We start from the raw sequence: 93,992 nt of genomic DNA, 5'->3' as shown, positions 1-93,992 counted from the left end.
AACTGGAAGGGATAAACAATCGAATAAAGGTCATCAAACGGATGGCGTACGGTTACCGGGATAGCGAATTCTTTTTTATGAAGATCAAGAGCGTCTTTCCCGGTAATCCGTGAAGAACCTTTTTTATTGCCTGTAGGAGCTGGCTTGCCAGCGAAGGCGTCGGCATGGTCCGCACTGTGCTCACGGCCCTCTTCGCCGGCAAGCCGGCTTCTACAGAAGCCATCAAAATTTTAATTCCATCAATTGCAATTAAAGAATATTTATTCCATAACTAGCCTTCCCTAAAACAATAATTCTGCAGGTGCGACCATGAATGAACTTGGCATTGGCTTGATCGGCACCGGCTTTATGGGCCGCGCCCACGCCCTGGCGTTTCGCAGCGTCAGCGCGGTATTCGAACTGCCGGTGCGCCTGCACCTGGCGGCCCTGGCCGATGCCGACCCGCAGCGCGCCGAACACTGCGCCGGCGCCTGGGGCTTCGCCCAGGCCCATGGCGACTGGCAGCAACTGATCGCCAACCCCCGGGTCGACCTGGTGGCCATCACCACCCCCAATCACCTGCACTTCCCCATGGCCATGGCGGCGCTGGCAGCGGGCAAGGCGGTGTATTGCGAAAAGCCCCTGGCGGTCAGCCTCGACCAGGCCCGGCAGATGCACCAGGCCGCCAGCGCGGCCGGGGTGGTGACCCGGGTGGGCTACAACTACCAGCACAACCCGATGATCGCCCTGGCACGGGAACTGATCGGCAAGGGCGAGCTGGGGCAGCTGCTGAGTTTCCAGGGCGAGTTCAGCGAAGATTTCATGGCCGACCCGGATTCGCCCTGGTCCTGGCGCTGCGACCCGCAACACGCCGGTGGCGCCCTGGCCGACCTGGGCAGCCACTTGCTGGCCATGGCGCGCTTTCTCATGGGGCCGGTGCAGGCGGTGTGCGCCGATCTGCAGACCGTGCACCGGCAACGCCCCACCCAGCCCGGCAGCCAGGAGCGCCGCAGCATCGCCGTGGACGACCAGGCCCACGCCCTGCTGCGCTTTGCCAATGGCGCCCGGGGCACCCTGAGCAGCAGTTGGATCAAGCACGGCTACAAGAACCACCTGAGCTTCGAGATCAGCGGCACCCTCGGCACCCTGGCCTTCGATCAGGAACGCCTCAACGAACTGCGCCTGTATCGGCTCGGGCACAAGGGTTTCCAGCGCCTGCTGGCCGGGCCCGAGCTGCCCGGCTACGCCGCCTTCAGCCCGGCGCCGGGGCATCAGCTGGGCTACAACGAGCTCAAGACCCTGGAGGTGCAGGAATTGCTCCTGGCCCTGTGCGGCCAGGGCCGGGACGGCACGGATTTCGCTGAAGCCTGGGAGGTGGAGCGGCTGGCAGCGGCGATTCGGGAGGCCGCCCAGGAGCAGCGTTGGGTAACCTTATAGCCACCCATCCTGGCCCCTTCGCGGGCGAGCCCGCTCCTACGGGGCTGGGTTGGCCAGGCGGGCGGCCAGGGCCTTGGCTTGCAGGGCCACATCGGTGACTGCGGTGCTTTCCCACCACAGGCCGCGCAAGGGTGGGCCCATGGCGAACAGCCGTGTGCTGGCCTGGCCCAGGGCATTGTGCACGGCGCCATCAGGGTCGGCGCTGATGCCCAGGGCCAAGGGCCCCGGCTGCACCAGGCCGCGGGCCAGCAACTGCCGGGGCAAGGGCCGCGCCACCCGGCGCCAGTCGTATTCGATGCCACTGGAGTTGATCAGCGCATCCCCCGGCACCCGCACACTGTCCGGGCTGCCGCGGTAGCGCATGCGGATGGCCAGGCGCCCCTGCTCTGCCGGCGCCAGCCCCTGGTACGAGGCAGCATGCACCCGCAGCCGCCCTTCTTCGTGCAAACGCGCCACCAGCTCGGCGCTCAGGGGCGGCGAACGGTGATGGTGGCTTTCCCACCAGGGCCGCACATGGCGCACGAACTGCCGGCGCTGAAAATCCGTGGCCTGGCTCCAGAGCCGGCCGATATGCACCCGCACGGTGTCCAGCGGCGCCTGCCAGTCGATGCCCTGATCCAACGCCGCCTGGCACTGGCGACGCACTTCCCGGAGCAGTTGTCGGGGGCTGCGCAGGCTCGGGTCGGCGCCGAGGAAATCCTCCCAGGCCGGCGGCTGGCGACGCACATGGGGCAGCAGCCCGTGGCGAGAGAACACCTCGATCGGGCCGCGATGCCCGGCCTGCTCCAGGGACACCACGGCATCCACCATGGTCAGCCCGGAGCCGATGATCAGCACCGTTGCCGCCGGATCGAGCCGGCTCATGGCTTGCACGTCCCAGGGGTCGAGGGCGGCAGCGTTAAGCCCGCTGGACTGGATCTGCGCCGTGCGCGCCGCCGGGAACATGCCGGTGGCCAGCACGCCATGGGCCCCGCGCAGCTGCCGGCCGTCGTCGAGGGTCAGCAGCACCCCGTCGGTGAATGACTCCAGGTCCACGGCCTCGGCCCGCACATGCATGACCGAGGAGCCCCACTGCCGGCCCCGGGCTTGGGCCTCGGCCAGGCGCTGCTGGACATAGCCGCCAAACAGCCCCCGGGGTGGAAACAGCTCGCTGATCGGCACAGGCTGGCATTTCGACTCGGGCCAGCCGCCCCCGGCTATATGCTGGGTCAGCCATTGCGTCAGGTCGTCGGCGTTGTCCGGGTCGACGCTCATCCGCGCGGCATTGCCGTTTAGGGTATGACCCAGTTCCACCGCGCTGTAGGCCTCGCCACGCCCCAGCTCGCTGCGCGGCTCGATCACCAGGATCCGCCGCTGCCCCGGCAGGCGCAGCAGTTGCGCGGCCAGCAAGGCGCCGCTGAGGCCGCCGCCAACAATCAGGATCTCGGCATCACGGGTGGCAGGGGTTAGCTGTGGGGCTGGGGGTTGACTCATGCAATGCTCACTGTCGATAGGGGGTCGGCCAGAGCCTGTGCAGGCGATCTGGCAAGCGCATGTTCGGGCGTCAGATTAATCGCTTGCCCGACCAGCAGAAAGCCCATTGCTATCGCCCGGCAAACCCTTGTCGCCAGGGCCCGGGTTCAGAACACCACATTGCGCACAAAGCGCGTGGCCTGCGGCCCATCATTGCGGTAGCCATGGGGCACATGGCTGGCGAAGACAAAGAAGTCGCCGCATTCCAGGCGCTGTTCGCGGTCGCCGAAAAACACCGTGAGGCAGCCTTCGAATACGTAGATCTGCTCGCTCCAGCCTTCGGTGTCGCATTCGCTGTGATAGGTTTCCCCAGGTTCCAGGCGCCACTCCCAGAGCTCCACTTCCCGGGTCGCCGCGGCCCTGGCCAGGAGCATGGCCCGGCTGCCGGGGATTTCGCCGGCCCAGGCCAGCTCATTGATGCGCCCGGGGTCGCGGGCATCCGGCGCCTGCACCAGGTCGCTGAAGGCCAGGCCCAGGGCTTCGGCCACCCGGTCCAGGGTCCCCAGGCTGACGTTCTTCTCCCCCGCCTCGATGGCCACCAGCATGCGCCTGCTGACCCCGGACTTTTCCGCCAGGGCGCTCTGGCTCAGGCCGGCGGCCAGGCGCAGGCGACGTACGTTGAGGCTCACGTGTTGCAGGACCGAGGCCCGCTGGTGGTGGTCTTTGTGCACTATATTGCTCGCTCTTGGGGTCTGCGCAGTATACTGCCCAACTTCCGGCGCATTGTGCGTCCCTCCCAGGTAGCACGCAAGGCCATGACCGCGACGCCCTCTCGCAAACACATCTTCAAATTGAGCAAAGCCGAAGCCGTGCTGGTGCTGATTACCATGATCTGGGGCGGCACCTTTCTCTTGGTACAAAACGCCATGAGCGTCAGCGGGCCGATGTTTTTCGTCGGCCTGCGATTTGCCGCGGCGGCGTGCCTGGTCGCCCTGTTTTCCCTGCGCCACCTGCGCGGCCTGACCTTGTTCGAATTGCGCGCGGGCAGTTTTATCGGCACCGCCATCATGCTCGGCTACGGCCTGCAGACCGTTGGCCTGCAGAGCATTCCCAGCAGCCAGTCGGCGTTTATCACTGCCTTGTATGTGCCCTTCGTGCCGCTGCTGCAATGGCTGTTCATGGGCAAGCGCCCGGGATTGCTGCCGAGTATCGGCATCATGCTGGCGTTCACCGGGTTGATGCTGTTGTCCGGCCCCAACGGCGCCTCCCTGGATTTCAGCCCTGGGGAAATTGCCACCTTGATCAGCACCCTGGCGATTGCCGCCGAAATCATCCTGATCAGCAGTTTTGGCGGCAAGGTGGATGTGCGTCGGGTCACGGTGGTGCAACTGGCGGTCACCTCGCTGCTGGCCTTTGCCATGGTGCTGCCGACCGGTGAAGCGCTGCCGGGGTTCTCCTGGTTGCTGCTGGCCAGCGCCCTGGGCCTGGGGGCGGCCAGCGCGGCGATACAGCTGGCGATGAACTGGGCGCAGAAAAGCGTTTCGCCGACTCGCGCCACCCTGATCTATGCCGGTGAACCGGTGTGGGCCGGGATTGTCGGGCGCATCGCCGGGGAACGCCTGCCGGGCCTGGCGCTGCTGGGTGGCGCCTTGATCGTACTCGCGGTGATCATCAGCGAGTGGAAACCCAAGGGCCAGGCGCCGGCAGAAACGGCACAACCGCCCGGCGAAGCGGCGAAGTCCTGAACCCTTTTCCCCTACAGGGGAGCGTCTTCGGGGGCGTAAAGCCAGGTTGGGGCAATCAGCGAGCCCTGGTGCTTGGATTCAAGGGGCACCGGATCGTGTTCCGGCACCCCTCGGTAGTTGAAATAGGCGCGGTAACGCACATGCCCCTCCGGGAAGGCGCGGTCGAAATAGAGCACGGTGCCCGGCGGCAGGCGGTAGGTCTGCGCGTCGTCTGGCGGCCCCTCGATCACCAGCGCCTGGCGGGTACTGAGCATGTTCTGGGGCGATGGATAGAGGTGCTCCAGGGCAATCCCCAGGAGCGCTCCCAGGGCCATGTACAGCAGTGCGAAAACAGCGTGGCGCAGCCAGCGCCTGGGTGTCGGGGCATGAAGCGAGGGCATCCGTGTCGATCCTGGTCCGGGTTGTGTGTGCAAGACATTGGCCCCACAGCTCCCGGAGAACGGGCGCAGTGGGTGTTTGTCTCCTACCTTTGAAAGCGCATGTAACATTTCTTATGGCGATCTGGCCGCGCCTGGCGGTTGGTGATCAAGGGCCTGGCACGTATTATGCGTCATACTTTTCCGCAGATTAGAAGCCTATGTCCCTGATAGTTCTACTGCTTCTGCCGTTCATAGGCAGCTGTATCGCGGCCGTCTTGCCGCACAACGCTCGCAACAGCGAATCCCTGCTGGCCGGTCTGCTGGCCCTGGTGGGCACTGTCCAGGTGGCCCTGCTCTACCCGCAGATCGCCGATGGCGGGGTGATCCGCGAGGAGTATGCCTGGCTGCCGAGCCTGGGGCTGAATTTCGTGCTGCGCCTGGACGGCTTCGCCTGGCTGTTCTCGCTGCTGGTGCTGGGCATTGGCACGCTGGTGTCGCTGTATGCGCGCTATTACATGTCGGCACAAGACCCGGTGCCACGCTTCTTCGCCTTCTTCCTGGCGTTCATGGGGGCCATGCTCGGCCTGGTGATCTCCGGCAACCTGATCCAGATCGTGTTCTTCTGGGAACTGACCAGCCTGTTCTCCTTCCTGCTGATCGGCTACTGGCACCACCGCGCCGATGCCCGACGCGGCGCCTACATGGCGCTGATGGTCACCGGTGCCGGCGGCTTGTGCCTGCTGGCGGGGGTCATGCTGCTCGGCCATGTGGTCGGCAGCTACGACCTGGACCAGGTGCTAGCTGCCGGTGACAAGATCAAGGCCCACGCCCTCTACCCCATCCTGCTTCCGTTGATTCTGCTCGGCGCCCTGAGCAAAAGCGCACAGTTTCCCTTCCACTTCTGGCTGCCCCACGCCATGGCCGCGCCGACCCCGGTGTCGGCCTACCTGCACTCGGCGACCATGGTCAAGGCCGGGGTATTCCTCCTGGCCCGCCTGTGGCCGGCGCTGTCCGGCAGCGAGCAATGGTTCTGGATCGTCAGCGGCGCCGGTGCCTGCACCCTGGTGCTGGGCGCCTACTGCGCGATGTTCCAGAACGACCTCAAGGGCCTGCTGGCCTACTCCACCATCAGCCACCTGGGGCTGATCACCCTGCTGCTGGGCCTGAACAGCCCGCTGGCGGCGGTGGCCGCGGTGTTCCACATTCTCAACCACGCCACCTTCAAGGCCTCGCTGTTCATGGCCGCGGGGATCATCGACCATGAGAGCGGCAGCCGGGATATCCGCAAGCTCAACGGCCTGATCAAGCTGATGCCCTACACCGCGACCCTGGCCATGGTGGCCAGCGCCTCCATGGCCGGGGTGCCGTTGCTCAACGGTTTCCTGTCCAAGGAGATGTTCTTCGCCGAGACGGTGTTCATCAATTCCAGCGCCTGGGTGGAAACCGCGCTGCCGGTGATCGCCACCATCGCCGGTACCTTCAGCGTGGCCTATGCCCTGCGCTTCACCGTCGACGTGTTCTTCGGCGAGCCGGCCACCGACCTGCCGCACACGCCCCACGAGCCACCGCGCTGGATGCGTGCGCCGGTTGAACTCTTGGTGTTCACCTGCCTGCTGGTGGGCATGTTCCCGGCGCAGATCATTGGCCCGCTGCTGGCCGCCGCAGCGCTGCCGGTGGTGGGCGGCACCCTGCCCGAGTACAGCCTGGCGATCTGGCACGGCCTCAACGCGCCGATGATCATGAGCCTGATCGCCATGAGCGCCGGCATCGTGCTTTACCTGCTGCTGCGCAAGCCGCTGGTGGCCGGGCGCTTCGCCTATCCGCCGGGGGTGGGCCGGCTCAATGGCAAGCGCCTGTTCGAGCGCAGCCTGGTGAGCCTGACGCGCCTGGCGCGCAACCTGGAACGCCGGCTGAGCACCCGGCGCCTGCAGACCCAGCTGTTCGTGCTGGTGCTGGCGGCGGTGATCGCCGGGCTGATCCCCATGCTCTACAGCCCGCTGAGCTGGGGCGATCGGCCGAAGATCCCCGGCTCCATCGTCTTCGTGACCTTCTGGCTGCTGGCCATTGCCTGCGCCCTGGGCGCCGCCTGGCAAGCCAAGTACCACCGTCTGGCGGCCCTGACCATGGTCAGCGTCTGCGGCTTGATGACCTGCGTGACCTTCGTCTGGTTCTCCGCCCCCGACCTGGCCCTGACCCAGTTGGTGGTGGAAGTGGTGACCACGGTGCTGATCCTCCTCGGCCTGCGCTGGCTGCCACGGCGGATCGAGGAAGTGTCGCCACTGCCCAGCAGCCTGCCCAAGGCACGCATTCGCCGCCTGCGCGACCTGTGCCTGTCGATTGGCGTGGGCCTGGGCATGGCGGTGCTGTCCTACGCCATGCTGACCCGGCCGACCCCCAACGATATTTCCTCGTTCTACCTGAGCCGCGCCCTGCCCGAAGGCGGCGGCACCAATGTGGTCAACGTGACCCTGGTGGACTTCCGAAGCTTCGACACCCTGGGCGAGATCACCGTGCTGGCGGCGGTGGCCCTGACCGTGTTCGCCCTGCTGCGGCGCTTCCGCCCGCCCAAGGAAAGCATGCAGTTGCCGGCGCAACAGCGGCTGCTGGCGCCGGACGTGGTCACCGACCTGGTCAACCCGCGCCAGGCCAGCGATACCGCCCTGGGCTTCATGATGGTGCCGGCGGTGCTGGTGCGCCTGCTGCTGCCGATTGCCCTGGTGGTGTCCTTCTACCTGTTCATGCGCGGGCACAACCTGCCGGGCGGCGGCTTCGTTGCCGGGCTGGTGATGTCGGTGGCCTTTATCCTCCAGTACATGGTGGCCGGCACCCAGTGGGTCGAGGCGCAGATGAGCCTGCGACCGCTGCGCTGGATGGGCACCGGGCTGCTGTTCGCCCTGGCCACCGGCCTCGGCGCCTTGGCCTGGGGCTACCCCTTCCTCACCACCCACACGGTGCACCTGGACCTGCCGCTGTTCGGTGATATCCATATCGCCAGCGCGCTGTTCTTCGACATCGGCGTGTACGCGGTGGTGGTGGGTGCCACCTTGCTGATCCTCACGGCCCTGGCGCACCAGTCGGTACGGGCGCACAAACCGGCCAACCAGGCCAAATCCCTGATCAAGAGCGGAGCCAGCTGATGGAAGAAGTCATTGCAATCGCCATTGGCGTGCTCGCCGCTTCCGGCGTCTGGCTGGTATTGCGCCCGCGGACCTTCCAGGTGGTGATGGGCCTGTGCTTGCTGTCCTACGCGGTCAACCTGTTCATCTTCAGCATGGGCAGCCTGTTTATCGGCAAGGAGCCAATCGTCAAGGACGGCGTGCCCCAGGACCTGCTGCACTACACCGACCCGCTGCCCCAGGCGCTGGTGCTCACCGCCATCGTCATCAGCTTCGCCATGACCGCGCTGTTTTTGGTGGTGCTGCTGGCGTCCCGGGGCCTGACCGGCACCGACCATGTGGACGGCCGGGAGCCCAAGGAATGAGTCTGTTGTCGCACCTGATAGTCGCCCCGATCCTGCTGCCGCTGCTGACCGCGGCCATCCTCCTGCTGCTGGGGGAAAAACACCGGCCGCTCAAGGCCCGCCTCAACCTGTTCTCCAGCCTGCTGGGGCTGGCCCTGGCCTGCTACCTGCTGTACTGGACCCAGGCCCAGGGCGCCACCGGCTCCTTTGGCGTGTACCTGCCGAGCAACTGGCAGGTGCCCTTCGGCATCGTGCTGGTGGTGGATCGGCTGTCGGCACTGATGCTGGTGCTCACCGGCATCGTCGGGGTCAGCGCGCTGCTGTTCGCCATGGCCCGCTGGGACGGCGCCGGGGCCAGTTTCCATGCGCTGTTCCAGATCCAGCTGATGGGCCTCTACGGAGCCTTCCTGACCGCCGACCTGTTCAACCTGTTCGTGTTCTTCGAGGTGCTGCTGGCGGCGTCCTACGGCCTGATGCTGCATGGCTCGGGGCGCGCGCGGGTGTCCTCGGGGCTGCACTACATCACCATCAACCTGCTGGCCTCGTCGCTGTTCCTGATTGGCACGGCGATGATCTACGGGGTTACCGGCACCCTGAACATGGCCGACCTGGCGCTGAAGATTCCCCTGGTGCCGGAAGCCGACCGCGGCCTGCTGCATGCCGGCGCGGCGATCCTGGCCATCGCCTTCCTGGCCAAGGCCGGGATGTGGCCGCTGAACTTCTGGCTGGTGCCGGCCTATTCCTCGGCCAGTGCCCCGGTGGCGGCGCTGTTCGCCATCATGACCAAGGTCGGCGTGTACACCGTGCTGCGCCTGTGGACCCTGCTGTTCTCCGGGCAGGCCGGGGCCTCGGCGTATTTCGGTGGCCAGTGGCTGGTGTATGGCGGCCTGGCCACCATGGCCTGCGCGGCCCTGGCGATTCTCGCCGCGCAACGCCTGGAACGCATGGCCAGCCTGAGCATCCTGGTGTCGGCGGGCATCCTCCTGGCGGTCACCGGTTTCGCCCAGCCGGCGCTGACCGGCGCGGCGCTGTTCTACCTGTTCAGCTCGACCCTGGCGCTCTGCGCGCTGTTCCTCCTGGCAGAGCTGATCGAGCGCTCGCGCTCGGCCACCGAAGTGCCGCTGGAGGATGAAGGTGAGGCCTTGCCACGCCCGCAGGAGCCGCCGCCACCGACCCGGGGCAGCAACCTCGACGATGAGCAGAAGGTGGTGGTGGGCCAGGTGATTCCCTGGACCATGGCCTTCCTCGGCCTGAGCTTTATTGCCTGCACCCTGCTGATTGTCGGCATGCCGCCGCTGTCGGGTTTTATTGGCAAGCTCAACCTGATTGCCGCGCTGCTCGGCCCCGAAGGCCTGGGCGTCAACAGCGACACCCCGGTGACGCCGGCGGCCTGGTGTTTCCTGGCGCTGCTGATTCTCTCCGGCCTGGCCTCGCTGATCGCCTTTGCGCGCCTGGGCGTCCAGCGTTTCTGGAGCCCGGCGGAGCGGCCTTCACCGCTGTTGCGGCGCCTGGAATGCGTGCCGATCGTGGCCCTGCTGGGGCTCTGCGTGCTGTTGACTTTCAAGGCCGAGCCCTTGCTGCGCCTGACCCAGGACACCGCCCGCGACCTCAATCAGCCCGAGCATTATGTGATGGCAGTGCTTGGCACCCGTACCGTGCTCAGCCCTGAAGCCAAGGCCGCGCAAGTGCTGGAGGTGCAACCATGAAGCGCCTGTTACCGTCGCCCTTCCTGTCCCTGGCGCTGTGGCTGCTGTGGCTGCTGCTGAACCTCTCGGTAAGCCCCGGCAACCTGCTGCTGGGGGCCCTGCTGGGCTTTCTCGCGCCACTGCTGATGCGCCCGCTGCGGCCGCAGCCGATTCGCATCCGCCGCCCCGGCACGGTGCTGCGCCTGCTGTTGGTGGTGGGTCGCGATGTGCTGGTATCCAACCTGCTGGTGGCCTGGGGCGTGCTCAGGAATCCCTGGCGGCCGGTGCGCTCGGCCTTCGTCAAGATCCCCCTGGACCTGCGCGACGCCAATGGCCTGGCGGCGCTGTCGACCATCACCACGGTGGTGCCCGGCACGGTCTGGTCGGAGCTGTCGCTGGATCGCAGCATTCTCTTGCTGCACGTCTTCGATCTACAGGACGAGGCGCAATTCATCCAGCACTTCAAGGCGACCTACGAACGCCCGCTGATGGAGATTTTCGAATGAGCCCGCTGCTGAGCAATGCCATTGTGCTGAGCCTGTTCATCTTTTCCCTGGCCATGGTGCTGACCCTGGTGCGCCTGTTTCGCGGGCCCTCGGCCCAGGACCGGGTACTGGCCCTGGACTACCTGTATATCCTGGCGATGCTGATGATGCTGGTGCTGGGCATCCGCTACGCCAGCGATACCTATTTCGAGGCGGCGCTGCTGATCGCCCTGTTCGGCTTTGTCGGCTCCTTTGCCCTGGCCAAATTCCTCCTGCGTGGCGAGGTGATCGAATGACCCTGGAAGCATTGCCGTTGTGGGTCGAGGTGCTGGTGGCCCTATTGCTGCTGATCAGCAGCCTGTTCGCCCTGATCGGCGCCCTGGGCATCCTGCGCATGCCCAGCTATTTCCAGCGCATGCACCCGCCCGCGCTGGCCTCGACCCTGGGTTCATGGAGCGTGGCCCTGGCCTCGATCCTGTACTTCTCCACGCTCAAGTCGGGGCCGGTGCTGCATGCCTGGCTGATTCCCATCCTGCTGTCGATCACCGTGCCGGTAACCACCCTGCTGCTGGCCCGGGCGGCACTGTTTCGCAAGCGCATGGCCGGCGACGATGTGCCGGCAGAGGTCAGCAGCAAGCGCAGCGAGAACGGCAACTGAGGCCAGCCTGGGGTTCAGGCCCAGGCCAGCACCAGCAGGCCGGCACCCAGCACCACGCACAGGGGTGAATAGAACAGGGTGTCGAGCCGGGCGAATGTCGAGCCGTGCACTTCCTTGAAGAAGCCCACCAGCTCGGAGTCGCCAATGGCCCGGGCGAACATCAGCAGGGCGATGGCGCTGATCACCCACTGCAACGACGGGTGGCTCACGCTGGGCAGGTAGAGCCCGACCCGCAGGCACACCAGCATGGCCACCAGCAGCAGGCCCACCGCCACCAGCAAGGTGGCCAGGGCCGGTGGCTGGAACGCCGGTCGGCGCTGGCCGGGCCTGGGCCCCGGCACCTGGGGAATCACCGCTTCGCTGCCGCGCTTGCCGCCAGCGGCCCAGTACAGGTGGATCAGGCTGATCAACAGGAAGCTGCCGGCAACTCCCCGTGCGAGCAGAAGGTTCATGTCTAGACGTCCGTGTAAAAAAGTCGTCAAGAGAATGGACCCGATTGGCGATTTTTGTAAGTGCGTTCGTCAGCTTCGGTGATAAAGTGCCGGCCCATGAAATTCGCCCGCGCCGATCGCTCGCTCATTGCCTGGATGCTCTACTGCTGCGTCCTGTTCAATGTGTTCGCCTGCAGCATCGGCCATGGGCAGATGCTCGGCCTGCAGCTCAATGGCATCGGCGGGCAGTTCTGCAGCGTCATTGCCAACACCCAGGCGCCCCAGCAGAACCCCGCCGAACAGGACTCCCTGCCGACCCTGGCCAAGGCCTTCGGCTGCCCCTTGTGCTCCACCGGTGGCATGGGCCCGGCGCTCAACTCCAGCCTCAACCTGGTGCTCTTGCCGCAGCCCCAGGCGCCGCCACTGGCGCCCCTGCCGCACCTCACCCTGCCCTCCCGCGACTTCTGGCCCAGCGCCCATACCCGAGCCCCGCCGCTCGCCTGATTCTTGCCCTGCCCAACCTGCCCACTGCGCCAACACGCGGCGCGCTGTCGTGGGTCTTTTCCTAGTCAAGAATTCAGGATGTACCTATGAAACACCTTCCTTTGCTGGCGAGCCTGTTGGCCTGCCTGTCGTTCACGGCCTGGAGCACCCCCGGCGTGGAGCTGAGCCCTACCACCATTGGCGCCGAAGAACCCGAGGCCGAGCCCGGCCTGGCCCTGGACCAGTCTAGCGGCATGGCCTCGCGCCTGGGCCTGAGTGTGCGTGAAACCCCGGCCTCGGTGGCCGTGGCCAGCCGCCAGGACCTCGAACGACGCGGCGCGCGCACCTTCCAGGAGGCCGCCAATGCCCTGCCCGGGGTCAATGCCAGTGCGCCGCCGGGGTTCGGCGGTTTCGTCTCCTACCGCGGCTTCACCAGCAGCCAGATCACCCAGATGTTCAACGGTATCAATGTCGCCACCGGCCTGGCGCGCCCGGTGGACGCCTGGATCTACGACCGGGTGGAGCTGGTGGGCGGCCCTTCATCGCTGATCAATGGCGCCGGTTCCGTGGGCGGTTCGCTGAACTACGTGACCAAGCTCGCCGACCGGCGTGAACAGGCCGCCGAGGCCCTGCTCGGCTATGGCAGCTTCGACACCACCCAGACCGCCTTCGGGGTCAACCACGCCCTCAGCCCGGCCGGCGCCGAGGTGCAGCACTACGCGCGCTTCGACGTCAGCCACAACACCAGCAACGGCTATATCGACCGTCAGCAACGGGATGCCTGGAGCCTGGCCTTCTCCCTGCTCAGCGACCTGACCCCGGACCTGTCACACACCCTGGCCCTGGAGTATCAGGACGAGCACGAGGACAGCCCCTATTGGGGCACCCCGGTGCTTAACCCCAAGGCCGGCGAGCTCAAGATCGACCGGCACAACCGTTTCAACAACTACAACGTTGCCGATGGCCTGTATGAACAGCGCACGCAGTGGCTGCGCTCGATCATCGACTACCGGATCAACCCCAGCACCAGCCTGCGCAATACCCTCTATCACCTGGACAGCCAGCGCGACTACCGCAACCTGGAAACCTACCAGTACAACGCCGACAACAGCCGGGTGAAGCGCTCCACGGCCTACCTGGTACGGCACCAGGGCCAGCAGGACGGCAATCAGTTCGAACTGCGCCACGATGACCGGCTGTTCGGCCTCGACACCACCTGGTCCGCAGGCTTGGAGTACAAGGTCAACAGCACCACCAACTCGCCATGGAATGTGCCGGCCAGCAACAGTGTCGACCCCGGCAGCTTCTCGCCCGGGTATTTCTATGACCTGCCGGGCACCCGCCAGGCCTGGGTCAAGGACAAGACCAACCAGGTCACCACCCGCGCCCTGTTCGTCGAGAACCGCCTGGCCCTGACCGATGAGCTGTCCCTGCTCAGCGGCCTGCGCTACGACGCCATCGACCTGGACGTCACCAATCATCGGGCAATCACCAGCAGCAACCCGCGGCACCTCAAGCGCAGCTGGGAGCCGGTCACCGGGCGCCTGGGCCTGACCTGGCAGTTCCTGCCCAGCGCCAATGTCTATGTGCAGTACAGCACCGCCGCCGAGCAGCCCAGCGGCACCCAGAACTTCGAGGTGTCCACCGGCAAGCAATGGGAAGTGGGCAGCAAGTTCGACTACCTGCAAGGTCGTGGCTCGGCGACCCTCGCCGCCTACCGCATCGAACGCAAGGACTTTGCCGTGACCGACCCCCTGGACCCGGCCAACAGCATTCCGGTGGGCCAACAGACGTCCAAAGGCATCGAGCTGGCCAGTTCGCTGCGCATCACCCCGAAGCTGCTGGCCGAAGGCAACTTTGCCTGGGTGGACGCCGAGTACGGCGAGTTCAACGAGAAGATCGCCAGTGGCGCGGTGGTGTCACGCAAGGGCAATACCCCGACCAACGTGCCGCAGCGCGTGGCCAACCTGTGGCTGACCTATGACCTGGCCCCGAGCTGGCAGGCCGGGGTGGATGCACGCTACGTGGCCGCGGTGTACGCCGACAACGCCAACACCCTGACCCTGCCCGCCTACACTCTGTACGGCAGCTTTTTGCGCTTCCAGGTGGACAGCCACACCACCCTGACCGGTCGGGTGCGCAACCTGACCAACCAGGTCTACGGCCAGTTCGCCCATGTCTCGCCGGCCTACTACCTGGGCCAGCCGCGGAGCTTCGAGCTGGCCGTGCAAACGCGTTTCTGAGCCATCCGGCCCGCTGGCTTGTGTAGCCGGCTTGCCAGCGAAGGCGTCTGCAAGGGCGATGCAAGGCTTGAGGGCCTCTTCGCCGGCAAGCCGGCTCCTACAATAGAACACTGCACACCACCACCCGTAGGAGCGGGCTTGCCCGCGAAGGCGTCCGTAAGCCTTGCGCAAGGTTCAAGGGCCCCTTCGCCGGCAAGCCGGCTTCTACGGGAGGCTGGCGGCGACCTTGTCGGCCACTTCAGCGGGCAGCCAGGGGCGCCAGACCTGCGGGTGCTGTTTGAGAAAATCCCGGGCCGCATCGCGGGGCGCGCTGTGGCTTTCGCTCATCTGCGCCAGGGCGCGGTTCAAGGGTTCGATGGGCAGGTCGACCTTGCTGAAGAAGTCCACCAGTTGCGGGTATTGCCGGTGGAACGGCGCCGACACGCCGATCGACAGCTTCGAGGCCAGGGAACGGCTGGGCCGCGGGTTGGGATTCTCGGCATCGGTGAGGGTCTTCCAGGCCTCGGCATCGAACGGCGGTTCTTCCAGTTGCACCAGCTTGAAGCGCCCGAGCAAGGGCGTGGGCGACCAGTAGTAGAAGAGGATCGGCTGGCCACGGCGGATTGCCGAGCTGATCTCGGCATCCAGGGCCGCGCCGGAACCGCTGCGAAAGTTCACGTAGCTGGCGTCCAGGCCATAGGCCTTGAGCTTCTGCTGATTGACGATTTCCGAGGTCCAGCCAATCGGGCTGTTGAGAAAGCGGCCCTTGTCCGGGCTTTCCGGATCCTTGAACAGCGCCTTGTAGCGGGCCAGGTCGGTAACGCTGCGCAAGTCCGGCGCCAGGGGCTTGAGGCCCTTGGCCGGGTCGCCCTTGATCACGTACTCCGGCACCCACCAGCCTTCAGTGGCGCCCTTGACCGTATCGCCCAGGGCCAGCACCTTGCCTGCGGCCTCGGCCTTGACCCATACCGGGCTGCGTCCGGCCCACTCTTCGCCGATCACCTGGATATCGTTGTTGGCCAGGGCGGTTTCCAGGGTGATGGTGGTACCGGGCAAGGTGTCGGTGGGCAGGCCGTAGCCGTTTTCCACCACCAGCCGCAGGATCTCGGTAATCAGGCCGCCACTTTCCCAGTTCAGGTCGGCGAAGTGGATCGGCGCCGGGGCCGCGTTCAGGGGCGGCGCGCCCAGCGCAGCCAGGGTCAGCAGGCTGCTGCACAGCAGCGCTCGAAAACCTTTCATGGTTCACCTCTTGGGGTCAGGACCAGGGCCAAGGGAGCCAATGCGCACGGCCCCTGAAGCATTAAGTCAACTGACTGTAGTCGAGGTTCCCGGTTTTCCACCGCGGGTGATGCGCGGCTCGGTGCTTATGGCTGCGCCTGTTCCTGCAAGCGTTGCAGCTCGCGGCGCACCATGCTGGCGTAGGCCGCCGGACGCAGGTTGTACAGTTGGGCCGCCACCCAGTTCAGCCAAGCCCCTTGCAATATGGCTTTCTCGGCATACAGGCGCTGGGCCTCGGCGCAGGCCGCCGCCTGGTGCTGCTGGTGAAACTCGGCGCGACTCTGGTCCATCACTCGCTGGCCTTGAAGCTCACCAGTTCGCCCTTGCGGAACTTGGCGGCCTTGGCACTGGCCGCCTTGAGGGTCTTGCTCACGCCTTCGCTCAATTGCTCGTTGGCGGCAAACACCATCACCACCGACTGGCCTTCCTTGAACACGATGCCCTGGCCCTGCGGGCTGCTGACAAAGGCATAGTCGCCCAGGCCGTAGACCGTGAGCTTGATCTCGCGAAAGCGGATCTCCAGCTTGCCGCCTTCACGGCTGGGCAACACTGCGGCGCGGAAATGATCGCCGACCTTGAGTTCCAGGCGCGGCTTGTCATCCACCACCAGCGCGGTCTCGGTGTCGATCTCGGCGATATAGATGCCTTCGGCGGATTGCTCGGTGATGTAGACAAAACGAGATTGGAACTGCTTGACCAGCTTGGCGCGCAAATCACCCAAGACGAACAGTGCATGCATTTCAAGATTACTTACTGCCAAGGAACACTCCCCGATACTCAAAATGGTGTCGCCTGAAAAAAAAGCGCCACGAAAAAAACGCCATGACGGCGTGAACACCCTGACTCTTTACCCGAAACAACACTCAAGCAGGCCCGCGACTCTCGGTCCAGGCGCTGGGCAACGGGCAATTCGCCCTGGCTTGCGGCACCTGTCGAAGTCTTGTGGAGTAGGCTCTGACACCCTGCAAAACGTGGCTGGGCATGGTCCGGGGCGGGTGCGTAAACAGGCCAGGAGGCCGGATACACCCTGATCATGATGGCCCGGATCGGCTGCCACTTCGGGTTGCGAAGGCAATTCTAGAGCAACTTTGTGTATTTCGACTATTTAAAGCGACCTGCCCCGGACTGTAGACCCAAGCAGGCTGTTCAACAACAAGCCGACAATGTGGTCAGGGGCGCTGTACGAGCGCCCGGTATTCTAGCCGGTATGCTGGAAAACAGAGTCCCGTATTTACCCCAATCAGCATCAGAAGTTTCAGTTTGAATCGCAAGATAAGTCTCTACAGTAGTTCCAGCTGACCTAACTCAGCCCGCCAGCGGCCTGCAACTGCCATACTCCGCCGCGGATTGAACGCGCACCCAGTGCGAATTCAAGCACTCACTCATCTTCAACGGAGAGCTGGAAATGACTGAACTGGATATTGGCGAGTTTTTCATTCGCGGCGAGTGCAGAGAGGTCCGTGGCGAATTTCAGGCAGTGATCGCCATGCGCACCAAGCCCCCCCTCAAACACATCACCTTCCACCAGGTGGAACGCGACCGCTGGTTCAAGACCCCGGAAGATGCCGCTGCCGCAGCCAAGGCTTCGGCCAGGGCCCTCAAGCAGGCCATCGACCAGGGCGCCCTGGATGCCTGACGGCGCACGCCTCAAGCCGAATACTGAAAAACCTGGCGGCCGGCACGCCCGCCCGCCAGTTGTGCCTGCCAGGCCTGGCGACATTCCTCGGCCTCGGCGCGACTGGCGAACGCGGTGCCTCGCCGCTCGCCATTGACCAATACTACCCAGCACGCCTTACGTCCCTGGGCCCGCAGCGCAGTGGGAACACCGCTGCCGATCATCACCGCCACATCAACCTTGCTGTGCATGGAGAACCTCGAACAATTAGTTAGCCTCCTAACGACATCAGCATACTAATTCAATTTCCGAGACGGGTAATAGCCCGATCCTGCACAGCTGCCTTGCAGCATTCACAACAATCGGCAACACCACAGGCGCCTCAGGCCTTGCGCTGGGGCGGCGCCTGCTCCGGCCGGTAGCCCAGGCGCAAGCCTCCCCAATGCCGGCCCTGGACCATGATCGGCACCGACAGGTCATGCATCAATTCGCCGGTGTCGCGGGTGTAGGTCTGCAACAGCAAGGGCTGCTGATGGCTGCCGCAGCGAATGCCGGTGCGGTCAGCGAACTTGCGCTTGCTGCGGTTGTGCAGGTTGTCCACCTGCGGATCGCCGGTCAGCGGTTGGGAGAACGCCTGGTTGTGGGTCGGTACATAACCTTCCTGGGTGCAGGCAATGGCGAACACCAGGCCGTCGTGGCGCGGCAGCAGCGACTCCTGGATCGGCGGAAGCACCTGGTCGGTGTAACGGTCGAAGCGCGTGTGATAGCGCGCCGGCTCGGTGTCGGCAATCAACTGGTAGCGGCGGTCGAACAGCTCGTCGAGGCCGATGCGCTGCTGCACGAGGTCACTTTCGAACTGCTCGGCAATGCGCCGCGCGCCTTCCCGGGCCAGGTCATAGACGCGCTGGTGATAGTCATCCAGGCCGACCACCGCCAGGCGTTCGCTGATGGTTTCCGCCTGCCCTTCCATCTGTACCGCAGCCTCGGCCAGGCGCCGGGTCTGCTGGTCGCTGACGGCAAGGTCGCTGCGCATCTGCTCCACGGCATGGAACAGGCTGTCGAGCTGCTCGCGGTTGGTATCGGCGCCCCGGGCAATCTCGCTGACCTGCTCTTCCACCCCCGCCGCCAGCCGCGCGATGTTGTCCAGATGGCGACCGGTATCTTCCACCTGCTCGACGCCCTGGCTCAGGTCATCGGACAGCTGGCGGATCTGCTCCACCACATCGCTGGTGCGCTGCTGGATATCGGCCACCATCACTCCCACTTCGTCGGTGGCAATGGCAGTGCGTCCGGCCAGGCCGCGCACTTCATCGGCCACCACGGCGAAACCGCGACCGTGCTCGCCGGCCCGGGCTGCCTCGATCGCCGCATTGAGCGCCAACAGGTTGGTCTGGCTGGCAATCGACTGGATCACCAGGGTGACCCGCTGGATGTCCTCGCTACGCTGGCTCAGGGCCTCGATCAGCTCGCGGCTGCCATTGGCCCGCTGGCTCAGCGAATGCATGCGGCTGATGGATTCCCCCAGCACCGTGCGCCCTTCGGCGCTGCTGGCATGGGCCTCGCTGGCCGCGCCCAAGGCCTGCTGGCTGAGTTGCGAGGTGACCTGCTCGGTCTTGATCATCACTTCGGCGTTACCGACGATGCGCGCCGCCGCGTCCAGCTGGGATTGCAGCTTGTCTGCCAGCTGGGTCACCGAATAGGCCACGCCAGCGGCGGACAGGGCATTGTGGGAAGTGCTGTAGGACAAGTCGCGGGTCAGCGTGGAGAGCTGATTGTCGACCGTGCTCGACGCAGCTTCCGCCACACGCCGACTGCGTAACCGCGGCAGCCAGACCACCAGCACCGCCAGGGGCAGGCACAGGTACAGCGGCCAGTTGCCCAGGGCCTGCCCGCCGAGCACCAGCAGCAAGGCTGCGCTCTGCAAGGTGGGCGCCCACCAGCGGGCGACGGCAGTGGTGTGCGCGGGTACGACCGGCACCGCGAGAGATCCATCTCTTGACATGTTTGGCACCCCATCTCGTTCTAATTGTTTTGCCGCATTAGACGTCACAACAAGGCCATTAGCCATGATCCCTTAGTAGGACAACGACAGCGGCAAGAACGGGGAAGTATTGGGGATTGGCGGGGATGGGATGTTGCAGTAGATCAAAGGAAGGCAGCTACAAGCGGCAAGCTTTTAGCGACAAGCGGGTTGGCATGCGAATGTGCCCAGGACCCGCTTGCGGGTGGCGGCTGTTGTTGCCGCCATGCTGCGGCTCGGCGGGAGCAAGCTCCCTGGCCACAGTTTTGCCTGCTGCTGGAAGCTTGCCGCTAGAGGCTGCCGTTAGGCCTGACGCTGATGCTTGTCGATCTGCTCGTGGCGCTCTTGGGCTTCGATGCAGTACTTGGTGGTGGGGCTGATCAGCAGGCGCTTGAGGCCGATCGGCTCGCCGCTGTCGTCGCACCAGCCGAAGCTGTCGTCACCGATACGGCCCAGGGCCTGTTCCAGCTGCGGCAGCATGCGCTGGTCGCGATCGATGGCGTTGACCAACCAGGTGCGCTCTTCTTCGACGGAAGCGGCGTCGGCCGGGTCAGCCGGGGTGTCCAGGCTTTCAATGGCGATCCGGTTCTGCTCGATACGCTCGTGGGTTTCCACCTTCATGGCTTGCAACAGCTCAGTGAAAAAAGCGTGTTGCTCGGCATTCATGTAGTCATCCGCCGGCATGGCCAGCAACTTATCCTTGGTCATTGATTTCTCTATAAAAAATACGTGCATTAAGGCGAATTCAAACTGTTCCCGGTTGACCATTCAGGTCATCAGGAAGGCGCCAAACCTTCCAAGCGCCACCCGGCACTCAATTTACGAGGGGCGGCAGTCTAAGGCCGGTTTGAGGGCGCAGCAACTGAAATGACAACGAATCTGTCCGACAAACCGCACAAAGCCCGCTATTGCGGGCTTTGGTGGCAGTTATCGGAGTGCGTTTATAACAAAAAATTCCATAGTTGCGGTGCTGTTAGAAGACAAACGGCAGTGCCGAACGGCAGATTCAGGCCTTCTCAACGCTTGAGCTTGCGCTTGTTGCGGTACTGGTCGATGACCACCGCCACGACAATGATCAGGCCCTTGATGATGTCCTGGATATAGGCATCGACCCCGACAAAAGTGAAGCCGCTGGCCATTACCCCGAGAATCAGCGCGCCAATCACCGTGCCGGTGATGCGCCCCACGCCCCCGGCCAGGCTGGTGCCGCCGATCACCGCCGCGGCAATCGCGTCCAGCTCATAGGACATGCCCATCCCCGCCTGCCCGGTGGCAGCCCGCGCCGAGGCCACCACCCCGGCCAGCCCCGCCAGCAGCCCGGCGATGCTGTAGACGATCACCAGGTGGCGCTTGACGTTGATCCCCGAGGTACGCGCCGCCTGCATATTGCCGCCGATGGCGTAGGTGTACTTGCCGTACTTGGTGTAGCGCAGGGCTATATGGAAGATCACCGCCACCACCAGGAAGATGATCACCGGCATGGCGCCATGGCCGATGGCGGTGTAGGAATCGCTGAGCATGCTCACCGGCTGGCCTTCGGTGTAATAGCGGGCCAGGCCGCGGGCCGAGACCATCATGCCCAGGGTGGCGATAAAGGGTGGAATGCCGGTGATGGCGATGATGCTGCCGTTGATCGCCCCCGCCAGCAGCCCCACCCCCAGCCCGGCCACCACCGGTATCCACACCGGCAGGTCGGTCAGCGAGGGAAACACCGCCCGGGCAAAGTCCGAGGTCTGCGCCAGGCTCGCGGCAATCATCGCCGACAGCGCCAGCACCGAGCCCGAGGACAGGTCGATGCCGGTGGTGATGATCACCTGGGTCACACCGATGGCCAGCAGGCCGATGATCGACACCTGCAGAATCATCAGCACCAGGCGCTGGGAGTTCAGCAGGAAACTCTGGTCGCGCACCATCCAGCCGAACAGCTCGAAGACCAGGCCGATGCCGATCAGCACCAGGAAAATACTCAGCTCGGTGGGAAAGCGCCGGCGCGTTCTGGCGGGCGCCGCGGCAGGTTTGTTTTCCGAGATCACGTTCATAACCACTCACCTTTGTCATTGCCTGGCCGCGGCGAATCAGCGCGCCGCCGGCCGCCATCGATTGAACAATCAGTGCGCCAGGGCCATCCCCGAAGCCAGTTGCATCACCCGCTCCTGGGTCGCTTCGCTGCGCTCGAGGGTGCCCATCAGTTCCCCCTCGTGCATGACCATGACCCGGTCGCTCATGCCCAGCACCTCGGGCAGCTCGGAGGAAATCATGATCACCGCCATGCCTTCACTGGCGAGGAAGGAGATCAAGCGGTAGATCTCGGCCTTGGCGCCAACGTCGATGCCCCGGGTCGGCTCATCGAGAATCAGGATGCGCGGGTTGGTCATCAGCCAGCGCGCCAGCAGGGCCTTCTGTTGATTGCCCCCGGACAAGGTGTCGATGCATTGCTCCAGGGACGGGGTCTTGACCCGCAGCTTCTTGCACATGTCCTCGCACAGGGCGCGCAAGGCCTTCTGCTTTACAAAACCTGTGCCGGCGTAATGCGGCAGCACCGCCACTTCCATGTTTTCCAGCACCGACAGGCACGGGAACAGCCCGCTGAGCTTGCGGTCCTCGGTGAGCAGGGCAAAGCCCCTCTCGATCGCCTGGTGCGGGTCGCTGATGCGCAGGGCCTGGCCGTCGAGGACAATCTCGCCGGCGCTGCTCGGGGTGATGCCGAACAGGGTTTCCGCGACATTGGTCCGGCCCGAGCCCATCAGCCCGGCGATGCCGAGAATCTCCCCTGCATGCAGGTCGAACGACACCCTGTCGAATACGCCATCCAGGCGCAGGTCGCGCACCTGCAGCAGCAGGTCGCCGATGGGTTTCTCGCGCTGGGGAAACAACTGGCTCAGCTCGCGCCCCACCATCATCGAGATCAGGCTGTCGCCGTCCAGGCTGTCGGCCCGTTGCAGGCCGATATAGGCGCCATCGCGGAACACCGCCACTTCATCGGCGATGGCGAACACCTCGTTCATCTTGTGGGTGATATAGATGATGCCCTTACCCTGGGCCTTGAGGTCGGCAATGATCGAGAACAGGTGCGCCACCTCCTTGTCGGTAATGGCCGAGGTCGGTTCGTCCATGATCAGCACATCGGAGTCGTAAGACACCGCCTTGGCAATCTCCACCATCTGCCGCTCGGCGATGCTCAGCTGGCCCACCAGTTCCTCGGGGTCGAGGTTGATCCGCAGGCGCTCCAGCAACTGCGCGGTGCAGCGGTGCATGGCGCGGTGATCGATCATGCGCAGGCCATTGAGCTGCTCGCGGCCGATCCAGATGTTCTCGGCGATGCTCATGTGCGGCATCAGGTTGAGCTCCTGGTGGATCATCGCAATGCCCGATTGCAGGGCCGCCAGGGGCGTGTCGAAGACCACCGGCCGGCCCTTGAGCCGCAGTTCTCCGGCGTCCGGCTGGTAGATGCCGGCAATGATCTTCATCAGGGTCGACTTGCCGGCGCCGTTCTCGCCCATCAGCGCCAGTACCGTGCCCGGGCGTACTCGCAGTTGCACCTCGGACAAGGCCACAACCCCGGGAAAGCCCTTGCTGACATTGATCACTTCCAGCAGGTAGGGCTCTTCAATCGACGGGCTGGCGGGCGGGTTACCCGCCAGCGGGGTGCTCGAGGCAGTCGCGCAAGAGAACATGATCAGCTACTCCGTTGGCCAGGCGGCGTGGGGCCGCCCTGCCGCTTATTGTTGTTATGCAACGGCTACGCAAGGCCGCCGGGGTTACTTGAACTGGTCGACGTTGTCCGGGGTGATCAACCGATAGGGCACCCACACCGCGGGCTCCACCGGCTCATGCTTGATCATCTTCACCGCAGTATCGATGGAGCCGTCCGCCTGGCCCTTGGCATCCTGGAACACCGACAGCGCCAGCTCGCCCTTCTGCACCGCGCGCAGGCCATCCGGGGTGCCGTCGACGCCGGCGATCAGCACGCTGCCCGGTTTCACCCCGGCCTGCTTCAGCGCCATGGCGGCGCCAATGGCCATTTCGTCGTTATTGGCCACCACCGCATTGAACTGGCGGCCCTGGGTCAGCCAGTCGTTGACCAGGGTCATGCCCTTGTCCCGCAGCCAGACCCCGGTCTGTTCCTGGTCCACCTTGATTCCCGGGTACTGCTTGAGCACCTCCTTGACCCCCTTGGTGCGGTTGGTGGTGGAGTTGTTCGCCAGGTCCCCCAGGAGAATCACGATGTCACCCTTGCCGGCCATTTTTTCGGCCAGGTACTGCATCTGCATCTTCCCCGCCTCCAGGTCGTTGGAGGCCACGGTGACCACGCCCTTGGGCAGGTTCAGGTCATCCGGGCGGCGGTTGACGTACACCAGGGGGATACCGGCCTTCACCGCGGCCTCGGTGATTTTCTTGGTGGCGGCGGTGTCCACCGGGTTGACCACGATCGCGTCGACTTTCTGGCTGATGAAGTTCTCCACCTGGCTCAATTGCTTGACCACATCGCTGCGGGCGTCCTCGAACTGCAGCTTGACCCCATCGGGCAGCGACTTGGCTTTCTGATCCATCGACTCGCGCAGGTAGGTCAGCCAGGTGTCATCGAACTGCGACATGCTCACGCCAATCCTCACATCGGCCAGCGCGGCCCCACTGGCCAGCAGCATCGACAGCGCAAGAGAGGCAATACGGATCTTGGTTTTCATAACAGGTCTTTCTCCACATTCTTGTAGGTTTTATGGATAAAACGCAGAAAAAACTCAGAGCGGCAGGCGTACGATGGGCGCCCCGGGCACGCAGCACAGCAGGGAGCCATTGCGTTCTTCAGAGAGAAAGCCGAGGCAGGTCAGAAGCACGGCAGAGCGGCTGGGGCGAGGTGCAACGCCGGTCGGCGCGCCATGGCGGCGGAACTTCGAACGAACAGCCTGGAGAGCAGAGGTGAAGGTTTTCATCGACGGTACCTGTTTGTTTTTGTGGGTCGGTGCGCGCCCTTCTCAAGCTGAGCCTGAGGGGTTTGCGACCTAGCTAGTCGGCAACCTGAAACCGACTTTATTGGAAAATAATTTCCATATCAACTCATTTTAGAATTTTATTCTAAATCTGTTTCTTCTCGAGTTCCCCGCTCATCGACACCACCCGCGACTGCTCTGCACTCAGGCGCGCAGCGTCTAGCACAAGGGTGGTGGCCAGGGCCTCGGCGGCCGTCACGGGCAATTCGCCGCGGCCTTGCAGAGCGTTCTGCAAGCGCTGATAGAACTGGTTCCAGGCGCCCCGCTGCGAAGCCACCCGTTCACGTTGCTCGCCCTGTTCCAACCAGCCCCAGCGCCGATGCTCCTCCACGCCCCAGCGCTCGCCTTCGGTTTTCGGCGAGCGCCCCGCCACCAGGGCCTGCTCCTGGCCGTCCAGGCCGTCGACCCGGTAGCAACCGGCGCTGCCACTGACGCGAAAGCGCGGCGCCGGGCTGTTTTGCAGGCAACTGCCGGAAAGATGGGAGCGCACACCGTTGACGTGGCTCAGCGAGACAAAAAAGCCGTGGTCGACCACGGCTTCTTCAGGGGTGTAATGCAGCTCGGCGTAGACCTGCGCCACCGGCCCGAACAACTCAAGGGCCTGGTCCACCAGGTGGCTGCCCAGGTCCCGCAGCATGCCGCCGCCACTGGCATTGCCCACGGCTTGCGGGGCATAGCGCTCGATCCGCGATTCATACCGGTCGACGCGGCCCAGCGCGCCGCTGTCGATCAGTGTGCGCAAGGTCAGGAAGTCCGAGTCCCAGCGCCGGTTCATATAGACGCACAGCGGCACCTGGCGCGCCGCGGCCGCCTGGATCAGCGCCGCGGCCTCGGCGCCATCGGCGGCGAAGGGTTTGTCGCTGACCACCGCGATACCCCGCTCGATCGCCTCCAGCACCAGCGCCGGGCGCCCCTCCAGGGGCGTGGAAATCACCAGGGCATCGACCCCCGCCGCCGCCAGTTGGCCAATATTGTCGAAGGCCGCCACCCCTGGGTGATCCTCGGCCAGCAAGCGCCGGCGCTCGGCGGAGCGGGTCACCACCCCCACCAGGTGCGCACCGGCCAGGCTGGCCAGCAGCGGTGCATGAAAATGACGACCGCCATGGCCGTAACCCACCAGACCTATACGCATACCCACCCCATCCATTCAGCCGTAGAAAGCTGGCCGCTCGGGCAGCTCGATCCTGACGATCTGACCGCTGTCCTGGGCCTGGATGCAGGCATCGGCCGCCACCGCGGCGGCAAAGCCGTCCCAGGCCGAGGGCCCGCCCACCCGGCCGGCGCGCACGCCGTCGATAAAGGCCTGCAACTCCACGTCATAGGCAGCGATAAAGCGCTCTTTCCAATCCATCAGGATGGCGTTGGACAACTTGGCCTGGCTGCGCAGCTGCACCTGGGACGGTTCCGGCAACTTGGCGATGCCGCTCTCCCCCACCACTTCGCACTGGATGTCGTAGCCGTACTGGCAGTTGACGAACACCTCGACGTCGATCCGCGTGCCCCGGGCGGTTTCCAGCAGCACGATCTGCGGGTCACGCAAATGCGCCAGGGCCTTGCTGGTCTTGCGCGGGAACACCACCTGCACCGACACATAATCGTCGGCCAGCAGCCAGCGCAGCACGTCCAGCTCATGGATCAGGGTGTCGGTGATGGCCATGTCGGTCTTGTAGTTCTCCCCCACCCGCGGGTTGCGGTGGGCACAGTGCAGCATCAGCGGCTCGCCGATCTGGCCGCTGTCGATCACCGCCTTCAGGGCCTGGTAACCCGCGTCGTAGGGGCGCATGAAGCCCACCTGCACCAGGCGCTTGCCGTGGGCCATTTCCGCCTCGACGATGCGTCGGCAGCCGGCGGCGGTCACCGCCAGGGGCTTTTCGCAGAACACCGGCTTGCCCGCGGCAATCGCCGCCAGCACGAACTCCTCGTGGCTCGGGCCCCAGGAGGTCACCAGCAGCGCCTCGACCTGTGGCGCCTGGATCAGCGCGTGGCCGTCCGGGTAGACCTCGGCATTCAGCCCAAGCTCGCCGAGCACCTTGGCCGCCGACTCCAGGTTGATGTCGGTGACCGCCACCACCTGGCTGCCCAGCAGGGTCTGGCTGCAACGACGGATGTGATCCTGGCCGATGGCCCCGGTACCGATAACGCCAAGTTTCAAAGACATGCAGATACTCCTGAGGTTGTTGGTTGCACAGCGATCAGTACTGCCGGGCCTCGGCCAGGCGTTGGTTGAGGGCCTTGGCCGCCGCCGCGGTGCGCGCACTGGTGGACACCTGGGCCACCCCCACCCGCCACCAGGACAGGTAGCCGTGGATCATGGTCTTGGGCAGCACCTTGATATCGATCAGGGTCGATACGCTCTGGGTGCGGGCATCGGCCAAGGCTGCCAGCAGTTGCTCTTCGCTGCTCACCTTGTAGGTCTTGCAGCCGTAGGCCGCGGCGCTCATGGCGAAATCCACCGGCATCAGGCCGCCGTCGAGCTTGCCGGTCTGCGGGTTGCGGTAGCGGAATTCGGTGCCGAAGCTGTCCATACCGTGGCCCATCTGCAGGTTGTTGATGCAGCCGAAGGCCATGTTGTCCAGCAGCAGCACATTGATCTTGCGTCGCTCCTGGATCGAGGTGACCAGCTCCGAATGCAGCATCAGGTAGGAGCCGTCGCCCACCAGGGCATACACCTCGCGATCGGGCTCGGCGAGCTTGACCCCCAGGGCCGCGTTGACCTCATAGCCCATGCAGGAATAGCCGTATTCCACGTGGTAGCTGTTGACCGCCTTGCTGTGCCAGCTGCGCTGCAGGTCGCCGGGCAGGCTGCCGGCGGCGGCAACGATGATGCCGTCCTCGGGCAAGGCCTGGTTGAGCAGCCCCAGCACCCGGCTCTGGGTCAGGCAGGAACCGGTCAGCTCGATGAACTCCCGCAGCACCGCCGGGTCCATGTGGTCGTTGATTTCCGGAACGAAGCCATCGGCCTGGTAGTGCACCTGGTGCACCCGCTCCAGCTCGGCCGCCAACTGGGCCTTGGCTGCACTGATCTGCGCGCCCCAGCCCGCCTGGTAGCCGCGGTGGCCCAGGGCTTCACCCAGGGCCTGCAACCCGGCCCGGGCATCGGCCAGCAACTGCACGCCGTCCAGCTTGAGGGCATCGCAGGGGCTGATATTGAGGTTGAGAAAGGCCACCTCGGGGTGCTGGAACAGCCACTTCGAGGAGGTGGTGAAATCGCTGTAGCGGGTGCCGATGCCGATGATCAGGTCGGCCTCCCTGGCCAGCAGGTTGGCCGCCAGGCAGCCGGTTTCGCCGATCCCGCCGACATTCAACGGGTGCTCGGAAAGCACCGCGCTCTTGCCCGCCTGGGTTTCCGCGAAGGGAATGCCGAAGCGTTCGGCAAAGGCCTGCAAGGCCTGGTTGGCCGCGGAATACTTGACCCCGCCGCCACAGATGATCAGCGGCTTGCGCTTGCCCTCGAGCAGCGCCAGGGCATCGCCGAGCATGGCCTCGGTGGGCAGGCGGCGGTCGATGCGGTGCACCCGCTTGGCGAGGAAGGCGTCCGGGTAATCGTAGGCCTCGCCCTGCACATCCTGAGGCAGGGCCAGGGTCACCGCGCCGGTTTCCGCCGGGTCGGTGAGCACCCGCATGGCGTGCAGCGCCGCGCTCATCAACTGCTCGGGCCGGTTGATCCGGTCCCAGTACTTGCTCACGGCTTTGAAGGCATCGTTGGTGCTGATGCTCAGGTCATGGAACTGCTCGATCTGCTGCAGCACCGGGTCCGGCTGGCGGCTGGCGTAGACGTCCCCCGGCAGCAGCAGCAAGGGAATGCGATTGGCGCTGGCGGTGGCCGCGGCGGTGAGCATATTGGCCGCACCGGGGCCCACCGATGCAGTGCAGGCGTAGATCTTGCGCCGCAGCTGCTGCTTGGCGAAACCGATGGCGGCGTGGGCCATGCCCTGCTCGTTGCGCCCCTGGTGCACCCGCAGCTCGCCACTGTCCTGCTCCAGGGCCTGGCCCAGGCCGAGCACATTGCCGTGGCCGAAAATGCAAAACACCCCGGCAATGAACTTGCTCTGCACCCCATCCACCTCGACGTACTGGTTGTCGAGGAATTTCACCAGGGCCTGGGCCATGGTCAGTCGTGTCGTACTCATGCTTTGCACCTTTATTGTTATAGCCAGCCGTTCCGTAGGAGCTGGCCGGACGGCGTCCCGCTTGCCAGCGAAAGCGCCCTAGAGACATGCGCCCCCTCTGAGGGCCCCTTCGCCGGCAAGCCGGCTCCTACGACAAGCCGATATTTTCTTCAGCCCAGGGATTGCCGCAGATGGGCCATGCTCGCCCCCAGCGCCTGCTGGATATCCGCCAGCCCGTGCACGCTCTCGGCAAAGGGCTCGAACGACAGGTAGCCGTTGTAGCCACTGCCCAGCAGGGTGTCGATCTGCGCCGCATTGCCGAGGATATCCGCCTCGCCCACCAGCAGCCGATGACCATCGCGAATGCTGTTGAGCGGCGCTTGGCGCTCCTCGACACCGGAGATATGCACCAGCCCGGTGAGTTCGGGGAAAAACTCATGCTCACCGGCCAAGTGATGGTGGAAGGTGTCGTGCACCAGGCGGAACACATCCAGGCCGCCCATGCCGCGAATCGCCTCCAGCGCCGTGCGCTTGTGGCGCAGCGCGCACTCCTCGAAACCCAGGGGTTCGATAAAACCCAGCAGCCCATGCTCCCGCAGGATCGGTGCCAGTTCATTCAGGGCCGTGCGCAGGTCGCTGCTGCGCTGGGCTTCGCTGCGCGGGTCGCCAGGCTCGTTCAGAGGGCACAGCACCAGCCCCTCGGCGCCGCAGGCACGGGCATAGGCGGCCAGTTCCAGGGCCTGCCGGCGACGCAGGTCATTCCATAGTTCAAAGGGGTACAGGGCATTGATCGACAGCACCCTGATGCCCTGGGCCGCACACCGTTCGCGGACCTTCTCCGGCGGCGTGCCGTCGTTGATCTCCACGCCCGCAAGGTCATTGCGCAGCTCGATGGCGTCGACCTTCAACGCCACTGCCAGGTCGATGAATTCAAGCAACGACAAACGCGGTGCAACCATACGATTCAAGGCGAAACGCAAGGGCTGGTTCATGCGGGTGGTTCTCCAAAATCCGTCGCCTAGCGAAGTTACTGGGCCGTGGGCATGCTGAATTCCGGGCCCTTGGCAATGCTTTCGGGCCAGCGTTGCATCACGCTCTTGTAGCGGCTGTAGAAGCGCAGGCCTTCCTCGCCATAGGCATGGTGGTCGCCGAACAGCGAACGCTTCCAGCCGCCGAAGGAATGCCAGGCCATGGGCACCGGCAGCGGCACGTTGATGCCCACCATGCCGACCTTGATGCTGCGGGCAAAGGCCCGGGCCACGCCGCCATCGCGGGTGAAACAAGACACGCCGTTGCCGAACGGGTGGGCGTTGATCAGCGCCACCGCACTGGCAAAGTCGGCCACCCGCACAATGCCCAGCACCGGGCCGAAGATTTCCTCCTGGTAGATGCTCATCTCGGGGGTGACCTGGTCGAACAGGGTGGCGCCGACAAAAAAGCCCTGCTCCGCCCCCGGCACCTTGAAGCCGCGACCGTCCACCAGCAGCTGCGCGCCCTGGGCCACGCCCTGGTCGATAAAACCTTCGACCCGAGCCTGGTGTTCGGCGCTCACCAGCGGCCCCATCTCGCTGTCGCCGGCAAGGCCATTGCCCACCTTGAGCCGGTCGATGCGCGGCAGCAGCCGGGCGATCAGTTCATCGGCCACCTCGCCCACCGCCACGGCAATCGAGATCGCCATGCAGCGTTCACCGGCGGAGCCGTAGGCGGCACCGATCAGCGCATCAGCGGCCTGTTCCAGGTCGGCATCGGGCATCACGATCATATGGTTCTTGGCCCCGCCCAGGGCCTGCACGCGCTTGCCGCGGGCGCTGGCCTGCTGGTGGATGTACTCGGCAATCGGCGTCGAGCCGACAAAGGAAATCGCCTCGATATCCGGGTGCTGGAGCAAGCCATCGACGGCGCTCTTGTCACCCTGCACCACGTTGAACACCCCGGCCGGCAGCCCGGCTTCGGCGAGCAAGCGCGCCAGCAGCAGGCTGGCGGAGGGGTCGCGCTCCGAGGGTTTGAGAATGAAGCAGTTACCGGCGATCAGGGCGATGGGGATCATCCACAGCGGCACCATCACCGGGAAGTTGAACGGCGTCACCCCGGCGCACACCCCCAGGGGCTGGCGCAGGTTCCAGTTGTCGATGCCGCCGCCAATGTTGTCGCTGAAAGCGGTTTTCAACAGGTTCGGCGCGCCACAGGCGTACTCGACGATCTCGATGCCGCGGGTCACCTCGCCCATGGCGTCCGACAGCACCTTGCCATGCTCGCGGCTGATCATCTGCGCCAGCTCCTGGTGATGCTGGTCGAGCAGTTCCTTGAACTTGAACATCACCCGCGCGCGGCGCAGGGCAGATTGTTCCGACCACGGCGCAAAGGCCTTGAGGGCCGAGGCCACCGCTTCGTCCACAGTCTGCTGGCTGGCCAGGGCCACCCGCGCCTGCACCGCGCCCGTGGCCGGATTGAACACCGGGCTGAAGCGCTCGCCGGCGGCTTGCAACTGACCGTCGATGTAATGGCCGATTACCGGGGTATCGCTCATGCTTGCTGTGCTCCGTAAAAGGTTGCGGCGAAGGTTCAGAGATCCAGCAGCCAGCTGTGCTGCGGGTCGTTATGGAACTGCCAGACACGCTTGGGCCCGGCCATCACATTCAGGTAATAGGACTCGTAGCCGTAAGGCACGCTGACCGGGTGATACCCCTTGGGCACCACCACCAGGTCGCTGTGCTCCACCGCCATGGCCTGGTCGATGCTGCGGTCGTCGGTGTAGACCCGCTGGAACACGAAGCCCTGGGGCGGGTTGACCTGGTGGTAGTAGGTCTCTTCGAGAAAGCTCTGGTGCGGCAGGTCGTCGGTGTCGTGCTTGTGCGGCGGGTAGCTGGAGGAATGCCCGGACGGCGTGCGCACCTCCACCACCAGCAGCGAATGGGCCGGCTCGCTGGCCGGCAGGATGTCGCAGACATAACGGGTATTGGCGCCCTTGCCGCGCACGCTGCGCTGGCACTGCTCGGGGCGGATCAGCCGTGGGCCGAGGCCGCCATCGGCAGCACCGGGGGCAGTGCAAACCGCGATCTGCACCTCGCTCAAGACCCTGACCTGGGCCTGGCTGCCCGGCGGCAGGTAGGCGGCAAAGGGCGACTTGTCCTCGAACACCGATTGCCGATCCCCCAGGTTGGGCCACTCGAACGCGCCCTGGGGCGCCTCGCCCTGCACGTCGATGCGACCACTGAGCAACACCAGGCACAGTTCCTGGTCACCGGCAGCGAGCGCCAGGCTTTCCCCCAGGCTCAGGCGGTAGGCACTGAAACCCACGTAGGTCAGGGCGCCCTCTGGCAACTGGACCAGGGTGCGGCCCTTGGCGGCGGCTTTGACCAGCAGGTTCATTGGGCCGCCCTCCGCCGTTGCAGGCCGGCGTCGAGCAAGGCCCGCAGGGTGTCGTAGCCTTTTTTCGCGTAGATATAGCTCGGCGCCACGGCCGGGTCCTGCTCGGCTTCCACCACCAGCCAGCCCTGGTAGTCGGCGGCCAGCAGCACCTCGAGCAAGGCGGCGAAATCGATGTCGCCATCGCCGGGCACGGTGAAGGTGCCGTTAACGATGCAGTCCGGGAAGCTCCACAGGTTGTTGCGCGCCAGTTGCACCACCGGCTTGCGCACATCCTTGAAATGCACATGGCAGACACGCTGGATATGCTTGCGCAGCACCTCCAGGGGCTCGCCGCCGCCCATGTAGCAGTGGCCCGAATCGAACAGCAGGCCGACTTCCTCGCCGGTCAGGCTCATCAGTTTGTCGATGTCCGCCGGGGATTCGACATAGGCACCCATATGGTGGTGATAGGCCAGGCGCACGCCCTGGGACAGGGTGAACCGTGCAAGCTCGGTGAGCTTGTCGGCATACGCCTGCCAGGCCTGTTCGCTGTGAAAGCGCGGGCGTTCGATCAGGCGCACCGGCGAACCCTGGATCGAGTCGGCCACCTCGCCGTAGACCAGCACCGAGGCGCCGTTGTGCTTGAGCAGTTCGACGTGGCTGGCAATGGCGTCGATTTCCTCCGCCACCGAACGCTGGGCCAGGCGGCTGGAGTACCAGCCCGAAACCAGCGCCAGGTCATAAGGGCGCAACACCTCGGCCACGCCCTGGGCGTCCTTGGGGAATTTGCCGTTGAGTTCAAACCCTGCATAGCCGATCGCCTGGCCTTCGCTCAGGGCGGTGCTCAGGGGCGTTTCACCGCCCAGGGCCGGCAGGTCGTCATTGCTCCAGGAAATCGGGTTGATGCCAATTCGGATGGCGGGCATGGCTGCACCTTTTATTGTTGTTCGTATCAATGTTGAACCCGTGGCGAGGGAGCTTGCTCCCGCTGGGTCGCGCAGCGCCCCCAAACCGGCTAATCGACTGCATCAACCGCTTTGCGGGGGTTACACCCCCGAACGGGAGCAAGCTCCCTCGCCACAGCATCAGCGGTAATCACTGCCGGGCGCTGCGCCAGGCATCGATCAGTTGTTCGAAGGTGCCCTGCACTTGCCGGATCAGGGTTTCGTCGTCGATCTCCCCCGCCATCCAGGCCCGGCTCGGCTCCTGGAAGATCGTCCGGCCCACGGCAAAACCGCGGCAGGTGCGGCTATCGCGCGCTTGGCGGAAACCCTCGGCCAGGCACTCGGCCGAGGCATTCAGGCCCAGCAGCACCACGCCACGGCAATAGGGATCGCGCTCCTGGATCAACTCGTCGAGCTTTTTCCACTCTTCGGCCGACTGCGCCTCGATCTTCCACCACGCGGGGTAGATGCCCAGGTTGTACAGGCGCTTGAGGCTGCGGTAGAGCACCTCGGGATGGGCTCCGGGCAAGTCCTTGGGCGGGATGATTTCCAGCAGCAGCTCATGGCCGCTGACCTGGGACGCCTGGTACAGGCCGCGGATCTGCGCCTCCTGCTCCAGGCGCAGCATAGGTTCGTCGTCCGGGTGGAATTGCACCAGGCACTTGATGATCTGCTCCTGGGGCCAGGCAATCAGGTTGCTGCCCACCGAGCGCCCGTGTTCGAAGGCCAGCGGCCGCGAGCCCTGGACCTCCACCGGGCGCGCCACCCACCAGCCGCGCCCGGTGGCGGCATTCAGCGCATCCTGGCCGAAGCGCTGGTCGGCCAGCAGGCCCACGTCGGCCGCCACGCCCTGCTCCCGCAGGCGCTGCTCGACCCGCTGCACCGCCTGCACGAACAGTTGCTTGATGGCGCTGATGCGCGCCGGGGCCTGGCCGCCCTGCTGGGCCAGTTCCAGCAATTGCCCACGATGGTCGAAGGCAAACACGAACAGCTGCTGCCAGTGCTTGCGCGGCACCGTGACCTGATGCAGGCGCTGCAGGGTCGGGTCCTGATCGGGACGGGTAATGGGCACCGGGCTGCTGAACAGGTAATCCAGCTCGGCCCGGGTCGGCATCGCCGGGGCGCAGGCATGGCGCGACACCACCAGGCCGCCGCAGGCGTTGGCCAACTGGCAGCAGCGCTGGTCACTGGCCTCTTTCAGCCAGCCACTGAGGAAACCGGAGATAAAGGCGTCGCCGGCGCCCAGCACATTGAGCACCTCGACCCGCACCCCGGGGTAGATGGCGCCGTCTTCCAGGCGCGCAGGGATCTGGCCATGGATCACCGTGCAGCCCTGCGGGCCGAGCTTGACCACCAGGGTCGCGCTGCTCAAGGAGCGCACAGTGCGCAACGCCGTCAGCAAGTCCTGGCTGCCACCGGCAATCAGGAATTCCTCTTCGGTGCCGACGATCAGGTCGAAGCGCGGCAGGATGCCCTGCACGTGCTGGCTGACCTGGTGATCGGCGACAAACCGGGTCTCGCCGTCGGCCTTGCCCGCCAGGCCCCAGAGCACCGGCCGGTAATCGATATCCAGTACCCGCTTGACCCCGTGCCTTTCGGCGTAGTCCAGGGCCTGCAGGCTGGCGCGGTAGACGCCGTCGCTGGAGAAATGGGTGCCGGTGATCAGCAAGGCCTTGCTGGAGGCGATAAAGGCTTCGTCGATGTCCTCGGCGGCGAGGGCCATGTCCGCGCAGTTCTCGCGGTAGAACACCAGGGGGAAGGTTTCACGGTCCTTGAGGCCCAGCAGCACCATGGCGGTGAGGCGCTGCGGGTCGACCTTGATGGCGCTGACATCACAGCCTTCGCGCTCCAGGGACTGCACCAGGAAGCGCCCCATATGATCGTCGCCGACCCGGCTCAGCATCGCCGACTTGAGGCCCAGGCGCGCGGTGCCGAAAGCGATGTTCGCCGACGAGCCGCCCAGGTACTTGGCAAAGCTGCTGACGTCCTCCAGCCGCGCCCCCACCTGCTGTGCATAGAGATCGACGCCCAGGCGTCCGAGGCAAATCAGATCCAATTGACGCCCACTGGCAAAACGAGTCTGGCCCATGCTGGCTCCTGTTATTTTTATCAGCCGGTGCGCACCGCCGTTGAGCGGCGTCGCGCACTCTTGGTGGGTGCAGACTAAAACGTCTTTCGGCACCGATCAATATTTTTTCTATTAATTTTTTACGTGGAATATTTTTTCCATTAAACTTTTTCAAGCCTGAGCCAGACACCGTGCATCGTTTCAGCAAAGCCCCGGCCAGCATCAGCCCGAAGATTTTATCGGCCCCTACCCTGTAGACTGCCGGCTGCCCACCCAATGTCAGGGGAGCGCGCCACAGGCCGTCCCGTCAGCACCAGCCAGAAGGATTTTCTATGTCCCGCACCGATCAGCCGGCCACGTCCGAGAGCACGCCCGAAAGCGACCTCGCCAGCCCCCCGGCCAACGCCGAGCGGCTGCTGCAACTGATCACCGAGGAATACGAGAGCCTGCCGCGCCAGCTCAAGCGCATCGCCAGCTACATGAGCCAGCAGAGCGACCGGATCATGGTCGACCGCATCAGCGATATCGCCCGGGAATGCGAAGTGCACCCTTCGGCCATCGTGCGCTTCTCCCAGCGCTTCGGCTTCAGCGGTTTCAGCGAGATGCAGGCGCTGTTTCGCGAGGCCTACACCCACAAGGCCACGCCGGTACAGAACTACCAGCAGCGCATTCGCAGCATGATCGCCAACAAGTCGCAGAAGGCCAGCGGCGGCGACCTGGCCCGGGAATGCATCAACGCCACCCTCTCGGGCATCGAGCGCCTGGGCCTGGAACTGGACGATGCGGCCTTCGCCAAGGCCGTGGAACTGGTGGTCAACGCCGACAACATCTACGTGGTGGGGGTGCGCCGCTCGTTCGCCGTGGCCGACTACCTGGTGTACAACCTGCAGCACACCAACAAGCGCATCCACCTGGTGTCGGGCCTGGGCGGCAGCTACCGCGAGCAGATGCGCAGCATCCGCGCCAATGACCTGGTGATCGCCATCAGCTTCACCCCCTATGCCAAGGAAACCCAGCACTGCCTGCGCATTGCCCAGCACCACCAGGCCAAGACCCTGATCATCACCGACAGCACCCTGTCGCCCCTGGCCAAGCGCGCCAACAGCGTGCTGCTGGTCAACGAGGGCAGCTCCTTCGCCTTCCGTTCATTGAGCGCCACCCTGTGCCTGTGCCAGGCGCTGTTTATCGCCGTGGCCTATCGCCTGGAACTGAAGATGGACGAGATCCACGAGCAGGCGGGTTTCGAGGACTAGCCCGGCCCGTGGCTGTGGGCCTGCAAGGCAGCGGGTACGCCACGACGTTGCAGGCCACCCTGCTCGACCCAGTCCAGGGTCTGGCGGTACGCCCGCTGCAGCAGTTGCTCGGTCTGCTTGAAATCGAATACCGAGACCCCCAGCGGGCACAGCGGGTCGACCACATGTATCGCCACCCGCGCCCCATAAAGCTCAATGTCGCGGACCAGCTGACGCATGCTCAGTAGGTTCAGCGTGTGCAGGGCCAAGGCCAGCATCCCCGCCGGCGGTTCCGGGCAGGCGCAGCCGAACCCCGTGGGCAGGACAATCACCCGAGTGGCCCCCAGCCCCACCGCCGCGGCAATCGGCGTATTGCTGGCGACCCCGCCATCCACCAGCAGCTTGTCGCCGATGCGCACCCAGGGAAACACCAGGGGAATCGCCGCGCTGGCCAGCAGCGCCTGCTCGGCGTCACCGCTGGACAACACTTCCTGGGCCCCCGACAGCAGGTTGGTGGTGACGATGTGCAAGGGCAGTTCGCTGTCCTCGATGCGCGCCACCGGCAAGGCCCGGCGCACCAGGTGCGACAAGGCCGTGGCGGGCAGCAGGCAGCCGCGATGACGGACCAGGCCCATCAGGCTGTCGACCCAGGAAAAGGGAAACACCTCGCCCTTGCGCAAGCCGCGCCAGAAGTCGGCCAGCTCGGCCACCCCCCGGGCATTGGGCCTTGCCGCGAAATAGGCGCCATTGATCGCGCCCACCGAAGCCCCCACCACCAGGTCGAAGCCAAGCCCGAGTTCCACCAGGGCCTGCAACATGCCGACCTGGACGGCCCCGAGGCTGCCCCCTCCGGAAAGCACCAGCGCGGTTCTGTCCTCACTCATGGCCGACCTCCCGCGCCGGGGCGGCGCTCTAGAAGCTCAGCATAGTCCCCCGGGCCCGTCCGAGTGGCCCCTGGCGGCCCCGGCTGCAGCGCTTGGCGCGGCGATTACCCAAGGCCCAGCGGGCTTTTCAGGTTCAACAGGCCTCCTGCAACGCCAGGCCCTTGCGCAGCAACTCCTTGCGCAAGATCGGCCGGGCCAGGCAATGCACGCCATCCTGGCTGCTGCACTGCACCAACCGCTCGACCTTGCGGGCACTGTCCGGGCTGCTGAGCAGGTAGCTCTTGCCCTCGCTGAGGCTGATCAGGTTCAGCAGCCAGTCGTCGCCACACTGCCCCAGCACTCGTTCGATCAACGGCCGTTGCTGGCGCAACAGGTCGGCGCCGTCCCACAGGGTCAGTTGGGCGAAATAGCGCGGCAGGTTGCTGGCCTCTTCGAACACTTTCAAATCCTTGTGCAGCGCCTGCTCCAGGCACTCCTCGGTCTGGCGCTGGCACTCGGCGAAGTACTCGCCGGGCCATTGCCGGTCCAGCCCCGCCTGCCGGGCCAGCGCGGCATAGGCATGGCGGTCGGCCAGGGTGCAGGCCTCGGCGGTGAAGTTCAGGGTGTTGTCGAGAATCCCCGCCGCCAACAGCCAGGCGCTGTCGCGGCTGATGCGCGGCAACAGCCCGGAATCGCGCCAGCGCTCGTAGACCTGGGTGCAGGCCGCACCGATCGGCCGGATGTCCGCGTGGCGCCCCAGGCGCTCGGCCCAGAAGTCCTCGAAGCCGGGGTGATGGTCGATGACTTCCACCACCCGTTCCAGGTCCACCAGCGGGTCCAGGTGCTGGTGATGGGAGACGTCCATCAGCACGAAGCGGTCCTGATCGTCGGGCGAGCACTGGTCCAGGCCCTTGAGCTGCTGGCGAAAGCTCGCCGGAATGCTTTCATTCAGCGGCGCACTGCTCAGGGCCCGGGCCGGACGCCCGCTGAGGTTGAGCCATTCGGCGTAGGCAATGCAGCCGGCGTAGGCATCGATATCCAGATAGGCCGCGCCAGAAGTGACAATAAGCATGAGCTCTCCTTGCAGCAGAAGGCACGAAGGCCGGGCCCCCAGAATCTCCGAGCCCCATGACACAAATATGACAATCAGCCGCCAGCCTGGCGCCCCGCCGCGGCTCGCAGCAAGGCCGCCAGGCGCGCGCCGCTGAAGCGGATCTGCGCCAGGGTCAGGGCCGCATAGCCGATGATCACCGCCGGCGGCTGGCGCACCTTTTGGCAATGCTCCGCCAGCCCCTGCAACAGCAGCCCCTGGGCCGCGGCCTGCTGGCGAAAATGCGCCTCATCGCAGCCCGCGGGCAGATGCAGGAGCAGGTGCAGTCCGGCCTGCTGGCCGCTGATGGCGTAGCAGCCCGGCGCCTCCCGGGCGAGGATCTGCAGCAGCAGGTCGCGGCGCTCCTGGTAGGCCTGGCGCGCCAGGCGCAGGTTGCGCAGAAAGGCGCCGCTGGCCATGTAGTCGGCCAGGGCCAGTTGCTCGATCACCCCCACCGAGCGCCCGGTGTTCTGCAGGGTGGCCAGCAGCCGCCCGCGCAGCACCTCGGGCACCAGCATGAACCCCACCCGCAGGCCGGCGAACAGGGTCTTGTTGAAGCTGCCGCAGTAGATCACCCGGTCGTCGCGGTCCAGAGACTTGAGGGCCGCCAGCGGCGCGCTCTGGTAGTTGAACTCGCTGTCGTAGTCGTCCTCCACCACCCAGGCGTCGCTGTGCCGGGCCCACTCCAGCACGGCCAGGCGCCGCGACACCGGCATGCTCATGCCCAGGGGCGCCTGGTGGGCCGGGGTCACATAGAGCATGCGCGCGTCCCTGTGGCCTTGCAGGTGCTGCACATCGATACCCTCGGCATCCACCGGCACCGGCCGCAACTGCGCCCCGGCCATGGCCAGCAGGCCCCTGGCCGAGAGGTAGCCGGGGTCTTCGACGCAGACCGGGTCGCCGGGCTGCAGCAGGCTGCGGGCCAGCAGGTCGAGACCGTGGCGGATGCCGGTGGTGACTATCACCTGGGAGGCCTGGCAGGCGATGCCGCGGTGCTGCCCCAGGTAATCGGCGATCTGCTGGTGCAGGGCCGGCAAGCCTTCGGGTTCGGGGTCGCTGAGCAGTTGCACCGGGGCCTGGGCCAGGGCCCGAGTCAGGCAGCGGGTCCAGCGCGCCAGGGGAAACAGCGCCGGGTCGGCCAGGCGCGCCACGAACGGCTGCCCGGCCCTTACAACCGGCCCCTGGGAAGCGGCTGCGTCACGGCTTTCCGGCAGCAATGCGGCAGGCGCCGCCGAGGACAGGAAAAGATCCGGCACCACGGCGCAGACCCGGGTTCCCGAGCCCCCCGCGCGGCTGACATAACCCTCGCTGCGCAAGCGGTCGAAGACCACCTCCAGAGTGCCCCGGGACAGCCCCCAGCGTTGGGCCAGGGTGCGGGTCGAGGGCAGCCGGCAACCCGCCGCCAAGCGTTTGTCGAGAATCGCCTGGCGCAGTGCCTGATAGGCGCTGTCGTGCTTGCCCTGGCCTTCGCCCAGGCCTGGCGGCAGCGGCAGGTCCAGCGGCACCGGGTGTTTTCCGCGGCTCATAGTGGTCCAGTCAACAGAGGCATAAATGGTGCTCGGCATTAAACCACAAGCCGATTAATTTTCCGCCCATGCCCCGAGCACCTCGTTGTTTCCAGCCACCTGCCCTTGCGAGCCCACCATGAATGCCCGCCTCGAAACCCTCTCCGCCACCCGCCAGCCCGATCTGGCGCCCTGGCTCTGGACCCTGCTGTTGCTGGTGGTGGTGTGCCTGCCACGGATCAGCATCGACCTGTACCTGCCGGCGCTGCCGGCCATGGCCGATGAACTGCGGGCCAGCGATGCCCAGCTGCAACTGACTCTGAGCCTCTACATGCTCGGTTACGCCCTGTCGATGCTGCTTGCCGGCCCCCTGTGCGACCGCTACGGACGGCGCCCGATACTGCTGGCAGGCATGGCCCTGTACCTGGTGGCCAGCCTGGCCTGCATGCTCGCCGCCAGCGTCGAGGTGCTGATGGCCGCACGCTTGCTGCAGGCCCTGGGCGGATGCTGCGGCACCCTGGTGGGCCGGGTCATGGTGCGGGATCGCTGCACGCCCCAGGAGCAGGCGCGGTTACTGGGCCTGTTGTCCATGGGCATTGCCCTGTCGCCGATGCTGGCACCCGTGCTGGGCAGCCTGATCCATCAGCTGCTGGGCTGGCGCGGGATGTTTCTCAGCCTGAGCCTGATTGCCGCCGGCATCGGCCTGCTGATGCTGGTGAAACTGCCGGAAACCCGCCCGCTGCAGCTGTCCAGTGCTGCCAGCGAAAGCCTGCCACGGCTGTACCTGCGCCTGCTGCGCGACCCTTATTTCATGCGTTATTCCCTGGCCATCGGCTGCCTGTACTGCACCTATTTCCCGTTCATCCTGCAATCGCCGGCGCTGCTCCAGCGCAGCCTGGGCCTGTCGTCCAACGCCTATGCCCTGGTGTTCGCCGCCACGCTGGTCGGCTACCTGCTGGGCTCGCGAATGTTCCAGGGGCTGGCGGCGCGCTACAGCGCCGACCCACTGATCGCCCGGGCCAGCCTGCTGAACCTGGGGGCCGCCGGCCTGCTACTGGCCAGCAGCAACCTGTGGCCACAGAGCGTACTGGCGATAGTGCTGCCGATGCTGGTGATCATGTATTCGGTGGGGTTGGCGATTCCAGCCTGCCAGCTGGCGGTGCTGCAGCCTTACGCGGCGGTGGCGGGCAGTGCTTCGGGGTTGTTCTTCTTTATCCAGATGGCCATGAGCGCCGGTTGCGGGCTGCTGGCCAACCTGCTTGAGGGCAGCGCGGCGGGTTCCCTGGGCGGGTTGACCGGGGTCTTCAGCCTGGCGCTGGGGCTGGTCTGGTGGGCATTGCGCCCACGCAGGTAGCAACCACGCACGCTCCGTAGGAGCCGGCTTGCCGGCGAAAGGGCCCGCAAACCTTGCGCCGCTCTCACGGACACATTCGCTGGCAAGCCAGCTCCTACGCAAAGCCGTGCATTGCCCGGGCCGTCAGGCCGGCTCTGGCTCTTTCTTCACCGGGGCGGTGGCGAAGCGTCGGGCCAGGAACGGGCTGATATCCAGTGGCAGGGCTTCGTCGTTCACCAGCTTGTCCAGCAGCACGCCGGTGATCGCCGAGGTGAGGATGCCGGTGCGGAAATGTCCGCAGGCATTGAGGTAGCCCTCGACCCCGTCCATGGGCCCGAGAATCGGCAGTTCATCCGGCGAGCCCGGACGCAGCCCGGCCCAGCAGCGCTTGAGGTTGACGTTCGCCAGCTCCGGAATGCAGCGCACCGCGCCCTGCACCAAACCGTTGATTTCCGGGTAGGTGGTGCTGACGTCGAAGCCTTTGTCCTCGGTGGTGCTGCCAATCAGGATCTCGCCGTTGTCCTTCTGCGCCATGTAGCAGTCACTGGTGGTCAGGCAGCCGTTGAGCAGCTTGGGCATGCGTTCGGTGAGGAGGATCTGGCCCTTCACCGGCTTCACCGGAATCTCGATGCCGGTGGCTTGCAGGCTGAGCTCGGCGGCCCAGGCGCCGGCGGCGTTGATCAGGGTCGAGCAATGGAACAGCCCGGCCTCGGCGGTCTGCACCCCGCTGACCCGGTTGCCCTGGTGCAGCACCCCGGTGACGTTGGTGTTGAAGTACACATCCACGCCATTTTGTCGCGCGCCCTCGGTGTAGGCATCGGTGAGGCGGAACGGGTTGACCTGGTGGTCGCAGAGGAACTCCAGGGCGCCCTGGGCCTCGTGGCTGACCTTGGGTTCCGAGGCGCGCAGGGCCGCCTGGTCGAGCCAGCGCACCTGATCGGACAGGTGCGGGATGCAGCTGGCGATATGCTCGGCGTAGAGCCGGTCTTCGTCGTCGTAGATCACGAACTTGAGGCCGGTCTGCTCGAACTTGAAGTCCATGCCGTGCAGGCCGATCAGCTCACGGTGCAGGCGCGGATAGAGCTCGTTGGACTGCAAGGCGAAGTCGAAGAACGACTGCGGCAGGATATGCGGCGTGCTGGAATCCACCACCACCGCCGAACCCTGGGCCTCGCGCTTGCGGTTGGCCGACATCATGCGAAAGAAGATCACCCCGCACCCCAGGCCCACCGACTCGCCAATGGCCCAAAGGCCGCCGGCCGAGGCGCGGCTGGCATTGCCCGGGCGCTTGGCGTCGATCAGCGCCACTTTCAGGTCCTTGCGCTTGGACAGTTGATAGGCGCAAGACGCCCCGATCACACCACCACCGGCAATCACCACGTCGTAATACTTACTCATGTTCGGAACCCTCCTGGGTGGACGCGGCAAAGGCGGAAAACGGAATCGGATCCAACGGGAAGCGCGGGCGAATCCAGCCCACGTCCTTGCGCCCGGTGGCCTGGCGCAGGCGGTCGCTGCAATAGCCGACGCACATCCGTCCCTGGCAATCGCCCATGCTCACCCGGGTGCGCATCTTCAGGCTGGCCATGTCCTGCACGCCCTGGCTCAGGGCGCGCTCGATATCGTTGCGGGTGGTGTGTTCGCAACGGCAAATCACCGTGTCGCCCTTGGGCAGGTCTATCTGCCCGATGCCACGCGCGGTGTAGCGGTCCACCGCACCGCGAAACTTGAGGATCGAGGCCAGCTTGCGCTCGTAGCCCTGGCGTCGTTGCAGGGCCGCTTCATTGGTCAGCACCTGGCGCTGCACCAGGATCGACAGCGCGGCGATACGGCCGCTGAGCATCGCTGCTTCGCCACCGCGAATGCCCCCCATATCGCCTGCCAGGTGAATATGCCGTTCGCTGCTCTGCTGCCAGGCATTGGCGCTGACCCGCAGGTAGCCGTCATCGCTGACCCCGTGGTCGAGGCCCATCTGCTGGCTCAATTGAGTGCGCGGGATAAAGCCGTAGCCCACCGCCAGGGTCTGCGCGGCAATCCGCTCGGCCTTGGCCATGTCCGGCCGCCAGTCGCTGGAATACGGCGCCACGGTGACCACGCTCAGGGCGTCCTGGCCCTGGGCCTCGACCACGCCCCAGCCATAACGCAGGCTGATGCCATGCAGCTTGAGGTAGGCCAGCATGCTCAGGCCGTCGAGAAAGAGTTGCGGCTTGTTCAGCATCGCCAGGCTCTGCTTGGCGATCTTGCCCAGGGCGCAGGCCTCGAACACCCCGGCCACCCGCACCCCGGAGGCATGCAGCTGGCAGGCCACCAGGGGCAGCAAGGGGCCGGTGCCGGCGATCACCACCGGGCTCTGGGGCTTGACCACCCCGCTCTTGATTTGCAATTGCAGGCCGCCCAGCAACTTGACCCCGGGCAGGGTCCAGCCGGGGAACGGCACGCTGCGTTCATGGCAGCCGGCGGCCAGCAGCAGTTGCGAATACTCCACCCGCTGCACCTGCTCCTGGGCGTCCAGCAGCATCAGGCTGTGGTGGCCCTCGGCGCCCACCACCCGGCTGTTGAGGCGTACATCGATCAGCTGTTCGTGATCGCCGAACTCGCCGTGCAGCTTGGCCAGCATCTCGCAGTAGCGCGGGCCCAGGTAATCCAGCTGCACGCCGTCGCGCAGCGGGCCGCGGTAGACCACGCCGCCCAAGCGCGAGGCCTCTTCGATCAGGGTGCTGTGCACGCCGTGCTCGGCCAGTTCGATGGCCGCGGCCATGCCCGCCGGCCCACCGCCGACTATTACCGGGTTATGGCTCATAGGCTGGGCTCCGTCTCGTCGATGCGATTGCTCAGGGTCTGCACCTGCATCCCCGGCTGGACCAGGGTCTGGCAGGCACGACGCTTGTGGCGGCCGTCGATCTGCACCAGGCAGCAATGGCACACGCCCATGCCGCAGTAGGCCCCCACCAGCTGCCCGTGGTCATTGCGCGCCACCTGGCGCAGGCCAGTGGCCTGGATCACGCTGAGCACGGTTTCACCCAGGGCGGCAGTGACCGGCTGGCCATTGAGACTGATGGTCATGTCCGCATGCTGCAGCGGCTGGATATCGAAATTGCGGTCTATCTGACGCATAGGCAGTTCATCCGTGAGAAGTAAGGGGGTGTGCCGGCATCCTGCCGCCCTAAGTCCTGGGGCGAGGACGTGGCAACTCCGCGGTCGTGAAACTCTGTCGCGACCGAGCGCGGGGAAATCTAGTGGTTTTGTCGGACAAGAGTATTGATCTGGGCCAAGCAAACGGCCGGGGCGCACCAAAGCAGTGCCCCGCCCGCAGGGACTTGTGACCCGGGCCGCAACAAAGCGCTGCCGGCAACCGCCGGCAGCGCTACAGGGACAGCGGCTCTAACGCCGCCTGGGAAGGAGCTTAGTGGACAAACAGGGCGATCAGGATAATCACCGGAATCGGCACGCCGAGGAACCACAAGAGTAATGAGCGCATGGGAAATCTCCTGGATCAGTGAACAGGGGTCGGGGCTACGGTACGCGCCTGCAGGTCGCTTTCAATCCACACCACGGCATCCCGGCGACGCCCGCCGAAGGTTGCCGCCAGGCTGGCGAAGAACGCCCCACAAAGCAGGGCGACAAACATCCACAGCGAGGTCCAGGCGGCCAGCTTGGCGGCGCTGTCGGCGGCTTCCTTGGCCGCTTGCTTGGCGTGCGCCACGGCCTCGCGGGTCTGGGCGAACACCTCGTCGACCCGGCGCTCGGCGTCGGCCTGGCTGAGATTGGTGCGCTGGGCCACTACTTGAGCCAGGTAGCTGCGGTCTGCGGCGGAGAGCTGGCCATCGTTGCTCAAGCTGCGCACGAAGATCCGCGACACCGTGCCCCTGGCCGCATCTTCACTGACCGCCAGCGGTCGGTCGTCACGCAACAGGCTGTCGACAAAGTACCCATAGTCCTCTGCACTGCCCTGGCCGGCCACTTGGGTCGCCGCGCTGGCAGCCCCGGCAACCACCTGGGCCCCGGCGCGCACGCCACTGCCCAGTACGCTGCTGGCCGAGCCCAGCACCAGGGTCGCGGTCACCAGGGTGGCCACGGCCCAGGCCAGGAAGCCATGGGCGGTGTCGCGGAAATACACTTCATCGCCGTGCAAGTTAGCCCATTTCACCCGCAGGCGGCCGGCTATGTAGCCGCCCAGTCCGGCGGCGATGATCTGCGTCAGGGCCAGCCAGACAATGCTCGATACCCCCAGCCCCTTGGCACTGATGCCGCTGCCGGCCCAGGGCGATACAGCGGAAAAACCCAGGCCCAGGCCCAGTATCAGGAGGATCAGGGACAAGGCAGCGGCCGCAGCCGCGCCGGCGAAGATCGCCGCCCAGGACACCCCCGAGTAATGACTCGAGGCATCCGCGGTGGCGAGCAGGTGTTCGGAAGGTCTGTTCATTGTTGTTCTGCTCCAGGCATGAAAAATGGTGTTACACGTCTCGAAGGGACCAGTGCAGTCACCGTGCCAGTTGCACGCCCCATAAAAACCATTGAATTTCAATCAGTTGCAATAGAGACTCAATCCACGGCCGTGCAAACTGCCTGGCCCGGGCTCTCCCGGCGGGCGTTCTGCACGGTGGCCATCAGCCTGGATGCGGCACTACAGGCTGTGGCCCGGATGAAAGTTTTTTTAGAATCCTGTCCGGGATTTCTTGGCAAAATGCCCTCCTGTGTCACGAACCGCTGAACAGGTACAAGCAATGATCCGCATTCTGACCATCGAAGACGACGCCGTGACGGCCCGGGAAATAGTCGCCGAACTGAGCAGCCATGGCCTCGACGTGGACTGGGTGGACAACGGCCGCGAAGGCCTGGCGCGCGCGGTGAGCGGCGACTACGACCTGATCACCCTGGACCGCATGCTGCCCGAGCTGGACGGCCTGGCCATAGTCACCACCCTGCGCACCATTGGGGTGTCGACGCCGATCCTGATGATCAGTGCCCTGTCCGATGTCGATGAGCGGGTGCGCGGCCTGCGCGCCGGCGGCGACGACTACCTGACCAAGCCCTTCGCCTCCGACGAGATGGCGGCCCGGGTCGAGGTGCTGTTGCGGCGCAAGAGCACGGTCAAGGATTTCCACACCAGCCTGCGGGTGGCCGACCTGGAACTGAACCTGATCAGCCGCGAGGCAACCCGCGCCGAGCAGCTGCTGAGCCTGTTGCCCACCGAGTACAAGCTGCTGGAATTCCTTATGCGCAATACCGGGCAGATCCTCTCGCGGATGATGATCTTCGAGGAAGTCTGGGGTTATCACTTCGACCCCGGAACCAACCTGATCGACGTGCATATCGGCCGCCTGCGCAAGAAGATCGACCCGCCCGGCATGCCGCCGCTGATCCGCACGGTGCGAGGCTCGGGTTATGTCATCGCCGAACCCCTCTAACGGCTGGCGCTCCTCCAGCAGCCGCCTGCTGGCGCTCTACAGTACGCTGTTCGTGGCCTGGAGCTGCATCCTCATGGGGGTGCTGTACTACGAGGTTTCCAGCTACCTGGGCAACCTCGCCCAGCACTCGCTGATGCAACGCCAGCACCTGTTTGCGCGTTTCGAGGGCGAGCAGTTGGTGGAAGCCCTGACCACCAGCATGACCTTCGATATGCGCGCCATCGACGCCTACGGCCTGTTCGACGAACAGCGCCGGCCGTTGAGCGGGCCGATCCGCCAGATCCCCGACGACCTGCCCCTGGACGGCAAGATCCATGAACTGAAGAACTGCATCGACTCCGACGACCCGAGCCTGCCCCGGGACAGTTGCGACGCGGTGGCCAGCCACACCCGCGACGGCCGCTGGCTGGTGCTGGTGCGGGACAACGGCTCGCTGTTCGCGGTCACCCGGATTATTCTCCACGCCCTGCTCTGGGGTATTTCCCTGACCATCATTCCCGGGGTTGCCGGCTGGCACCTGCTGCGTCGCCGGCCCTTGCGGCGCATTCGGCAGATCCAGGCCAGCGCCGACTCGATCATCGCCGGCGACCTGACCAGGCGCCTGCCCCTGTCGGACCGGCGCGACGAACTGGACATGCTGGCGGCCATCGTCAACGCCATGCTCGAGCGTATCGAGCGGCTGATGCATGAGGTCAAGGGCGTGTGCGACAACATCGCCCACGACCTGCGCACCCCGCTGACTCGCCTGCGGGCCCAGCTCTATCGCCTGCAGCAACAGGCCGAGGAAGGTTCGCCCCAGGCCCTGCAGATGGACCAGTTGCTGGCCGAGGCCGACACCCTGATGGCGCGCTTTCGTGGGCTGTTGCGCATCTCCGAGCTGGAAGACCGGCAACGCCGCTCGGGCTTCAAGGTGCTGGACCCGCTGCCGCTGCTGCAGGAGTTGCACGACTTCTACCTGCCCCTGGCCGAGGAAGGCCAGCTGAGCCTGGTGCTCGACGCACCGCCCAGCCTGCCCAGCCTGACCGGCGACCGTGCCCTGCTGTTCGAAGCCCTGGCCAACCTGCTGAGCAACTCGATCAAGTTCACCCCGCCGGGGGGCGAAGTGATACTGCGCGGCGTCGACGACGGCGGCAGCCCGCGCCTGGAGGTGCTGGATTCCGGCCCGGGCATTCCCCCGGCACAACGCGCCGCGGTGTTCCGGCGCTTCTATCGGATGGACGAAAACCATGCCCAGGGCGGTTTTGGCCTGGGCCTGTCAATTGTCGCGGCCATTGTCAGCCTGCACGGCTTCACGCTCGAGGTGGGCAGCAGCGAACGCGGCGGCGCGCGCCTGAGCCTGGATTGCCGCCCAAGTATCATAGAGGCCAGCTCCAAGCTATAAGCGGCAAGCGGCAAGCGGCAAGAGATCAGCGCCAGTGCCTGAGGAGGAACTTCAGACCTGAAGCTTTGAGCTTGCAGCTTGAAACTTGCCGCTTGCCGCTGCCCTTAAGCTTTCTGGAGGGAGTTGCTGGCCAGTTCATAGAGCAGTTCGTCGAGCATCTTCAGCACATCGGCCTCGCTGTGCAGGGCCCTGGCGTTCAGGCCGGTGACCACCAGGTCGACCCGACCGCTCTCGGGCTCGAACACCCGCAGGGTCAGGGTGCCGTCGCCGGCACTGACGAAGTTGCAGGCCAGGGGCGCCAGGCGCTGTTCGATGCAGGCGCGCAGTTGCGCCAGGCTGATCATGGCCGGCACCTCAGGGTTGCCCCGACGACGGCAGCGCCGCGAAAGCCGAACGCCCCGCGGCATCCCTGATTGCTTGATTGCCCATGCTGGCGGTCCTTTGGCGATATTGAAGGTGAGGCTGCGGCACCGGGAGCACCGCAGAATCACAGCCTAGAAACACCCGCGGCGCGACAGAAGACGCAAATGCACTGGTTGCCCTGGTGCATCCGCACCAGTTCAGCCCTTGCTGCGCTCTGCCCCGCCGGCAAACAGCCCGCGCTCTCGGGCCCAGACAATGGCCTCGCCCCGACTGTGCACATCCAGCTTGGAATACAGGGTGGCGACGTGGTTGCGCACGGTATTGGGCGCCAGCTTCAGCCGTGCGGCGATTTCCTTGTCCGCCAGCCCCTGGTAGATCAGCCCCAGCACCTCCCGTTCGCGGCCGGTGAGGTCGGCGCTGGACAGGCCAGGCGCCTCGAAGGTGCGGGTGTTTTTCACATTGGCGAGCTTTTCGATCAGGGTGCGGCTGAACCAGGAGGCATCGCGCATCACCTCTTCAATGGCGGCAACCAGCTCCAGCTCGGAGCGCTTGCGCTGGCTGATGTCCATCAGCACCAGCAGATAGCAGGGGCGTTCCTCGAGTATCAGGGTGTCGGCATAGGCCACGCAGTCGAGCAGCTCGCCACCCTTCTTGCGCACCTTGAGGTCCAGGCCGCTGACCTTGCCGGCCTTCTCCAACTGACCGAAGAGCGCCCCCGCCGCGGCCTCCTCGGCCAGGCAGTCGATGGCGGCCAGGGTCTTGCCCAGCAGCTCTTCACTGCTGTAGCCGCAGGTGTCGAGAAAGGCTTCGTTGACATCGAGGATCTGCTGCTCGGCGCTGCACACCAGAGTCGGCACCGGGTTCAGGCGAAACGACTTGGCAAAGCGCTCCTCGCTATGGCGCAGGGCGATCTCAGCCCGCCGCCGTGGCTCCAGGTCCATAAAGGAAAACAGCATGCAGTCCTCGTCATTGATGTCCAGGGGCTGGCCGGCAACTATCACCAGCTTGCTGCCGCCCTCGGGCAGGCGCAGTTCGGCCTGCATCTGCGGGATGGTCGCGCCCTGGCCCAGGCGTTCGATGGCCAGGTCCTTGTGCTCGGCGTTCTCCAGCACATCCAGCTCGTATACCGAGCGACCGATCACCTGGTCGCGGGCGTAGCCGGTCATTTCCAGGAAACCCGCGTTGACCTTGATGTAACGCAGATCACTGAGGCGGCAGATCACCGCCGGCGCCGGGTTGGCGCTGAAGGTCTTTTCAAAGCGCTGCTCGGCGCTGGCCCAATCAGTGGCATCGCTGAGGATCAGTACCAGGGACTCCGGCTGGCCGCTGCGATCCGTGAGAATCATGCTGCGCACCCGGTGCACCCAGCGCCGTGGCTCGCCGTCGATCTCGGCCTGCACTTCCACCACCACATCGCTGAAGGTTTCGCCGGCGGCCACCCGGCTGATGGGGTAGCTGGCCAGGGCCAGGGGGTGGTTGTTGCGATAGCGCAAGGCGTAGCGCCGGGCATATTCCCGGGCATTGGCGCCCAGCTCCTCGACCCGCCCGACCCCATGCATGGCCAGCGCCGCCTCATTGGCCCAGAGCAGGCTGCGGGCCTTGTCGGTCTCGATCAGGATCACCCCGTCCGACAGACCGGAAATGATCTGCTGCAACTGGCGGCGATTGGTTTCGGTGGCAAGCACGGCCTGGCTCATGGCGTCTCCAGAGTGGACAAGGGGCTGCAACGTACGACCATCAGCGCTGGCCATCGTGCCCTGGACCTGCCGGCACAACGCGCTGGAGCCGCGCTGTGCCAGAGGCTAAGCTGCTGCGTCCCGCCCGCCAGCCCCAAGGAGCGAAGCATGATCACCATCCGCGAAGCCCACAGCCACGATCTCGACACACTGCAGGCCATAGGTTGCGCCACCTACCGCGAGCATTTCTCGGCGATCTGGAGCCGCGCAGGCATGCAGCAGTTTCTCGACCAGGACTTCGCCCCCCAACCCCTGCAGGAATCCCTGGCCGCCACCGACCGGCACCTGTGGCTACTGGCCCTGGATGCGCAGCAGCAACCCGTGGGCTTCGCCAAGCTCAACTGGAATCGTCCGACCCCGGGCAGCGGCGTGCCCGGCGCCGAACTGCAGAAGATCTACCTGCTCAAGTCCCAGGCCGGCAAGGGCCATGGCCGGCGCATGCTGGAGCATGTCTTGCAGCGGGCCAGCGAGGCCGGGGAATCCTGCCTGTGGCTGGATGTGCTGAAGAGCAACCAGGGCGCCCGGCGCTTTTATGAAAGCGCCGGCCTGCGGCAGATCGGCGAGGTGCCCTTCAGCACCGACATGGAGCAGATCGGCATGTGGGTCATGGGCTGCGACTTGCCACTAGCGCCTGGCGCTACAGCCCCAGGGCCTTGAGCCGCCGGTACAGGGTACGCTCGCTCAGGCCCAGGGCCTTGGCCAGCTCGCTGCGCGAACCTTCGAACACTTCCAGGGCATGGGCCAGTTGCTCCAGGTCCTTGCCGGCCCGGCGCCTGGCAAGTGGCGGCGCCACGGGCGCGTCGCGCAGCTCAGGGGGCAGGTCCTGCACCCGGATCACCCCGTCATCGCTGAACAGCCGCGCCCGCTCGAGAATATTGCGCAGCTCGCGGATATTGCCCGGGTAGCTGTACAGCCGCAGTTGCTCCAGGGCCCTTGGGTCGATGCGCGGCACGCCTCCGGGATCGAGGCGACGCAGCAGGCTGTCGATCAGCAACGGCAGGTCATCGCTGCGTTCACGCAGGGCCGGCAGGCGAATGGGAAAGGCACTGATGCGGTAGTACAGGTCCTGGCGAAAGCTGCCGGCGGCGACCATTTCCTTGAGCGGCTTGTGGGTCGCGGCCACCAGGCGGAAATCCGAGTGCACGGTGCGCAGGCTGCCCACCGGACGAAAGCTGCCGGATTCGATCAGGCGCAGCAGCTTGACCTGCATGGCCAGCGGCACTTCGCCGATCTCGTCGAGAAACAGGGTGCCGCCATGGGCCGCTTCGGCCAGGCCGATCTTGCGTTGCAAGGCGCCGGTAAAGGCGCCCTTCTCATAACCGAACAACTCGCTTTCCAGCAGGCTTTCGGTCAGCCCGGTGCAGTCCACCACCACCAGCGGCCCGCTGGCCCGAGGGCTGCCATCGTGCAGGGCGCGGGCAAAGAGCTCCTTGCCGGTACCGGATTCGCCCTGCAGCAACACCGGAATCGGCGCCGGTGCCGCCCGTTGCAAGGCGCTCAGGGCCTCGTTGAACGGTGCCGAGCGCCCCACCAGACCCTGCCGCTGCGGTTGCACCGAGGCCACCGCCAGCGAGCTCAAGCGCTCGACATAGGCCACCACCGCGCCGCTTGCATCGAGGATCGGCCGCAGCTCCACATCCACATGTTCCGGGCCCCGGGGCGTGTGGTGGATATGCAGCATGCGTTCGGGCATGCGGCTGGCGTGAGCCTTGCGCATCGGGCAGTGCTCACCGGCCTGGTCGCAGGGCACGGCGAACTGATGCGACACCCGATAGCACTTGGCGCCGACATGCTCCTTGCCGGCCACGCCGAATTGACGCTGATAGGCGCTGTTGGCAGCGATGATGTTGTAGTCGGTGTCCAGCACTATGGTCGGTTGCGGGTCGTGTTCAAGGTAGGACACCAGGGCAGCCATTGGCGGCTGAGCAAGGTCGGTAGCGATCAGGGACATGACGAACTCCGGGACAGTCGCGGCAGCTTAAAGCACCACACGGCTTTCTGCCATTTTCTGCCATCAACTGCCATATCACTGCCAAATGGCGCTGGCAGTCGAGCCGAAAATGCCTTGATGGCGGCCTCGGCAGCCTTCTACTTCAATAAACAGGCGGCCAATCAGTGCGTTGCGGGTTGGCACGGTTATTGACGGTCCCAGGGACGAGCGTCAGCGCAGACTGCCCTCACCTTCCTTGCCCGGAGTGCCCATGATCATCAGCGATACGCTGCGCGTAGAAGCCTTTTTCGACCCCCATACCTGGACCATCAGCTACCTGGTGCAGGACCTGGCCAGCCGCCGCTGCGCGCTGATCGACAGCGTGCTGGACTACGACGCCAAATCCGGCCGTACCCGCACCGAATCCGCCGACCGGCTGATCGCCCGGGTGCGTGAGCTGGACGCCCAGGTCGAGTGGATCCTGGAAACCCATGTGCATGCCGACCACCTCTCCGCCGCCGCTTACCTCAAGCAGCAGCTGGGGGCCCAGGTGGCCATCGGCAACCAGATCACCCGGGTGCAGAAGGTCTTCGGCGCGCTGTTCAACGAAGCCCCGGCCTTCGCCCGCGACGGCAGCCAGTTCGACGTGCTGCTGGAAGACGGCGCCGAATTCGCCATTGGCAACCTCAGCGCCCGCGCCCTGCACACCCCCGGCCACACCCCGGCCTGCATGACCTACCTGGTGCAGGTGGGCGAGGAAACCCTGGCCTTTGTCGGCGACACCCTGTTCATGCCCGACTACGGCACCGCCCGCTGCGACTTCCCCGGGGCCGATGCGCGCACCCTGTACCGCTCCATCGGCAAGATCCTCGCCCTGCCGCCGCAGACGCGGCTGTTCATGTGCCACGACTACCTGCCCAACGGCCGCGAGCTGCAATACATGAGCACCGTCGCCGAGCAACGGGCGAACAATATCCATATCCACCAGGGCATCGACGAAGACAGCTTCGTGAAGATGCGCGAAGCCCGCGACGCGACCCTGGAGATGCCGCAACTGATCCTGCCGTCGGTGCAGGTGAACATGCGCAGCGGCCAGTTCCCCGAGCCCGAGGCCAACGGTGTGAGCTACCTGAAGATCCCCCTCAACACCCTATAACTATTACTGACTCCACACGGAGAACTTGCCATGCGTCCCATCAACCCAGCCCCGCGCGCCGTCAACGGCAGCCACCAGGTGCTGATCGTCGGCGGCGGTGCCGCGGGCATCGCTGTCGCCGCCAGCCTGTTGTCCCGCGATCCGCACCTGGACGTGGCGATCATCGACCCGGCCCACAACCACTACTACCAGCCCGGCTGGACCCTGGTGGGCGCAGGGGTGTTCAGCGCCCAGTCCACCGAACGCAGCATGGCCTCGCTGACGCCCAAGGGCGTGCAGTGGATCCAGCAGGCGGTCAGCCGTTTCGAACCCGAGCACAACGCCCTGGTGTTCAATGACGGCCAGGTGCTGGCCTACGACCAACTGGTGGTGTGCCCCGGGCTCAAGCTCGACTGGGCTGCCATCGACGGCCTGCCCCAGGCCCTGGGCAACCACGGCGTGACCTCCAACTACCGCTACGACCTGGCGCCCTACACCTGGGAACAGGTACAGCAGCTGCAGCAGGGCGAGGCGCTGTTCAGCCAGCCGCCCATGCCGATCAAGTGCGCCGGGGCACCGCAGAAGGCCCTGTACCTGTCCTGCGACCACTGGCTGCGCAGTGGCCGCCTGGGGCAGATCAAGCCACGCTTCCTGAATGCCGGCGGCGTGCTGTTCGGTGTCGCCGACTATGTGCCGGCACTGATGGAATACGTGAAGAAGTACGGCATCGAGCTGGATTTCGGCCACAACCTGGTGGCGGTGAACGGCCCGGCCAAGCGCGCGACCTTTGTCCGCACCCTGGCCGATGGCAGCCAGCAAACCCTGGAACGCCGCTTCGACATGCTGCACGTGGTGCCACCGCAATGCGCCCCGGATTTCATTCGCAACAGCCCCCTGGCGGATGCCGCCGGCTGGGTCGATGTCGACCCCCACAGCCTGCGTCACAAGCAGTTCGCCAATATCCACGGCCTGGGCGACGCCACCAACACCAGCAACGCCAAGACCGCCGCGGCGGCGCGCAAGCAGGCGCCGGTGGTGGCCAACAATGTGCTGGTGGCCCTCAAGCGCCTGAGCCAGCTGGCCCACTACGACGGCTATGGTTCCTGCCCACTGACCGTGGAACGGGGCAAGATCGTCCTCGCCGAATTCACCTACGGCGGCAAGCTGGCGCCGAGCTTCCCGGCCTGGCTGCTGGACGGTCGCCAAGCCACCCGCCGCGCCTGGTGGCTGAAGGAGATGATTCTGCCGCCGCTGTACTGGCGCGGCATGCTCAAGGGCCATGAATGGCTGGCGCAACCGACCCTACGCACGGACAACGGCAAAGCATGACCGAGCACAGTCTATTGGGCGCCGGGCTGGGCGCGATCATTGGTGCGATCCTGGCCCTGACTGGCGCCGGCGGCGGCATTCTGGCGGTGCCGCTGCTGGTCTTCGGCCTCGGCCTGAGCATGGTCGAGGCCGCACCCATCGGCCTGTTGGCGGTGGGCCTGGCGGCCAGCGTCGGCGCGGTGCTGGGTCTGCGCCAGGGCATAGTGCGCTACCGCGCGGCGGGCTTCGTCGCCGGCATCGGCATCCTTATGGCACCCCTGGGGTTGTGGCTGGCCCATCGTTTGCCCAACACGCCCCTGGCCCTGCTGTTCGCCCTGGTGCTGCTGTATGCCTGCGGGCGCATCCTGCGCAAAGCCGCCCTGGAGCTGAAGCAGGGGCAACCCGCGCCGCGCCCGGCCTTCCTGCCCTGCGTGCTCAACCCGGCCCAGGGCCGCCTGCGCTGGACCCTGCCCTGCGCCCGGGCGCTGACCTTCACCGGCATGCTCTCGGGCCTGCTCTCCGGCTTGCTGGGAGTGGGCGGCGGTTTTGTGATCATTCCCGCCCTGAGCCGCTACACCAACCTGGACAGCAAGAGCATCGTCGCCACTTCATTGGCGGTGATTGCCCTGGTGTCCCTAGGCAGTGTGGTGACTGCCAGTGTCAGTGGAGTGATGCACTGGGCGGTGGGCGCGCCCTTCGCCCTGGGCGCGGTGCTGGGGCTGGTGCTGGGTCGTCAAGTGGCCAGCCACCTGGCCGGCCCGCGCCTGCAGCAACTGTTCGCCATCACCGGCATGTTCGCAGCCCTGCTGCTGGCCGCCGGCGCGTTGAACCTGCTGCCCCGCTAGCCACCTGGCACGGGGCAACACCCACTGTAGGAGCTGGCCGGGCGGCGTTCCGCTTGCCAACGAAAGCGCCGCCAAGACAAGCACACCAACAAGGCCCTTTCGCCGGCAAGCCGGTTCCTACACAGTGCCTGCAAGCAACCCATGGAGGAACACTCGATGCTCTTCGACTCACTGCATTTCAGCCCCTGGTCGGCCCTGGCCGGAGGGGCGCTGATCGGTCTTGCCGCCGCGTTGCTGATGCTCGCCAACGGCCGCATTGCCGGCATCAGCGGCCTGCTCGGCAGCCTGCTGCAAGCGGGCAGCGAAGGCCGGGGCGAAAAGGCCCTGTTTATCCTCGGGCTGCTGCTGGCGCCCGTGCTCTGGGGGCTGTTCCACGCCCTGCCCGAGGCCGAGTTCCACAGTGGCCTGCCTGGGCTGATCGGCGCCGGGCTGCTGGTGGGCCTCGGCACCCGCTACGGCGCCGGCTGCACCAGCGGCCACGGCGTATGCGGCATTTCCCGCCTGGCGCCGCGTTCGCTGGTCGCCACCCTGTGCTTCATGGCCATGGGCTTTGCCACGGTGTGGGTGATACGGCATGGGCTGGGGTGGTGGTCATGAGCAAACTCAGCGCGTTCGTCGCCGGGCTGCTGTTCGGCCTCGGCCTGCTGCTGGCGGGCATGGCCAACCCGGCCAAGGTCCTGGGCTTTCTCGACCTGGCAGGCAACTGGGACCCGTCCCTGGCCCTGGTGATGCTCGGCGCCATTGCCGTGGCCTGGTGGCCCATGCACTGGGCCATGGGGCACTCGCACTCACTGCTGGGAGCGCCGATCCAGCTGCCAACCCAGCGCAATCCGGACCGCCGGCTGATCCTCGGCAGCCTGCTGTTCGGCGTGGGCTGGGGCATCGCCGGCATCTGCCCGGGACCGGCGCTGGTACTGCTACCCGCCGGGCACTGGCAGGCCTGGGTGTTCGGCGCGGCGATGCTGCTGGGCATGCTGTTGTTCCAGGTTCTAGAGAAGCGCCGACAGCGATAGCCAGGCGCCCAGCTCAAGGCGCTTGCCGAGGGAAATCCTTACCGCTGCCCAGCGCGGACACCCCCTAGCACCATGGTTCAACCCCGGCGCATGTGACCTGCCGCTGGCCTGCCGGGGCCTCGTGTGCATCCAGGAGTTCGCCATGTCCGCCCATTCCCTTGAAGACAATTTCGACCGCTGCCTCTGGCGCAAGATCGGCCGCTACGCCAAACGAGTGGGCCGCAGCCTGATCGAAAAGGCCCTGTGGCTCTACTATGCCGCACAACGCCCACAGACCCCGATCTGGGCCAAGACCACCATCTACGCCGCCCTGGGCTACTTCGTCCTGCCCCTGGACATCATCCCCGACCTGCTGCCCGGGGCCGGCTATGTGGATGACCTTGGGGTGCTGGCCAGCTCGGTGGTGACCGTGGCGGCGCATATCAATGGCGAGGTCAAGGAGCAAGCCAGCGGACGGCTGGAAGACTGGTTTGGTGGTGAGCAGGAGCTGAGCGAGGGGTAAGTGGCTCGGAAAACGGTGCTTATTCGACTTACACCAGCACTCGGGAAAACCACCCAGCAGCAGATGCCGCCAGCCTCACAGCGCTTGCGCGTCCAGGGCATAGAATTCCTGCAGCTTGGCCTGCAGCAGTTGCTTGTCCGGCAGTTGGGTCCGGTACTCGGCGATCAGCGCCGGCGAGAGTGAGCGGTTGAGGGCATACTCCACCACCTCGTCCTCCTTGCTGGCACAGAGCAGCAGGCCCAGGGCCGGGTTTTCATGGGGTTTGCCTACCTGACGATCCAGGGCCTCCAGGTAGAAATCCAGCTTGCCCAGGTACTCCGGCTCGAAGCGCCCGACCTTGAGTTCAACCGCCACCAGGCAATTCAAACCGCGATGGAACAGCAGCAGGTCCAGGACAAAATCACGCCCGCCGACCTGCAATGGATAGTTCGAAGCGACAAAGCAGAAGTCGCGCCCCATTTCCACCAGGAAATCCTTGAGTTGCCGCACCAGCCCCTGGTGCAGATCGGCCTCGGCATGCCCCTGGGCCAGGCCGAGAAACTCCAGCATATAGGCATCCTTGAACAGCCCCGGCGCCTCGGGGTGGGTGCGCTTCAAGGCTGTCGAAACGCTGACCGGGCGACTTAGCGTGCGCTCGAACAGGGCCGATTTGATCTGCCGTTCCAGCTCTCGGGTAGACCACTGTTCCTTGAGCGCCATGCGCAAATAAAACTCACGCTCTTCTGGCCGTTTACCTTGCGCAAGAATGATCAGGTTCTGGGTCCAGGGTAATTGTGTCAGCAGTGCTGACACTTTCTGCTCGTCTCGATAGACCTCATAGAACTGACGCATGCGGAACAGGTTACGCCGAGTAAACCCCCGCAGCCCCGGCTGCTGCCGTGCCAGGTAATCCGCCAGTTGCTGGACCACCCCATCGCCCCATTCCGCCGCTTCGATCTTGCGGCTGATATAGGCGCCAACCTGCCAGTACAGCTCCACCAGTTCGCTGTTCACCGCTCGCACCGCCCGTTGCCGCGCGGCGCTGATCATTTGCGCCACTTCGTTGAATGCCACATCGGTGGAGGTCGTTACCGCTTCGGCGTGTTGATTCATGGACAAGGCCCTGTTCGCTGGATGCCGCCCCATCATCCAGCGACCCGCCATAAAGCTGTAGTCAGCCGCTTCTCTTTCGGTTGAGCGAAAGGTCCTGATTTGTGTGATGCAAACAGAGTTTTCAGCCCGGCATGCAGGCAAACCATCGGTGCGGTAAATCTTTGGCGGCAAGCTAAATGCTTGAGGCTTGCCGCTTGGAGCTGCCCCTGTCCCTCCATCGTGGTTAACGGGGTCGGCAAGATCAAAATCAACAGCCAGAGCAACCCCGGCCTTGTTGGTCGCTACCGCAAGCTCGAAAGCAGCCCTGACCGAGGTATCGGCCTGGTATCTCTATAGGCGTCGCCGACAGTTGCTGGTAGTGTGGGCGTCAAAAAAGTAGTTATCATACCCACCAGCACGACAGGGAGTTGAAAGTGATGTGAACAGCCGGCAACTCATCGCTCAAATCGAAGCGGATGGTTGGTACCTGGTCAGGGTCAAGGGCAGTCACCACCACTTCAAGCATCCAAGCAAGCCAGGCCTGGTGACCATCCCCCATCCCAAAAAAGATCTACTGGCCAAAACGGTAAACAGCATCTTGAAACAAGCCCGGCTCTAACGACCCAGGCTCAGCACTCACAGGTCCGAAGGAGGATCAGTCCATGCTCTATCCCATTGCGATTCTTCCCGGTGACGACCAACACGCATGGGGTGTGGAAGTACCCGATATTCCTGGCTGCTTCTCCGCCGGAGACGACCTCGACGACGCCATGGCCATGGCCCGCGAAGCCATCGAAGGCCACCTGGAATTACTGGCCGAAGAAGGAGCAGCCATTCCCACAGCACGGACAGTGACCCTCCACGCCACCAATCCCCAGTATCAAGGCTGCACTTGGGCCGTGATTGATATCGATGTCACCCGCTACATGGGCAAGGCGGAAAAACTCAACATCACTCTGCCGGGCTATTTGCTGAATCGAATAGATGAATATGTGAAACATCATCCGGAACAGAAAAGCCGATCGGGCTTTTTGGCTCAGGCTGCGTTGAGGGTCTTGCAGGGCGTTTGAGGAAAACAGGCTCTGCATCGCTTCGGCCTTTGATCTGGCTTTGGCTTTGGCTTTGGCTTTGGCTTTGGCTTTTGATCTTGATCTTCCTGCCCCTTCAGGAGGCCGAGTGCAGGCATTGCGCAGGGGGCAGCTCGGCAAGGATGCCGAGCTAGCCGCCCCAGGCCATGGATGGCCTGGGGCGGCGTGCCCCCGGAGCAATGCCGGAGCGAGGCGCCGGATGCGGGGGCAGAAGCGTTTTGCTTACTTTTTGCGCTCTTCAAAAGTGAGTCGCCGTAAGGGCGAAACCAATAGCCGCCACACCCGCAGCAACGGATATGTACCCCGCTCACTCAATAACGAAATACCCGCTCAAACATCCCCCTGAGCACCCAGTTGCACCACCCCAACATCATTCCTATAGTCCCCCCGTCGCAGCCAAATCCGCGAACGACCTTGGCCGGTCGAATATAGGAACGCATCCACCTTCAACCCTGCTTGCAGTCGCTTTGGTACCCAGCGATCAAGAGTGATGACGGTGGTGCGCGGGACACCTCAAGGTGTGCTGTTGCCCTATGCCCGGCCAGCCTGCTTGCGTACCACTGCCCTGCTCCCTTCGCTCGACAACAAGGCCGACTGCTCCAAGCACAGGAGCAGTACCAATGACTGACCATCACCTCCCCCGCTTCACCCCCATCGACACCCACGACACCGAACACCCAGTGTTCTACCTCGACACCCAAGCCCCCTTGAGCGACCTGGCCAGTAGCGCCGTGGTGCGTGACCTGATGGACAGCCTGTCTACCCTGGCGCCGAAAGACATCAGCGATTGCGACCTGACTCGCATCACCCGTGGTGTGCACCTGCTCACCCGAGAAGGTTGCGAGGTACTGGAAGTGATTCAGTGGCGGGTTGCGTAGGCGTCTTGTCCACTTACCTGTGGCGAGGGAGCTTGCTCCCGCTTGGGCCTCACCTGATGCACCGCGTCATCAGGGTTTGGGGCCGCTGCGCAGCCCAGCGGGAGCAAGCTCCCTCGCCACGAAGAGCAACTTGCATAAACTTAAGCTCCAAGCTTGCGGCTTAGATTTGGCAACTGCTCAGGCCATTCTTCTCCAGGTAGCGCTGGTGCGCTTCATCCGCCAGGTCGAAGCGGCCCAGGGGCAGGATCACCGTGGCCACGGGCTTGTTGAGGCGACCAGACTCTTGCAGCGCTTCCTTGGCCACCCTCGCCTGTTCGGCCTGCACGGCGTTGGTGTGAAAGATCGCCGAGCGATATTTCACCCCGCCATGCTCCCCTTGGCGATCCACCGAAGTGGGATCGTGCAGGCCCCAGAAGTGTTCGATCAGGCTCGAATAGGCCAGCACCTGCGGGTCGAAATCCACCTGCACCACTTCGATCTGCAAGGCTTCGTCCGCCGCTTCCACGGCGTAGCCCACGCGGGAATCCACCACACCTGGCAGGGCCCGGAACGCGGCTTCCGCGCCCCAGAAGCAGCCGGCGCCAAAGGTCGCCTGTTCAATTCCACTCATTGAATCGCTCCCACTTTTTCACCACTGGCACCCAGCCAGCCATCAACGATCTGCGGATGTGCCGCCACCCATTCCTTGGCCGCCTGCGCTGCCGGTTGCTGTTCCTTTTCGATCTTCAGAATCAGGTCATTCAACGCCTGGGGATCGATGCTGAAGTTCTCCAGGAAGGCGGCAATCCGTGGCGCGCGTTTCTGCAGGGCGCTGGACGCCAGCACATACACCCGAGCATCGGGGTAGGCGCAGGTGATCTGGCTCTTGCTCAGCCAGTCGGCGTCCACTGTCGGGCTGATGAATTTCCAGCAGCCGTCGGCCTTGTACAGCGGGTCGCCCTTCTTGTTGTCCTGGGCGTAGCCGTCGAACGCCGGTTCATCCAGGCGCCGCAGGTCGAAGGCGGAGAAGATCCAGTCCGGGGTGTAGGCGTAGAACACCACCCCGCGCTGGGCCTTGTAGGCCGCGGCGAGCTTGGCGTAGGTCACCGAGGCCTCGGTGGACAGCGATTCGAATTTATCGGCAAAACCGAAATCCTTGGCCTTGATCTGGCCGATATAGGTCGACTCCCAGCCCGCCGGGCCCACCAGCAGTTGCGCCTTGCCGCCGCCCAGGGGTTCGAAGAGCTTGGCCACTTCAGGTTTTTGCAGGTCGTAGACCGACTTCACGCCGTATTTGTCTTGCAGGTAACCAGGGATGTAGAAGCCCTGCACCCCCAGGTACGGCTGCTTGTTGGGCACCAGGGAGCGGGTGCCGCCAGTGACGTACTTGGCCCAGGCGGCGGATTGATTGGGCAGCCAGATATCGGTCAGCACATCCACCGAGCCGTCGCCCTTGGCAGCGGCGGCGAACAGCACCGGTACGTCGCCGGCGAGGTAGGAAACCTCGCCGTCGAGACGGCTCTTGATCACTTCGCCAAGGATGTTCTGGATGGCGATGGCGCCGGTCCAGTTCTGTTCGCCGATAACGATCTTGTCCTTGGCCAGCACCGGCAGGGACAAACCCAACAGCAGCGCCGCGGCGCCAAGGGTACGGGAAAACGATTTGCTCACGGGACACCTCATGCTTGATGCAACGTGCGATCCCGCTGGCGCAGGGTCGCTTGAATGATGCGGTCGGGAACCAGCGCGCAGAACACGATGGCCACGCCAGCCAGCACGCCTTCGCCGCCCTTGATATTGCGCAGCGCGGTCATCACGTCGTAGCCCAGGCCACCGGCGCCGATCAGCGCCGCCACCACCACCATCGACAGGCTCATCACCAGGGTCTGGTTGATCCCCAGCAGCAAGGAACCGGCGGCCAGGGGCAGCTCGACCTTGGTCAGGATCTGCCACGGCGTGGCGCCGTGGGCCAGGGCCGCTTCGACGGCGCTCTTGGGCACTTCCTGAATCCCCAGGGCAGTGAGGCGGATCATCGGCGCCAGGGCGAAGATCACCGTGGCGATCACCGCCGGGGTCTTGCCCACCGAGAAGAACGCCACCGCCGGGATCAGGTACACAAAGGTCGGCAGGGTCTGCATCACATCCAAGAGCGGAATGATCAGGCGCCGGGCCAGGGCGCGCTTGGCCAGGAGGATGCCGACAGGCACACCGAGCACCAGCGAGATCAGCACCGAGGAGCCCACCAGGGCCAAGGTGGCGATGGTCCGCTCCCAGAAGCCGAACAGGCCGATGTAGAGCAAGGCAGCGGCGCTGGTCAGGGCCAGGGCGGCACCGGCGCTGCGCCAGGCCAGCAGTACCAGGGCCAGGGCCGGCACCGGCCAGGGCAACCAGCCCAGCAGGCTCTCAATGCTGTCGATCACCGTGCGCACGGCCACTATCACGCCGACAAAGGTGCTTTCAAAAGTGACCTGGGACCAGCCGATCCACTGGTCGATGGCCGCCGCGGTACCCAGCAGCAGCAGGCGGTCGGCGGGGAATTGCAGCCAGGGGCCAGAGGCATCGCTGGCCAGTACCCGCCACAGCACCAGGGCCTGGCACAGCAGCAACACCAGCCACGGCAGGCGCCAGTCGCAACGGCCCTGGCGGCTGGGGCGACGAGCCAAAGTCAGGCTCAACAGGCGACTTGCCAGCACGCCAATCAGCGCCAAGGCGCCCCAGGCCAGGCTGGCCGTGGTCAGCCCCTGCCCCAGGGCTGCGGCGGCCCCCAGTTCCAGGGCGAAACCCAGCCAGTACAGGCCACCGCGACCGCTGGCAGCCAGGGCCGCCGGCCCCAGCAGCAGCGCCCGGGCACAGGACAATCCAGGACTGGCCGGAGCTGGCAGCGCCACGCGCTTGGCCGGGGGCGGCAAGACCGTCACAGGCTGCTCGCTACGGGCCCCGTGGTCCTGAAAGAAGTCCGCCACTTCGGCATCCACCGGTTGCTCCAGCAGCTCGCCGGGCGTGCCCAGCTGGATCAGCTGGCCATGGCGCAGCACGGCGATGCGGTCCGCCAGGCGCAGGGCTTCCGCCGGGTCGTGGGTCACCAGCAAGGTGCTGATGCCACGCTCGCGCACCACCTGCAGAAAGTGGCTTTGCAGGTCGCGGCGGATGGTCGGGTCGAGGGCGCTGAAGGGTTCGTCCATCAGCAGGATGTCCGGCTCGCTGACCAGGGCCCGGGCCAGGCCGACCCGCTGCTGCATGCCGCCGGACAGTTCATGGGGGTAATGCTCGCCCCAGCCGTCCAGGCCCATGGCCTTGAGCTGCACATCAGCTGCGGCGTGACGCTGGGCCTCGGGTTCGCCGCGCAGTTCCAGGGGCAAGGCCACGTTGTCCCGCACGCTGCGATGGGGCAGCAGGCCAAAGTGCTGGAACACCATGCCGATGCGCCGCGAACGCAGGGTGCGCAGTTCCTTGGGGGACAGTTGGCTGATGGCCGCACCGTCGATCAGCACCTCGCCGCTGCTGGGCTCGATCAGCCGGTTGATATGCCTCAGCAAGGTGGACTTGCCACTGCCGGAGGTGCCCATCAGGCACAGCACTTCGCCACGGCGCAGCTTGAGGCTGACCTGCTGCACCGCCGGCGGCGCGCTCTGGCCACGGCGGCGGGCGTAGGTCTTGGTCAGGTTGCGTAGCTCCAGTACCACTTCGGTGTTAACCGCAGGTGGGCTGACGGAAGCTGGGACGGCAAAGGCCTCTTGGGGGTAAACGGCAGACACGGGAACTCCTGACGCCGGGCGCGGGATGGCGTAACCGGCGGTGAACAATAAAAAGGGGGGACCTGTTCGCCGGCAAGCCGGCTCCTACAAGCGAAAGCGACCTAACGACCCACTACAAGGAATTCGGGCTCCACAATTGCACCGCCCGGGCATCCACCGGCTTGGGCAAGAGCTTTTCCTGGAAGAAGGCATCGGCGATTCTCTGCTGTTCCACCAGCGCCTCCGGCTTGACCGCTTCCACCTGATAGGTGCGGCGGCTGTTGGCCAGCTCCACCGTCGGCACGTCCAGGTTGCCCCACAGCGGGCCGAGCAATTTGGCCGCCTCGGCCGGGTGCGCCTTGACCCAGGCGCCGGTCTTCTGCAGTTCGGCAAATACCTGGTTCAGCACCTCGGGATGGGCCTTGGCGTAGTCGCTGGAGGCCAGGTAGTAACGGCGATAGCTGGCCAGCCCCTGGCCGTCGTGCAGCACCCGTGCGCCCTGCTGGCGCTGGGCGCTGGCGACGAAGGGTTCCCAGGTGACCCAGGCATCGACCTTGGCGCTTTCCAGGGCGGCGCGGCCATCGGCCGGGGTCAGGTACACCGGCTGGATATCGGCAAAGGTCAGGCCCGCTTCGCGCAAAGCGGCGATCAGCAGATAGTGGCTGCCGGCGGCCTTGGTCACGGCAATGCGCTGGCCCTTGAGATCGGCCAGGGACTTGAGCGGCGAATCCTTGGCAATGACGATGGACTGGGCGGCCGGTGACGGGGTTTCAGTAGCGAAATAGGTGAGCTTGGCCCCGGCGGCCTGGGCGAACACCGGCACCGTGTCGGCGACATCGGCGCTGATATCGACATTGCCCACATTCAGTGATTCCGCCAGCGGCAGGCCACTGGTGAACTCGTGCCAGGTGATCTTCACCCCCTGCCCCGCCAGCTGTTGCTCCAGGGTGCCCTGGGCCTTGAGCAGCGCCAGCAGGGTCGAGGATTTCTGGTAGCCGATACGCAGGTTGGTGTCGGCCTGGGCATTCAAGGCCATGCCCAGCGCCAGGCCGGCCAGGGCGGTGATCGACAAGCTACGACGCAAAGCAAAGGGCAGGCGCATGAGGGCGAACCTTCTGGGAGACAGGAGAGTCGCTAAAAGCTAATCGATCTAATAAATCTAAAATAAATACTTTTTAGGAATTAGCTTAGTCTCACCCGCTGCTACCGAATGCCCCCCAAGTGGCGAGGGAGCTCGCTCCCGCTGGGCTGCGTAGCGGCCCCAAACCTCGACGATACGCAGCACCAGAGGCTACGGGGTTAACGCTCAGCGGTCACTGCGCCCCGGGTCGCCGACCGAGCGGGAGCAAGCTCCCTCGCCACAAGAACCAGGCTATGCCGCTGGAATCAGGCCTTGCCCTGGGCGATGGATTGAGAGGCGGCGAGCATGGCGCGCAGCAGCACGGCGCAACCGGCGGCGAGGTCGTCGGGGTCGGCGTTCTCGATTTCGTTGTGGCTGATGCCGCCCTCGCAGGGCACGAAGATCATTCCCGCCGGACCCAGCTCGGCGACGAAGATCGCGTCATGCCCGGCACCACTGACAATGTCCATATGGGACAGGCCCAGGCCCTGCGCCGCGCCACGCACCGCCTCGACGCACACCGGGTCGAAGTACAGCGGCGGGAAATCCGCGGTGGGGGTCAGTTCGAAGCTCAGGCCGTGGGCTTCGCAGGTGCTGTCGATCACCTGGCGCACCTCGGCAATCATCGAATCCAGGCGCTCGGGCTGCAGATGACGGAAGTCCAGGGTCATGCGCACCTCCCCCGGAATCACGTTTCGCGAGCCCGGGTAGGCTTGCAGGCAACCGACGGTGCCGCAGGCGTGAGGCTGGTGGCCGAGGGCCACGCGATTGACCGCCGCCACTACGGCGGCAGCGCCCACCAGGGCGTCCTTGCGCAGGTGCATGGGGGTCGGGCCGGCATGGGCTTCCACGCCCCGCAGCTTGAGGTCGAACCACTTCTGGCCCAGGGCGCCGAGCACCACACCTATGGTCTTGCGCTGATCTTCAAGGATCGGCCCCTGCTCGATATGCGCTTCGAAATAAGCCCCCACCGGGTGCCCGCTGACCGGGCGCGTACCGGCATAGCCAATGGCGTTCAGCGCCTCGCCGACGCTGACGCCCTCGGCATCGGTCTTGGCCAGGGTGTCTTCCAGGGTGAATTTCTCGGCGAACACCCCGGAACCCATCATGCAAGGCGGGAAGCGCGAACCCTCTTCGTTGGTCCACACCACCACTTCCAGGGGCGCTTCGGTTTGCAGCTGGAGGTCGTTGAGGGTGCGCAGCACTTCCACCCCGGCCAGCACGCCGAAGCAGCCGTCGAACTTGCCGCCGGTAGGCTGGGTGTCGATATGGCTGCCAGTCATTACCGGCGGCAAGGCGGGATTGCGCCCGGGGCGGCGGGCAAAGATATTGCCGATGCCGTCCACCGTGACCGTGCAGCCGGCCTCTTCGCACCACTGCACGAACAGGTCCCGGGCCTGGCGGTCGAGGTCGGTCAGGGCCAGGCGGCAGACCCCGCCCTTGACCGTGGCGCCAAGCCGGGCCAGTTCCATGAGCGACTGCCAGAGGCGGTCGCGGTTGATGTGCTGATGGCTGGATTGCAGAACCTCGACGGCAGCGTTCATGGTGATCTCCTCAGGGTTGTTCTGGTTGTGGTTGACAAGATTGGGCTCGTCTTGAGTGTTGCGCTGTTCGGTGCCCTTCTGTGGCAGCGAGCTTGTTCGCGATTGGCCGGCAGGCATTACGCACTCTCCAGAGAGACGACGTTGTTTGTACGTTCATCGCGAGCAAGCTCGCGCCTACAAGGTCGGGGTCTTGGCGGTCAGGCCCTGCGCGCTGCGCATCGTGCACAGGCCGTAGTAGATCAACCCGCCCAGGGCCGAGCCGGTGAACCAGCCGTAGCTGTAGAACCAGTTGAAGGCGCTGCTGCCCAGGGACATCAGGGTCAGCGCCACCGGCACGCCGAAGGCGATGAAACCGTGCCAGTTCCACGCCGGGTAGACGTCGTCGCGGTACAGGCCGGCCAGGTCCAGGCGCTGTTTCTTGATGATGAAATAGTCCACCACCATGATCCCGGCAATCGGCCCCAAGAGGCTGGAGTAGCCCAGCAACCAGTTGGAATACACCGTCTCCAGGCTGACGTCGGACACCAGCAGGCCAAGCTTCTTCAGCAGTTCATGGCCCATCAGCCCCAGCCCCACCAGGCCGGTGAGGATCACCGCGGTGGTGCGGCCGATCAGCTTCGGCGCCAGGTTCTGGAAGTCGTTGGTGGGCGAGACGATATTGGCCGCGGTGTTGGTGGACAAGGTGGCGATGATGATCAGCGCCATGGCCAGGGCCACCCAGCCCGGGCTCTGGATATGGCCGATCAGGCTCACCGGATCGGAGACGGTAACCCCCACCAGCTTCACCGAGGCGGCGGTCATCACCACCCCCAGGGCGGCGAACAGGAACATGGTCAGCGGCAGGCCGAAGATCTGCCCGAGGATCTGGTCCTTCTGGCTTCTGGCATAGCGGCTGAAGTCGGGAATATTCAGCGACAGGGTGGCCCAGAAACCCACCATCGCCGTGAGCCCGGCCATGAAGTAGCCGGTGACGCTGGCCCCCTCGGGGCGCTTGGGCGGGATTGCCAGCAGCTCGGTCAGGGACACGCTGGGCAATGCCCACGCCAGAAGCCCGATACCCACGGCCACCAGCAGCGGCGCGGAGAGGGTTTCCAGCCACTTGATCGATTCGGCGCCGCGCAGCACCACCCACAGGTTGAGGGTCCAGAAGAGCATGAAGCCGATCACCTCGCCGGTGCCGCCCAGGGCCTTCCAGCCCTCGAAGATCGACCCCAGGAACAGGTGGATCGCCAGCCCGCCGAACATCGTCTGGATGCCGAACCAGCCGCAGGCCACCAGGGCGCGGATCAGACACGGCACATTGGAGCCGATGATGCCGAACGACGAGCGCAGCAGCACCGGGAACGGAATGCCGTACTTGGTGCCGGCAAAGGCGTTGAGGGTCAGGGGAATCAGCACCACGATATTGGCCAGCAGGATCGCCAGCAGCGCTTCGCCGACGCTGAGGCCGAAATAGGCGGTCAGCACCCCACCCAGGGTGTAGGTGGGCACGCAGATCGACATGCCGATCCACAGCGCGGTGATGTGCCATTTGTTCCAGGTGCGCTCTTGGACCTGAGTGGGTGCGATGTCGTGGTTGTAACGGGGGCTGTCGAGTACGTCGCTGCCGGCGTCCAGCTCGTACAAGCCTTCGCGCTCGGTCACCTGGGATCTGTTCTGTTGCATGGCCGCTCCACTGTTGTTCTGATTATTTTGCTCATCAGGCGGCGCACCCGAGACTCGGACGCCGGACGATGGCCGGAGAACTTACGACTTCCACCCTCCGGCCCATCGATCTGCGGCGACACTCAATAAAGATGCCAACGACTTGCACGATCGCTTCGGCACAGCGGGCAGAATCCATGTAAACAACTGATGTCATTCAGTTTTACGCACTTAACTTGCACGTCCTCGGTTAGTTGCCAATTCACTCAGGCAAGGTGTTTGGCAAGTTGTCCGTTCGGTCAGGACCCAAAGCGGTGCATCTTTATTTTCAGGACTGTTCCCAGGACTTTTAAGTACCTCCTCAAGCGGCTGATTTGTCATAGGAAATCTCGACTATTTTTCGATCCTGTCAAGTGCGTCAAAATGGTGAAAGGCTGCACCACTTTGCGGATTCATAATTTTTATCCTTATATTTCAATGAATTATATTTAACATAAGCTTATGAAAAATATTCTTGCTGTTTCCTGGAACTGCGACTAGCTTCTAATCCTGACACCGCTGACAGGATTCTTAAGTTATCAGCGCGTTCAATAAAAAAGTTAGAACCGGCACCAGTCGGTCATGCCTGCGAGGAACTCGGAATGTCTCTGTTGATCCGTGGCGCCACCGTTATTACCCATGATGAAAGTTACAAGGCCGATGTTCTTTGCGCAGAGGGTGTGATTCGCGCCATCGGCAACAACTTGGATATTCCCGCTGGCTGCGAAGTGCTCGATGGCAGTGGCCAATACCTGATGCCCGGCGGCATCGACCCCCATACCCATATGCAACTGCCCTTTATGGGCACCGTGGCCAGCGAAGACTTTTTCAGCGGCACCGCGGCGGGCCTCGCCGGGGGCACCACCTCGATCATCGACTTCGTGATTCCCAACCCCCAGCAGTCATTGCTGGAAGCCTTCCACCAGTGGCGCGGCTGGGCCGAGAAATCCGCCAGCGACTACGGTTTCCACGTGGCCATCACCTGGTGGAGCGAGCAGGTACGCGAGGAAATGGCCGAGCTGGTGCAGCACCACGGCATCAACAGCTTCAAGCACTTCATGGCCTACAAGAATGCGATCATGGCCGCCGACGACACCCTGGTGGCGAGCTTCGAGCGCTGCCTGGAGCTGGGGGCGGTGCCCACGGTGCACGCGGAAAACGGCGAGCTGGTGTATCACCTGCAACGCAAGCTGCTGGCCCAGGGCATCACCGGGCCTGAAGCCCATCCACTGTCGCGGCCCTCGCAAGTGGAAGGCGAAGCCGCCAGCCGGGCGATCCGTATTGCCGAAACCATCGGCACGCCGCTGTACCTAGTGCACGTTTCGACCCAGGAAGCCCTGGATGAAATCAGCTATGCCCGGGGCAAGGGCCAGCCGGTGTACGGCGAGGTACTGGCCGGGCACCTGCTGTTGGACGACAGCGTGTACCGCGACCCCGACTGGCAGACCGCCGCCGGCTATGTGATGAGCCCGCCCTTCCGCCCCCGCGGCCACCAGGAGGCCCTGTGGCGCGGCCTGCAATCGGGCAACCTGCACACCACCGCCACCGACCACTGCTGCTTCTGCGCCGAACAGAAAGCCGCCGGCCGCGACGACTTCAGCAAGATCCCCAACGGCACCGCCGGCATCGAGGACCGCATGGCGGTGCTCTGGGACGAAGGGGTGAACAGCGGGCGCCTGTCGATGCAGGCATTCGTCGCCCTGACCTCCACCAACACCGCGAAGATCTTCAACCTCTACCCACGCAAGGGCGCGATCCGCGTCGGCGCCGATGCCGACCTGGTGCTCTGGGACCCCAACGGCAGCCGCACCATCTCCGCCAAGACCCACCACCAGCAGGTGGACTTCAACATCTTCGAAGGCAAGACCGTGCGTGGCGTGCCCAGCCACACCATCAGCCAGGGCCGGCTGGTGTGGGTCGACGGCGACCTGCGGGCCGAGCGTGGCGCCGGGCGCTATATCGAACGCCCGGCCTACCCGGCGGTGTTCGAGCTGCTGAGCAAGCGCGCCGAGCAGCATCCGCCGACGGCGGTTAAACGCTGAGACCGGGGACCTTGCCCCCTATCGCGAGCAAGCTCGCTCCTACATAAAAACATGCCTCTGTAGGAGCTGGCTTGCCAGCGAAGGCGCCCGAAAATCCCCTACAGGACTCATGGGCCTCTTCGCCGGCAAGCCGGCTCCTACGGATGTGGGTGACCCCAGCTACAGAAAATGCCCGTCAGAGGCAGCCGCTAAAAAACCGTGAGGTCAAAACCATGATCAAGACCTTGAACCACTTGCCCCACCCGACCCTGGACAGCGCCACCCTGGCCGGCCACTTCACTGATCTGGCACCACCGCTCAACGCCCGCCAGGCCCACCTGGAAGCCTCGCGCTGCCTGTATTGCTACGACGCGCCCTGCATCAACGCCTGCCCCAGCGAGATCGACATTCCCTCATTCATCCGCAATATCCACACCGATAACATCCAGGGCGCGGCGCAGAAGATTCTTTCGGCCAATATCCTCGGCGGCAGCTGCGCCCGGGTCTGCCCCACGGAAATCCTCTGCCAGCAAGCCTGCGTGCGCAACCACGCCCAGGAATGCGCACCGGTGCTGATCGGCCTGCTGCAACGCTATGCGCTGGACAATGCGCACTTCACCCAGCACCCGTTCCAGCGCGCCGCGTCCAGCGGCAAGCGCATCGCCGTGGTGGGTGCCGGCCCGGCAGGTTTGTCCTGCGCCCATCGCTGCGCCCTGCACGGCCATGAAGTAGTGATTTTCGAAGCCCGGGAAAAAGCCGGCGGCCTCAATGAATACGGGATCGCCAAGTACAAGCTGGTGGACGACTTCGCCCAGCAGGAGCTGGAATTTCTCCTCGGCATCGGCGGCATCGAGATCCGCCACGGGCAGAAACTCGGCGCCAACCTGAGCCTGACCGAGCTGCACCAGCAGTTCGACGCGGTGTTCCTCGGCCTGGGCCTGGCCGCCAGCAAGCAGCTGGGATTGGCCAACGAAGACGCTCCCGGGCTGCTGGCCGCTACCGACTATATCCGCGAGTTGCGCCAGAGCGCTGACCTCAGCCAGTTGCCCCTGGCCGACCGCAGCATCGTTATCGGCGCCGGCAATACCGCCATCGATATGGCGGTGCAGATGGCCCGCCTGGGGGCTCGGGAGGTCAACCTGGTGTATCGCCGGGGGGTGGAGGACATGGGCGCCACTGGCCATGAACAGGACATCGCCAAGGCCAATCAGGTACGCCTGCTGACCTGGGCCGCCCCCGAGCAGGTGCTGCTGGACGATCAGGGCCGAGTGCGCGGCATGCGTTTTGCCCGCACTCATCTGCTGGAAGGCCGCCTGCAGAACACCGGCGAAACCTTCGAGCTGGCGGCCGATGCCATCTTCAAGGCCATCGGCCAAGGTTTTGACCAGGCTGCGCTAAGCGACCCGCTGGCCCGGGAACTGCAACGCTCGGGGGAACGCATCGCCGTGGACGAGCAACTGCGCACCAGCATTCCCGGGGTCTACGCCGGCGGCGACTGTGTCAGCCTCGGCCAGGACCTCACCGTGCAGGCGGTACAACACGGCAAGCTGGCCGCAGAAGCCATGCATGCCCGACTGATGCTCAACCAGGAGGCTGCATAAATGGCCGATCTGTCGATTGTATTTGCCGGTATCAAGGCCCCCAACCCGTTCTGGCTGGCCTCCGCCCCCCCCACCGACAAAGCCTACAACGTGGTGCGCGCCTTCGAGGCGGGCTGGGGCGGTGTGGTCTGGAAAACCCTCGGGGAGGACCCGGCGGCGGTCAACGTGTCGTCGCGCTACTCGGCGCACTTCGGGCCCAACCGGGAAGTGCTGGGCATCAACAATATCGAGCTGATCACCGACCGCTCACTGGCGATCAACCTCGAGGAAATCACCCAGGTGAAGAAGGACTGGCCCGATCGGGCGCTGATCGTGTCGCTGATGGTGCCCTGTGTCGAAGCGTCGTGGAAAGCCATCCTGCCCCTGGTGGAAGCCACCGGCGCCGACGGTATCGAGCTGAACTTCGGCTGCCCCCACGGCATGCCGGAACGGGGCATGGGCGCGGCGGTGGGCCAGGTGCCGGAGTATGTCGAGCAGGTGACCCGCTGGTGCAAGACCTACTGCTCGCTACCGGTGATCGTCAAGCTGACGCCGAACATCACCGATATCCGCATGGCCGCCCGCGCGGCCCATCGCGGTGGCGCCGATGCGGTGTCGCTGATCAACACCATCAACTCCATCACCAGCGTCAACCTGGAGCGCATGGTGGCCCAGCCCATGGTGGGCAGCCAGAGCACCCACGGCGGCTACTGCGGCTCAGCGGTGAAGCCGATTGCCCTGAACATGGTGGCCGAGATCGCCCGTGACCCGCAGACCCGCGGCCTGCCGATCTGCGGCATTGGCGGCATCGGCAGCTGGCGCGATGCCGCCGAATTCGTGGCCCTGGGCTGCGGCGCGGTGCAGGTGTGCACCGCGGCGATGCTGCATGGCTTTCGCATTGTCGAGGAGATGCAGGACGGCCTGTCGCGGTGGATGGACAGCCAGGGCTACCACAGCCTGCAGGACTTCTCCGGGCGCGCGGTGGGCAACACCACCGACTGGAAGTACCTGGACATCAACTACCAGGTGATCGCCAGGATCGACCAACAGGCCTGCATTGGCTGCGGTCGTTGCCATATCGCCTGCGAAGACACCTCGCACCAGGCCATTGCCAGCCTCCGCCAGGCCGACGGAACGCATAAATACGAGGTGATCGACGACGAATGCGTAGGCTGCAACCTGTGCCAGATCACCTGCCCGGTGCAGGACTGCATCGAGATGGTGCCCCAGGACACCGGCAAGCCGTTTCTCGACTGGCAGCACGATCCGCGCAATCCCTACCGCGAGCCAGCTACAAGCGGCAAGCAATAGAAGCAGCTGCAAGCTGCAAGCTACAAGCTACAAGCCAGGAGCCAGAGGTCTGAGGCTCCTGACTTGCTTCCACTTGCAGCTTGAAGCTTGAAACTTGCCGCTGCCCCTAGGGCTCTAGGCCGATCCCCCGCAGTATCACGCTGGTGACGGTCTGCACCGCCCGTTCGAATTGCAGGTCCGACAGGGGCTGGTGGTCGTTGAGGATCAGCACCTGGTGGTCGAAGTCGGCGTAGTGCTGGGTCGAGGCCCAGATCATGTACAGCAGCGCCGACGGCTCCACCGGCAGGATGCGCCCGTCTTCGACCCACTGGCGGATCTTCGCTTCCTTCATCTTCGCCCAGTCGTACAGGCTGGCATCCAGGGTTTCGCCCAGGGTCGGCGCGCCGAGGATGATCTCGTTGGCCCAGACCTTGGAGCCATAGGGGCGGCTGCGGGAATGCTGCATCTTGGCGCGGATATAGCTGCTGAGCACCACCCGCGGGTCGTCGAACATCTCGAAGCACAGGGCGTCCTGCTTCCACACGTCCAGCAGGTCCATGAGCACGGCGCTGTAGAGTTCGTTCTTGGTGCTGAAGTAGTAATGCAGGTTGGAACGCGGCAGTTGCACTTCTTCGGCGATGTCGGCCATGGCGGTGCCGGCGTAGCCCTTTTCGGCGAAGACCTTCTCGGCCCCCAGGAGGATCTTTTCCACGTTGCTGCGACGAATCTCGATCTTGTGATTGCCCATGAGGGCTCCTACGAAAACAGTCTGCGGCAAGACTAGCATCCGTGCTGGCCGCGAGCTTGAGCTTTCGCAGGCGTGTGCTATTGGGTAGGATCGGCCTCCCGCTCATTTGCAGCAGTCACTGCGGTGCTCCGTCCAGGCGTTAACTCGCGACACGGGCATACAGGTCTCTGCCCGAATGCCGGCCCCACTCCTGCGCCGGCCATCTGTCCTGTTACCGATGGAATAACTTATGAAGATCCGCCCTCGCGTCGCCGCGGACGACGCCCTGCTTGCCGCGCTCTGGGAGCGTTCGGTACGCGCCACCCATGATTTCATCAGCGAAGACGATATCCAGCGCCTCTACCCCCTGGTGCGCGACAGCTACCTGCCGGCCCTTGACGTGCTGGTCTGGGAAAACCCCGATGCCAGCCCCGCAGGCTTTATCGCCAGCGACAAAGACACCGTGCAAATGCTGTTTATCGAACCGGCCCAGCGCGGCCAGGGCATCGGTCGCCAGTTGCTGGACCGGGTATGCCGCCCGGGCCTCAAGGTCGATGTCAACGAGCAAAATCCCCAGGCCCACCGTTTCTACCGTCATTACGGTTTCGTCGACTGCGGTCGCTCGGCCACCGATGGCGAAGGCCGGCCGTTTCCCATTATCCATATGCAGTTGCAAGATCGTTGAGCCCTACTCTCTCTTTTAAAGGTATCCCTGCCATGACCCTGAAAAACCTCTTCACCACTTCGGCCCTGCTCGGCTCCCTGCTGGCCGCCTCCTCGGTATTCGCCCACGCCCATTTGAAGGATTCCGCGCCGGCCGCCGACAGTAGCGTCAGCGCTCCCCAGGAACTGCGTCTGGTGTTTTCCGAAGGTGTGGAAGCGGCCTTCACCCGGGTCGAGCTGAGCAAGGACGGTGCACCGGTGGCGATCAAGAGCCTGACCAGCGCAGGTGCGGACAAGAAGACCCTGATCGTCACCCCGGCCAGCGCGCCGCTGAGCGCCGGCGAGTACCAGGTGCAATGGCACGCGGTGTCGGTGGACACCCACAAGAGCGAAGGCCGCTACAGCTTCAAGGTGAGCCCGTAAGCCATGGCGTCATGGCTGGTGCTGTGCCGCTTCGTGCATTTCAGTGTGCTGCTGAGCCTGGTCGGGACCTGGGTGTTTCGCCGGCTATTGCTGGGATGCGAGACCCAGCAAGGCCCCTATAAACAGCTGCATCTGCAGTTCGATCGGCTCGGCCGCTGGTTGACCTCGATCGGCCTGGGCAGCGGCCTGCTGTGGCTGCTGTTGATCAGCGCCAGCATGGCCGGTTCCTGGTCGGCAGCGCTGGACTCGACGACCCTGCAGCTGGTGCTGGGCCAGACCTTCTTCGGCCAGGTCTGGAGCGGGCACCTGTTGCTCAACCTGCTGTTGCTGGGGCTGCTGCTGACGCCCCAGGGCCGGCACCTGCCACTGCGCCTGGGGCTGGGCGTTCTGCTGCTGGCGACCCTGGCGCCGGTGGGTCACGGCGCCATGCTCGACGGCGTGCAGGGGCAGTTGCTGATGCTCAATCAGTTCCTGCACTTGAGCTGCGTGGGCCTCTGGCTGGGCGGTTTGCTGGTGCTGCTGGGGGTCGTGCGACAACCGCTGGCGGGTTCGCTGGAAGCACTGCTGCGACGTTTCAGCGGCGTGGGTTACGGGCTGGTCAGTGGCTTGCTGGTCACCGGCTTGATCAATGTGCGGGTGCTCACCGGGCAATGGTGGCCGACCCCGCTGTTCAGCGGTTTTGCCCTGATCCTGCTGATCAAGGTGCTGCTGGTGGCGGGCATGCTGGGGCTGGCGCTGTTCAATCGCCTGCGCATCAGTGGCTGCGAGCGGCGCCTGTCGAGCTTGCGCCGCAGCCTGCTGCTGGAATGGTTACTGGGGCTGGCCGCGGTGGCGGCAGTGGCCCTGCTGGGCACCTTGCCGCCGATGCAGGCGGTGTAGAGGCGATGCACGTCTTTCTGGCCTCTTCGCTAGCGGGCCACACCCAGCCCTGTAGGAGCTGGCTTGCCAGCGAAGGCGTCGGTATGGGCGACATCAGTCTTACGGGCCTCTTCGCCAGCAAGCTGGCTCCTACGAAAAGCGCCGTTACAGGTCAGACCCAGCTCCTAGGGTTCGTTAGTCAGGGGTGGCGCGGGTATCGATGCTGACCACCACCGACAGCCCCGGGCGCAGTCGTTCCAGCTCCTGCTGGCCCGGGTCGACGCTGATCCGCACCGGCACCCGCTGGGCAATCTTGACGAAGTTGCCGGTGGCGTTGTCCGCTTGCAGCAAGGCGAACTCGGCGCCGGTGGCCGGGGAAATACGCTGCACCTTGCCAGTGAACTTGCGGTGGTTCAGGGCATCCACGGTGAAGCTCACCGGCTGCCCCAGTTGCACCTTGTCCATCTGGGTTTCCTTCATGTTGGCGATCACCCACAGCTGCTCCGGCACCAGGGCCATCAACTGCGCCCCGGAGTTGACGTAGGCCCCCAGGCGCACGCCGATCTGCCCCAGCTGGCCATCTCGCGGGGCGAGGATGCGGGTGTTGGACAGGTCGATCCGCGCCAGTTGCACCGCCGCTTCGGCACTGGCCACCGCCGCTTCCAGGGAACCGCGATTGACGATCACCGTTTGCAGGTCCTGGCGGGCGATGTCCAGTTGCGCCTGGGCCTGGGCCACCGCCGCCACGGTCTGGGCATTGGCCGCGCGGGCCACATCCAGCTCACGCCGGGACACCGAACCGTCGGCGATCAAGGCTTGGTTGCGTTGCAGGTCGGCGGCGCTCTTGCGCGCCTGGGCCTGGCTGTCGGCCAGAGCTGCCTGGCGCAGCTTGATCGTGGCCTCGGCGCTGTTGCGCTGCTGCAGGGCATTGGCCAGGGCGGCCTTCTGCACCGCCAGCTGGGCCAGGGACTGGTCCAGGCGCTGCTGGTAGATGCGGTCGTCGAGGCGCACCAGCAGGTCGCCGGCCTTGACCTGCTGGAAGTCCTGCACCGGCACCTCGAACACATAGCCACTGAGCTGCGGACCGATGATGGTCACCTGGCCGCGCACCAGGGCATTCTCGGTGCTTTCGATGGCGCTGGAAAACGGCGGCAGCTGCCAGGCATAGAGCACGATCAGCACCCCGGCCAGGGCAATGGCGGCAAAGCCCAGGGCGGAAATGATCCGCACCGCCAGCGGCCGCGGCTCGGTGGCGGGGATGCTCGGTGGGCCATTGGGCTCGGGGCTCGAGGCAATGGCATTGGTGGTGGGGTTCACGGGTTCGCTCATGAGGTCGGGGCACCGCTGGGTTGAACGGGAGCCTGGGGCGCAACGGCGCGGGTGGTGCTGAGCAGCCACAGGCTACGAATGAAGATCCAGGTCATGGTCAGCACGGCAATCACCGCGATCAGCATGAACACATCGTTATAGGCCAGCACGTTGGCCTCGCGGGTGGCCGCCGCGGCCAGGCTGCGCATGCCTTGCAGGGTGCGCAGGTCGGGGTCGGCGATGACCTTGCCATAGGCCGCCGCACCGCCCTGCACCCGGGCCAGTACCTGGGGGTCGAGCAGGGTCAGCTGCTCGACTATATGGCTGGAATGGTACTTCTCGCGGACGATCTGGAAGGTGCCGAGCAAGGCCGAGCCGATCAACCCGCCGAGGTTCTGGCAGATGCCGAACAGCACCGAAAAACTGACCAGGTTGCGCGGATTGGTCAGCACATTGCGCGTGCCCAAGACCATGGTCGGGCCGAGGAAAAAGGTGCCGCCGAAGGCCAGCAGGAACTGGCTGACATACATGTTGGCCGGGCGCGTGAGGTTGCTGGAGAAGCTGTCCATCACCGAACCCACGGCCATCAGCGCCAGGGAAATGATCAACGGCATCAAGAGGTGCGCCGGGTTGATGGTCAAGGCGCTGGTGGCCAGCCCGGCGATGCTGCCCAGCAGCATCACGCCATACAGCAGGCGCATCTGCTCGCTGCTCATGTTCAGCGCCTGGAGAAAGCCCACGGCGCCGGTGGACTGCTCCGAAAGCACCATGCGAATCAGGATCACCGCCAAGCCCAGGCGAAGCATCACCCCGCTGCCCAGCCAGCGGGTCATCAGCATCGGGTTGCTGCGGTTATGTTCGATGCACAACCCGGCCAGGATCAGCACAATGGCGCCGGCCGAGGCGTAGCCGATCCACGGCGCTTCCAGCCACCAGTCGATGCGCCCCAACGACAGCACCGCGCACAGCAGCGCCACGCCACTGGCCAGCAGGGCGAAGGTCAGGAAGTCGAGTTTCTCGAAGGTGCGGAAGCGATCCCCCGGTGGCAGCTTGAGCATGAACACGCAGCCCAGGGAGGTCAGCGCCAGGCCCAGCTCGAACAGGTACAGGCCGCGCCATTCGGCGATTTGCAGCAGGTCCTCGGAAAACAGTCGGGCCAGGGGCAAGGCCAGTTGCGAAGTGCCCAACCCCAGCACCAGGGCCTTGAGCCGCCATTTCGCCGGGAACGCCTGGACCATGTAGTACAGCCCCAGGGAACTCAGAGCGGCGCCGACCATGCCATGGGCCGCACGCACGGCGATGGCCGAACTCAGGTCGTTGACGAACAGATGGCCGAAGGTCACCAGGGCATAGAGCACCAGGAACACCTCGGTAAAGGCGCGCAGGCCGAACTGCTGGCGAAACTTCACCAGCAGCAGGTTCATCGACACATTGGTCATCACGTAGGCCGCCGGCAGCCAGGCCATTTCCGCCGTGGTGGCGCCCAGCGCACCCTGCAGGTACGGCAGGTTGGCGATCACCAGGGAGTTGCCCAGGCCGCCGGTAATCGCCACCAGCAAACCCACCAGTGCATAGGCCAGGCGCTTGTGGCCAGGGTGCAGCGGCGTCGAGGGCGAGCCGGGCAAGCTGGGCTTTTCGTGGGGCTGCCAGTTGCGCGGGGCGTAGTGATCCATGCCGTGACCTTGTGCTGTGCCCGGCGCGTAGTCGCGCCCGGTGATGTGCCCTGAGTGTCGCAGCGCCCGCGCACTGGCGCCGCGGCGATACCCGATAAGTGAATATTATTTTAAGGCGCTGGCGCCGCGCCTGTTTTTTTCGTCATCCTGCACCCTGCCCCAAGCCTGCTGCCCATGGAAAACCAATGTCCCTGAACTTTGTGAAGATGCATGCCAATGGCGATGACTTCGTGCTGATCGATGTGCGCGGTCGCAGCAACCCGCTGGATGCCGAACGAATCCGTGCCCTGGGCGACCGCCACCGCGGCATAGGCTTCAATCAGCTGGCACTGCTGGGCGACTGCGAGGACGCCGCGGCGCAACTGACCTTCTACAACGCCGATGGTTCCAGCCTCGACACCTGCGGCAGCGCCACCCGCGGCGCCGCCGACCTGCTGCTGCGGGAAAGCGCCGCCCGTTCAGTGTGGGTGCGAACCGCCCGTGGCCTGCAACAGTGCTTGCGCCTGGACGACGACACAGTGTCGGTGGAAATGGGCGAGCCGCACTTTCATTGGCCGGCGATTCCCCTGGCCCGGGATCTGGACAGCCTGAACCTGCCGCTGCCGGGGTTGCCGGCGGCGTGCAGCATGGGCAATCCCCATTGCAGTTTTTTTGTCGATGACCTGGAGCCGTTGGATATCGCCAGCCTGGGCCCGCGGATCGAGCACGACCCGCTGTTTCCAGAAAAAACCAATGTGCATTTCATCCAGGTGCTGGACCGCCGCACCATCCGCCTGCGGATCTGGGAACGCAATGGCGCGATTCCCTTGGGCTCCGGTTCCTGCTCTTGCGCCGCGGCGGTCAACGGCATGCGCCGCGGCTTGCTCGACAGCCAGGTACAGGTGCTGTGCGACGGTGGCCCGGTAACGGTGAGCTGGGACGGCCAGGGCAAGGTGCGCCTGGCCGGCAGTGTGACCCGGGTGTTCAGCGGCTGGTTGTAGCGGCCGGCGCCGCTAGATCCAGCCCAGCCATTGCCACCAGGTGACGGCGAACAGCAGCATCAGCAGGTAGCCGATCAGCGTCACCAGCAGCCCGACCTTGGCGAACTGCCGGGCATTGAAGGTCTCGGTGCCCAGGCAGACCATGTTCTGCGGCGCGTTGATCGGCAGGATGAACCCATAGCTGACGACAAACCCCAGCAGCATGCTCATGCCCAGGCGGCTGAAATCCCCCGGCAGGGTTTGCAGCACCGCGATCAGGATCGGCAGCAGGGCCGAGGTCAGCGCCGTGGCACTGGCAAAGCCCAGGTGGATCAGGATCAGGAACGCCGCGAGAATCGCGAACACTGCCAAAGGCCCCACCTGGTCGAGGCCGGTATGGGCCACCACCTGGGTGCCCAGCCACTGCCCGGCCTGGGTACTGAGCAGCGCCGAACCGAGACTGATGCCGACCCCGAAGACAATCACCGTGCCCCAGGGAATCCGCGACTGCACATCCTTCCAGGTCATGATGCCGATTCGCGGCAGCAGCAGGATCACCAAACCGGCGTAAGTGGTGGTCGTGGTGTCGAAGGGATGCAGCTTGCCCTCGGTGCACCAGGCCGCCAGCAGCATCAGGGAGACCGCCAGCAGGCGCTTCTGCGGCCCGGTCATGGGCCCGAGATCGGCCAGGGACTGGGCCACCGCAGCCTTGCCCCCGGGGATGCTGTCGGTTTCCGGAGGCAGTAGCTTGAGCACCAGCCACAGCAGCACCAGGGACATGATCAGCGCCCAGGGCGCCCCGGCAATCAGCCAGTCGAGCCAGGCCACGCGCTGGCCGAGCATCTTGTCCATGAAACCCAGGGTCAGCAGGTTTTGCGCGGCGGCGGTCTGGATGCCGACGTTCCAGATGCTGGTGCCCTGGGCCACCACAATCATCAGCCCGGCGGCGATATTGGAGCGTTTGTCGACGCCGAACGCGGCGATCACCCCCATCATGATCGGCACCACGCAGGCACTGCGGGCGGTGGCACTGGGCACCAACAGGCTCAGGAGAATGGTCACCGCGATGGCCCCCAGCAGAATGCGCCGGGTGCTGGTGCCAACCCGGGACAAGGTCACCAGGGCGATGCGTCGGTCGAGACCGGTGTGGGTCATGGCCGCGGCGATAAACAGCGCGCCGGTGACCAGGGCCAGGGCCGAGTTGGAAAATCCGGTAAGGGCCAGGCTGATGGCCGCCGAGCTGCCATAGAGCTGGGCCGGGTCGTGCAGGGTCGGCGCGCTGCCGATCAGCAAGGCCATCAACGCGGTGATCATGATCGCGCTGGCCTCATAGGACACCGCTTCGCTGATCCACACCACCACCGCAAAGGCCAGGATCGCCAGCATCCGCTGCCCCGCCACGGGCAGGTCGGCGGGCAATGGCAGCAGCAGTACCGCGACCATGGCCAGCACGGCGATCAGCAATCCAATCGGTAATACGGTCTTGGCCGTGGGCGCCGTTGTCAGAGGCGTATTCATGGGCCTGCTTCCTTCTCCATTGGACAGGCCACAAGCATCGCGCAAAACCCCGGGAAGCCTGTTGATAAGGGTCAAGCCTGGGGGGTTGCAGCACTTTCGCCGAGGTATTCAAGGGTGGCTAAAGCCCCCCTTTCAACGCTCCTACGCGCGCCCAACTGCGGTGCAGGATAGACGCAAACGATTGGCAGAAATATTTTTTTACATCTCTACAGATTTTTCATCTGCTTAGGATCAGAGTGCTATCAAGGCGACAAGGAGTCGAAAAGAAATTGGCCGTATCACTCCAACTGCAAGGTGCCTTTATGGTGACAAGAAATTTGAAGCTGACTTCCAGGGCGCTGCTGAGCTTTGGCGCCATCTGTGTATTGCTGATCGGTCTGGGGGGACTGGCACTGTGGAAAATGGGACAGATTCACGACGCTGCGCTGGACCTGCAAAGCAACTGGCTGCCCAGTGTCAGGCAAGCCACGAAAATCGAATCCGGCACCTTGCGCGTGCGCCTGGAAGCCCTGCACTACGCCACTGAAAACGAATCGCAGAAAGCCGCTTCACTGGACAATCTGGGCAGCCTGAAGAACAGCCTGGCCCAGGCCATCAAGGACTACGAGCCGCTGGTTTCCAGCAGCGAGGAAAAAGCCACCTACGAGCAAGTCAAGCGCGGCGCCCAGGACTACCTGGACAAGCTCGCGGTGCTGATCGAGTCGAGCAAGACCAACACCGCGCAACAGACCGCTGACTACATCAACCAGGTCACGGTGCCCCTGGCCAACACCTTGCAGAGCGCCATCGAGGCGCTGATCGCGATCAACGAGAAAGGTGCCGAGCACTCGGCGGTCCAGGCCGGCGAGCAGTTCAATACCGGCCTGACCCTGACCTCGGCGATCATCGTCCTGGCCATTGCCTTGACCATGCTGATCGCCACCCTGTTCACCCGCAGCATCACTCGACCGGTGCTGTCACTGCTGGCCACCACCCGCAAGATTGCCGACGGCGACCTGCGCGCCCAAGTGGAAGTCAGCGGCCAGGACGAGCTTACCGACCTGCAGCAATCCACCCAGGCCATGCTCGACAGCCTGAAATCCACCATCCGCCATATCGCCGATTCCTCGACCCAACTGGCCTCGGCCGCCGAGGAAATGAGCGCGATTACCCGCGAGTCCAACGCCGGCATCCAGCAACAGAGCATGGAGACCGACCAGGCCGCCACCGCGGTCAATGAAATGACCGCCGCAGTGGAGGAAGTGGCGCGCAATGCGGTGTCCGCCTCGCAGTCGACCCAGGCTTCGGAGCGTTCCGCCGGGCTGGGCAAGGAGCGGGTCGAGCAGACCATCCACGCCATCGAGAAACTCACCGGCACCGTGGAGAACACCCGGGTGGAAATGGCCGGCCTGGCCCAGCAGGCCCAGGACATCACCAAGGTCCTGGACGTGATTCGGGCGATCGCCGAGCAGACCAACCTGCTGGCGCTGAACGCCGCGATCGAGGCCGCGCGGGCCGGGGAACAGGGCCGCGGTTTTGCCGTAGTGGCCGACGAGGTGCGGGCCCTGGCCCATCGCACCCAGCTCTCGACCCAGGAAATCGAGCAGATGATCCAGGGCATCCAGAACGGTTCGAGCAAGGCCATGCTGTCCATGCAGCAGAGCAGCGAGGACGCCAGCCAGACCCTGGCCATCGCCCATGAGGCCGGCAGCGCCATCGGCCATATCACCCAGGCCATCAGCGAAATCAACGAACGCAACCTGATGATCGCCACCGCCTCGGAGGAACAGGCCCAGGTGGCGCGCTCGGTGGACCAGAACCTGATGAGCATTCGCGACCTGTCGCTGCAAAGCTCGTCCGCCGCCAGCCAGACCTCCATCGCCAGCAGTGAACTGTCCACCCTGGCGGTAGGTCTGAACAAGCTGGTGGCACGCTTCTCCCTGTGAGACGGGCCCAGGCCCGTAAGGCAGTCAGGTAGAAAAACGCTGGTGCGGTACGCCCCCATCCGGTTCCCGGGCCCGTTGCCCGGGGCCGTTTGGCGGTGACGGCCAAGCGTCCTGTAAGGGAGTGCTGTCGATGCTGAAACTGATCTCGCTGCAACAGCTGCAATTGGGCATGTACATCCATCAATTCTGTGGTTCCTGGCTGGACCACTCATTCTGGAAAGCCGGCTTCGTGCTCGACAGCCGCGCCGACCTGCAACGCCTGCAAGGCTCCAACCTCAGCGGCCTGTGGATCGACCCGAGCAAAGGCCGCGACCTACCCGAAGTCGCCACCGCCGCCCAGCAGCAGCGCCCTGCCCCGGCGGCCGCCAGCAACGCCCAAACCCGAAGTGCCCCACCCAGGGCCGGCATGCAGCAGGAGCTGCAACGGGCCCTCAAGGTCTGCGCCCATTCGCGCCAGGCGGTGACGGCGATGTTCCAGGAAGTGCGCATGGGCCAGGCCTTGCAGATGGTCCAGGTCGAGGACCTGGTGCAGCAGATCAGCCAGTCGCTGCTGCGCCACCCCGATGCCCTGATCAGCCTGGCGCGGCTGAAGAACGTCGACGACTACACCTATATGCATTCGGTGGCGGTCTGTGCGCTGATGCTGGCCACCGCCCGCCAGCTGGGCCTGGCGGAACACCATGTGCGCCTGGCCGGCGTGGCCGGGCTGCTGCATGACGTGGGCAAGCTGGCCATCCCCGAAAGCATTCTCAACAAGCCGCAGAAGCTCTCGGACAGCGAGTTCGAACAGGTCAAGCAGCACCCGCTGGCCGGCGGCGCGATCCTGCGGCAGAACCTGGGCGTGGATGCGCTGGTGCTGGATGTGTGCCTGCACCACCATGAAAAGGCCGATGGCTCGGGTTACCCGCACCGCCTGGCGGGCAACCAGATCAGCCTGTTCGCGCAGATGGGCGCAGTCTGCGACGTGTACGACGCGGTGACCTCCAACCGTCCCTACAACCGTGGCTGGGACCCGGCCGAGGCGATCCAGCGCATGTCCACCTGGACCGGCCACTTCGACCAGCGGGTGTTCCAGGCCTTCGTCAAGGCCGTGGGCATCTATCCGGTGGGCTCGCTGGTGCGCCTGGCAAGCGGGCGCCTGGCGGTGGTGATCGAACAGCACCCCGAAGCCCTGCTGACGCCCAAGGTCAAGGTGTTCTTCTCCACCCGCTCCAAGCTGCCACTGGAGCAACGGGTGCTGGACCTGGCCAAGCTGCGTGGCGAGGAACGCATCGTCGCCCGCGAAGCCCCGGAAGACTGGGACTTCAAGCAGCTCGAGCAACTGTGGCGCACGGCTCCCGCCTGAGCCTCAGCTGCCCAGGGTCAGGCCGTTGGCCGGCAGCGGCAGCGCGGTCTTGTAGCGCACCTGCTTGAGGGCGAAGCTGGAGCGGATATTGGCCACCCCGGGAACCTTGGTCAGGAAGTCCATCATGAAGCGTTCCAGGGCCTGGATGGTCGGCACCAGCACCCGGATCAGGTAGTCCGGGTCACCGGCCATCAGGTAGCACTCCATCACCTCCGGGCGCTCGGCGATGGCCTCTTCAAAATGCTGCAGGGCCTCTTCCACCTGCTTCTCCAGGCTGACGTGGATAAACACGTTGACGTGCAGCCCCAACAGGTCGGCGTCCAGCAGGGTCACCTGCTCGCGGATCAGGCCCAGCTCTTCCATGGCCTTGACCCGATTGAAGCAAGGGGTGGGAGAAAGATTCACCGAACGGGCCAGGTCGGCGTTGGTGATGCGGGCATTCTCCTGAAGGCTGTTGAGAATGCCGATGTCGGTACGGTCCAGTTTGCGCATGAGATAAAACAACCTGTCTTTTTATGTTTATGCAGATTTTTTATCTGCAAATAACTGCCAGCGCAATGAAACAGAGATAAATATTCTTCTACGCCCGGCCTATGATGTTTGTAGGACAAGATTTCCCCTACCCGGGGAAGGACTGTCAGCTAGCGCGCCCAATACAAGAAATCCACAAGATCGAGCGTAGAAAGCCATGACCACCGCGTATGCACCGCTACGCCTGCACGTTCCCGAACCCTCGGGCCGTCCCGGCTGCAAGACCGACTTCACCTACCTGCGTCTGAACGACGCCGGCCTGGCTCGCAAACCCCCTATCGATATCGAACCTGCCGACTGCGCCGACCTGGCCCGGGGCCTGATCCGCGTGCTCGACGACCAGGGCAACGCCCTGGGCGACTGGGCCGCCGAGGTTCCCGTGGAAATCCTCCGCCAGGGCATGCGCGCCATGCTCAAGACGCGGATCTTCGACAACCGCATGGTGGTTGCCCAACGCCAGAAGAAGATGTCCTTCTACATGCAGAGCCTGGGCGAGGAAGCCATCGGCAGTGCCCAGGCCCTGGCGCTGAACATCGACGACATGTGCTTCCCCACCTACCGCCAGCAAAGCATCCTGATGGCACGCGAAGTTCCCCTGGTGGAGATGATCTGCCAGCTGCTGTCCAACGAGCGCGATCCGCTCAAGGGACGCCAGCTGCCGATCATGTACTCGGTGAAGGAATCCGGGTTCTTCACCATTTCCGGCAACCTGGCGACCCAATTCGTGCAGGGCGTGGGCTGGGGCATGGCCTCGGCGATCAAGGGCGATACCAAGATCGCCTCGGCCTGGATCGGCGACGGCGCCACCGCCGAGTCGGATTTCCACACCGCCCTGACCTTCGCCCACGTGTACCGCGCGCCGGTGATCCTCAACGTGGTCAACAACCAGTGGGCGATCTCCACCTTCCAGGCCATCGCCGGTGGTGAAGCCACCACCTTCGCCGGACGCGGCGTGGGCTGCGGCATCGCCTCCCTGCGGGTCGACGGCAACGATTTCATCGCGGTCTACGCCGCCTCGCGCTGGGCCGCCGAACGCGCCCGGCGCAACCTTGGCCCGACCCTGATCGAGTGGGTCACCTACCGCGCCGGCCCGCATTCCACCTCCGACGATCCGTCCAAGTACCGCCCGGCCGACGACTGGAGCCACTTCCCCCTGGGCGACCCGATTGCCCGCCTCAAGCAGCACCTGATCAAGATCGGCCAGTGGTCCGAAGAGGAACACGCCGCGGTCAGTGCCGAGCTGGAAGCCCAGGTAATTGCCGCACAGAAGGAAGCCGAGCAGTACGGCACCCTGGCCGGCGGCCAGATCCCCAGCGCCGCGACCATGTTCGAGGACGTCTACAAGGACATGCCCGAGCACCTGAAACGTCAACGCCAGGAACTGGGGATCTGAGATGAACGACCACAACAACAATATCCAGCTGGACTCCGCCATGACCACTACCACCATGACCATGATCCAGGCCCTGCGCTCGGCCATGGATGTGATGCTCGAGCGTGACGACAACGTCGTGGTGTTCGGCCAGGACGTGGGCTACTTCGGCGGCGTGTTCCGCTGCACCGAGGGCCTGCAGGCCAAGTACGGCACCTCGCGGGTGTTCGACGCGCCGATCTCGGAAAGCGGCATCGTCGGCGCCGCCATCGGCATGGGCGCCTACGGCCTGCGCCCGGTGGCGGAAATCCAGTTCGCCGACTACGTCTACCCGGCGTCCGACCAGATCATTTCCGAAGCCGCGCGCCTGCGCTATCGCTCCGCCGGCCAGTTCACCGCCCCCATGACCCTGCGCATGCCCTGCGGCGGCGGCATCTACGGCGGCCAGACCCACAGCCAGAGCATCGAGGCGATGTTCACCCAGGTCTGCGGCCTGCGCACCGTAATGCCGTCCAACCCCTACGACGCCAAGGGTCTGCTGATCGCTTCCATCGAGAACGACGACCCGGTGATCTTTCTCGAACCCAAGCGCCTGTACAACGGCCCGTTCGACGGCCACCACGACCGCCCGGTAACCCCCTGGTCGAAACACCCGGCGGCCCAGGTGCCGGACGGCTACTACAAGGTGCCGCTGGATGTGGCGGCCATCGCCCGTCCCGGCAAGGACGTTACCGTGCTGACCTACGGCACCACGGTCTATGTGTCGCAAGTGGCGGCCGAGGAAAGCGGCATCGACGCCGAAGTCATCGACCTGCGCAGCCTGTGGCCGCTGGACCTGGACACCATCGTCAAGTCGGTGAAGAAGACCGGACGTTGCGTGGTGGTGCACGAAGCCACCCGTACCTGCGGTTTCGGCGCCGAACTGGTGTCGCTGGTGCAGGAACACTGCTTCCACCACCTGGAAGCCCCGATCGAGCGCGTCACCGGTTGGGATACGCCGTATCCCCACGCGCAGGAATGGGCATATTTCCCAGGGCCGTCCCGAGTGGGCGCGGCGCTGCAACGGGTCATGGAGGTCTGAATGGGCACGCACGTTATCAAGATGCCGGACATCGGCGAAGGCATCGCAGAAGTAGAACTGGCGCAGTGGCATGTAAAAGTCGGCGACCTGGTGGTGGAAGACCAGGTGCTGGCGGACGTGATGACCGACAAGGCGATGGTGGACATCCCCTCGCCGGTGCACGGCAAGGTCATTTCCCTGGGCGGCGAGCCCGGTGAAGTGATGGCGGTGGGCAGCATCCTGATCAGCATCGAAGTGGAAGGCGCGGGCAACCTCAAGGAGTCCGCCCAGGCCGCTGCGCCTGCCGCGGAAAAACCGCCAGCTATCAGCCAGCCAGCCGCCGCGCCGATGGCCGCAGCGCCCAAGCCGGAGAAACCTGCCGCGGCCTGCCGCCCTGCGCCCCAGGCGCCGGTGGCCCGGGAAGCCGACGAACGCCCACTGGCCTCGCCAGCAGTGCGCAAGCATGCCCTGGACCTGGGCATCCAGTTGCGCCTGGTGCAAGGCAGCGGCCCGGCCGGGCGCATTCTGCATGAAGACCTGGACGCCTACCTGGCCCAGGACGGCCAGCCCCTGCGCGGTTATTCGGCGCCGGGCAGCGGTTATGCCGAACGCCACGACCAGGAACAGATCCAGGTGATCGGCATGCGCCGCAAGATCGCCCAGCGCATGCAGGAATCCAAGCACCGCGCCGCGCACTTCAGCTATGTCGAGGAAGTGGACGTCACCGCCCTGGAAGAGCTGCGCATCCACCTCAATGAAAAACACGGCGCCAGCCGCGGCAAGCTGACCCTGCTGCCATTCCTGGTGCGCGCCATGGTGGTGGCCCTGCGCGACTTCCCGCAGATCAATGCGCGCTACGACGACGAAGCCCAGGTCATCACCCGCCTTGGCGCGGTGCATGTCGGGGTCGCCACCCAGAGCGACGTCGGCCTGATGGTGCCCGTGGTGCGCCATGCCGAAGCCCGCAGCCTGTGGGGCAATGCCGAGGAAATCGCCCGCCTGGCCAGCGCCGCGCGCAGTGGCAAGGCGGCGCGTGAAGAGCTTTCCGGTTCCACCATCACCCTCACCAGCCTCGGCGCCCTGGGCGGCATCGTCAGCACCCCGGTGCTGAACCTGCCGGAAGTGGCGATTGTCGGGGTCAACCGCATCGTCGAGCGGCCGATGGTGATCAAGGGCCAGATCGTGATCCGCAAGATGATGAACCTCTCCAGCTCCTTCGATCACCGGGTGGTCGACGGCATGGACGCCGCGCAATTCATCCAGGCCATTCGCGGCCTGCTGGAACAACCCGCCACCTTGTTTGTGGACTGATCATCAGAGGAGCAGGCATGCAACAGACTCTCAATACCCAGCTGCTGATCATCGGTGGCGGCCCTGGCGGCTATGTGGCGGCGATCCGTGCCGGCCAGCTGGGCATCTCCACCATCCTGGTGGAAGGCCAATCCCTGGGCGGCACCTGCCTGAACATCGGCTGCATTCCGTCCAAGGCGCTGATCCATGTGGCCGAGCAGTTCCACCAGACTCGCCACCACAGCCAGGGCTCGGCCCTGGGCATCGAAGTGGCGGCGCCGAGCCTGAACATCGGCAAGAGCGTGGAATGGAAGGACGGCATCGTCGATCGCCTGACCAGCGGCGTGGCCGCCTTGCTGAAGAAACACAAGGTGCAGGTGATCCAGGGCTGGGCCAAGGTCATCGACGGCAAGACCGTGGAAATCGAAGGCGCCGACACCCGTATCCAGTGCGAGCACCTGCTGCTGGCCACGGGTTCGAAAAGCGTCAATCTGCCGATGCTGCCCATCGGCGGGCCGATCATCTCCTCCACCGAGGCCCTGGCACCCAAGGCCCTGCCCAAGCACCTGACCGTGGTTGGCGGCGGCTATATCGGCCTGGAGCTGGGCATCGCCTACCGCAAGCTGGGGGTCGAGGTCAGCGTGGTGGAGGCCCAGGAACGCATCCTTCCGGCCTACGACGGCGAACTGACCCAGCCAGTGCTGGAATCGGTAAAGCAACTGGGGATCAAGCTCTACCTCAAACACAGCGTGCTGGGCTTCGATGCCGCCAGCAGCAGCCTGCAGGTGCGCGAGCCCAATGGCGACACCCTGAACCTGGCCACCGACCAGGTGCTGGTGGCCGTAGGGCGCAAGCCCAACACCCAGGGCTGGAACCTGGAAGCCCTGAACCTGGACATGAATGGCTCGGCGATCAAGATCGACCAGCGCTGCCAGACCAGCATGCGCAATGTCTGGGCCATCGGCGACCTCAGCGGCGAGCCGATGCTGGCCCACCGCGCCATGGCCCAGGGCGAGATGGTGGCCGAGCTGATCGCCGGCAAGCACCGCGAGTTCAACCCGGCGGCGATCCCCGCAGTGTGCTTCACCGACCCGGAACTGGTGGTGGCGGGCAAGACCCCGGACGAAGCCCGCGCCGCCGGCCTGGATTGCATCGTCAGCAGCTTCCCGTTCGCCGCCAATGGCCGGGCCATGAGCCTGGAATCGAAAAGCGGTTTCGTGCGGGTGGTGGCACGGCGCGACAATCATCTGATTGTCGGCTGGCAGGCAGTGGGGGTCGGGGTTTCCGAATTGTCCACGGCGTTTGCTCAATCCCTGGAAATGGGCGCGCGCCTGGAAGATATCGGCGGCACCATCCACGCCCACCCAACCCTGGGCGAGGCGGTACAGGAAGCGGCGCTGCGGGCTTTGGGCCACGCCCTGCATATATAGAAGACGCAGGAGCGCGGCTGCCCGCGAAAAGGCTGGCATTTCGGGCTGGCGCCTTCGCGAGCAAGCTCGCTCCTACAGGGCTGTTACAGCAAGGGGGGAAGTTTCATGAGCAACCTAAGATTTTTTGCTCACCCGCCCTTGGTCCGGGGTGCGGTCGCCCCCCGGAATGCAGTATTGTTGTGCCCATCCAATAAAACGTCAGAAGCCTTGAGCCGTTCCGACGGTTGTTAAGTGATAGAGGGTGTCATGGGTAACGAAAGCATCAATTGGGACAAGCTGGGTTTTGACTACATCAAGACAGACAAGCGCTATCTGTCGCACTGGCGTAACGGCGAGTGGGACGCAGGCACCCTGACCGAAGATAACGTGCTGCACATCAGCGAGGGCTCCACCGCCCTGCACTATGGCCAGCAGTGCTTCGAAGGCCTCAAGGCCTACCGCTGCAAGGACGGTTCGATCAACCTGTTCCGCCCCGACCAGAACGCCGCGCGCATGCAACGCAGCTGCGCCCGCCTGCTGATGCCGCAAGTCTCCACCGAACAGTTCATCGAAGCCTGCAAGGCCGTGGTCAAGGCCAACGAGCGCTTCATTCCGCCTTACGGCACCGGCGGCGCGCTGTACCTGCGCCCGTTCGTGATCGGCGTCGGCGACAATATCGGCGTACGCACTGCGCCCGAGTTCATCTTCTCGATCTTCGCCATCCCGGTCGGCGCCTACTTCAAGGGCGGCCTGACCCCGCACAACTTCCTGATCTCCAGCTACGACCGTGCGGCCCCACAAGGCACCGGCGCGGCCAAGGTCGGTGGCAACTACGCCGCCAGCCTGATGCCCGGTTCCCTGGCCAAGAAAGCCAGCTTCGCCGACTGCATCTACCTCGACCCGCTGACCCACAGCAAGATCGAGGAAGTGGGTTCGGCGAACTTCTTCGGCATCACTCACGATGACAAATTCGTCACCCCCAACTCGCCATCGGTACTGCCGGGCATCACCCGCCTGTCGCTGATCGAGCTGGCCAAGACCCGCCTGGGCCTGGAAGTGGTCGAAGGCGACGTGTTCATCGACAAGCTGGCGGACTTCAAGGAAGCCGGCGCCTGCGGCACCGCTGCGGTGATCACGCCGATCGGCGGCATCGAGTACCAGGAAAAGCTGCACGTGTTCTACAGCGAGAAAGAAGTCGGCCCGGTCACCCAGAAGCTCTATAAAGAGCTGACCGGCGTGCAGACCGGCGACGTCGAGCCGCCAGCAGGCTGGATCGTCAAGGTCTGATTCGCACCCTGCTCTACCTCAGCCCGCCCCTGCTTGCCAGGGGCGGGCTTTTTATTGCCTGGAATTCGTCTGGTCCATGCTGACGGGCCGGTATCAGACTTTTCTTGCGGTGCCTCGGCAACGATCTATATGATAAGCGTTATCATTCGCGACCTTCCCTGCCCCGGTAATTGCCTTTCATGCCTGCTCCCGCCCCAGCCAGCGCCAGCGATCTGACCCAGCTGTATCGCCAGCAGCATCAGTGGCTGAAAAACTGGCTGCGCCTGCGACTGAACTGCTCCCACAGCGCCGCCGACCTGGCCCAGGACACCTTCCTGCGCCTGCTGGCCAAGCCCGAGCCGGTGCAGATCCAGGCGCCCCGCAGCTTCCTGGCCAAGGTGGCGCAGAGCGTGCTGAGCAATCACTACCGACGCCAGAAGCTCGAGCGGGCCTACCTGGAGGCCCTGCAACAGCTGCCCGCGCAGGTGGTCCCGGACCTGGAGACCCAGGCCATTCTCCTGGAAACCCTGATGCAACTGGACGCCGTGCTCGAACGCCTGGAACGCCCGGTGCGCCAGGCCTTTCTCTGGTGGCAACTGGACGGCCTGGGGCATGAGCAGATCGCCGAGCGCCTGCAAGTCTCGGTGACCACGGTCAAGCGCTACATCGTCAAGGCCGGGGCCCAGTGCATCCTGCTCGACGACAGCCTGGGCTCGCTGTGAGCCGGCCCCTGGGCAGCAGCGCAAGCGCAGAGCCCCAGTCCATTGATATCGCCATGGCCGAACAGGCCATGCAATGGCAACTGGAGCTGCTGGAGCCCGATGTCAGCGCCACCACCCTCGCCGCCTGGCAGCGCTGGCGCCTGGCCCACCCGCTGCATGAAACCGCCTGGCAACGGGCCGAGGCCCTCAGCCAGCGCCTGCAACAGGTACGTAGCCAGGGCCACAGCGAACTGGCCCGGGCCACCCTGGGGCCGAACCTTGGCCGTCGTCGTGCCCTCAAGCACCTGGGCTTGTTGCTGGCGGTCGGCACCGCTGCCTGGGCCACCCGGGACAGCGCCCTGGTGCAGGACTGGAGCGCCGACTACAGCACCCGAGTCGGCCAGCAACGGCGCCTCACCCTGGCGGACCAGACCCGGGTACAGCTCAATACCGACACCGCGATTGCCCTGGCTTTTGATCGCCAGCAACGGCGTATCAAGCTGCTGCGCGGCGAACTGCTGCTGACCCTGGCGCGACAGGATGGGCTGGCCCTGCAGGTGGAAACCGCCGAAGGCTGGATCGACGCCAGCACCGCAAGCTTCAGTGTGCGCCAGTTGGCCGGACGCACCGAACTGACGGTGTACCAGGGCCACCTGAGCCTGCGCCCCCGGCACGGCGGGCAACCGGCGCTGTCCCTGGGGGCAGGCGAACAGGCAGGTTTCAGCCGAGACGGGTTGCTGCAACGCCAAACGCAAAACGCCACGCAACCGGCCTGGAGCCAGGGCATGCTAGTGGCCCAGGGCCAACCCCTGGCGCAGTTCCTGGCAGAACTGGGGCGCTACCGCCCCGGGCACCTGGGCTGCGACCCGGGCCTCGCCCAGTTGCCGGTTTCCGGCACTTTCCCCCTGGCCGACACCGACCGCGTAGTGTTCGCCGTGGCCCAGACCCTGCAGCTGGAAGTGCGCCAGTTCACTCGCTACTGGGTCACCCTGAAACCCCGTACCGCCCTGGGCTGAAAATATTCTTGCATCAAGGTGGTCTGTTTTTCGCGCTGGCGAGACTTAACCCCCAGAACCTTTCATTTGCATGGGGAGCAACACATGTCATCGGCAGTCATCCAGCGCCGCAAGCGAACCTTTCCACTCAAGCAGCACCTGGCCGGTGCCGTGGCCCAGGGCCTGATCTGCCTCACCGGCAGCACTGCGGCGGCGCTGCTGCCCACCTGGGCCCTGGCCGCAGAGCAGGCCCAGATCGAATTCGATATTGCCCCCGGCAACCTCGCTGGCGCGCTCACCCGCTTTGGCCAGAGCGCGCATATCCTGCTGTCCTATCCGGCGAGCCTCGCCGAAGGCCGGCAAAGCCCCGGGCTCAAGGGCCGGCATGATGTCGACAGCGGCCTGGCCCTGCTGCTCAGTGGCAGCGGCCTGCAAGCAGTGCGCGGCGCCAACGGCAACTACTCCCTGGAGGCCCGCAGCAGCGGCGCCAGCCTGGAGCTGAGCCCGGTATCGATTTCCGGCAAGGCCCCGGGCTCCACCACCGAAGGCACCGGCGAATACACCACCTACTCCTCCAGCAGTTCCACCCGCCTGAACCTGACGCCGCGGGAAACCCCGCAGTCGATCACCGTGATGACCCGCCAGCGCCTCGACGACCAGAACCTCAGCACCCTCACCGACACCCTGGAAGCCACCCCGGGGATCATCGTCACCCGCGACGGCCTGGGGGCGGAAACCGACAGCTACTGGTCCCGCGGCTTCGCCATCCAGAACTACGAGATCGACGGCGTGCCCACCAACACCCGCCTGGACAACTACTCCCAGAGCATGGCCATGTACGACCGGGTGGAAGTGGTGCGTGGTGCCACCGGCCTGATCAGCGGCATGGGCAACCCGGCGGCCACCATCAACCTGATCCGCAAGCGCCCCACCCGCGAAGCCCAGGCCAGCATCAGCGGCCAGGCCGGCACCTGGGACCGCTATGGCGGCGGCGTGGATGTCTCCGGCCCGCTGACCGACAGCGGCAATGTGCGCGGGCGCCTGGTGGCCGACTACAAGACCGAAAGCGCCTGGGTCGACCGCTACAAACAGCAGACCCAACTGCTGTACGGCATCGGCGAATTCGACCTCAGCGAAGACACCCTGCTGACCCTGGGCTTCAGCTACCAGCGCACCGACGTCGATTCGCCGCTGCGCAGCGGCCTGCCGACGCGCTTTGGCAGCGGTGAACGCACCGACTTCAAGCGCTCCACCAACAGCGCCCCCGACTGGTCCTACAACGATCACCAGCAGACCAGCTACTTCGCCTCCATCGAGCAACAGCTGGGCAACGGCTGGAGCGGCAAGATCGAGTACACCCACGCCGAGAACCAGTTCGACGAGCTGTTCAACTTCGCCATGGGCTCAGTCAACCAGGATGGCAGCGGCCTGACCCAACTGCCGGTACGTTTCTCCGGCACTCCGCGCCAGGACAACCTCGACCTCTACCTCACCGGCCCCTTCAACCTGTTCGGCCGCGAACACGAGCTGATCGGCGGCATGACCCTGTCCCAGTACAAGGAACGCACCCC

General features: G+C 65.0%; 87 protein-coding genes (1 of these 87 cut by a window edge). 43 read left to right on the top strand and 44 right to left on the bottom strand.

From position 1 onward, the window contains the following. A partial coding sequence (locus J4P02_RS12510) for a transposase (RefSeq protein ID WP_036984840.1) occupies window positions 1-113 on the top strand: 113 nt, incomplete at its 5' end. A gap of 196 nt (window positions 114-309) precedes the next feature. Further along, window positions 310-1,416: a Gfo/Idh/MocA family protein gene (locus J4P02_RS12505; protein WP_426190576.1), complete on the top strand. Its 1,107-nt coding sequence runs from the start codon at window positions 310-312 to the stop codon at window positions 1,414-1,416. A 36-nt stretch (window positions 1,417-1,452) separates the two neighbouring features. Here the strand turns inward: J4P02_RS12505 and J4P02_RS12500 are convergent, their stop codons facing one another. Together J4P02_RS12500 and J4P02_RS12495 are read right to left on the bottom strand one after the other, a co-directional pair. After that, entirely contained in the window at window positions 1,453-2,889 is a 1,437-nt protein-coding gene (locus tag J4P02_RS12500) for an FAD/NAD(P)-binding protein (RefSeq protein WP_426190574.1), read from the bottom strand. Window positions 2,890-3,035: 146 nt separating this feature from the next. Continuing rightward, window positions 3,036-3,599: a helix-turn-helix domain-containing protein gene (locus J4P02_RS12495; RefSeq protein ID WP_426190572.1), complete on the bottom strand. Its 564-nt coding sequence runs from the start codon at window positions 3,597-3,599 to the stop codon at window positions 3,036-3,038. Between J4P02_RS12495 and J4P02_RS12490 the strand changes: the two genes are divergently transcribed. After that, window positions 3,594-4,613: a DMT family transporter gene (locus J4P02_RS12490; protein WP_426190570.1), complete on the top strand. Its 1,020-nt coding sequence runs from the start codon at window positions 3,594-3,596 to the stop codon at window positions 4,611-4,613. The two genes, J4P02_RS12495 and J4P02_RS12490, sit on opposite strands and share 6 nt — an antisense overlap. Before the next feature lie 11 nt (window positions 4,614-4,624). Here J4P02_RS12490 and J4P02_RS12485 read toward each other — a convergent pair whose 3' ends face one another. Further along, a complete protein-coding gene (locus J4P02_RS12485) occupies window positions 4,625-4,993 on the bottom strand; it encodes a hypothetical protein (RefSeq protein ID WP_426190568.1) in 369 nt (122 codons plus the stop codon). A 197-nt stretch (window positions 4,994-5,190) separates the two neighbouring features. Between J4P02_RS12485 and J4P02_RS12480 the strand changes: the two genes are divergently transcribed. The 6 genes from J4P02_RS12480 to J4P02_RS12455 are packed head-to-tail and all read left to right on the top strand — an operon-like array spanning window position 5,191 to window position 11,260. Next, window positions 5,191-8,109 carry a monovalent cation/H+ antiporter subunit A gene (locus J4P02_RS12480; RefSeq protein WP_426190566.1) on the top strand — a complete coding sequence of 973 codons (2,919 nt, stop codon included), beginning with the start codon at window positions 5,191-5,193 and terminating at the stop codon, window positions 8,107-8,109. Further along, window positions 8,109-8,453 carry a Na+/H+ antiporter subunit C gene (locus J4P02_RS12475; RefSeq protein WP_011060906.1) on the top strand — a complete coding sequence of 115 codons (345 nt, stop codon included), beginning with the start codon at window positions 8,109-8,111 and terminating at the stop codon, window positions 8,451-8,453. The genes J4P02_RS12480 and J4P02_RS12475 overlap by 1 nt, the downstream gene beginning before the upstream one ends. After that, entirely contained in the window at window positions 8,450-10,138 is a 1,689-nt protein-coding gene (locus J4P02_RS12470; protein ID WP_426190563.1) for a monovalent cation/H+ antiporter subunit D, read from the top strand. The genes J4P02_RS12475 and J4P02_RS12470 overlap by 4 nt, the downstream gene beginning before the upstream one ends. Beyond that, on the top strand, window positions 10,135-10,623 hold the full coding sequence (locus tag J4P02_RS12465) for a Na+/H+ antiporter subunit E (RefSeq protein ID WP_426190561.1): 489 nt from the start codon (window positions 10,135-10,137) through the stop codon (window positions 10,621-10,623). The genes J4P02_RS12470 and J4P02_RS12465 overlap by 4 nt, the downstream gene beginning before the upstream one ends. Next, the gene (locus J4P02_RS12460; RefSeq protein ID WP_426190559.1) at window positions 10,620-10,898 is read left to right on the top strand and encodes a K+/H+ antiporter subunit F; all 279 of its coding nucleotides are present in this window, start codon (window positions 10,620-10,622) and stop codon (window positions 10,896-10,898) included. Before J4P02_RS12465 ends, J4P02_RS12460 begins: the two co-directional genes overlap by 4 nt. After that, window positions 10,895-11,260 carry a Na+/H+ antiporter subunit G gene (locus tag J4P02_RS12455; RefSeq protein WP_426190557.1) on the top strand — a complete coding sequence of 122 codons (366 nt, stop codon included), beginning with the start codon at window positions 10,895-10,897 and terminating at the stop codon, window positions 11,258-11,260. The genes J4P02_RS12460 and J4P02_RS12455 overlap by 4 nt, the downstream gene beginning before the upstream one ends. Window positions 11,261-11,274: 14 nt before the next feature. On the opposite strand, the gene J4P02_RS12450 is transcribed toward J4P02_RS12455, so the two are convergent. Further along, window positions 11,275-11,712: a DUF3995 domain-containing protein gene (locus J4P02_RS12450; RefSeq protein WP_426190555.1), complete on the bottom strand. Its 438-nt coding sequence runs from the start codon at window positions 11,710-11,712 to the stop codon at window positions 11,275-11,277. A gap of 96 nt (window positions 11,713-11,808) precedes the next feature. Here J4P02_RS12450 and J4P02_RS12445 point away from each other — a divergent pair, with 96 nt between their 5' ends. Both J4P02_RS12445 and J4P02_RS12440 read left to right on the top strand, forming a co-directional pair. After that, window positions 11,809-12,195, top strand: coding sequence for a DUF2946 domain-containing protein (locus J4P02_RS12445; protein ID WP_426190553.1), 387 nt, complete (start codon window positions 11,809-11,811; stop codon window positions 12,193-12,195). Between the two features lie 86 nt (window positions 12,196-12,281). Then, on the top strand, window positions 12,282-14,417 hold the full coding sequence (locus J4P02_RS12440) for a TonB-dependent receptor (RefSeq protein WP_426190551.1): 2,136 nt from the start codon (window positions 12,282-12,284) through the stop codon (window positions 14,415-14,417). 204 nt (window positions 14,418-14,621) lie between these two features. On the opposite strand, the gene J4P02_RS12435 is transcribed toward J4P02_RS12440, so the two are convergent. The 3 genes from J4P02_RS12435 to J4P02_RS12425 all read right to left on the bottom strand — a co-directional run bounded on the left by J4P02_RS12435 (window position 14,622) and on the right by J4P02_RS12425 (window position 16,434). After that, window positions 14,622-15,635, bottom strand: coding sequence for an ABC transporter substrate-binding protein (locus J4P02_RS12435; RefSeq protein ID WP_426190549.1), 1,014 nt, complete (start codon window positions 15,633-15,635; stop codon window positions 14,622-14,624). A 125-nt stretch (window positions 15,636-15,760) separates the two neighbouring features. Further along, the gene (locus J4P02_RS12430; protein WP_426190547.1) at window positions 15,761-15,964 is read right to left on the bottom strand and encodes a hypothetical protein; all 204 of its coding nucleotides are present in this window, start codon (window positions 15,962-15,964) and stop codon (window positions 15,761-15,763) included. Beyond that, on the bottom strand, window positions 15,964-16,434 hold the full coding sequence (locus tag J4P02_RS12425) for a hypothetical protein (protein WP_426190545.1): 471 nt from the start codon (window positions 16,432-16,434) through the stop codon (window positions 15,964-15,966). Before J4P02_RS12425 ends, J4P02_RS12430 begins: the two co-directional genes overlap by 1 nt. Before the next feature lie 645 nt (window positions 16,435-17,079). Here J4P02_RS12425 and J4P02_RS12420 point away from each other — a divergent pair. Further along, the gene (locus J4P02_RS12420; protein ID WP_426190543.1) at window positions 17,080-17,310 is read left to right on the top strand and encodes a hypothetical protein; all 231 of its coding nucleotides are present in this window, start codon (window positions 17,080-17,082) and stop codon (window positions 17,308-17,310) included. Window positions 17,311-17,321: 11 nt separating this feature from the next. On the opposite strand, the gene J4P02_RS12415 is transcribed toward J4P02_RS12420, so the two are convergent. The 15 genes from J4P02_RS12415 to J4P02_RS12345 all read right to left on the bottom strand — a co-directional run bounded on the left by J4P02_RS12415 (window position 17,322) and on the right by J4P02_RS12345 (window position 34,787). Continuing rightward, window positions 17,322-17,540, bottom strand: a complete 219-nt coding sequence (locus tag J4P02_RS12415; RefSeq protein WP_426190541.1) for a hypothetical protein — start codon at window positions 17,538-17,540, stop codon at window positions 17,322-17,324. Window positions 17,541-17,671: 131 nt separating this feature from the next. Continuing rightward, window positions 17,672-18,910, bottom strand: a complete 1,239-nt coding sequence (locus J4P02_RS12410) for a methyl-accepting chemotaxis protein (protein WP_426190596.1) — start codon at window positions 18,908-18,910, stop codon at window positions 17,672-17,674. Between the two features lie 702 nt (window positions 18,911-19,612). Beyond that, complete coding sequence (locus J4P02_RS12405; RefSeq protein WP_426190539.1) at window positions 19,613-20,017, bottom strand: TraR/DksA family transcriptional regulator; 405 nt, start codon at window positions 20,015-20,017, stop codon at window positions 19,613-19,615. Window positions 20,018-20,325: 308 nt separating this feature from the next. After that, window positions 20,326-21,348, bottom strand: coding sequence for an ABC transporter permease (locus J4P02_RS12400; RefSeq protein ID WP_426190536.1), 1,023 nt, complete (start codon window positions 21,346-21,348; stop codon window positions 20,326-20,328). 69 nt (window positions 21,349-21,417) lie between these two features. Then, a complete protein-coding gene (locus J4P02_RS12395; protein WP_426190534.1) occupies window positions 21,418-22,983 on the bottom strand; it encodes a sugar ABC transporter ATP-binding protein in 1,566 nt (521 codons plus the stop codon). A gap of 84 nt (window positions 22,984-23,067) precedes the next feature. Then, the gene (locus tag J4P02_RS12390) at window positions 23,068-23,994 is read right to left on the bottom strand and encodes a sugar ABC transporter substrate-binding protein (protein WP_426190532.1); all 927 of its coding nucleotides are present in this window, start codon (window positions 23,992-23,994) and stop codon (window positions 23,068-23,070) included. A gap of 54 nt (window positions 23,995-24,048) precedes the next feature. Beyond that, entirely contained in the window at window positions 24,049-24,240 is a 192-nt protein-coding gene (locus J4P02_RS12385; RefSeq protein WP_426190530.1) for a hypothetical protein, read from the bottom strand. 142 nt (window positions 24,241-24,382) lie between these two features. Then, on the bottom strand, window positions 24,383-25,429 hold the full coding sequence (locus J4P02_RS12380; RefSeq protein WP_426190528.1) for a Gfo/Idh/MocA family protein: 1,047 nt from the start codon (window positions 25,427-25,429) through the stop codon (window positions 24,383-24,385). Window positions 25,430-25,444: 15 nt separating this feature from the next. Next, window positions 25,445-26,455: a Gfo/Idh/MocA family oxidoreductase gene (locus J4P02_RS12375; protein ID WP_426190526.1), complete on the bottom strand. Its 1,011-nt coding sequence runs from the start codon at window positions 26,453-26,455 to the stop codon at window positions 25,445-25,447. 34 nt (window positions 26,456-26,489) lie between these two features. Continuing rightward, window positions 26,490-28,427 carry a 3D-(3,5/4)-trihydroxycyclohexane-1,2-dione acylhydrolase (decyclizing) gene (gene iolD, locus J4P02_RS12370; RefSeq protein WP_426190524.1) on the bottom strand — a complete coding sequence of 646 codons (1,938 nt, stop codon included), beginning with the start codon at window positions 28,425-28,427 and terminating at the stop codon, window positions 26,490-26,492. Between the two features lie 149 nt (window positions 28,428-28,576). Further along, the gene (locus tag J4P02_RS12365) at window positions 28,577-29,398 is read right to left on the bottom strand and encodes a TIM barrel protein (protein WP_426190522.1); all 822 of its coding nucleotides are present in this window, start codon (window positions 29,396-29,398) and stop codon (window positions 28,577-28,579) included. A gap of 35 nt (window positions 29,399-29,433) precedes the next feature. Further along, window positions 29,434-30,933, bottom strand: coding sequence for a CoA-acylating methylmalonate-semialdehyde dehydrogenase (locus J4P02_RS12360; protein ID WP_426190520.1), 1,500 nt, complete (start codon window positions 30,931-30,933; stop codon window positions 29,434-29,436). Window positions 30,934-30,968: 35 nt separating this feature from the next. Beyond that, the gene (iolB, locus tag J4P02_RS12355; RefSeq protein WP_426190518.1) at window positions 30,969-31,775 is read right to left on the bottom strand and encodes a 5-deoxy-glucuronate isomerase; all 807 of its coding nucleotides are present in this window, start codon (window positions 31,773-31,775) and stop codon (window positions 30,969-30,971) included. Next, a complete protein-coding gene (gene iolE, locus J4P02_RS12350; protein ID WP_426190516.1) occupies window positions 31,772-32,680 on the bottom strand; it encodes a myo-inosose-2 dehydratase in 909 nt (302 codons plus the stop codon). Before iolE ends, iolB begins: the two co-directional genes overlap by 4 nt. A 169-nt stretch (window positions 32,681-32,849) precedes the next feature. Continuing rightward, window positions 32,850-34,787 carry a bifunctional 5-dehydro-2-deoxygluconokinase/5-dehydro-2-deoxyphosphogluconate aldolase gene (locus J4P02_RS12345; protein ID WP_426190514.1) on the bottom strand — a complete coding sequence of 646 codons (1,938 nt, stop codon included), beginning with the start codon at window positions 34,785-34,787 and terminating at the stop codon, window positions 32,850-32,852. Between the two features lie 311 nt (window positions 34,788-35,098). Between J4P02_RS12345 and J4P02_RS12340 the strand changes: the two genes are divergently transcribed. Further along, complete coding sequence (locus J4P02_RS12340) at window positions 35,099-36,019, top strand: MurR/RpiR family transcriptional regulator (RefSeq protein WP_426190512.1); 921 nt, start codon at window positions 35,099-35,101, stop codon at window positions 36,017-36,019. Here J4P02_RS12340 and J4P02_RS12335 read toward each other — a convergent pair. The 3 genes from J4P02_RS12335 to J4P02_RS12325 form a co-directional block, all read right to left on the bottom strand. After that, window positions 36,016-36,882 carry a patatin-like phospholipase family protein gene (locus J4P02_RS12335; protein ID WP_426190510.1) on the bottom strand — a complete coding sequence of 289 codons (867 nt, stop codon included), beginning with the start codon at window positions 36,880-36,882 and terminating at the stop codon, window positions 36,016-36,018. The genes J4P02_RS12340 and J4P02_RS12335 overlap by 4 nt on opposite strands. A 133-nt stretch (window positions 36,883-37,015) precedes the next feature. Continuing rightward, on the bottom strand, window positions 37,016-37,933 hold the full coding sequence (locus tag J4P02_RS12330; RefSeq protein ID WP_426190508.1) for a DHH family phosphoesterase: 918 nt from the start codon (window positions 37,931-37,933) through the stop codon (window positions 37,016-37,018). Between the two features lie 74 nt (window positions 37,934-38,007). Next, a complete protein-coding gene (locus J4P02_RS12325; RefSeq protein ID WP_426190506.1) occupies window positions 38,008-39,477 on the bottom strand; it encodes a PLP-dependent aminotransferase family protein in 1,470 nt (489 codons plus the stop codon). A gap of 118 nt (window positions 39,478-39,595) precedes the next feature. Between J4P02_RS12325 and J4P02_RS12320 the strand changes: the two genes are divergently transcribed. Then, window positions 39,596-40,810, top strand: a complete 1,215-nt coding sequence (locus J4P02_RS12320; protein WP_426190504.1) for a multidrug effflux MFS transporter — start codon at window positions 39,596-39,598, stop codon at window positions 40,808-40,810. A gap of 123 nt (window positions 40,811-40,933) precedes the next feature. Here J4P02_RS12320 and hcnC read toward each other — a convergent pair whose 3' ends face one another. The 4 genes from hcnC to J4P02_RS12300 form a co-directional block, all read right to left on the bottom strand. After that, complete coding sequence (gene hcnC, locus J4P02_RS12315; protein ID WP_426190502.1) at window positions 40,934-42,187, bottom strand: cyanide-forming glycine dehydrogenase subunit HcnC; 1,254 nt, start codon at window positions 42,185-42,187, stop codon at window positions 40,934-40,936. Beyond that, window positions 42,180-43,589: a cyanide-forming glycine dehydrogenase subunit HcnB gene (gene hcnB, locus J4P02_RS12310; RefSeq protein WP_426190500.1), complete on the bottom strand. Its 1,410-nt coding sequence runs from the start codon at window positions 43,587-43,589 to the stop codon at window positions 42,180-42,182. Before hcnB ends, hcnC begins: the two co-directional genes overlap by 8 nt. Then, window positions 43,586-43,903: a cyanide-forming glycine dehydrogenase subunit HcnA gene (hcnA, locus tag J4P02_RS12305; RefSeq protein WP_426190498.1), complete on the bottom strand. Its 318-nt coding sequence runs from the start codon at window positions 43,901-43,903 to the stop codon at window positions 43,586-43,588. The genes hcnB and hcnA overlap by 4 nt, the downstream gene beginning before the upstream one ends. Window positions 43,904-44,282: 379 nt before the next feature. After that, window positions 44,283-45,212 carry a hypothetical protein gene (locus J4P02_RS12300; protein ID WP_426190496.1) on the bottom strand — a complete coding sequence of 310 codons (930 nt, stop codon included), beginning with the start codon at window positions 45,210-45,212 and terminating at the stop codon, window positions 44,283-44,285. Window positions 45,213-45,513: 301 nt separating this feature from the next. Between J4P02_RS12300 and J4P02_RS12295 the strand changes: the two genes are divergently transcribed. Continuing rightward, window positions 45,514-46,197 carry a response regulator transcription factor gene (locus J4P02_RS12295; RefSeq protein ID WP_426190494.1) on the top strand — a complete coding sequence of 228 codons (684 nt, stop codon included), beginning with the start codon at window positions 45,514-45,516 and terminating at the stop codon, window positions 46,195-46,197. Next, window positions 46,175-47,578 carry a sensor histidine kinase gene (locus J4P02_RS12290; protein WP_426190492.1) on the top strand — a complete coding sequence of 468 codons (1,404 nt, stop codon included), beginning with the start codon at window positions 46,175-46,177 and terminating at the stop codon, window positions 47,576-47,578. Before J4P02_RS12295 ends, J4P02_RS12290 begins: the two co-directional genes overlap by 23 nt. A gap of 104 nt (window positions 47,579-47,682) precedes the next feature. Here the strand turns inward: J4P02_RS12290 and J4P02_RS12285 are convergent, their stop codons facing one another. Together J4P02_RS12285 and J4P02_RS12280 are read right to left on the bottom strand one after the other, a co-directional pair. Beyond that, window positions 47,683-47,922, bottom strand: a complete 240-nt coding sequence (locus J4P02_RS12285; protein ID WP_426190490.1) for a DUF1652 domain-containing protein — start codon at window positions 47,920-47,922, stop codon at window positions 47,683-47,685. Window positions 47,923-48,138: 216 nt separating this feature from the next. Continuing rightward, the gene (locus tag J4P02_RS12280; protein WP_426190488.1) at window positions 48,139-49,638 is read right to left on the bottom strand and encodes a PAS domain S-box protein; all 1,500 of its coding nucleotides are present in this window, start codon (window positions 49,636-49,638) and stop codon (window positions 48,139-48,141) included. Between the two features lie 147 nt (window positions 49,639-49,785). On the opposite strand from J4P02_RS12280, the gene J4P02_RS12275 reads away from it, so the two are divergent. Further along, window positions 49,786-50,334, top strand: a complete 549-nt coding sequence (locus J4P02_RS12275) for a GNAT family N-acetyltransferase (RefSeq protein WP_426190486.1) — start codon at window positions 49,786-49,788, stop codon at window positions 50,332-50,334. Here J4P02_RS12275 and J4P02_RS12270 read toward each other — a convergent pair. Then, window positions 50,315-51,628 carry a sigma-54 interaction domain-containing protein gene (locus J4P02_RS12270; RefSeq protein WP_426190484.1) on the bottom strand — a complete coding sequence of 438 codons (1,314 nt, stop codon included), beginning with the start codon at window positions 51,626-51,628 and terminating at the stop codon, window positions 50,315-50,317. The genes J4P02_RS12275 and J4P02_RS12270 overlap by 20 nt on opposite strands. A 250-nt stretch (window positions 51,629-51,878) precedes the next feature. Between J4P02_RS12270 and J4P02_RS12265 the strand changes: the two genes are divergently transcribed. From J4P02_RS12265 to J4P02_RS12240, 6 genes are all read left to right on the top strand, one after another. After that, on the top strand, window positions 51,879-52,763 hold the full coding sequence (locus tag J4P02_RS12265) for an MBL fold metallo-hydrolase (RefSeq protein ID WP_426190482.1): 885 nt from the start codon (window positions 51,879-51,881) through the stop codon (window positions 52,761-52,763). 30 nt (window positions 52,764-52,793) lie between these two features. Continuing rightward, the gene (locus J4P02_RS12260; protein ID WP_426190480.1) at window positions 52,794-54,071 is read left to right on the top strand and encodes an NAD(P)/FAD-dependent oxidoreductase; all 1,278 of its coding nucleotides are present in this window, start codon (window positions 52,794-52,796) and stop codon (window positions 54,069-54,071) included. Continuing rightward, window positions 54,068-54,895 (top strand): sulfite exporter TauE/SafE family protein, encoded by an 828-nt coding sequence (locus J4P02_RS12255; protein WP_426190478.1) that lies wholly within the window; start codon window positions 54,068-54,070, stop codon window positions 54,893-54,895. The genes J4P02_RS12260 and J4P02_RS12255 overlap by 4 nt, the downstream gene beginning before the upstream one ends. A gap of 156 nt (window positions 54,896-55,051) precedes the next feature. Next, window positions 55,052-55,492 (top strand): YeeE/YedE family protein, encoded by a 441-nt coding sequence (locus J4P02_RS12250; protein ID WP_426190476.1) that lies wholly within the window; start codon window positions 55,052-55,054, stop codon window positions 55,490-55,492. Further along, the gene (locus J4P02_RS12245) at window positions 55,489-55,908 is read left to right on the top strand and encodes a DUF6691 family protein (RefSeq protein WP_426190474.1); all 420 of its coding nucleotides are present in this window, start codon (window positions 55,489-55,491) and stop codon (window positions 55,906-55,908) included. The genes J4P02_RS12250 and J4P02_RS12245 overlap by 4 nt, the downstream gene beginning before the upstream one ends. 142 nt (window positions 55,909-56,050) lie before the next feature. Further along, window positions 56,051-56,410 (top strand): YkvA family protein, encoded by a 360-nt coding sequence (locus J4P02_RS12240; RefSeq protein WP_426190472.1) that lies wholly within the window; start codon window positions 56,051-56,053, stop codon window positions 56,408-56,410. A 75-nt stretch (window positions 56,411-56,485) separates the two neighbouring features. On the opposite strand, the gene J4P02_RS12235 is transcribed toward J4P02_RS12240, so the two are convergent. After that, the gene (locus J4P02_RS12235; protein WP_426190470.1) at window positions 56,486-57,502 is read right to left on the bottom strand and encodes a PDDEXK nuclease domain-containing protein; all 1,017 of its coding nucleotides are present in this window, start codon (window positions 57,500-57,502) and stop codon (window positions 56,486-56,488) included. Window positions 57,503-57,920: 418 nt separating this feature from the next. Here J4P02_RS12235 and J4P02_RS12230 point away from each other — a divergent pair, with 418 nt between their 5' ends. The 3 genes from J4P02_RS12230 to J4P02_RS12220 all read left to right on the top strand — a co-directional run bounded on the left by J4P02_RS12230 (window position 57,921) and on the right by J4P02_RS12220 (window position 59,447). Next, window positions 57,921-58,100: a type II toxin-antitoxin system HicA family toxin gene (locus J4P02_RS12230; protein WP_426190468.1), complete on the top strand. Its 180-nt coding sequence runs from the start codon at window positions 57,921-57,923 to the stop codon at window positions 58,098-58,100. A gap of 43 nt (window positions 58,101-58,143) precedes the next feature. Then, window positions 58,144-58,551 (top strand): type II toxin-antitoxin system HicB family antitoxin, encoded by a 408-nt coding sequence (locus tag J4P02_RS12225; RefSeq protein WP_426190466.1) that lies wholly within the window; start codon window positions 58,144-58,146, stop codon window positions 58,549-58,551. 638 nt (window positions 58,552-59,189) lie between these two features. Then, entirely contained in the window at window positions 59,190-59,447 is a 258-nt protein-coding gene (locus J4P02_RS12220) for a hypothetical protein (protein ID WP_426190464.1), read from the top strand. A 160-nt stretch (window positions 59,448-59,607) separates the two neighbouring features. On the opposite strand, the gene msrA is transcribed toward J4P02_RS12220, so the two are convergent. The 6 genes from msrA to J4P02_RS12190 form a co-directional block, all read right to left on the bottom strand. Continuing rightward, window positions 59,608-60,057, bottom strand: a complete 450-nt coding sequence (gene msrA / locus J4P02_RS12215) for a peptide-methionine (S)-S-oxide reductase MsrA (protein ID WP_426190462.1) — start codon at window positions 60,055-60,057, stop codon at window positions 59,608-59,610. Further along, entirely contained in the window at window positions 60,054-61,109 is a 1,056-nt protein-coding gene (locus J4P02_RS12210) for a glycine betaine ABC transporter substrate-binding protein (protein WP_426190460.1), read from the bottom strand. Before J4P02_RS12210 ends, msrA begins: the two co-directional genes overlap by 4 nt. Beyond that, window positions 61,106-63,181, bottom strand: a complete 2,076-nt coding sequence (locus tag J4P02_RS12205) for an ATP-binding cassette domain-containing protein (RefSeq protein ID WP_426190458.1) — start codon at window positions 63,179-63,181, stop codon at window positions 61,106-61,108. The genes J4P02_RS12210 and J4P02_RS12205 overlap by 4 nt, the downstream gene beginning before the upstream one ends. Window positions 63,182-63,293: 112 nt before the next feature. Beyond that, a complete protein-coding gene (locus J4P02_RS12200) occupies window positions 63,294-64,262 on the bottom strand; it encodes an aliphatic sulfonate ABC transporter substrate-binding protein (protein WP_426190456.1) in 969 nt (322 codons plus the stop codon). Window positions 64,263-64,546: 284 nt separating this feature from the next. Then, a complete protein-coding gene (locus J4P02_RS12195) occupies window positions 64,547-65,824 on the bottom strand; it encodes a Zn-dependent hydrolase (RefSeq protein WP_426190454.1) in 1,278 nt (425 codons plus the stop codon). A gap of 174 nt (window positions 65,825-65,998) precedes the next feature. Beyond that, window positions 65,999-67,489, bottom strand: a complete 1,491-nt coding sequence (locus J4P02_RS12190; protein ID WP_426190452.1) for an NCS1 family nucleobase:cation symporter-1 — start codon at window positions 67,487-67,489, stop codon at window positions 65,999-66,001. 620 nt (window positions 67,490-68,109) lie between these two features. Here J4P02_RS12190 and hydA point away from each other — a divergent pair. The 3 genes from hydA (at window position 68,110) to preA (ending at window position 72,419) form a co-directional block, all read left to right on the top strand. Beyond that, window positions 68,110-69,549, top strand: coding sequence for a dihydropyrimidinase (gene hydA / locus J4P02_RS12185; RefSeq protein WP_426190450.1), 1,440 nt, complete (start codon window positions 68,110-68,112; stop codon window positions 69,547-69,549). Window positions 69,550-69,761: 212 nt separating this feature from the next. Then, window positions 69,762-71,129, top strand: coding sequence for an NAD(P)-dependent oxidoreductase (locus tag J4P02_RS12180; RefSeq protein ID WP_426190448.1), 1,368 nt, complete (start codon window positions 69,762-69,764; stop codon window positions 71,127-71,129). Then, window positions 71,130-72,419: an NAD-dependent dihydropyrimidine dehydrogenase subunit PreA gene (gene preA, locus J4P02_RS12175; RefSeq protein WP_426190446.1), complete on the top strand. Its 1,290-nt coding sequence runs from the start codon at window positions 71,130-71,132 to the stop codon at window positions 72,417-72,419. A 106-nt stretch (window positions 72,420-72,525) separates the two neighbouring features. On the opposite strand, the gene J4P02_RS12170 is transcribed toward preA, so the two are convergent. After that, window positions 72,526-73,146, bottom strand: a complete 621-nt coding sequence (locus J4P02_RS12170) for a TetR/AcrR family transcriptional regulator (RefSeq protein WP_426190444.1) — start codon at window positions 73,144-73,146, stop codon at window positions 72,526-72,528. Window positions 73,147-73,375: 229 nt separating this feature from the next. On the opposite strand from J4P02_RS12170, the gene J4P02_RS12165 reads away from it, so the two are divergent. The 3 genes from J4P02_RS12165 to copD are packed head-to-tail and all read left to right on the top strand — an operon-like array spanning window position 73,376 to window position 75,090. Further along, complete coding sequence (locus tag J4P02_RS12165; protein WP_426190442.1) at window positions 73,376-73,810, top strand: GNAT family N-acetyltransferase; 435 nt, start codon at window positions 73,376-73,378, stop codon at window positions 73,808-73,810. A 32-nt stretch (window positions 73,811-73,842) separates the two neighbouring features. After that, window positions 73,843-74,211, top strand: coding sequence for a copper homeostasis periplasmic binding protein CopC (gene copC, locus J4P02_RS12160; RefSeq protein ID WP_426190440.1), 369 nt, complete (start codon window positions 73,843-73,845; stop codon window positions 74,209-74,211). Between the two features lie 3 nt (window positions 74,212-74,214). Beyond that, a complete protein-coding gene (copD, locus tag J4P02_RS12155) occupies window positions 74,215-75,090 on the top strand; it encodes a copper homeostasis membrane protein CopD (protein WP_426190438.1) in 876 nt (291 codons plus the stop codon). Between the two features lie 174 nt (window positions 75,091-75,264). Here the strand turns inward: copD and J4P02_RS12150 are convergent, their stop codons facing one another. Together J4P02_RS12150 and J4P02_RS12145 are read right to left on the bottom strand one after the other, a co-directional pair. Beyond that, entirely contained in the window at window positions 75,265-76,398 is a 1,134-nt protein-coding gene (locus J4P02_RS12150; RefSeq protein ID WP_426190436.1) for an HlyD family secretion protein, read from the bottom strand. Continuing rightward, a complete protein-coding gene (locus J4P02_RS12145; RefSeq protein WP_426190434.1) occupies window positions 76,395-78,050 on the bottom strand; it encodes an MFS transporter in 1,656 nt (551 codons plus the stop codon). Before J4P02_RS12145 ends, J4P02_RS12150 begins: the two co-directional genes overlap by 4 nt. Window positions 78,051-78,235: 185 nt before the next feature. Between J4P02_RS12145 and dapF the strand changes: the two genes are divergently transcribed. Then, window positions 78,236-79,030, top strand: a complete 795-nt coding sequence (gene dapF, locus J4P02_RS12140; RefSeq protein ID WP_426190432.1) for a diaminopimelate epimerase — start codon at window positions 78,236-78,238, stop codon at window positions 79,028-79,030. A gap of 12 nt (window positions 79,031-79,042) precedes the next feature. Here the strand turns inward: dapF and J4P02_RS12135 are convergent, their stop codons facing one another. After that, entirely contained in the window at window positions 79,043-80,527 is a 1,485-nt protein-coding gene (locus J4P02_RS12135) for a DASS family sodium-coupled anion symporter (protein ID WP_426190430.1), read from the bottom strand. A gap of 302 nt (window positions 80,528-80,829) precedes the next feature. Here J4P02_RS12135 and J4P02_RS12130 point away from each other — a divergent pair, with 302 nt between their 5' ends. Then, complete coding sequence (locus J4P02_RS12130; RefSeq protein WP_426190427.1) at window positions 80,830-82,452, top strand: HAMP domain-containing methyl-accepting chemotaxis protein; 1,623 nt, start codon at window positions 80,830-80,832, stop codon at window positions 82,450-82,452. 130 nt (window positions 82,453-82,582) lie between these two features. Next, on the top strand, window positions 82,583-83,797 hold the full coding sequence (locus J4P02_RS12125) for an HD-GYP domain-containing protein (RefSeq protein WP_426190425.1): 1,215 nt from the start codon (window positions 82,583-82,585) through the stop codon (window positions 83,795-83,797). Between the two features lie 3 nt (window positions 83,798-83,800). On the opposite strand, the gene bkdR is transcribed toward J4P02_RS12125, so the two are convergent. After that, window positions 83,801-84,289, bottom strand: a complete 489-nt coding sequence (bkdR, locus tag J4P02_RS12120; protein WP_426190423.1) for a Bkd operon transcriptional regulator BkdR — start codon at window positions 84,287-84,289, stop codon at window positions 83,801-83,803. Between the two features lie 196 nt (window positions 84,290-84,485). Between bkdR and J4P02_RS12115 the strand changes: the two genes are divergently transcribed. The 8 genes from J4P02_RS12115 to J4P02_RS12080 form a co-directional block, all read left to right on the top strand. Then, on the top strand, window positions 84,486-85,721 hold the full coding sequence (locus J4P02_RS12115) for a 3-methyl-2-oxobutanoate dehydrogenase (2-methylpropanoyl-transferring) subunit alpha (protein ID WP_426190421.1): 1,236 nt from the start codon (window positions 84,486-84,488) through the stop codon (window positions 85,719-85,721). Between the two features lies 1 nt (window position 85,722). Next, entirely contained in the window at window positions 85,723-86,781 is a 1,059-nt protein-coding gene (locus J4P02_RS12110) for an alpha-ketoacid dehydrogenase subunit beta (protein ID WP_426190419.1), read from the top strand. After that, window positions 86,782-88,071, top strand: a complete 1,290-nt coding sequence (locus tag J4P02_RS12105; protein ID WP_426190417.1) for a dihydrolipoamide acetyltransferase family protein — start codon at window positions 86,782-86,784, stop codon at window positions 88,069-88,071. It begins immediately after the preceding gene. 17 nt (window positions 88,072-88,088) lie between these two features. Further along, window positions 88,089-89,480, top strand: a complete 1,392-nt coding sequence (lpdA, locus tag J4P02_RS12100; RefSeq protein WP_426190415.1) for a dihydrolipoyl dehydrogenase — start codon at window positions 88,089-88,091, stop codon at window positions 89,478-89,480. Window positions 89,481-89,726: 246 nt separating this feature from the next. Further along, window positions 89,727-90,746, top strand: coding sequence for a branched-chain amino acid aminotransferase (locus J4P02_RS12095; RefSeq protein WP_426190413.1), 1,020 nt, complete (start codon window positions 89,727-89,729; stop codon window positions 90,744-90,746). 179 nt (window positions 90,747-90,925) lie between these two features. Next, the gene (locus J4P02_RS12090; protein WP_426190411.1) at window positions 90,926-91,447 is read left to right on the top strand and encodes a sigma-70 family RNA polymerase sigma factor; all 522 of its coding nucleotides are present in this window, start codon (window positions 90,926-90,928) and stop codon (window positions 91,445-91,447) included. A 53-nt stretch (window positions 91,448-91,500) separates the two neighbouring features. Beyond that, a complete protein-coding gene (locus tag J4P02_RS12085) occupies window positions 91,501-92,442 on the top strand; it encodes a FecR domain-containing protein (protein WP_426190409.1) in 942 nt (313 codons plus the stop codon). A gap of 84 nt (window positions 92,443-92,526) precedes the next feature. Beyond that, window positions 92,527-93,992, top strand: the 5' portion of a protein-coding gene (locus J4P02_RS12080) for a TonB-dependent siderophore receptor (RefSeq protein ID WP_426190407.1). Its footprint extends 964 nt past the window's final position; only the first 1,466 of its 2,430 coding nucleotides appear in the window; its start codon is at window positions 92,527-92,529; the stop codon falls past the right edge of the window.

The sequence above is a fragment of the Pseudomonas sp. NFXW11 genome (assembly GCF_049887815.1).
In the GTDB taxonomy this organism is placed as follows: domain Bacteria; phylum Pseudomonadota; class Gammaproteobacteria; order Pseudomonadales; family Pseudomonadaceae; genus Aquipseudomonas.
This window is presented reverse-complemented; position numbering and strand designations above follow the sequence as displayed.

Excerpts from the sequence above, each read along its gene's own strand:
- iolD (WP_426190524.1), bottom strand. The coding sequence starts at position 28,427 with ATGAGTACGACACGACTGACCATGGCCCAGGCCCTGGTGAAATTCCTC.
- J4P02_RS12400 (WP_426190536.1), bottom strand. The coding sequence starts at position 21,348 with ATGAACGTGATCTCGGAAAACAAACCTGCCGCGGCGCCCGCCAGAACG.
- hcnC (WP_426190502.1), bottom strand. The coding sequence starts at position 42,187 with ATGAGTAAGTATTACGACGTGGTGATTGCCGGTGGTGGTGTGATCGGG.
- preA (WP_426190446.1), top strand. The coding sequence starts at position 71,130 with ATGGCCGATCTGTCGATTGTATTTGCCGGTATCAAGGCCCCCAACCCG.
- J4P02_RS12130 (WP_426190427.1), top strand. The coding sequence starts at position 80,830 with ATGGTGACAAGAAATTTGAAGCTGACTTCCAGGGCGCTGCTGAGCTTT.
- J4P02_RS12250 (WP_426190476.1), top strand. The coding sequence starts at position 55,052 with ATGCTCTTCGACTCACTGCATTTCAGCCCCTGGTCGGCCCTGGCCGGA.
- J4P02_RS12095 (WP_426190413.1), top strand. The coding sequence starts at position 89,727 with ATGGGTAACGAAAGCATCAATTGGGACAAGCTGGGTTTTGACTACATC.
- J4P02_RS12165 (WP_426190442.1), top strand. The coding sequence starts at position 73,376 with ATGAAGATCCGCCCTCGCGTCGCCGCGGACGACGCCCTGCTTGCCGCG.
- J4P02_RS12325 (WP_426190506.1), bottom strand. The coding sequence starts at position 39,477 with ATGAGCCGCGGAAAACACCCGGTGCCGCTGGACCTGCCGCTGCCGCCA.
- J4P02_RS12255 (WP_426190478.1), top strand. The coding sequence starts at position 54,068 with ATGACCGAGCACAGTCTATTGGGCGCCGGGCTGGGCGCGATCATTGGT.
- J4P02_RS12445 (WP_426190553.1), top strand. The coding sequence starts at position 11,809 with ATGAAATTCGCCCGCGCCGATCGCTCGCTCATTGCCTGGATGCTCTAC.
- J4P02_RS12465 (WP_426190561.1), top strand. The coding sequence starts at position 10,135 with ATGAAGCGCCTGTTACCGTCGCCCTTCCTGTCCCTGGCGCTGTGGCTG.
- J4P02_RS12210 (WP_426190460.1), bottom strand. The coding sequence starts at position 61,109 with ATGAGGTGTCCCGTGAGCAAATCGTTTTCCCGTACCCTTGGCGCCGCG.
- J4P02_RS12235 (WP_426190470.1), bottom strand. The coding sequence starts at position 57,502 with ATGAATCAACACGCCGAAGCGGTAACGACCTCCACCGATGTGGCATTC.
- J4P02_RS12195 (WP_426190454.1), bottom strand. The coding sequence starts at position 65,824 with ATGAACGCTGCCGTCGAGGTTCTGCAATCCAGCCATCAGCACATCAAC.
- J4P02_RS12115 (WP_426190421.1), top strand. The coding sequence starts at position 84,486 with ATGACCACCGCGTATGCACCGCTACGCCTGCACGTTCCCGAACCCTCG.
- J4P02_RS12390 (WP_426190532.1), bottom strand. The coding sequence starts at position 23,994 with ATGAAAACCAAGATCCGTATTGCCTCTCTTGCGCTGTCGATGCTGCTG.
- J4P02_RS12245 (WP_426190474.1), top strand. The coding sequence starts at position 55,489 with ATGAGCAAACTCAGCGCGTTCGTCGCCGGGCTGCTGTTCGGCCTCGGC.
- hcnB (WP_426190500.1), bottom strand. The coding sequence starts at position 43,589 with ATGAGCCATAACCCGGTAATAGTCGGCGGTGGGCCGGCGGGCATGGCC.
- J4P02_RS12295 (WP_426190494.1), top strand. The coding sequence starts at position 45,514 with ATGATCCGCATTCTGACCATCGAAGACGACGCCGTGACGGCCCGGGAA.
- J4P02_RS12240 (WP_426190472.1), top strand. The coding sequence starts at position 56,051 with ATGTCCGCCCATTCCCTTGAAGACAATTTCGACCGCTGCCTCTGGCGC.
- J4P02_RS12385 (WP_426190530.1), bottom strand. The coding sequence starts at position 24,240 with ATGAAAACCTTCACCTCTGCTCTCCAGGCTGTTCGTTCGAAGTTCCGC.
- J4P02_RS12190 (WP_426190452.1), bottom strand. The coding sequence starts at position 67,489 with ATGCAACAGAACAGATCCCAGGTGACCGAGCGCGAAGGCTTGTACGAG.
- J4P02_RS12335 (WP_426190510.1), bottom strand. The coding sequence starts at position 36,882 with ATGAGTGAGGACAGAACCGCGCTGGTGCTTTCCGGAGGGGGCAGCCTC.
- J4P02_RS12375 (WP_426190526.1), bottom strand. The coding sequence starts at position 26,455 with ATGTCTTTGAAACTTGGCGTTATCGGTACCGGGGCCATCGGCCAGGAT.
- J4P02_RS12455 (WP_426190557.1), top strand. The coding sequence starts at position 10,895 with ATGACCCTGGAAGCATTGCCGTTGTGGGTCGAGGTGCTGGTGGCCCTA.
- J4P02_RS12340 (WP_426190512.1), top strand. The coding sequence starts at position 35,099 with ATGTCCCGCACCGATCAGCCGGCCACGTCCGAGAGCACGCCCGAAAGC.
- J4P02_RS12500 (WP_426190574.1), bottom strand. The coding sequence starts at position 2,889 with ATGAGTCAACCCCCAGCCCCACAGCTAACCCCTGCCACCCGTGATGCC.
- J4P02_RS12170 (WP_426190444.1), bottom strand. The coding sequence starts at position 73,146 with ATGGGCAATCACAAGATCGAGATTCGTCGCAGCAACGTGGAAAAGATC.
- J4P02_RS12110 (WP_426190419.1), top strand. The coding sequence starts at position 85,723 with ATGAACGACCACAACAACAATATCCAGCTGGACTCCGCCATGACCACT.
- J4P02_RS12180 (WP_426190448.1), top strand. The coding sequence starts at position 69,762 with ATGATCAAGACCTTGAACCACTTGCCCCACCCGACCCTGGACAGCGCC.
- J4P02_RS12225 (WP_426190466.1), top strand. The coding sequence starts at position 58,144 with ATGCTCTATCCCATTGCGATTCTTCCCGGTGACGACCAACACGCATGG.
- J4P02_RS12260 (WP_426190480.1), top strand. The coding sequence starts at position 52,794 with ATGCGTCCCATCAACCCAGCCCCGCGCGCCGTCAACGGCAGCCACCAG.
- J4P02_RS12435 (WP_426190549.1), bottom strand. The coding sequence starts at position 15,635 with ATGAAAGGTTTTCGAGCGCTGCTGTGCAGCAGCCTGCTGACCCTGGCT.
- J4P02_RS12220 (WP_426190464.1), top strand. The coding sequence starts at position 59,190 with ATGACTGACCATCACCTCCCCCGCTTCACCCCCATCGACACCCACGAC.
- J4P02_RS12395 (WP_426190534.1), bottom strand. The coding sequence starts at position 22,983 with ATGTTCTCTTGCGCGACTGCCTCGAGCACCCCGCTGGCGGGTAACCCG.
- J4P02_RS12105 (WP_426190417.1), top strand. The coding sequence starts at position 86,782 with ATGGGCACGCACGTTATCAAGATGCCGGACATCGGCGAAGGCATCGCA.
- J4P02_RS12420 (WP_426190543.1), top strand. The coding sequence starts at position 17,080 with ATGACTGAACTGGATATTGGCGAGTTTTTCATTCGCGGCGAGTGCAGA.
- J4P02_RS12330 (WP_426190508.1), bottom strand. The coding sequence starts at position 37,933 with ATGCTTATTGTCACTTCTGGCGCGGCCTATCTGGATATCGATGCCTAC.
- J4P02_RS12380 (WP_426190528.1), bottom strand. The coding sequence starts at position 25,429 with ATGCGTATAGGTCTGGTGGGTTACGGCCATGGCGGTCGTCATTTTCAT.
- J4P02_RS12085 (WP_426190409.1), top strand. The coding sequence starts at position 91,501 with ATGGCCGAACAGGCCATGCAATGGCAACTGGAGCTGCTGGAGCCCGAT.
- J4P02_RS12440 (WP_426190551.1), top strand. The coding sequence starts at position 12,282 with ATGAAACACCTTCCTTTGCTGGCGAGCCTGTTGGCCTGCCTGTCGTTC.
- J4P02_RS12275 (WP_426190486.1), top strand. The coding sequence starts at position 49,786 with ATGATCACCATCCGCGAAGCCCACAGCCACGATCTCGACACACTGCAG.
- J4P02_RS12320 (WP_426190504.1), top strand. The coding sequence starts at position 39,596 with ATGAATGCCCGCCTCGAAACCCTCTCCGCCACCCGCCAGCCCGATCTG.
- J4P02_RS12200 (WP_426190456.1), bottom strand. The coding sequence starts at position 64,262 with ATGCGCCTGCCCTTTGCTTTGCGTCGTAGCTTGTCGATCACCGCCCTG.
- iolB (WP_426190518.1), bottom strand. The coding sequence starts at position 31,775 with ATGAACCTGCTGGTCAAAGCCGCCGCCAAGGGCCGCACCCTGGTCCAG.
- J4P02_RS12470 (WP_426190563.1), top strand. The coding sequence starts at position 8,450 with ATGAGTCTGTTGTCGCACCTGATAGTCGCCCCGATCCTGCTGCCGCTG.
- copC (WP_426190440.1), top strand. The coding sequence starts at position 73,843 with ATGACCCTGAAAAACCTCTTCACCACTTCGGCCCTGCTCGGCTCCCTG.
- lpdA (WP_426190415.1), top strand. The coding sequence starts at position 88,089 with ATGCAACAGACTCTCAATACCCAGCTGCTGATCATCGGTGGCGGCCCT.
- J4P02_RS12410 (WP_426190596.1), bottom strand. The coding sequence starts at position 18,910 with ATGATCAAGACCGAGCAGGTCACCTCGCAACTCAGCCAGCAGGCCTTG.
- J4P02_RS12285 (WP_426190490.1), bottom strand. The coding sequence starts at position 47,922 with ATGATCAGCCTGGCGCAACTGCGCGCCTGCATCGAACAGCGCCTGGCG.
- J4P02_RS12150 (WP_426190436.1), bottom strand. The coding sequence starts at position 76,398 with ATGAGCGAACCCGTGAACCCCACCACCAATGCCATTGCCTCGAGCCCC.
- copD (WP_426190438.1), top strand. The coding sequence starts at position 74,215 with ATGGCGTCATGGCTGGTGCTGTGCCGCTTCGTGCATTTCAGTGTGCTG.
- J4P02_RS12480 (WP_426190566.1), top strand. The coding sequence starts at position 5,191 with ATGTCCCTGATAGTTCTACTGCTTCTGCCGTTCATAGGCAGCTGTATC.
- hcnA (WP_426190498.1), bottom strand. The coding sequence starts at position 43,903 with ATGCGTCAGATAGACCGCAATTTCGATATCCAGCCGCTGCAGCATGCG.
- J4P02_RS12485 (WP_426190568.1), bottom strand. The coding sequence starts at position 4,993 with ATGCCCTCGCTTCATGCCCCGACACCCAGGCGCTGGCTGCGCCACGCT.
- J4P02_RS12430 (WP_426190547.1), bottom strand. The coding sequence starts at position 15,964 with ATGGACCAGAGTCGCGCCGAGTTTCACCAGCAGCACCAGGCGGCGGCC.
- J4P02_RS12265 (WP_426190482.1), top strand. The coding sequence starts at position 51,879 with ATGATCATCAGCGATACGCTGCGCGTAGAAGCCTTTTTCGACCCCCAT.
- J4P02_RS12280 (WP_426190488.1), bottom strand. The coding sequence starts at position 49,638 with ATGAGCCAGGCCGTGCTTGCCACCGAAACCAATCGCCGCCAGTTGCAG.
- J4P02_RS12505 (WP_426190576.1), top strand. The coding sequence starts at position 310 with ATGAATGAACTTGGCATTGGCTTGATCGGCACCGGCTTTATGGGCCGC.
- J4P02_RS12345 (WP_426190514.1), bottom strand. The coding sequence starts at position 34,787 with ATGGGCCAGACTCGTTTTGCCAGTGGGCGTCAATTGGATCTGATTTGC.
- J4P02_RS12300 (WP_426190496.1), bottom strand. The coding sequence starts at position 45,212 with ATGAACAGACCTTCCGAACACCTGCTCGCCACCGCGGATGCCTCGAGT.
- J4P02_RS12090 (WP_426190411.1), top strand. The coding sequence starts at position 90,926 with ATGCCTGCTCCCGCCCCAGCCAGCGCCAGCGATCTGACCCAGCTGTAT.
- J4P02_RS12270 (WP_426190484.1), bottom strand. The coding sequence starts at position 51,628 with ATGTCCCTGATCGCTACCGACCTTGCTCAGCCGCCAATGGCTGCCCTG.
- J4P02_RS12415 (WP_426190541.1), bottom strand. The coding sequence starts at position 17,540 with ATGCACAGCAAGGTTGATGTGGCGGTGATGATCGGCAGCGGTGTTCCC.
- iolE (WP_426190516.1), bottom strand. The coding sequence starts at position 32,680 with ATGCCCGCCATCCGAATTGGCATCAACCCGATTTCCTGGAGCAATGAC.
- J4P02_RS12475 (WP_011060906.1), top strand. The coding sequence starts at position 8,109 with ATGGAAGAAGTCATTGCAATCGCCATTGGCGTGCTCGCCGCTTCCGGC.
- hydA (WP_426190450.1), top strand. The coding sequence starts at position 68,110 with ATGTCTCTGTTGATCCGTGGCGCCACCGTTATTACCCATGATGAAAGT.
- msrA (WP_426190462.1), bottom strand. The coding sequence starts at position 60,057 with ATGAGTGGAATTGAACAGGCGACCTTTGGCGCCGGCTGCTTCTGGGGC.
- J4P02_RS12145 (WP_426190434.1), bottom strand. The coding sequence starts at position 78,050 with ATGGATCACTACGCCCCGCGCAACTGGCAGCCCCACGAAAAGCCCAGC.
- J4P02_RS12450 (WP_426190555.1), bottom strand. The coding sequence starts at position 11,712 with ATGAACCTTCTGCTCGCACGGGGAGTTGCCGGCAGCTTCCTGTTGATC.
- dapF (WP_426190432.1), top strand. The coding sequence starts at position 78,236 with ATGTCCCTGAACTTTGTGAAGATGCATGCCAATGGCGATGACTTCGTG.
- J4P02_RS12125 (WP_426190425.1), top strand. The coding sequence starts at position 82,583 with ATGCTGAAACTGATCTCGCTGCAACAGCTGCAATTGGGCATGTACATC.
- J4P02_RS12365 (WP_426190522.1), bottom strand. The coding sequence starts at position 29,398 with ATGAACCAGCCCTTGCGTTTCGCCTTGAATCGTATGGTTGCACCGCGT.
- J4P02_RS12290 (WP_426190492.1), top strand. The coding sequence starts at position 46,175 with ATGTCATCGCCGAACCCCTCTAACGGCTGGCGCTCCTCCAGCAGCCGC.
- bkdR (WP_426190423.1), bottom strand. The coding sequence starts at position 84,289 with ATGCGCAAACTGGACCGTACCGACATCGGCATTCTCAACAGCCTTCAG.
- J4P02_RS12135 (WP_426190430.1), bottom strand. The coding sequence starts at position 80,527 with ATGAATACGCCTCTGACAACGGCGCCCACGGCCAAGACCGTATTACCG.
- J4P02_RS12360 (WP_426190520.1), bottom strand. The coding sequence starts at position 30,933 with ATGAGCGATACCCCGGTAATCGGCCATTACATCGACGGTCAGTTGCAA.
- J4P02_RS12460 (WP_426190559.1), top strand. The coding sequence starts at position 10,620 with ATGAGCCCGCTGCTGAGCAATGCCATTGTGCTGAGCCTGTTCATCTTT.
- J4P02_RS12405 (WP_426190539.1), bottom strand. The coding sequence starts at position 20,017 with ATGACCAAGGATAAGTTGCTGGCCATGCCGGCGGATGACTACATGAAT.